General features: G+C 59.1%; 95 protein-coding genes, 2 tRNA genes and 3 pseudogenes (1 of these 100 cut by a window edge). 48 read left to right on the plus strand and 52 right to left on the minus strand.

The genetic code is table 11. From position 1 onward, the window contains the following. Both DDE77_RS19545 and DDE77_RS14850 read right to left on the minus strand, forming a co-directional pair. Positions 1–88 carry the 5' portion of a hypothetical protein gene (locus DDE77_RS19545; protein ID WP_157959856.1) on the minus strand. Its footprint begins 89 nt before the window's first position, so the window shows 88 of its 177 coding nt (coding positions 1–88); its start codon is at positions 86–88; its stop codon lies beyond the left edge, outside the window. A gap of 105 nt (positions 89–193) precedes the next feature. Continuing rightward, the gene (locus tag DDE77_RS14850) at positions 194–2,368 is read right to left on the minus strand and encodes a heavy metal translocating P-type ATPase (protein ID WP_108398255.1); all 2,175 of its coding nucleotides are present in this window, start codon (positions 2,366–2,368) and stop codon (positions 194–196) included. A gap of 67 nt (positions 2,369–2,435) precedes the next feature. On the opposite strand from DDE77_RS14850, the gene DDE77_RS14855 reads away from it, so the two are divergent. From DDE77_RS14855 to DDE77_RS14875, 4 genes are all read left to right on the plus strand, one after another. Next, complete coding sequence (locus tag DDE77_RS14855; protein WP_108398256.1) at positions 2,436–2,867, plus strand: MerR family transcriptional regulator; 432 nt, start codon at positions 2,436–2,438, stop codon at positions 2,865–2,867. Positions 2,868–3,217: 350 nt separating this feature from the next. Beyond that, the gene (locus tag DDE77_RS14865; protein WP_108398258.1) at positions 3,218–3,700 is read left to right on the plus strand and encodes a TIR domain-containing protein; all 483 of its coding nucleotides are present in this window, start codon (positions 3,218–3,220) and stop codon (positions 3,698–3,700) included. 22 nt (positions 3,701–3,722) lie between these two features. Then, positions 3,723–4,274, plus strand: a complete 552-nt coding sequence (locus DDE77_RS14870) for a toll/interleukin-1 receptor domain-containing protein (protein WP_108398259.1) — start codon at positions 3,723–3,725, stop codon at positions 4,272–4,274. 27 nt (positions 4,275–4,301) lie between these two features. Then, positions 4,302–4,724, plus strand: a complete 423-nt coding sequence (locus tag DDE77_RS14875) for a hypothetical protein (protein ID WP_108398260.1) — start codon at positions 4,302–4,304, stop codon at positions 4,722–4,724. A gap of 6 nt (positions 4,725–4,730) precedes the next feature. On the opposite strand, the gene DDE77_RS14880 is transcribed toward DDE77_RS14875, so the two are convergent. The 3 genes from DDE77_RS14880 to DDE77_RS19955 are packed head-to-tail and all read right to left on the minus strand — an operon-like array spanning position 4,731 to position 8,000. Beyond that, entirely contained in the window at positions 4,731–6,242 is a 1,512-nt protein-coding gene (locus DDE77_RS14880; RefSeq protein ID WP_108398261.1) for an argonaute/piwi family protein, read from the minus strand. Beyond that, positions 6,239–7,624, minus strand: coding sequence for a toll/interleukin-1 receptor domain-containing protein (locus tag DDE77_RS14885; RefSeq protein WP_108398262.1), 1,386 nt, complete (start codon positions 7,622–7,624; stop codon positions 6,239–6,241). The genes DDE77_RS14880 and DDE77_RS14885 overlap by 4 nt, the downstream gene beginning before the upstream one ends. Before the next feature lie 49 nt (positions 7,625–7,673). Further along, complete coding sequence (locus tag DDE77_RS19955) at positions 7,674–8,000, minus strand: hypothetical protein (RefSeq protein WP_245895292.1); 327 nt, start codon at positions 7,998–8,000, stop codon at positions 7,674–7,676. Positions 8,001–8,126: 126 nt separating this feature from the next. On the opposite strand from DDE77_RS19955, the gene DDE77_RS19960 reads away from it, so the two are divergent. Next, a complete protein-coding gene (locus DDE77_RS19960) occupies positions 8,127–8,921 on the plus strand; it encodes a Thoeris type III anti-phage system protein ThcB4 (protein WP_281261307.1) in 795 nt (264 codons plus the stop codon). Between the two features lie 2 nt (positions 8,922–8,923). After that, positions 8,924–9,595: a Thoeris type III anti-phage system protein ThcA gene (locus DDE77_RS14895; RefSeq protein ID WP_108398264.1), complete on the plus strand. Its 672-nt coding sequence runs from the start codon at positions 8,924–8,926 to the stop codon at positions 9,593–9,595. Between the two features lie 245 nt (positions 9,596–9,840). On the opposite strand, the gene DDE77_RS14900 is transcribed toward DDE77_RS14895, so the two are convergent. From DDE77_RS14900 to DDE77_RS14920, 5 genes are all read right to left on the minus strand, one after another. Then, positions 9,841–9,924, minus strand: a tRNA-Leu gene (locus tag DDE77_RS14900). 42 nt (positions 9,925–9,966) lie between these two features. Beyond that, on the minus strand, positions 9,967–10,275 hold the full coding sequence (locus DDE77_RS14905) for an AzlD family protein (protein WP_108398265.1): 309 nt from the start codon (positions 10,273–10,275) through the stop codon (positions 9,967–9,969). Next, a complete protein-coding gene (locus DDE77_RS14910) occupies positions 10,265–10,987 on the minus strand; it encodes an AzlC family ABC transporter permease (protein WP_108398266.1) in 723 nt (240 codons plus the stop codon). Before DDE77_RS14910 ends, DDE77_RS14905 begins: the two co-directional genes overlap by 11 nt. Before the next feature lie 75 nt (positions 10,988–11,062). Continuing rightward, the gene (gene aac(3), locus DDE77_RS14915; protein ID WP_170116532.1) at positions 11,063–11,860 is read right to left on the minus strand and encodes an aminoglycoside 3-N-acetyltransferase; all 798 of its coding nucleotides are present in this window, start codon (positions 11,858–11,860) and stop codon (positions 11,063–11,065) included. Between the two features lie 10 nt (positions 11,861–11,870). Then, on the minus strand, positions 11,871–12,287 hold the full coding sequence (locus tag DDE77_RS14920) for a winged helix-turn-helix transcriptional regulator (protein WP_108398268.1): 417 nt from the start codon (positions 12,285–12,287) through the stop codon (positions 11,871–11,873). A gap of 232 nt (positions 12,288–12,519) precedes the next feature. On the opposite strand from DDE77_RS14920, the gene DDE77_RS14925 reads away from it, so the two are divergent. After that, positions 12,520–13,665, plus strand: coding sequence for a D-alanyl-D-alanine carboxypeptidase family protein (locus DDE77_RS14925; protein ID WP_157959857.1), 1,146 nt, complete (start codon positions 12,520–12,522; stop codon positions 13,663–13,665). Here DDE77_RS14925 and DDE77_RS14930 read toward each other — a convergent pair. From DDE77_RS14930 to DDE77_RS14940, 3 genes are all read right to left on the minus strand, one after another. Next, positions 13,662–13,886, minus strand: a complete 225-nt coding sequence (locus DDE77_RS14930) for a sulfurtransferase TusA family protein (RefSeq protein ID WP_245895296.1) — start codon at positions 13,884–13,886, stop codon at positions 13,662–13,664. The two genes, DDE77_RS14925 and DDE77_RS14930, sit on opposite strands and share 4 nt — an antisense overlap. Beyond that, positions 13,876–14,367: a CAP domain-containing protein gene (locus DDE77_RS14935; protein WP_157959858.1), complete on the minus strand. Its 492-nt coding sequence runs from the start codon at positions 14,365–14,367 to the stop codon at positions 13,876–13,878. The genes DDE77_RS14930 and DDE77_RS14935 overlap by 11 nt, the downstream gene beginning before the upstream one ends. Positions 14,368–14,474: 107 nt before the next feature. Beyond that, positions 14,475–14,729, minus strand: coding sequence for a hypothetical protein (locus DDE77_RS14940; RefSeq protein WP_108398272.1), 255 nt, complete (start codon positions 14,727–14,729; stop codon positions 14,475–14,477). A 116-nt stretch (positions 14,730–14,845) separates the two neighbouring features. Between DDE77_RS14940 and DDE77_RS14945 the strand changes: the two genes are divergently transcribed. After that, positions 14,846–15,067, plus strand: a complete 222-nt coding sequence (locus tag DDE77_RS14945; protein ID WP_108398273.1) for a DUF2188 domain-containing protein — start codon at positions 14,846–14,848, stop codon at positions 15,065–15,067. Here the strand turns inward: DDE77_RS14945 and DDE77_RS14950 are convergent. The 3 genes from DDE77_RS14950 to DDE77_RS19550 form a co-directional block, all read right to left on the minus strand. After that, on the minus strand, positions 15,064–15,585 hold the full coding sequence (locus DDE77_RS14950) for an HD domain-containing protein (protein ID WP_210204403.1): 522 nt from the start codon (positions 15,583–15,585) through the stop codon (positions 15,064–15,066). The two genes, DDE77_RS14945 and DDE77_RS14950, sit on opposite strands and share 4 nt — an antisense overlap. Beyond that, positions 15,575–16,210 carry an SGNH/GDSL hydrolase family protein gene (locus tag DDE77_RS14955; RefSeq protein WP_245895307.1) on the minus strand — a complete coding sequence of 212 codons (636 nt, stop codon included), beginning with the start codon at positions 16,208–16,210 and terminating at the stop codon, positions 15,575–15,577. The genes DDE77_RS14950 and DDE77_RS14955 overlap by 11 nt, the downstream gene beginning before the upstream one ends. Positions 16,211–16,296: 86 nt before the next feature. Next, positions 16,297–16,407 (minus strand) — tRNA-Arg (locus DDE77_RS19550). Between the two features lie 93 nt (positions 16,408–16,500). Here DDE77_RS19550 and DDE77_RS14965 point away from each other — a divergent pair. Next, complete coding sequence (locus tag DDE77_RS14965; protein WP_108398276.1) at positions 16,501–17,967, plus strand: integrase family protein; 1,467 nt, start codon at positions 16,501–16,503, stop codon at positions 17,965–17,967. A 791-nt stretch (positions 17,968–18,758) separates the two neighbouring features. Here the strand turns inward: DDE77_RS14965 and DDE77_RS14970 are convergent. After that, positions 18,759–19,130, minus strand: coding sequence for a hypothetical protein (locus DDE77_RS14970; protein WP_108398277.1), 372 nt, complete (start codon positions 19,128–19,130; stop codon positions 18,759–18,761). A 203-nt stretch (positions 19,131–19,333) separates the two neighbouring features. Here DDE77_RS14970 and DDE77_RS14975 point away from each other — a divergent pair, with 203 nt between their 5' ends. Further along, positions 19,334–20,173 carry an ATP-dependent DNA ligase gene (locus tag DDE77_RS14975; protein ID WP_245895298.1) on the plus strand — a complete coding sequence of 280 codons (840 nt, stop codon included), beginning with the start codon at positions 19,334–19,336 and terminating at the stop codon, positions 20,171–20,173. Here the strand turns inward: DDE77_RS14975 and DDE77_RS14980 are convergent. The 7 genes from DDE77_RS14980 to DDE77_RS15010 all read right to left on the minus strand — a co-directional run bounded on the left by DDE77_RS14980 (position 20,164) and on the right by DDE77_RS15010 (position 23,207). Continuing rightward, positions 20,164–20,367, minus strand: coding sequence for a hypothetical protein (locus tag DDE77_RS14980; protein ID WP_108398279.1), 204 nt, complete (start codon positions 20,365–20,367; stop codon positions 20,164–20,166). The genes DDE77_RS14975 and DDE77_RS14980 overlap by 10 nt on opposite strands. A gap of 27 nt (positions 20,368–20,394) precedes the next feature. Continuing rightward, positions 20,395–21,084: an SOS response-associated peptidase gene (locus DDE77_RS14985; protein WP_108398280.1), complete on the minus strand. Its 690-nt coding sequence runs from the start codon at positions 21,082–21,084 to the stop codon at positions 20,395–20,397. Continuing rightward, on the minus strand, positions 21,085–21,312 hold the full coding sequence (locus DDE77_RS14990) for a hypothetical protein (protein ID WP_157959859.1): 228 nt from the start codon (positions 21,310–21,312) through the stop codon (positions 21,085–21,087). 32 nt (positions 21,313–21,344) lie between these two features. After that, positions 21,345–21,653, minus strand: coding sequence for a hypothetical protein (locus tag DDE77_RS14995; RefSeq protein WP_157959860.1), 309 nt, complete (start codon positions 21,651–21,653; stop codon positions 21,345–21,347). A gap of 179 nt (positions 21,654–21,832) precedes the next feature. After that, entirely contained in the window at positions 21,833–22,561 is a 729-nt protein-coding gene (locus tag DDE77_RS15000) for a hypothetical protein (RefSeq protein WP_108398283.1), read from the minus strand. A 2-nt stretch (positions 22,562–22,563) separates the two neighbouring features. Beyond that, entirely contained in the window at positions 22,564–22,938 is a 375-nt protein-coding gene (locus DDE77_RS15005; RefSeq protein ID WP_108398284.1) for a hypothetical protein, read from the minus strand. Between the two features lie 8 nt (positions 22,939–22,946). Beyond that, positions 22,947–23,207, minus strand: coding sequence for a hypothetical protein (locus DDE77_RS15010; protein ID WP_108398285.1), 261 nt, complete (start codon positions 23,205–23,207; stop codon positions 22,947–22,949). 275 nt (positions 23,208–23,482) lie between these two features. On the opposite strand from DDE77_RS15010, the gene DDE77_RS15015 reads away from it, so the two are divergent. The 7 genes and pseudogenes from DDE77_RS15015 (at position 23,483) to DDE77_RS20235 (ending at position 28,091) form a co-directional block, all read left to right on the plus strand. After that, complete coding sequence (locus tag DDE77_RS15015) at positions 23,483–24,322, plus strand: hypothetical protein (protein WP_108398286.1); 840 nt, start codon at positions 23,483–23,485, stop codon at positions 24,320–24,322. Continuing rightward, a complete protein-coding gene (locus tag DDE77_RS15020) occupies positions 24,319–24,861 on the plus strand; it encodes a hypothetical protein (RefSeq protein ID WP_108398287.1) in 543 nt (180 codons plus the stop codon). The genes DDE77_RS15015 and DDE77_RS15020 overlap by 4 nt, the downstream gene beginning before the upstream one ends. A gap of 384 nt (positions 24,862–25,245) precedes the next feature. Next, entirely contained in the window at positions 25,246–25,614 is a 369-nt protein-coding gene (locus DDE77_RS15025) for a hypothetical protein (protein ID WP_108398288.1), read from the plus strand. Between the two features lie 188 nt (positions 25,615–25,802). Further along, complete coding sequence (locus tag DDE77_RS15030) at positions 25,803–27,227, plus strand: AAA family ATPase (RefSeq protein ID WP_157959861.1); 1,425 nt, start codon at positions 25,803–25,805, stop codon at positions 27,225–27,227. Positions 27,228–27,255: 28 nt separating this feature from the next. Continuing rightward, complete coding sequence (locus DDE77_RS15035; protein ID WP_108398290.1) at positions 27,256–27,480, plus strand: hypothetical protein; 225 nt, start codon at positions 27,256–27,258, stop codon at positions 27,478–27,480. Then, positions 27,473–27,886, plus strand: coding sequence for a hypothetical protein (locus DDE77_RS15040; RefSeq protein WP_108398291.1), 414 nt, complete (start codon positions 27,473–27,475; stop codon positions 27,884–27,886). Before DDE77_RS15035 ends, DDE77_RS15040 begins: the two co-directional genes overlap by 8 nt. Next, positions 27,883–28,091: pseudogene (locus DDE77_RS20235) on the plus strand (DUF7695 domain-containing protein). Before DDE77_RS15040 ends, DDE77_RS20235 begins: the two are co-directional and overlap by 4 nt. On the opposite strand, the gene DDE77_RS19555 reads toward DDE77_RS20235, so the two are convergent. Further along, positions 28,013–28,333: a hypothetical protein gene (locus DDE77_RS19555; RefSeq protein WP_157959862.1), complete on the minus strand. Its 321-nt coding sequence runs from the start codon at positions 28,331–28,333 to the stop codon at positions 28,013–28,015. The pseudogene DDE77_RS20235 and the gene DDE77_RS19555 sit on opposite strands and share 79 nt — an antisense overlap. A gap of 78 nt (positions 28,334–28,411) precedes the next feature. Here DDE77_RS19555 and DDE77_RS15050 point away from each other — a divergent pair, with 78 nt between their 5' ends. Continuing rightward, positions 28,412–28,669 carry a hypothetical protein gene (locus tag DDE77_RS15050; RefSeq protein WP_108398293.1) on the plus strand — a complete coding sequence of 86 codons (258 nt, stop codon included), beginning with the start codon at positions 28,412–28,414 and terminating at the stop codon, positions 28,667–28,669. Positions 28,670–28,673: 4 nt separating this feature from the next. Here the strand turns inward: DDE77_RS15050 and DDE77_RS15055 are convergent, their stop codons facing one another. The 8 genes from DDE77_RS15055 to DDE77_RS15085 all read right to left on the minus strand — a co-directional run bounded on the left by DDE77_RS15055 (position 28,674) and on the right by DDE77_RS15085 (position 31,918). Then, on the minus strand, positions 28,674–28,913 hold the full coding sequence (locus tag DDE77_RS15055; RefSeq protein WP_108398294.1) for a hypothetical protein: 240 nt from the start codon (positions 28,911–28,913) through the stop codon (positions 28,674–28,676). Next, entirely contained in the window at positions 28,910–29,068 is a 159-nt protein-coding gene (locus DDE77_RS19560) for a hypothetical protein (RefSeq protein ID WP_157959863.1), read from the minus strand. The genes DDE77_RS15055 and DDE77_RS19560 overlap by 4 nt, the downstream gene beginning before the upstream one ends. Before the next feature lie 131 nt (positions 29,069–29,199). Continuing rightward, positions 29,200–29,628: a hypothetical protein gene (locus DDE77_RS15060; protein WP_108398295.1), complete on the minus strand. Its 429-nt coding sequence runs from the start codon at positions 29,626–29,628 to the stop codon at positions 29,200–29,202. Continuing rightward, positions 29,628–29,864: a hypothetical protein gene (locus tag DDE77_RS15065; protein ID WP_157959864.1), complete on the minus strand. Its 237-nt coding sequence runs from the start codon at positions 29,862–29,864 to the stop codon at positions 29,628–29,630. Before DDE77_RS15065 ends, DDE77_RS15060 begins: the two co-directional genes overlap by 1 nt. Then, positions 29,852–30,166 (minus strand): hypothetical protein, encoded by a 315-nt coding sequence (locus DDE77_RS15070; protein WP_108398297.1) that lies wholly within the window; start codon positions 30,164–30,166, stop codon positions 29,852–29,854. The genes DDE77_RS15065 and DDE77_RS15070 overlap by 13 nt, the downstream gene beginning before the upstream one ends. A gap of 242 nt (positions 30,167–30,408) precedes the next feature. Next, positions 30,409–30,678: a hypothetical protein gene (locus DDE77_RS15075; protein ID WP_108398298.1), complete on the minus strand. Its 270-nt coding sequence runs from the start codon at positions 30,676–30,678 to the stop codon at positions 30,409–30,411. Continuing rightward, a complete protein-coding gene (locus tag DDE77_RS15080) occupies positions 30,678–31,514 on the minus strand; it encodes a glycoside hydrolase family 108 protein (RefSeq protein WP_170116535.1) in 837 nt (278 codons plus the stop codon). The genes DDE77_RS15075 and DDE77_RS15080 overlap by 1 nt, the downstream gene beginning before the upstream one ends. Next, a complete protein-coding gene (locus tag DDE77_RS15085; RefSeq protein ID WP_108398300.1) occupies positions 31,514–31,918 on the minus strand; it encodes a RusA family crossover junction endodeoxyribonuclease in 405 nt (134 codons plus the stop codon). The genes DDE77_RS15080 and DDE77_RS15085 overlap by 1 nt, the downstream gene beginning before the upstream one ends. A 918-nt stretch (positions 31,919–32,836) precedes the next feature. Here DDE77_RS15085 and DDE77_RS15090 point away from each other — a divergent pair. Beyond that, on the plus strand, positions 32,837–37,090 hold the full coding sequence (locus DDE77_RS15090; RefSeq protein ID WP_108398301.1) for a hypothetical protein: 4,254 nt from the start codon (positions 32,837–32,839) through the stop codon (positions 37,088–37,090). Positions 37,091–37,257: 167 nt separating this feature from the next. Here DDE77_RS15090 and DDE77_RS15095 read toward each other — a convergent pair whose 3' ends face one another. After that, the gene (locus DDE77_RS15095) at positions 37,258–37,770 is read right to left on the minus strand and encodes a DUF6428 family protein (RefSeq protein ID WP_108398302.1); all 513 of its coding nucleotides are present in this window, start codon (positions 37,768–37,770) and stop codon (positions 37,258–37,260) included. Positions 37,771–37,811: 41 nt separating this feature from the next. Here DDE77_RS15095 and DDE77_RS15100 point away from each other — a divergent pair, with 41 nt between their 5' ends. From DDE77_RS15100 to DDE77_RS15130, 7 genes are all read left to right on the plus strand, one after another. Continuing rightward, positions 37,812–38,177, plus strand: a complete 366-nt coding sequence (locus DDE77_RS15100; RefSeq protein WP_108398303.1) for an ArsR/SmtB family transcription factor — start codon at positions 37,812–37,814, stop codon at positions 38,175–38,177. After that, positions 38,167–38,700 (plus strand): arsenate reductase ArsC, encoded by a 534-nt coding sequence (locus DDE77_RS15105; protein ID WP_108398304.1) that lies wholly within the window; start codon positions 38,167–38,169, stop codon positions 38,698–38,700. Before DDE77_RS15100 ends, DDE77_RS15105 begins: the two co-directional genes overlap by 11 nt. Next, a complete protein-coding gene (gene arsN2 / locus DDE77_RS15110) occupies positions 38,697–39,122 on the plus strand; it encodes an arsenic resistance N-acetyltransferase ArsN2 (protein ID WP_108398305.1) in 426 nt (141 codons plus the stop codon). The genes DDE77_RS15105 and arsN2 overlap by 4 nt, the downstream gene beginning before the upstream one ends. 7 nt (positions 39,123–39,129) lie before the next feature. Continuing rightward, complete coding sequence (arsB, locus tag DDE77_RS15115) at positions 39,130–40,191, plus strand: ACR3 family arsenite efflux transporter (protein WP_108398306.1); 1,062 nt, start codon at positions 39,130–39,132, stop codon at positions 40,189–40,191. Further along, positions 40,188–40,610, plus strand: coding sequence for an arsenate reductase (glutaredoxin) (gene arsC / locus DDE77_RS15120; RefSeq protein WP_108398307.1), 423 nt, complete (start codon positions 40,188–40,190; stop codon positions 40,608–40,610). The genes arsB and arsC overlap by 4 nt, the downstream gene beginning before the upstream one ends. Further along, positions 40,597–41,310 carry an arsenical resistance protein ArsH gene (gene arsH / locus DDE77_RS15125; RefSeq protein WP_108398364.1) on the plus strand — a complete coding sequence of 238 codons (714 nt, stop codon included), beginning with the start codon at positions 40,597–40,599 and terminating at the stop codon, positions 41,308–41,310. The genes arsC and arsH overlap by 14 nt, the downstream gene beginning before the upstream one ends. A gap of 105 nt (positions 41,311–41,415) precedes the next feature. Further along, positions 41,416–42,639, plus strand: a complete 1,224-nt coding sequence (locus DDE77_RS15130; protein ID WP_108398308.1) for an MFS transporter — start codon at positions 41,416–41,418, stop codon at positions 42,637–42,639. A 301-nt stretch (positions 42,640–42,940) separates the two neighbouring features. On the opposite strand, the gene DDE77_RS15135 is transcribed toward DDE77_RS15130, so the two are convergent. The 4 genes from DDE77_RS15135 to DDE77_RS15150 form a co-directional block, all read right to left on the minus strand. Then, positions 42,941–44,245, minus strand: coding sequence for a GH1 family beta-glucosidase (locus tag DDE77_RS15135; RefSeq protein ID WP_108398309.1), 1,305 nt, complete (start codon positions 44,243–44,245; stop codon positions 42,941–42,943). A 96-nt stretch (positions 44,246–44,341) separates the two neighbouring features. Continuing rightward, positions 44,342–45,367: a mannonate dehydratase gene (locus DDE77_RS15140; RefSeq protein WP_108398310.1), complete on the minus strand. Its 1,026-nt coding sequence runs from the start codon at positions 45,365–45,367 to the stop codon at positions 44,342–44,344. A gap of 56 nt (positions 45,368–45,423) precedes the next feature. After that, positions 45,424–46,326, minus strand: coding sequence for a 5-dehydro-4-deoxyglucarate dehydratase (gene kdgD, locus DDE77_RS15145; protein WP_108398311.1), 903 nt, complete (start codon positions 46,324–46,326; stop codon positions 45,424–45,426). A 231-nt stretch (positions 46,327–46,557) separates the two neighbouring features. Beyond that, positions 46,558–47,259, minus strand: coding sequence for a FadR/GntR family transcriptional regulator (locus DDE77_RS15150; RefSeq protein WP_108398312.1), 702 nt, complete (start codon positions 47,257–47,259; stop codon positions 46,558–46,560). A 126-nt stretch (positions 47,260–47,385) separates the two neighbouring features. On the opposite strand from DDE77_RS15150, the gene DDE77_RS15155 reads away from it, so the two are divergent. The 7 genes and pseudogenes from DDE77_RS15155 to DDE77_RS20240 all read left to right on the plus strand — a co-directional run. Beyond that, the gene (locus DDE77_RS15155; protein ID WP_108398313.1) at positions 47,386–48,987 is read left to right on the plus strand and encodes an ABC transporter substrate-binding protein; all 1,602 of its coding nucleotides are present in this window, start codon (positions 47,386–47,388) and stop codon (positions 48,985–48,987) included. Positions 48,988–49,002: 15 nt separating this feature from the next. Then, positions 49,003–50,031, plus strand: coding sequence for an ABC transporter permease (locus tag DDE77_RS15160; protein ID WP_108398314.1), 1,029 nt, complete (start codon positions 49,003–49,005; stop codon positions 50,029–50,031). After that, on the plus strand, positions 50,028–50,930 hold the full coding sequence (locus DDE77_RS15165; RefSeq protein ID WP_108398315.1) for an ABC transporter permease: 903 nt from the start codon (positions 50,028–50,030) through the stop codon (positions 50,928–50,930). Before DDE77_RS15160 ends, DDE77_RS15165 begins: the two co-directional genes overlap by 4 nt. Further along, positions 50,917–51,759 (plus strand): ABC transporter ATP-binding protein, encoded by an 843-nt coding sequence (locus DDE77_RS15170; protein ID WP_108398316.1) that lies wholly within the window; start codon positions 50,917–50,919, stop codon positions 51,757–51,759. The genes DDE77_RS15165 and DDE77_RS15170 overlap by 14 nt, the downstream gene beginning before the upstream one ends. Continuing rightward, the gene (locus DDE77_RS15175; protein ID WP_108398317.1) at positions 51,756–52,493 is read left to right on the plus strand and encodes an ABC transporter ATP-binding protein; all 738 of its coding nucleotides are present in this window, start codon (positions 51,756–51,758) and stop codon (positions 52,491–52,493) included. Before DDE77_RS15170 ends, DDE77_RS15175 begins: the two co-directional genes overlap by 4 nt. Before the next feature lie 416 nt (positions 52,494–52,909). Beyond that, complete coding sequence (locus DDE77_RS15180; protein WP_108398318.1) at positions 52,910–54,937, plus strand: M3 family metallopeptidase; 2,028 nt, start codon at positions 52,910–52,912, stop codon at positions 54,935–54,937. Between the two features lie 138 nt (positions 54,938–55,075). Then, positions 55,076–55,276, plus strand: a pseudogene (locus DDE77_RS20240) (hypothetical protein); the annotation flags it as partial. A 175-nt stretch (positions 55,277–55,451) separates the two neighbouring features. On the opposite strand, the gene DDE77_RS15190 reads toward DDE77_RS20240, so the two are convergent. The 4 genes from DDE77_RS15190 to DDE77_RS15205 are packed head-to-tail and all read right to left on the minus strand — an operon-like array spanning position 55,452 to position 58,692. Further along, complete coding sequence (locus DDE77_RS15190) at positions 55,452–56,930, minus strand: ThiF family adenylyltransferase (RefSeq protein WP_108398320.1); 1,479 nt, start codon at positions 56,928–56,930, stop codon at positions 55,452–55,454. Further along, positions 56,927–57,460, minus strand: coding sequence for a Mov34/MPN/PAD-1 family protein (locus DDE77_RS15195; protein WP_157959866.1), 534 nt, complete (start codon positions 57,458–57,460; stop codon positions 56,927–56,929). Before DDE77_RS15195 ends, DDE77_RS15190 begins: the two co-directional genes overlap by 4 nt. Beyond that, positions 57,450–57,968, minus strand: a complete 519-nt coding sequence (locus tag DDE77_RS19565; protein ID WP_157959867.1) for a hypothetical protein — start codon at positions 57,966–57,968, stop codon at positions 57,450–57,452. The genes DDE77_RS15195 and DDE77_RS19565 overlap by 11 nt, the downstream gene beginning before the upstream one ends. A gap of 1 nt (position 57,969) precedes the next feature. Next, entirely contained in the window at positions 57,970–58,692 is a 723-nt protein-coding gene (locus DDE77_RS15205) for a multiubiquitin domain-containing protein (RefSeq protein WP_157959868.1), read from the minus strand. 136 nt (positions 58,693–58,828) lie between these two features. Here DDE77_RS15205 and DDE77_RS15210 point away from each other — a divergent pair, with 136 nt between their 5' ends. Genes DDE77_RS15210 through DDE77_RS15225 form a run of 4 tightly spaced genes read left to right on the plus strand, consistent with a single transcriptional unit; the run spans position 58,829 to position 61,123 of the window. Beyond that, a complete protein-coding gene (locus tag DDE77_RS15210) occupies positions 58,829–59,044 on the plus strand; it encodes a ribbon-helix-helix protein, CopG family (RefSeq protein ID WP_108398324.1) in 216 nt (71 codons plus the stop codon). Between the two features lie 3 nt (positions 59,045–59,047). Next, positions 59,048–59,680, plus strand: a complete 633-nt coding sequence (locus tag DDE77_RS15215) for a hypothetical protein (RefSeq protein WP_108398325.1) — start codon at positions 59,048–59,050, stop codon at positions 59,678–59,680. An 11-nt stretch (positions 59,681–59,691) separates the two neighbouring features. Further along, entirely contained in the window at positions 59,692–60,192 is a 501-nt protein-coding gene (locus tag DDE77_RS15220; protein ID WP_108398365.1) for a helix-turn-helix domain-containing protein, read from the plus strand. 4 nt (positions 60,193–60,196) lie between these two features. Further along, the gene (locus DDE77_RS15225) at positions 60,197–61,123 is read left to right on the plus strand and encodes an ImmA/IrrE family metallo-endopeptidase (RefSeq protein WP_210204404.1); all 927 of its coding nucleotides are present in this window, start codon (positions 60,197–60,199) and stop codon (positions 61,121–61,123) included. Between the two features lie 1,426 nt (positions 61,124–62,549). Here DDE77_RS15225 and DDE77_RS15235 read toward each other — a convergent pair. From DDE77_RS15235 to DDE77_RS15255, 4 genes are all read right to left on the minus strand, one after another. After that, positions 62,550–62,888, minus strand: coding sequence for an SH3 domain-containing protein (locus DDE77_RS15235; protein WP_108398327.1), 339 nt, complete (start codon positions 62,886–62,888; stop codon positions 62,550–62,552). Between the two features lie 555 nt (positions 62,889–63,443). Next, complete coding sequence (locus tag DDE77_RS15245; protein ID WP_108398329.1) at positions 63,444–63,785, minus strand: hypothetical protein; 342 nt, start codon at positions 63,783–63,785, stop codon at positions 63,444–63,446. Between the two features lie 208 nt (positions 63,786–63,993). Next, positions 63,994–65,301: a sensor histidine kinase gene (locus DDE77_RS15250; protein WP_170116536.1), complete on the minus strand. Its 1,308-nt coding sequence runs from the start codon at positions 65,299–65,301 to the stop codon at positions 63,994–63,996. A 44-nt stretch (positions 65,302–65,345) separates the two neighbouring features. After that, positions 65,346–66,014: a response regulator transcription factor gene (locus tag DDE77_RS15255; protein ID WP_108398367.1), complete on the minus strand. Its 669-nt coding sequence runs from the start codon at positions 66,012–66,014 to the stop codon at positions 65,346–65,348. 368 nt (positions 66,015–66,382) lie between these two features. Here DDE77_RS15255 and DDE77_RS20100 point away from each other — a divergent pair, with 368 nt between their 5' ends. After that, positions 66,383–67,000: an ABC transporter ATP-binding protein gene (locus tag DDE77_RS20100; protein ID WP_425430758.1), complete on the plus strand. Its 618-nt coding sequence runs from the start codon at positions 66,383–66,385 to the stop codon at positions 66,998–67,000. Next, positions 66,955–67,131: a TOBE domain-containing protein gene (locus DDE77_RS20245; protein ID WP_245895310.1), complete on the plus strand. Its 177-nt coding sequence runs from the start codon at positions 66,955–66,957 to the stop codon at positions 67,129–67,131. The genes DDE77_RS20100 and DDE77_RS20245 overlap by 46 nt, the downstream gene beginning before the upstream one ends. Positions 67,132–67,174: 43 nt before the next feature. Here the strand turns inward: DDE77_RS20245 and DDE77_RS15265 are convergent, their stop codons facing one another. Genes DDE77_RS15265 through DDE77_RS15275 form a run of 3 tightly spaced genes read right to left on the minus strand, consistent with a single transcriptional unit; the run spans position 67,175 to position 70,277 of the window. Beyond that, positions 67,175–68,080, minus strand: a complete 906-nt coding sequence (locus tag DDE77_RS15265) for a nucleoside hydrolase (protein ID WP_210204405.1) — start codon at positions 68,078–68,080, stop codon at positions 67,175–67,177. Then, positions 68,080–69,069 (minus strand): sugar phosphate isomerase/epimerase family protein, encoded by a 990-nt coding sequence (locus tag DDE77_RS15270; protein ID WP_108398332.1) that lies wholly within the window; start codon positions 69,067–69,069, stop codon positions 68,080–68,082. The genes DDE77_RS15265 and DDE77_RS15270 overlap by 1 nt, the downstream gene beginning before the upstream one ends. Next, on the minus strand, positions 69,066–70,277 hold the full coding sequence (locus tag DDE77_RS15275) for an FGGY-family carbohydrate kinase (RefSeq protein WP_108398333.1): 1,212 nt from the start codon (positions 70,275–70,277) through the stop codon (positions 69,066–69,068). Before DDE77_RS15275 ends, DDE77_RS15270 begins: the two co-directional genes overlap by 4 nt. 112 nt (positions 70,278–70,389) lie before the next feature. Here DDE77_RS15275 and istA point away from each other — a divergent pair. Together istA and istB are read left to right on the plus strand one after the other, a co-directional pair. Continuing rightward, positions 70,390–71,917: pseudogene (istA, locus tag DDE77_RS15280) on the plus strand (IS21 family transposase). Then, on the plus strand, positions 71,907–72,686 hold the full coding sequence (gene istB, locus DDE77_RS15285) for an IS21-like element helper ATPase IstB (RefSeq protein WP_108398368.1): 780 nt from the start codon (positions 71,907–71,909) through the stop codon (positions 72,684–72,686). The pseudogene istA and the gene istB overlap by 11 nt, the downstream one beginning before the upstream one ends. Positions 72,687–72,764: 78 nt before the next feature. Here the strand turns inward: istB and DDE77_RS15290 are convergent, their stop codons facing one another. After that, entirely contained in the window at positions 72,765–72,998 is a 234-nt protein-coding gene (locus DDE77_RS15290) for a VOC family protein (protein ID WP_108398334.1), read from the minus strand. 99 nt (positions 72,999–73,097) lie between these two features. Here DDE77_RS15290 and DDE77_RS15295 point away from each other — a divergent pair, with 99 nt between their 5' ends. Beyond that, positions 73,098–74,021, plus strand: a complete 924-nt coding sequence (locus DDE77_RS15295; protein ID WP_170116537.1) for a LysR family transcriptional regulator — start codon at positions 73,098–73,100, stop codon at positions 74,019–74,021. Between the two features lie 361 nt (positions 74,022–74,382). Here DDE77_RS15295 and DDE77_RS15300 read toward each other — a convergent pair whose 3' ends face one another. Next, complete coding sequence (locus DDE77_RS15300; protein ID WP_108398336.1) at positions 74,383–75,990, minus strand: Na+/H+ antiporter; 1,608 nt, start codon at positions 75,988–75,990, stop codon at positions 74,383–74,385. Positions 75,991–76,247: 257 nt separating this feature from the next. Further along, a complete protein-coding gene (locus tag DDE77_RS15305; RefSeq protein WP_108398337.1) occupies positions 76,248–76,904 on the minus strand; it encodes a TetR/AcrR family transcriptional regulator in 657 nt (218 codons plus the stop codon). A 189-nt stretch (positions 76,905–77,093) separates the two neighbouring features. Between DDE77_RS15305 and DDE77_RS15310 the strand changes: the two genes are divergently transcribed. The 6 genes from DDE77_RS15310 to DDE77_RS15335 all read left to right on the plus strand — a co-directional run bounded on the left by DDE77_RS15310 (position 77,094) and on the right by DDE77_RS15335 (position 87,193). Then, positions 77,094–78,101, plus strand: coding sequence for an efflux RND transporter periplasmic adaptor subunit (locus DDE77_RS15310; protein WP_157959870.1), 1,008 nt, complete (start codon positions 77,094–77,096; stop codon positions 78,099–78,101). A 116-nt stretch (positions 78,102–78,217) separates the two neighbouring features. Beyond that, complete coding sequence (locus DDE77_RS15315; RefSeq protein WP_157959871.1) at positions 78,218–79,183, plus strand: efflux RND transporter periplasmic adaptor subunit; 966 nt, start codon at positions 78,218–78,220, stop codon at positions 79,181–79,183. After that, on the plus strand, positions 79,180–82,257 hold the full coding sequence (locus DDE77_RS15320) for an efflux RND transporter permease subunit (RefSeq protein WP_108398340.1): 3,078 nt from the start codon (positions 79,180–79,182) through the stop codon (positions 82,255–82,257). Before DDE77_RS15315 ends, DDE77_RS15320 begins: the two co-directional genes overlap by 4 nt. Continuing rightward, entirely contained in the window at positions 82,254–83,423 is a 1,170-nt protein-coding gene (locus DDE77_RS15325) for an alpha/beta hydrolase (RefSeq protein WP_108398341.1), read from the plus strand. The genes DDE77_RS15320 and DDE77_RS15325 overlap by 4 nt, the downstream gene beginning before the upstream one ends. 106 nt (positions 83,424–83,529) lie before the next feature. After that, complete coding sequence (locus DDE77_RS15330; RefSeq protein ID WP_157959872.1) at positions 83,530–84,885, plus strand: TolC family outer membrane protein; 1,356 nt, start codon at positions 83,530–83,532, stop codon at positions 84,883–84,885. Positions 84,886–85,222: 337 nt separating this feature from the next. Next, entirely contained in the window at positions 85,223–87,193 is a 1,971-nt protein-coding gene (locus tag DDE77_RS15335; RefSeq protein ID WP_108398343.1) for a sensor domain-containing phosphodiesterase, read from the plus strand. The last annotated feature ends 122 nt before the right edge of the window (positions 87,194–87,315 follow it).

The following is an 87,315-nucleotide window of genomic DNA, read 5'->3' on the forward strand; positions in this document are numbered from 1 at the left end:
GGACAATAAACCAGATGACCACGAAGAGCATGGTGCCCCACAGGGCATAGTGGAACAATCGCATCGATAAAGGAGGTTTATAAGCCATGGCCGCCATCCAACTCTTGGGGTGTGATCGATGCTTTCTGGCTCACCTGTCGCCGTGATCCCGTAAGCATGCTGTCGAACAGGAAGGTGACCCCGATCGTTTTCCTCACGCCTTGCCCCTGCTGCCCTTCCATGCAAGCAAGCGCATGGCGTTGGCCGTGACGAGCACGGTTGCGCCAGTGTCTGCCAGGATCGCAGGCCACAGGCCCGTGACACCGATGACGGTCGTCACCAGAAACACTGCTTTCAGCCCGAGCGACAGCGCTATGTTCTGCCAGATGTTCGACATAGTGGCCTTGGAAAGGCCGATCATGTCGCTGATGTCCGTGACACGGCCATGCAAAACCGCGGCGTCAGCGGTTTCGAGCGCCACGTCGGTACCGCCACCCATTGCAATGCCTACGTCGGCTGCCGCAAGGGCGGGGGCGTCGTTGATGCCGTCACCGATTTTGGCGACCACATGTCCCTGGGCTTGCAGCTCCTTGACGATGCGCTGCTTGTCCTCCGGAAGCAGGCCTGCTCGGACGTCCATGCCCAAGGTAGAACCGATAGCTTTGGCGGTCCTCTCGTTGTCTCCGGTGAGCATGACGGTGAACACACCCTTATCATGCAGGGCCGCCAAGCCTGCCAATGCGTCAGGACGTGGCTCATCCCTGATGGCAAATACGCCCACGAGGGTGTCCCCGGCCAGAAGGACAGAAACCGACTTGCCCTCGTCGTTGAAGGCGGCAATGCGGGCTTGCACGTCGGCGGGGATGTCTGTCTCGCGGGTCGCCGCCTCGAGGGACAGGAGGGAGACGGACTCACCGCCGACATTGCCGCTTACCCCTTTTCCGGGGATGGCCTTGAGATCGAAAGCCGGGGGAATAGGCGCCTTGTCCGCCTTGGCCCGGTTCACGATGGCCAGGGCAAGGGGATGGCTCGACCCCGTCTCGATTGCTGCAGCCATGGCAAGCACCTTTGCGTCTGTGCGCGCCAGTGCCACGATATCCGTGACCACTGGCTTGCCCTCGGTCAGCGTGCCGGTCTTGTCCATGGCGACCATGGTGACGCTGCGCAGTTGTTCCAGCACGGCGCCGCCCTTGAGCAGGAGGCCGCGACGTGCGCCTGCGGATAGGGCAGCGGCAATGGCCGCCGGGGTGGAGATCACGAGGGCGCAAGGGCAACCAATGAGGAGGATGGCCAGACCTTTATAGACCCACTCGTTCCAGCCTTGACCGAAGAGGAGCGGCGGCACCACCGCCACCAGGGCGCCAACCAGGAGAACACCTGGAGTGTAATACTTGGAGAATCGGTCGATGAACCGCTCCGTAGGTGCCTTGCTCTCTTGTGCCTCCTCCACCAAAGCGATGACGCGGGCAATGGTGTTGTCCGATGCCCGGGCGGTGACCCGGACCCGCAATGCATTGTCGGTGTTGATGGTGCCGGCGAAAACGGTTGCCCCGACACCCTTGCTCTTGGGTACGCTCTCGCCCGTGACCGGCGCCTCGTCGATAGCGCTGTTGCCTTCAACGATCTCGCCGTCGGCGGGAATGCGGTCGCCGGGTCGGACCATCACCACTTGGCCGACTGTGAGGTCGGCAGCCGGCACCTCCCGTATCTGGTCACCATCCGCCAGCAGGGCGGTCTTGGGCACCAGATCGGCCAAGCCCTTTATACTGGCACGAGCTCGTCCGGCGGCGACACCTTCCAGAAGTTCTCCGACCAGGAACAGCAGCACGACGGTGGCCGCTTCCTCGGTGGCTCCGATAATGACGGCGCCTATGGCCGCGATGGACATCAAAGTCTCGATCGAGAACGGCGTACCGGCCAAGGCGCCGGCGATGGCCCGCCTGCCGATCGGCACCAGGCCCACCAGCAACGCGACCAGGAACGCCCAATGACCGAACCCGGGCACGGCGCGGCCAAGGAGGTATGCAGCTACCAAGGCAACGGCACATGCGCCGGTCAAGATGGCCTTCCGGCTGCGCCACCAAGGGCCGTCATGGTCATCATGATCGCCGTGCATGTGAACCGCCGGCTCCCCCTTGACTTCGTCAATTCCAGCACTGCCGGACGGTCGAACAGGCTTTGTGGGATACCCGAGATTGCCGATGCGGGTAGCGATATCTGCTAGATCCGCGTCGGGTGTGTGCTTGACCGTCATGGACTGGTTCACAACGGAAACGGAAACGTCTTCCACACCGCTGACGCGACGTGTTGCCGTGTCGACTTTCGTGGCGCAGCTAGCGCAATCCATGCCTTCTACACGGAAGCGTGTGGTTTCAATCCTTGCGTCCATGACAGCGACTCCTTGCAATCCTGTCGCTGTGCCTACATCCTCAAGTCACTAGAGGAGCAAGCGCAAAATGAATCACGTGATTGCGATCGGGAAGGTTTCCGAGGCGACGGGAGTTAAGGTTCCTACCATTCGATACTATGAACAGATCGGCCTTCTGCCTGCACCGCCTCGCACGGAAGGCAATCGCCGGACTTATGACCGGAAGGATGCTGACCGGCTGACGTTCATCCGCCACTCCCGCGAACTCGGTTTCGAGATCGACCAGATTCGTACGTTGCTTTCGCTCCAGGATCGCCCGGATCAGTCTTGCAGTGAGGCCGATACGATCGCGAAGGCTCGCCTTGCGGAAGTGAAGGACAAGATCGCCAGCTTGAAAGCACTGGAGGCTGAACTGGAGCGCATGGTGGAAGGCTGTTCTCACGGACGTGTCGAAACCTGCCAGGTTATCGAAATCCTAGCAGACCACGGCAAGTGCAAGCATCACCTGCACGATGCCTGAACTGGATATCGCCTTATGCGTGCACTGAATGAGCCAACATTACAACGGATTCGCCGCAGCGCCTCGAACCGTTTCAAGTGGCTTTACCGGGGTGGTCATAGCCCTCCAGTCAAGAGGCAGAGCGGTCGTCTTCCGGTAATCACAGGCCCTTGCGTTTCGCACAATGTGCCTTTGGATAAACTGCAACACCACGGGCGAAGCCGCCGTCTCATGGATGGTGTAATCCTCGTACAACATCCATAATGGCATATGCATATGGCATATTGCGCGAACTAGTCGGCGAGTGGCCAAGCTACAAAGCCAGCTTTTCGACAAAGGTCGTGCCGTGCAGATGATCAAGGGGGCAACTTGTGCCGAGAAGGGTATTCTTCAGTTTTCATTACGAACGCGACGTGCATCGAGTGATGCAGGTTAGGAACTCCTGGCTGCTGCGTCCGGGTGGCGAAGCGTCCCCGTTCTATGACAAGGCTGAATTCGAGGACGTGAAGAGAAGAGCCGGGGGCATCGAGCGTTGGATCGAGGACCAGCTTGCCGGCACCTCTGTGACCGTCGTCCTGTTCGGCAGAGAAACCTCGACCCGGCGCTGGGTGCGTCACGAGATCAAGCGCAGCTTTGAACTCGGCAAAGGGCTGCTCGCCATAGACATCCACAATGTGAAGCACCCTCAGAACGGCACCGATCTTCCCGGAGCGAACCCCCTTTCCACGTTTACGGTGGGTCGTGAGGCAACACCCATGGACCGACTGTATAGCCAATATGACTGGGTGTTGGACGATGGCTACAACAACATCGGTCTTTGGGTCGAGGCTGCGGCGCGGGCAGCTAACCGCTGACAGGTGAGCCGGGAGTGGAAGCATGGTCCAGTTCGTTACCTCGGCGGAACTCCGGTCGTTCGCCGCCTCGCGTCCTGTCACCGAACAGGCATCGATAAGGAAAAACGCGGAGAACCGGTCCCCTGAAGGCGCCACCTTTCTGTCCCACTCCAGCAAGGACGATGATCTTGTCGTAGGCGCCACCATCGTGCTCGAGAACCATGGGGCACATGTGTACGTGGACGAGGTAGACCCGCAAATGCCCCCCTACACAAGCGCCGAGACAGCTCGCATACTGAAGACCCGCATCCGGCAGTCGAAGAAGTTCGTGCTCCTTACCAGCAAAAACAGCAAGGACAGCAGGTGGGTACCTTGGGAACTCGGCGTTGCCGATGGATATAAGGCCATGGACAACATCGCCCTGTTCCCATCGTCGGAAACCGCCGATGACATGACATGGGCAGACTGGGAGTATCTGGGACTCTACCGTCGCATTGTTTGGGGTGAAACCAAGCAACGCTCGGGAAATCGTTGGTTGGTTCTGGACCACGTCCAGAACACCGCGTCCGAACTTGCGAATTGGCTGAAAGCCTAGGTTAGACTGGTTTGACGTAGAGGAGCCATGACGACTGCACCGATGATAAGTGAGGACGCCAGGATCGCGCATCTGGGCATGATCCAGGGAGTCATCTCCAGGGTGGCTTCGGATGCCCAGAACAGCAGAACGTTGGCCATCACCTTGGCTGCCGCCATGATAGCTGTCGCCCAGACGGGCAGTGCCGCAACCCATTGGCTCGCGGTCTTGGGCATCGCGCCGAGCCTCCTGTTCTGGTGGCAGAACGCTTTCGCGTTACATGTGGAGCGGTCCTACCGCAACCTCTACGACGAAATCCGTACGGGGAGACCTATCGAGCCGTTTACGATGGATTGGCGGACATACAAGCACTCTGCCGGCCCGTTTCGGACCGCCCTGGAATTCGTGGTTGCGCTGCCATTCGCCACGGTGATCGTCATCCTGGCGGTCGTAGCGAAGCTCTCGGCCTGACGCCGCCTAGATGTAGGCCTTGAATGGAAGGGGAGGCCGGTCACCCACCGGTGCGGCGGTGAGTATCTCCCCCACCAGATCGGCGAACCTCAAGGTAACCGGAAGGCCGTCCGCGAAGCCGGCGCTATTGAAGTTCAACTTGGTGAGCGACATGAGGTCTCCCAGCACCGTTTCGATATCCTCGGTCCCCCGAACAATTTCTACCGTGACTGGATTAGGAATTTCTCGTCCAGGGTAGGTGTTGAGACGGGGGATGAACCCAACAGTCCAGAGATAGGCGCTTCGCTCGCCCGTGACGATCGCTGTCCCGCGGAGAACCGTATTCTTGCCATACCTGAACAGCTTCACTTCGGTTTGACGCCGGATGCGTATGCCCGTGAGTTTGGTTGTTTCGGGCACCGACTCCATGAAACCCGCCCATTCCTCGTCGCCGAAATATGTCTGCCCGTGGATGAAGAGCTCGGCAGGAGGGGCTCCGTGCATGTTCGTGTAGGCCTTCACAATGAGCCCCATGAGTTCCGCGGCCTTGGCACGCCCGAGATGGAACGTGCCGTCTGCCTCCGAAAACCACGGTCCTACTGCTCCCTTGAATACCACCCCTTCACCGGAGGACAGGAACATCTGGGCGCCGCAGCAGGCATTGTCTGTACCCGATGCGCTTTCGACACGCTTAAAGATGAGTCCGACATAGCACACGCCCGGGCGAACGTCGGCTATGCGCCATGGCGTGCCTCCTGCCTTGTAGAACGACGTGGTGCAGAGGTTCCAGGCGACTGAGGCGGGATCCTGCAGGGACCTGCGGCGGTTCTCATCGATGTATCCGGCGAGCAGTGTGGTCTCGCGCACCACCTGCAGGATCTCGCCTGTATCGAGAAGCCTCGCCTTCAGCTGGTTGTGGAAGTTCTCCTCGTACTTGTACATTTCGAGCTCATCCACTTCCTCCTGGAACAGCCAGCCGTCACGCAGCATCTTGTTGGCGCTGCGCCTTCCAACAGCCCTGGAGGGGACCTGCTCCGCCTTTGGCACCCGGGAGTTTGGACGCCCGTACTTGTAGACCTCTTCCGGCACCACGACGAACCAGAGCAGCGGTCTGCTCTCCTCGTTCGTCCGGTGCGTACGGAGGGCCTCATCGTAGATGTCCACCGCAGTGTAGATGGCCTCGCTGCGATCGCTGGAGCGAATGCGGCTGCTGAGTTCCGCACCATCGATGACGCATTTGGCCATCGGAGTCGTAGGCCATTCTATGTTGAATACCGACTGGAAGCCCGGCCAGATCATGCGGTTCTCGGCCTTGCCGGTCTCTGGAGCGGCGATGGCGCCACGGATGGATGAGACCCAAGCTTCGAAATGCTGTATCCCCTCAGGGGTGCCGATCACCCCGACGTCCATGCGCGCCGGGTTGAGGTTCGATTCCGGAGGTCCGTATAGGAACAGGCCGTCCTTCGGGTGCTCGGATCTCTGGCCGAAGCCAAAGCTCAGTTGCGGCTCGTCGACATGGATCACGCGCCAGCCCTTCATGCCTCTTCCTCCAGCTCGTCGCGGGCATGGAAATCGTCATCAAGTTGATCTGGCTCCTCCGGATCCTCTGACTGGTCATGCAGGAGGAGATCGGCGGGCATGCTGCGGGCCAGCTGAACGCCGGACAGCTTCGCAGCGAGTGCCATGATGTTGGCGCCACCGAGATCGATGACGACCTCTTCGTCGCCGTTAGCCAGGAACGCCACGAAAGCTTCTTGCAGGGTACGCCACTGTGGATTCCACCAGTTACGGCAGAAGCGCTTCCTCAAGGATGACGTCCGCTTCGCGTCGGTAATGGCCTTTTGCCCGTCCTCGGACCAGCACAGGTAGGGCTTGAAGCGCACCATGGCTTGCTCACCCAGGGATACGTTCACCTTCATCGCGAGGTGCCAGTAGACACCCAGCTTTTCGCTCCTCCCGACCACGTTTTTCCACGTCGGCGTGTTCCATGCGGTCCTGTAATGCACCTTGTCGTTTTCGATCAGCCTCTTCGGAAAGAAGAAGGCATTTTGCCCGGCAGCGTCATAACAGACGAGGCCGCGTGCGAGCAGATGACGTTCAATGTGCTCTCGTAGTAGGCCCGTTATCTTATTCTTGGCATCGGACCTAAGTGGACGCGTTTCGTTCGCCTTCGGGCCGTCAAGGAACTCGCTGAAGCCGAAGACGCCCTCGGTTTTGAGAAGGTGGCTCTCACCCATGAGTTCCTGGATGTGGTCCTTGTCCGCCAAGGCAATGCACAACCGGTGGAAATGGGTATGCGGTACCCCGGTGTCCCTGATGGCTTTCGGGAAGCTCTCTCTGCTGCCCTCGTAGGAATAGAGAGATACGCGTTCTGGGAGCTTGGTTATTGCCAAGAGGTTTGTGACTGCTGTTTCTGGAGTTGCGGTGACCAAGGAACTGGCGGCCGCGTGGTCGGTCCGCCATTGCTCGAAAGTCGTCGACCCCGCCCCGCGGAGGACCTTAGACCGCTCGAGGGTCGCGAGCAGCTCAAGGTAGCCTTCACCCCAGCTGCGGGAAAAGTCCAGCGTATGCAATTGGTTCAACTGTGCTGGGAGTCGAGAGTTGGGCGTATCGTCAAGCCTGACGGGAATGATAAACTTGTCGTCGCCGAGCTGACGGCCCACGCCGTCGGCGATCGATAGTTCGCTCCGGAACCCCCTTCGATCAGTAGCGACACTGCTGCTTGAGATCACGCTCACAAACCGGATGGTTTCCTCGTGGAGGATTCTCTCGATATTGGCCCAGAACGGCGCCCCGCCATCGAGATCGGTCAGCTCAGCCCATGGCTGGTACCCCTCGCCGATGAGGCGGCTTCCAAGCCATAGAACAAAGTCGTTGTCCTCGGGCTTCGCGTGGCTAATGAAGATTGTCTGTCTTGGCATGCTTCCCCGCGAATCCTACCGGTAAAGTAAGTGTAGCCAATTCCGTGGATCACCACAGGCTATAGTTGTCGTGGATAATCGGTAAGGTCCGCAGTATCGTGTAGCTGTACAACGATGCTGCCAAGTGAGACTTGCCATGGGCGTTTATGAAGTCGCTATTCTGGGATCCGCCACTGAGCATCAGCGTCAAGTTCTGCAGGCCACGCTTGACGATCAGATCAACGATTTCGGGCTCCGCCTTGGCGAAGATGTCGTTCTTCACGACGCCCGAACGATCCATCATCGCAATCCACGAGCGGCCTTCGCCGCTGCCTATTTCGGGGGTGCCGAATCCGGCGATGAACCAATTGCCAGTGAGCTGGTAGCTTCCAGCCAACCTGTTGTTCCAGTTATCTCAAGCAATGGCGATTTCGTGCGGGATGTTCCGGCGTTCATGCAAACCGCCAATGGTATCCGCCTCAACAACGACGACCCAAGTATGCAGGTTCTAGCTTCCGCCTTGATGGAATGCATTGGGTTGCTGCGGCGGCAGCGCAGGGTATTCGTAAGCTATAGGCGCCCGGAAGCCCGAGCAGCTGCGCTGCAGTTGCACGATCTGCTGAGCAGCAAGGGATTTGACGTGTTCCTGGACACTCACGATATCCGGCCAGGGGACCCATTCCAGGACGTCCTCTGGCACCGTCTCTGCGATTCTGATGTCATGGTAATGCTGGACACTCCATCCTACTTCGACAGCAAGTGGACTAGGCAAGAGCTTGGTAGGGCATTGTCGAAAGAGATCCATGTGCTCAGGGTCATATGGCCTGAGCACAAACCAACCAAGATGATGGACCTGGCCGAGACGATCTACCTTGAACCTGCAGAACTAGTGGGTGCTGACGGGCCGCTGGCAGAAGAAGCCGCACAGCAGATCGCATTGGCGGTGGAGAACCTACGCAGCCGCAGCATCGCCGCTCGATACATGTCGTTCACGGGACGGTTGAGGGCTGATGCCGAGAGGGTCGGTGCGCGGGTGGACGGGGTGGGGGCCCACAGGGCGATTTCCATAACCCTTATGAATGAGAATAGAGTTTGGGCCTACCCGGTCGTTGGCGTGCCTACAGCCGAAACCCTCAATGATGTCGCTCATAAGGCTAGGCAGGCCAATCAGGGTGGCATTCCCATCTTGGTCTACGACAGCATCGGTATCAGGGACACGTGGAGCACCCATCTCAAGTGGCTTGAAGAGAACATCAAGGTAGTTCGCTCCATGAAGCTTTCGGAAGCTGCCTGGACCCTAAGCGGATTGGAGGACTGACGATGGCCGCCTCTATTTTCCTATCCGCTGGCATACCGGATCCCAAACGAGGCCCGCAGTACGCTGCTACTGCCGACACGGTCGCGATCGCTGCCGCGGTGTCCGCGCTTGTTCACGTGGTTCTCGGCCGCCGTCGGCTTGTATGGGGTGGCCACCCGGCGATCACGCCCATAGTTTGGGCGATGGCGGAGGAGCTTGGTGTCGAGTACGGGCAGTGGGTCAGCCTCTACCAATCCAAACTCTGGAAGGACGAGTTTCCCGAAGACAACGCCAAGTTCCAGAACGTCACTTACGTTGATGCCGTGGACAACGATGTGGACAAGAGCATCGAGGCCATGCGCAACAGGATGCTTGCGGAGCACGAGTACTCGGCGGCAGTGTTCATAGGCGGCATGAAGGGCATCGTTGACGAGTACCAGCTTTTCAGCAAGCTTCATCCCAGTGCAACCTTGGTCCCGGTCTTGTCTACCGGCGGAGCGGCACTGGAGGTCGGCAGGATGATCGCCGTTGAGGAATCAGACCTCCAAACCGATCTGGACTATGTCGCTGTTTTTCATCGACACCTAAAGATATCGGTACGCGAGGAGCGCTACGTCAACCCTGCATGGCAACCTGCGCTGGCGGAGGAACGCTATTGGAAGCCGCAAACAGGCAACGGATTTATCGAGCAGTAAGGGCGCTTCTCTAGCCTGACTCGAAAGAAATTAGCGAATCCTGAGCATGCCAGCGAGCCCGGGGTGTCCCAATACTGTCGGTGACGGAGCCAAAACGCCTCGGCAATAAGCCGGATTTGTAAGGAACAATGAGCGCTGCCAAATAGAAGTGGCCCTTGGTAATCGACTCTAAAGTACCGTGATTAAACGAAAAAACTCACGGTCGGACGTGTGCTGGAGCGGATCGAACCCATTCATGACAAAAGTGGTGCCCCCCGCCGGACTCGAACCGGCACGTCTTGCGACGGAGGATTTTGAGTCCTCTGCGTCTACCATTCCGCCAGAGGGGCACGGGGCAGGTCTCTAGCGCAGCGCGGGGATTCCCGCAAGGGTCAGGCTGCTAAAGCGAGCCGTGCAAGGTAAACTGCGGCAACCCCGATTGCCATGGCGGCAAAAAGATTGCGCGTCAGGGCATAGATCAGGGCCGTCGCCGCTGCGGCGATCACTTCGGCGGCGCTCCCTGTTACCAGGGCCGGGGCAACCAGCGAGGCCATCACGGCGCCAGGAATATGTTTGAGCCAGGCTGCAGCAAAGCCAGCTTGCGGCATTCGCCCGGCCAGCAGCAGACCGCCTGCCTTGATCGCCAGTGTCACCAGCGCCATGCCGAAAATGGCGAGAAGCGCCTCAGGGCTAGTCAACATGGCGCACCTTGTCACTCACAGCACCAACGAAGCTGCCAACCAGACCGCCCACCAGAATATACCAGCTGCCCTCGATCAGCCTTGCCGCTACAATGGCGGCAAGGGCCGCCGTCAACCAGGGCAGCAGGTCCGCCTTGCCTTTCCACATGCCTAAAAGCAGCGCGAGGAAAGTCGCGGTAAAGGCAAAATCCAGTCCGTAGCGCGCGGGATTATCGATAAATGAGCCGAGGGTGTGGCCAATCACCGTTGTTGCGAGCCAGCAAAAATAAGCGAGGACACCGCCGCCCAGGAGAAAGGCTGCCGTGCCGTGACCCTTGCGCATCTCGGCAATGGTCATGGCCCAGGTTTCATCGGAAACAATCGCCATGGTGAGGGCGCCCTTGAGTTGCTCGCCGGGCCCATAAAGGGGGCGCAAGGTCGCCGTCAGCAGCAGATAACGCAGATTGACGATCAGCGCCGCTACGATCAACGGCCCAATAGGCAGGCTTGCGGGCGTCGTGGTCCAAAGATCGAGCGCCACGAATTGCGCCGAGCCGGCAAACACCAGGGCGCTCATCAGCATTACTTCCAGCAGGCTCAAGCCCGTACCACGCGCCAGAACGCCCCAAACAATGCCATAGGCGGCAACGGAGATGACCACGGGCACGCAGGCGCGGGCGCCGGCAAAAAACTGATCGGAGAATTGGTGAGGAAGCGATGTGGCTTGTGTCATGAGGGATCAATAGCCGCAGTTCGTTGGCAAAGCATGCGCCAACTTGCCCGCGCCCGATGAGACTTGGTGATGGCCCTATTCGCGGGGCTGATGATTGGGAGCCGCAAAGCGCCGCTCGAGCCAATCGACGGCAAAACGCACGATTGGCTCGGCCTCCACCAGCACCGATGGCGCATAGCCAACCAAGCCGCGCTTGCCCCGGCCACTGGCCAGAAAGCCCTCGACAATGTCCGCGAAATAATCCGCTTCAAGGCCCGCGACCACCGGATCGGAGGTGTCGAATTCCTCGAATGGGCGCCACACTGCCTTGCCGTCAACCAGGATTGGCGCCTCATAGCGCCTGACGCGCTTGCCGGGAATGTCTGCCAAATGTTCGGCATGGTGCAGCAAGGTCATGGTGTCGAGCGGCGCGCCGATCAGCATGGTTTTGCCCCTTGCCTCCACCAGCTTTCCCAGGGGCGAATGGGGACCATAGCCATAATCGAGCGCATGATCGGCGGTGAACCATTGCGCGCGGCCACCCAGGGCTGCGCAGGATGCACCGGGATTGCCGCTGCGGCAGGCACCTGGCGTGGTGCGCAGCAATTCGGGAAATGCGCCATTGTCGCGCGTGGCGCGCGAACGCTCAGGATCAAACGGAGGAACATGCGGGCGCAGCGACGGATCGGGGAGGTCCCGATCGTCGTAGTTCCAGTCACAATAGCCAAGGATCGTGCCCGTGGGCCCGATCACATCCCCGATGGCTGCAATCAGCACATCCGGCCCACCCAGGATCGGCCCTACCGATCGCAAACCGGCATGAACCAGAACAGAATCCCCGCGCCCCAACCCAAGCGCTTGCACATGCTCGGCCAAGGCGGGACGCGTCCACATCGCGGCGTTCTTAGCTGCCGATATAGGCGATCTTGCGTGGCTCGGCCTGCGCGATGGCATTTTCGCGCGCATCATAGATCGCCCGAGCATCGATTATCGCCGCATGGTTCTCGGCCGACCAGTTCCACAGCTCGCTGATGGGGCCCTGAAGGGTCTTGCCCAGTTCGGTCAGCCCATACTCGACGCGCGGCGGAACCTCGGGATAGATGGTGCGGGTCACGAGTCCGTCACGCTCCAGATTGCGCAGGGTCAGCGTCAGCATGCGCTGGCTGACGCCATTAATGAGGCGCTTGAGTTCATTGAAGCGCAGCGTTCCGTTGCGGCCCAGCATGCCCACAACCATTACGCTCCACTTGTCCCCGATGCGGTTGAGGACGTCCGACATCGCGGTACAATTGTCCGACTTCGAGGTGTCTTGCAAATACATGGCGCCTGGCATCCTGCTGAACTGATTAGCCCCCAATATAGTGCCAGTTCCTTTCTGTGCCTAGGCTACATCTATGGGCCGGCGCAGATACACGATTGGCAGCCTGCGGGTGCCCCTAATGCCAGCAGCTTCACATGGCTGTCACCCCGGCCCGGTTTCCTTGAGGTTGGGGGAGGGCGCTGCTAGAAGGGCGCGGTCTTGAAGCCCGTCCTGCCCTGGAGCCGTTTTTCCCGTGCCCTTGATCCGTCGCCTTGTTGTTCTTTCCATGTTGATCCTTGCAGGCCTTGTGCCGGCAAAGGCCAATCCCATGCTCCTGGTCGATATGGACAGTTTTGAGGTGCTGTATGCGCAAGAGGCCGGCCAGCCCTGGCATCCGGCTTCCCTCACCAAGATGATGACGGCCTATGTGGCCTTTGAGGAATTATCGAAGGGCACGGTGACGCTGGATACGCCCGTGATCCTCTCCAAGCACGCGGTCAACCAGGCCCCGTCCAGATCGGGCCTTCAGGCCGGTGGGAGCATGACGCTCCAGGACGCGCTTTATGTGTTGATCGTGAAATCTGCCAACGACGTTGCCATGGGCATTGCCGAAACGATTGGCGGCAGCGAAGCGGCCTTTGTTGCCAAAATGAACGATGTGGCCAGCCGCATGGGCTTGACGGCATCGCGCTTTACCAATCCGCATGGCCTGCACGATCCCCAGCAGGTGGCATCGGCGCGGGACCTTGCGATCCTTTCCCTTTATATCCGGCAGAACTTCCCACAATTCATGCCGATCTTTGGCACCGAAAGCGTGCGCCTGGGCAAGGCGGTGTTCGAATCCAACAACGAACTGCTAGAAAAATTCGCGGGCACCACTGGCATGAAAACGGGCTATGTCTGCGCGTCTGGCCTCAACATGGTGGCCACGGTTCAGCGTGGCGGCAGGAATTTGCTGGCGGTTGTCTTGGGCGCTTCCTCGGCCCGCGAGCGCAATGAGCGGGCGGCCGAACTGCTGCTCAAGGGCTTTTCCGGCGCCGCGCAGCCCAACGGTCAAACCATCTTAAGCCTCGCCAACAGCCCCACATCCATGCCGGTGGACATGCGGCCGCTGATCTGCGGCAAGGAGGCCAAGACCTATGCCGCGGCCCAGCAGGCGGCATTCCCCATGGGCCTCAAGGGCCAGCCAACTTATTTGACCGACGACGTTCCTTCCACGCCCTATGTCGCGACCAATCTGGGACGTATTGCCGTCGGCGTCAGCCTGCCGCGCCCCCGCCCGCCACACCAGCCGCGTTTTCCCGCGCCCCTTGCTGCTGCAGCGCTTGAGGCCGCGGCGCAGCCGGCAAGCACATCAAATGTGCCATTTCCACGGCAGCGCCCCGCATCCCTGCGCTAGGCTGATTTGATGATCTCGAAGCGAAGGGTTTCGCCTTCGCTTGTTGTTTCGCATTGGTGCCCGTTCTGGCGGCAATAAAGCGGAATATCGATCTTGGCCATCGGGTCGGTAGCCAGAAGCGTCAAGCTCTTGCCTGCGCCAAGCGAAGCCATCCGCTTTTCTAGTTTCAGCACGGGCAGGGGGCATTTGAGCCCCCGTGCGTCGATCAGATCATTGGTCAAGAACCAGCACCCAGTGAATACCGTAGCTGGAGCTGGGGTTGAACGCCACGGCCACGCCGGCCCGTGTGGCATTGGTGCGAAGGCCCGCTGCGTCCGCGGGATTGTTGCGCCAGCCCGAAAAGGTTTCGGCAAAGGTTGCATAGCCGGCGCTCAGCTTCATGCCGGCAAGATTCTGCGGCGTCGTGGGCGGCGTGCCGGTCTGGGCATATTGGTTGGCCAGCGCCTGGGCGGTGCCATCCAGCGCCGGATCGGGGATCAGGGCCGGCAAGCCATTGGTGGCGCGATAGGCATTGATGATGCCGATAGCCTGCTCGCGATCGAGCACCGCACCGGGCTGGTCCATGCGCGCGGACAAGCCCGGCGCCAGCGCCATTCCAGAGCTTGGGGCGAGCCCGCCCATGCTGCAGGCCGCCAGGGTTGCTGCGATGGCTATGGCTGCGAGGGGCAAACAGGCCGGCTGGAGGAGACGCAGAGAAGGCATGGCGGAATTCCTGAAACGAGAGCGTTGCGGCTTTTGACGAGCCACGAAGGCTTTATCATGTCCGCCCTTCATAACCCCCGAGCCCTGCCATCCTCTTAATGGCCGGGCTACCAGCTGCCGCGCATCCGGTCCAGCAATTGGCTCAGCATCAGCTGTCCTGCCGGCGTGAAGATGATCCGGCCGTCCTCCACATTGGCGAGATCGAGCCGCTTGAGTTCCTCCAGCGCCTCGGGATCGGCACGGTGACCCGCTTCATCGCGCGCGGTCACGCCCGAAACGGCGTCGCCGCTTTCCAGCTGGTGGTAGATGGCGAAGGCAAAAACGGCGAGTGCCTTGTCGCTGAGATCGTTGGGCGTGGTCATCGCGAGTTCATCCTGTTTCGCCCTTCGCAACTCCGGTTTGGGCAGATGGGTTCCGGCTCGCGCCAAGCAACCCGATCAATCGCGCTGGCATTATGCTGCGTGGAGGAGACCCAAACATGAGCAGCAATCATTTTCTCGTTGCCGCAGCCGCCATATCGGGATGGCAGTTCAGCCACAAGGGCAACATCACCGGCCCGTTCGACAGCAAGGAGCAAGCCATAGAATCGGCCATTGCTGCCGCCGGGCAGTCCGATGACCCCGACGCCGAGGTGGTGGTGCAGGACGCCGACATGAAGATGGAAACAGTCTGGCGCCAAGGAAAATTGGCGCAGACCTAACGTCCTTGGCGCGGCCTAGCCTGTCTCGCAGCCTTCTGCCAAAGCGAGGCGTCGCCTTCGATCAGCACCTTGAGCAGGTCTTCCATTTCGCGCCTGTAAACCGGCCAGAAGCTTGGATCATGTGCCGAGATCGTCCTTGTGTTGTCGATCAGGTCTGCCAGCTTGATGGTTTTGGCAGCAGCAGGTGCCTTGGCCGTATGCAGCAGATCAAGATGCTTGCGCTTGCGCCTGTTGCCGTCCCCTGGCCGGGACACATCGGTCAGCCAATCCACGAGCTCTGCAATATCCTTTCCGAATTCGGCGCGGATATCCTCGATGGTCACCGGCGTATCCTCCACCACATCATGCAAGAGCGCAGCCGCGATCATTGCATCGGTATGAGGCACCGAGCGCACGATTTCCGCCACCGCCACTGGATGCACGATATAGGGCTCGCCCGTATATTTGCGGCGCTGATCGATGGATCCATGCGCCTCGCTGGCAAAAGCAAGCGCCCGTTGCTCCACCTCAGACCTCACGGGCATCCCCCACGTACATGGCTGAAGGCCCTGAATGGTCGTGTGCTAGCGACGCCACGATACCCGCAGCAATCACCTCGCTGCCCATTTCGGACGGCTCGATGGCGTTGGCGAAATGCTCCTGCTTTGTCAGCATCACGCGCAGGTCGATCAGCGGCATCCTGCGGCGCGCGGCTTCTCGCGTAATCACATCATTGAGCACGCCCAGGGCCAGATTGGCCACCCGCCGCTGCCCGGCCTCGGGCGACCACACATCATAGATGGTGCAGATTTTCGCCTGCCTGCCCGTCGCCTCGACAGCATCGAGCAGCGCCCCATAAATTCGCGCAAACCGGTCCCGCACCACGAGGATCTTGCCCAGCGCCGCCGCAACACTTCCCGCCGGCTCCACCAACACACCCGTCGAGCGCAGCGCATCATTGCCCCCGGCGCTGACAACCAGATCCGTCGCATCACCCGGCAAAGCCAAAAGCTGCTGATGCACCCCCTCGATCACCGCTCCATCCCGTGCCAGGAGGGTCGCCGCATCTCCCGAATGGAGCCTTGCCCTCAACCTGGCCACCACCTCGCCGCCAGCGCGCACATAGGTGCCATTGTCCAGGATCGAATCCCCCAAAAGAACCACATTCCGCAAGGCCAGCTCCTTTTCCCGAGCAATCCAGCCGGAGAGGGAGTTGTTCCTTGTGTTGATTTGGGCAAACGGTGTTTGGGTGGTGATCTCGACGGGATTCGAACCCATGACCCCCGGATTAGGAATCCGGTGGTAAGGTGTGTATCGATCCTCAGCATTTAGATCAAGTTGCCTGAAATCCCAGCGAAACCAAGGAACTTAACCACAATCCTGCCGGTGACCTTGCCGGAACACCGGATTGATGATCGATATTGCGGCGCCCCAGTTGCGCCCCAGTGTAGACCATGCCGATCACGATCACAAACTCCACCCTTGCCAAGGCTAAAACGGACGCCGTTCCCGGCGGCAGCGCATATGAGATCACCGACGCCCGCTCGCAGGGTCTCGAGCTACGGGTGCGTCCGCGTGGTGCTATGTGGTGCCTGCGCTACAAGGTGGCGGGCAAGAGCAAAAGGCTGACGATCGGATCCGTTGATCTGCTCTCCATTGCCGAAGCTCGCCAAGTGGCCAGTGACGCCCAGGCCGTGATCCGGTCCGGCGGTTTTCTGGACGAGGGCTGGATGACCAAGCGCCTCGTTGACCTCGGCAAGCTCGAGGCTGCTCCCGTGCTGGCACCAATCGCCTGGACGTTCGAAGAGGGCAGGACGGAATATCTGGCCGAGACCAAGCGAACCAAATCGATCGCGACGTTCAACGACTACCGGCAGATTTTGCAAAGCGTCGATCTTAAACACCTCGAAAGTCGCCAGCTGCAGTCGATCACCAGGCCGGAGCTGGCCGAGATTCTGAAGGCTGTTCACCGCTCAGGTCGTGAAACACATTCCGATCACGTGCTGCGTGTCCTGCGGCCGTTCTGGGCATGGCTCGGCGACGATGCACAGGTCACGAAATCGGGTGTGACGCCCGGGCTGCTTGTCGGGCTCAAGGCACCCCCGCGATCCCGTGTCGAAGACGATGATGAGGACGATCACGGCACCTACGTTCCCGAGCTTGAAGAAATGGCATCCGTCATCCTGAATGCCAGATCAGGCGCACTGTCTCCGGGTATTGCCGGCGCTGTTGAACTGCTGGTGTGGACCGTGCAGCGACGGCGGGCGATCGTCGAAGCTCGGGTGCAGGATTTTGTCCCGCGTGCCGACGGCAAGACGGGATTGTGGTCGGTGCCGCCTGCCAGCCGCAAAGGGCGTAAGAAGAACGGCAAGAGGAAACGGCCCCTCGTGATCCCGCTGCCCGAACCGATCTGGAACTGCGTCCTGGCCGCTGCAGCTGCGAGGGGGGAGACGGACAGTCCCTGGCTGTTCCCGGCGGACGGAGAGCAGGGCCACATGCACGTGTCGACCCTGACCCACTACCTCAGCTATTTACCCGGCATCAGGGCAACACCGCACGACATGCGCCGCGGTTTCGGTACGCACGGTGAATCGATCCTCGGCTTCATGCGCCAGGACACCAAACTGCTATTCGATCACGAAGACGAACCATTCAGCGTGCGGGAAGTCACTCACCGTTCAGCTGCCCCCAGCGCCGGCATGACAGGCATCCATTATTCCCTCCATGACGGTACCCACCGCACTTGGCCGATCATGGAGGCATGGGCTGCGGCACTGCAGCGTGAGATCGATCGGCTCTTGGCTGAGAGGCCGCGGCTGTTCGATCAAGAGTTCGTTGCCCGTGAAGTTGCCCGGAACAAGCGGCTGCCAAAGCACCGGCGGAACGCCTGCGTGCCGCTGATCCCGGTCGCTGCTGAGTGACAGTAATCTGCCTCAAACACGTCCGCTGAGGTAGATTGGTGACACTCGCAAAAAACACCGCCTGAGCCGGCAAATTGATCAATGTATGTTCCGGTGATTTCGCTTCACATCGGTGCCAGGAAGCGCAATGATGCGGACGTTGGGGACGCCTGAGCTCTATGCAGCCCAGGCATCCTACTCCGACCAGTCGGCGTAACACCGGCATAGCGGCGGGGGACGGGTGATGCTTGCAGGCTGCCCGTCCCGCTGCCAACAACCTCTTATAGATCAATTGACAGGCAGCCCGCTTGTGTCCCGTGAGGTTGTGAACAGGACTAATGTTCCCCTTCTGTGCACCACCGGGGCCAGTCTCCGCTAAATGCCTGAAGCCCCCCAATTTTATTGTTTAACAAACGATTAACAGTTCGTTGTGAACTCTGTGGACAGTGGGGGTAAACCAGGATTTGCATTGCCGTACGTTCTCATTTCGTTCTAGCTGCCGACATGACGAACAGCCCGCCGAGCTCCGAATTTTATCGCCCGCGAATCGGACAGGCCGCGGCCAAGGGCCTGCTGATCATCTGCCGCTGCCATTTGTGCCGGCAGTCACGGGCATATATCGCCAGCGACCTTGTTCAGATCTACCACCCGGAAACCTTTATTGCTGACCTGTTCGGCGGCCGCTGCCCCCGGTGCGGCAGGCCCGATTGTTGGTCCGTCCGCCAACGCTTTCCCTCCTATGAAGATGTGGGCATGCTGACCGTGCGACGACCTGCAGGTGTCCGGCGGACGCAGCTCTGGCGGGATGAACTTTATTCAGCTCCGGAGACCTCAAGCACGCCCCAAGACGGATCCCAGAGCTGACTGCTTTCAATGTCGATCGCGATGCCACGATAGCCATATTCCCAGGCGTAATCGTCGGCCAGCTTGAGAGCATCGCCGACGTCGTACGGACCTTCCCAAAACTCTGGCAGTTCGTGCCATGCAGGCAACGAGATCATTCCGCGGATCACTCCATCACCGCTGGTGCGGATGATCAGGATAATTGATCGTTCATCCGGGTCGTCGATCGACAGGCTGGAGATCGGCTTGGGGATTCGTTTCGGCTGCTCCAGCCTTGCAGGGGACGGTCCCGCTGCAAGGCGTTTCAAAAGGGCAGTGATATCGTCGGCAGAGTCGGACATGAGATGTCAGTACACCGACTCAAGGCATTGGATAGAATCAACAATCCTTGCAGCAACCGAATCGATCTGCACGAGTTCTCGACTCCCATGATGTGTTTGAGTACCCCATGGCGGGCGTAAGCCCAGCCCCCGCAAAAAGGCGGTCAGTCCGCCGGGACTCTGAATCTACTCTCGATTCCGTACCGCTCAAGTTCATCCCAACCATGCAGCCCAGGCTGGTCGACCAACCGCCGGCGGGCGAGGGATGGCTGCATGAGATCAAATACGACGGATACCGGTGCCAGCTGCACATCGATGGCAGCCAAATTACCACCTATACCCGCAATGGCCATGATTGGACGCACAAGTTCGGGCCGATCGCCAAAGCCGCTCGGGCAATCCCGGCACGGCAGGCGATCATCGATGGTGAAATCTGCGTTCAGGATGAGCGGGGCGTCACCGATTTTTCGGCATTGCAGTCGGCGATCAAGTCACGGCCGCAGGACCTGGTGTTCTTTGCCTTCGATCTCCTGCACCTGAATGGTGGGGATCTGCGACCAGCACCGCTGGAGGAACGGCGGGCAAAGCTCCGCTTGCTGATCAGCCAGGTGCCCGGCAGCCGGATAGTGATGTCGGATGAGTACGATGGTGATGGTGCCGCCTTCTTCGATCTGGTGAGCGACCTGGATCTGGAAGGCATGGTCAGCAAGCGCAAGGGCAGCCGATATTGGTCAGGCAGCTCGGAGGCTTGGAGAAAGACCAAATGCTGGGCAGTCAGCACCATGGCCGTGATTGGCGTCGAGCGGGACAAGGCTGGAGTGCCGTATGCCCTACTAGCGAACGAGCGTGGCTACCAGGGGGCGGCTTTCGTTGGCTTGCCCGTCGGGCTCCGGCGTGAGTTCTGGCGATATGTCGAGGGCAAGGCTGCAGCCGTGGCGCCGATCGTCGGGCTCAAGAAATCGGCGACATGGCTGCAGCCCGGAATGACGGCAAAAGTCAGGTACTTGAAGGGTTCCGACAAGATGCGGCACGCGGTCGTGCAGGGTGTCGACTTTCAAGCCTGAGCCAGCCGGGCGGCCTCATATTGCGCCAGCAGCCGCAAGCCGGATTGGGTGGCATGAACCTTGTTGGGGGATCCCATGATCAATTTGTCCGCAAACAGCAGCTGCAGGATCGGGCTGTCGTCGATCGGGTGCGGGTTGTTGACCAGGCTCTTAAGGATGGCGACCGCTTCGGGAGTGAGTTCTTCGATGGTCATGCCGTCTGCATAGCCGATTCCGATCAGCTATAGCGAGTTGATCAGCGGCTTCTTGGTGTCGGTGCCTTCATACCGGCTGTTGTTCACCGCTCGATCGACCTGGTAGAACTCCAACTGACTGTCCAACTGCGATCCGAGCAGCAGGGCTTTGGCATGGCTGCCTTGGTCTTCGCACGACAGCCAACGCTCATAGCTCTCCTGGGCGATGATCAGCGGCATGCGGGTGTGGATGTGCTCGATCTCGGGCACCGCCGGTGCCGTGATTATGGTGCAGCTGGTGACGCCCAAATTGTCGTTGCGTGCCCAGATGCCGGCGAAGCTGAATGGCTGCCCCTCTGGTAGCTGCAGCAGCCACGGATCCTTTTTGCCGTCATCAGGATTGGTCGTCCACTCGAAATAAGCGTCGGCCGGGATCAGGCAGCGACGGGACCTGAAGCCTTCGCGGAAGGCACCCGAGGTGTCCACGGTTTCGATCCGGGCGTTGAACATGGCCGCCTTCGGCAGCTCCTTGGCGAAGAACGGCACCAGCCACCACCGGCCCCGGTCCAGCTCCATGTTGCCGGCCTTGTCCAAGTGGACGAAATCCACATCCTGCGTCGGGGCAATATTGTACCGCGGCTGCATGTTGTGCGGCGCAACGGGATGGAGTTCATCGGTCAGCTTGTACAGGGCGTGGAGCTCAGGCCAGGTCAGTTCGTTGGTGAAGCGTCCGCACATTCAGTCCAGGCCCTCCATCTCCGCCAGCTCTCCCCATTCCGGCTGCCATATTGAGCGGTCTTGGATCGCTATGATCACGCGCTTGAATGCCCATAGGGCACAAAGGGTTTCCGCACGCTCCAAGGCTTCCGGATAGATGGAGGCCAGGACTTCACCGAATTCAATGCCGGCAGCGGTAAACGCTTTTTCGTCCGAGCCGATGCCGACAATAATGGCGTCGAGTGCCACCTCGTCGTCATCAGTGGTCCACTGGTACGGCATCATTCGACCGGAGGGTTCAGCTTCTTGGACAGGTCCCGCATCTGGAAGGGCGGCGGCCCGTGAGGATGCTTGTGGTCGAGGTCGGGCCGCTGCTGGATGACCATTACGTGCGGGTCTCGCAGCAGCATCATGCCGCGACATTCAATCCTGCGTTCAGCGCTGGCCCGTTCGACCTCGATGAAGCCGTAGGCCTTCAGATCAGCGTCGAGTTGCCGGAGTGATCGCGTGTCGAAAAACAGTATCGGCAGCTCCCTGCCCACCTTGCCGAGGGCACCCTCGGGGGCGACAATTGCTTGGTACCAGCTCATGGGGAACTCATACCGGGGCACATGTATTGGGTCCATGACCGCCTCTCCTCCCTCAAGGTGGTCTCTCCCTTGGCCGCCGGTATGCGCCCCGTGCCGGCGGCTTAATTGTGCAACGGTCCGTTACACAATTAAAAAGGCGGTCCGAAGACCGCCTGTTTTCGTTGCTGGGGTGGTGGTGATCAGAGACCGGCCAAGATGTCGAGGTCTTCTTCACTGATTTCCGGTTCCGGCGGTGTGGGCAGAGGGCGCTGGAAAACGTCCTTGTACTTCCACTCGAGGTTGAAGACGATCTGCCGGCCAACCTCTTCGTCCTGGCTTTCAATCTGCTGCAGCAGGAAGTTTTGGATCTCGACCAGCCGGGTAATCCCAGGTGTCGCATAGTGTACCAGCGTGCCGCGGATTTCGACATCGATGTCCCGGGCAAACAAGTTGATCATCATGCCTTCAGCCCTGCGACGAAGATCGGCGATCCGCTTCAGCCGGGCTCGTTCGATCCTGTCGGCTTCACGCTTCAGTTCCTTGAGCGACTGCTTTTCTTCCTCAGCTGATCGCCAACGCCGCACCCGCACTTGGCGACGGTTATTGCTGGGCCCGACCATGACATACAGCGGCTCCGTTTCGAGGAGACGGAAGACTATCTCGCGACCCAGCGTCGACTGTTTGACGATACCGTTCTCAATGCCCCGGCGGATCATTTCGCCGGCACGCCGTGCGTCGAATTCCATCCGATAGTGCCGTCCGTTCGCCGGGTTGTAGAGAGTCGCGAGCTTCGAGATCTCGATCGGCAAATGCGGGATGTCGCCCCACGTTGCGAGAATATCCTTGTTCCGGAAGTAGTCTCCGTCATGTCGGTATTCGAACGGCTGGTAATCCGGCTGCAGGGTCTCGAGGATAATATCTTCGTGCATGATCAACCTCCCATCTGCGGCTCGGGGCCGTCATTGTCATTGTCCAGTTCAGTCGCCATCCGCTGAAACTGCCTCTCCGTGGCGATTTCAGCTGCCACCCGCAGCGGGATCCGGATGCGGGCCTTTTCAGCTTCAACCCAGCCTCGGATGGCCATCTCCAGCCGATCTTCTGTTTCCGTGCTCAGATTGCGCTGACCGAGCAGCACCTTGGACAAGTTGCCACGGTCAATTTTGAGCACGTCTGCAAAGCGTCCGATCCAGCCCGGGGATTCGACCGGCTCGCCTTTATCGTCGAGCGGGCAGCCGCCCAGGACCATGCCGGCACGCTTGAAGCGAGCCAGCCGGGGATCGGCAAGGCGGGCGGAAACGGGGTCCATTGATGGCCTCACGTATAAAAGGGTTCGGGCTGGGGCTGGAGACCGAGCAGAGTGTCGTCGATTGTCTGCTGGATCAGGGCGACCAGGCCGTCGAAGGTCAGATCTGTGACCTCGTGGTGGCCGGCGTATGTGTACCACCATGTCGTGCGGTCACGACCAAAGTTGACGGGGAAAGAGTGGCCCTCGGGCAATGTGGCAATGAACCGGTCGACCTGGGCGGAAAGGTGGGCAGCGTTGCGGGCGGTGATTGTGAAAGAAGAAGCGGTCATCTGTGTAACTCCCCTGGCTCGACACACCATGTATCATCGCCATTGACACCAATATTGTGTCAACGGTTGGGAAAGTCAACAGCAATACGTCAACTGAAAGCGGATTTTAGGTCAGGGGGAAGCTAATTCGGAGATAGCTTCTCATCGGCAACAACTTTGGCATGTGACGCGGATTTTAAGTCAACTGCTCTTGCAACTGGCAGAATCATCGCTACTCTAAATGCCATCGCTTCGATCCCTTTGGGTCCGGCGGTGCCCAAAGGAGGGCGACACAGATGACTGACAAAACACCCCCAGATTTCCTGAGCATGACTTGGCGCGAAGACGGCTACGGCGGATATAAAGCTGTAATGCCGGTGCCAGATTTCTGGGCCATCTACAAAGCGGAGCGTGACGAGCTATGGGCTGCCGGCATCAAGTGCGGCACAGAGAGCGCTAACACCTGGCACGTCTACTATGACCCTCGTTATGACAAAGCAGGCGCTGCTGCTTTGTGCCCGCAGCTCGAGGTCGCTTACGCCGGAAAAATCGCTGAGCTCCGAGCAGAAAAGGCGGCGAAAGAAGAGGCCGAAGAACGCCGTCGCGAAGATGCCCGTCGCCGCCATGAGGAATGGTTGGAAGACAATGCTGATCTGATCCAAAGCACGGTTGGCAAAGCCAAGCACCTGCAGGCCACGTTCGGGGAGTCGTTGCACGACAAAGACCGCATTGCCCAAATGCTGGCCTGCCGCCCAAGCCCGTTGATGATTTCCGATCTGCAGAAAGCTATTTCCGCAGCGGAGCGCAAGATTGAGCGTACCTCAGCATCGGCAGCAGCGAAATCCGGTGGCGTCACATGGCCTGATGAGGTCGTCATCCGTGCCGTTAAATTGCTGACTTTGGCCGATGCCGATCACGCAACAGAGCGCGATTTCCAGGGGTGGGACGCCTTTCACACGTCAATGGGCCACTGGTGCTATGGGGCTCTCAAAGATGCCCGCCATCGCGAAGCGGCACTCAAATTGGCTCGCACTCTAGTCGGGAGGCACACAAAGCAGTTGCTGCCGTTCATGCCCGAGCTCGCCGATCTCGAGGGTAACGGGCTGCCCGAGGGCAGGCTGGGAGGCGCGATATGACCCTCCATATCACTATCAATTTTGATGCGCTGCCGGTCACCATCGGCGGTCACACGATGACGGGTTCAGCATCCGTGATTGTGCCCGTGACGTCCGAGCAGCTCATTGTCCTGCTTCAGAGCGGCACCCAGACTGCGGCGGCTGCACCGATCCAGGTATCTCCGCAGCCGACCATCGCTGCGCCGGCGCCGATTGCACCCGTCGAGGCACCCGTTGCCGTTCCGGAGCAGCCGGTCGTCGATCCCGTGCCTGCACCTGTTGAGCCTGAGCCTGTTCCGGAAGCAGCGGAGACTGGAGCTGATCAGACCAAGGTCCGCAAGCGTCGCAGAGGCGTCTTGAGCAGCATGTCGGACGATGACATCCATGCTGCCTTCAACGAAGCCGGCAGTGCCATCGAAGCGGCAAGGATGCTGGGCGTTTCCGAGCCCAATATCTATGTCCACAGAAAGCGGCTTGGTTACGAGTTCCCGCCGCGGCAGCCAAAAACCAGGGAGGTCGCCGGCACGAAAGCCAAAGGCAGGTTTCAACTGGTTAGCTGACTACCGCGTCGATCCCGAGGCCGCAGAGCTAATGGCCTGCGTGCTCTCGAGCTCGGATATTGGCACGTTGACGCGGACGGCGACATTGTTGAGCGGCCCCGGTATGAACCGCCAGCACCAGCAATCCCGGATCCGGGACTGCTCACAACGACGGCTATCGTTCCGGTCGAGCGTGTGCAGATCCAGCCCATCAAAGGGCATCCAGAGATGGAGACCCCGTCCACTGCACCGACGGGGAGATGGCGACCGATCCGGCGGCGGAAACAGCTGCCGGCAGGAACATCGGCTGACAACCAGAGGCTGATCGATGAAGCCATTGCGGCGGGTCGGTTCACAAAACTGAAGCCGGGCATTGCCGTCGGCGCATTGAAGAAGTTCTGACCGATGATGCTGACAGCCTCAACAATTTCACGCAAACCTGTCCCTCGGAGAATCAATCCGGGGGATCGCGTGGATTTACTCATCAAAGCTCTGCTGCAATCCGTGCTGCCGGAGATGACATCGCGGCGAATAGGACGGCTGACGGGCAAGTCGCACCGCGTCGCCCAAAAGTGGCTGTCCGACGAAATGCCTGTGCCCGACGATGTCTTCCACCAAGTTGAAGCCCAAGCCGAACTGCTGAAAAATAGCTCTTTCCCCGCCGACCTGGATGCGGCGATCGCGAAAGCAACCGCAGCAGGATTGCATCCTGAAATCATCGCCAGCCATCTTGCCGCCCAGTACAAGAAAGTAACCGGGATCGAGATCGAGTAAGGATCTCGTTAACAATCCTTAACGGCTCCGCTTGATTGAGCCATCAATTCATGACACATGACGCCTCCGCTGCGATCCATTGGGTCCAGCAAATCGAAAATGTTTCGAGGCTGATCATGGCACCTTCTGATGACGCTGCACGCGTCACCAAATCCCATATTGAAGATCTGAAGGCTTGGCGTAAAGCCGTGGCAGATGTTGCCGCTGGCATCCGGCTGCCGACGCTCGACGAGCTTTACAGCGGCATCGGTTTTCTCGCGAAAGACTGGCAGCAAGATTGCCGCGTCTGGTGCGATGAGCAGCTGATCAATGATGCTCTCGAAGAAGCGCACGACCGCCTCGCACACCTGCGCAAGACGTGCAGCGAGGTCGCCCTGAAGGATTGCTGGACGGCCCTCGAATTTGTCGACAACGATGCCATCGATAGGCTGGATTTCTATCTCGCAGCTGCGGGGAATAAAGAAGCGCTTGAGCGTGTGGTTGTCGCAACGCTGGGCATCCGCTTCGGCAGAATCGAAACGCGTCGGCTGATTTTCGGGTTGTCGCTGGCGAGAAATCCTGGCGGTCTGACGGGCGAGCTGCGGTCCGTATTTACTGAAGCGGCGATCAAGACGGCTGCTGCTGACATTGAATGGATGCGTGCTGCGGCCAAGATCCTGGATGCCCCGGAAGAAGAAAAGTCCCTGGCCGACCTGGTGCTGGCCGATGTCGCCGAGGACCGGGCGGAAATCGAGCCCGAAGATCCAGAGCCGGAGGTGCCGGGGATGGCTGTCGTGCCGATATTGTCGGTGGCCACAGGGCACAAGAAAGACATCGCGAAAATGTGGGCCGGGATCGCCGGCAAGCCGCTGCCGCTGATCATGGTCGACGATATTGTTGAGCCACTGAAAGCCATCCAGGCCGAGATGCCGCATGCTGGTGAATTGGCGATGCAGATCGCCATGAAATTGCAGATTGGCAAGGCTTTCAAGCTGCCGCCAATCCTGTTGCTGGGCGACCCGGGCAGCGGCAAGACGACATTCTGCAAGCTGCTGGCGAGATCGTTTGGTGTCCCGTCCGCGGTGCACAATTTTGCCGGCGCATCCGATAGCTCGATCGGCGGCACGTCGGCGCAATGGTCAACAGCCCGCGAAGCCGCTTTTCTGCAGCAAATCCGGCGGGAGAAGATTGCAAATCCCGTGACGATTTTGGACGAGATCGAAAAGGCGGCGGAGTCGCGGCACAATGGCTCGGCGTTGGATGTCGTTTTGCCCTTGCTCGAGGTGCACACGGCACGTCGTTTCCGCGATCCGGCGCTCGAGGTCGAATGCGATCTGAGCGGGATCACCATCCTTGCGACGGCCAACAGCCTGGACGGCATCCCCAGCCCGCTCAAGGACCGGTTCACCGTTTACCGCATGCCTGATCCCACATGGCAGCACGTGGGTGTTTTGAGCCGCAGCATCCTGAACAAGATCGCGGAGGAGCGGGGGCTCGACCCCCGTTGGTTTCCGGATCTCGCAGGCGACGAGCTCGAAATCGTAGAGCGGAACTGGCCTGGCGGCAGCATCCGCCGTCTCGAAAGGATCGTGCGGATCGTCATCGACGGCCGCGACCGCCTGCTCCGCCACTAACGCCTGCCCCCATTTTTGAGGATTGAAAATGCCTGATTATTTTGAGGCACGCGAGATGCTGCGTGATGCCCTGCGTCAAATTGCCGTCCATCACGCCAACCAGGACGCCCGCACGTGGGCCGAAAGAGCATTGGCGGAGTTGTCGCCATGGACGGTTTACAAGACCCTGTGCCACCTCAGCGACAACGCCTTCGACAAGCTTGGCGAGTTCTTCTTCGATTGCGTGCGGGCGGGAGGCTTCGATCATGCGTAAAGCACGGCAGGAACTCTTGCGGCTGATCGTCATGGCCCTGCAGAGCGGTGGCATTCAAGGCGGGGAGCAGCGGGCATTTGCGCGTGAGATGGGCGAAAGGGAGGATTTTTTCGCTCACCACGTCACCACCTACTATGAGAATGTCAGCATGGACAGGCTGGCCAACCTTTACGATGTGGCGGCGACGCGGGCGGGCTGGATGACGCTGGCGGAGATCTTGCGCCAGTATCATGACGATGTGCGTGATGGCCGCTATCTGCCACCTGATCTCGAGCGTGAAGCCCGGCGCTATGTTGCCCGGGTGGAGCACATTGCACCATACGACCAGGTTTTGGCAGCTGTCTGGAGAGCTTGGCCGCCCAGGCCGAGGCCGACTTACAGCCTTGATCCGGATGACGAACAATGAAACCCGGCCGAAAAATCCTGCGCAATTCCGCAAAATGCTTGCAGTGCGGCGACGAGATCGAGAGCACGTATCGCCATGATTTGTGCGATGCAGTTGTGGTGGCATCGCCGTGGACGGCGGCCATTCCTACATCCGCAGGCTGTTCAAAGACAATTGCAGATGGATCGACACGTCGATTGTGATCGATGACGATGATGTCAAATGAGCCGCACCCGCCGGCATAAACCGCATGGCAAGCCCGGACATGACCGGGACGGCACAATCCGTCCCGAAGGCAAAATCACACCCGATGATTTCACAGTCGAAGTGCAGCGTCGGGATCGCCGAGAGCATGAAGCAGAGGTCGGCAAGCTGGCGAAGGGCGAAGTTGATCCCGATGACGTGCCAGCAAAGCCTGCCCGCCGGCGGCTGTGGCAGCTCTGGCGGCGGTGGTAAAATTGCAAACAAATTGCGATGTCGCGGCTCACCGGGAACTAACCGCGGCACTGTATAGCTGTTGCCACAACAAGAAAAAGGTGCCGCGAAATGGCCAACGACGAGATCAGCAAAGACGAAATCATTGAGAATTTGATCCGGCAGGTGCTTCTGCTGCAAGAGGTCGCACGGGAGCGGAAAGAGCAGTTCGACACACTGATGGCCAGGATTGAGTCATTTCACCTTGCGTCTCTGGGAACTCCCGATACGCAGCGGCAATATCCTACCATCGAGATCGACGGCAAGGTGGGCATTGATTTCGGCGCCCTGATCGCATTTCCGCCAGATGACGATGCCGAGGCCGCCTAGCTATCTAGCTATCCAGGCAGCCGGTCAGCCGCCGGCACTCCGCCATCTCTGCGTTAGACAGGTGGCCGAAATGGGCCATGCGATCGAAGTCGAACATAATGGTTTTGGCCCGCAGCGGATCTTCGTCGCCGGGCCATTCGACTGTGATTTCGGATGCTTCAGGATGAACATCAACGACGGTCAAAACCGGTGAGCCGGATCCGAGGCGAACGCGGAAACCCACGGGATAGATGAAGCCTGTCATGCTGCTTTCCTTTCCATCCGCTTGCGATCCACCGCAACACGACGGCGGCGTTCCTGGCGGTTGGCTTTCTCAGACCGGGGAACAATGCGGAGGAACATCGCGCCTGTCAGCGACCTCTCCGGAACCAGGTCGTGATCGAAGGCGGGCGTGTTCATTGTCCGCTGCTCCGGGCCACGAGTTCATAGTGCCAGACATGCCGCCAGGCGTAGCTGCTGTCCTGCCCCTTGCGATCGGCAGCTTCAGCAATGCACCGCCAGCTTTGCGCCGTCGCCCAAGCCCAATGCATTTACGCGATCGCCTTGGCAGGCCTGCGGCGGGCAGGCGGCACCGATGGTTTGTTGCCCTTGGCCGTCAGGACAAGAACAGCATCGCGAACGTCGCCCATTGTTGCGGTGGCGATATCAAGGCTCGACTGCATGCGGTCGATCGATCGTTCAAATGACAGCTTGAGCTCGGCAATCTCGTCTTTTTCGACATAGTGCCGCTCAACGTGCTGCTTGATCTCGACGACTTCGGTCTTGAGCAGCGACACACCGGCACCCAGGTCAGTTACCCGGCGATTGGTATCGGCGATTGCCTCGGTCAGGACGGCCAGGTCTTTCGTCGTGGACGTGCGAAAGATCACGTAAGTGGTCCAGACGCCCAACGCACCCAGCACAAGGGTGACACTAGCAGTGATGATGCCGCCCCAGGGGAGTTGAGCAAACCAGTCCATTACGGTCTCCAGGCACAGTGCTGAGCACCGTACGAGTTATGGGGCAGCACGCTTTCGACGAGCTGATCCGAGGCATTTTCGATGTCGGCAGCCGACGGGTGGATAGGCTTGGCAACGGTGCAGAAGTCGCCGGCGGTTGTGGTGCAGCCGGTCAGCAGGGCGATGATCGCCAGGACCACAATCAAGTCGGCTAGGAAGCAGGCAAATCGATACCAGGAGATTCTTATCGGACCCATTTGCTGAGCTCCTCCCTGCGCTTGCTGGGAGGCATCTTGGCAATGGTTTCGTCGACCTGGATGCGTTCCTGAAGGGCTTCCAAATTGCGCTTGGCTTGCTGGGCTTTGATCCGGTCGACACCTGATTTGCGGCCGATCTGGTACGCGATCCAGACGGCAGCAATCGCAATGCCGATGACGGCAACCACACGGACCACAGGATTGCCGATCAGCCAGGACAGCGCTGGCAGGCCCCATGGTGTGGCGAGGAGGCCGTGGGCGATGACGACGATCGGGGCAAAGGCGAGGATGAGCTCAAGCATTGGGACCATCCGCAAGTACTGCCCAGGCAATGCCGGTGATCCAGGACATCAGAAAGCACAGCACTGCAGCCAACCCCGCTCGGTCCATCAGAACCGACAGATGCGGCGTCAGGGTGCAGCCATCACCGGTGAACACTTAGAGCCAGGCACAACCGAGCCAGGACACGGACATTCCCGAGATCACGGCAAGGATGACGAGAACCTGCAGGATGGTCATGGCGGCGGCGATGAGCATGAACGCTTTACGCATAACGCTCACCCCACCAGATCACGATCAGGAGCAGCCCCAGGAGGAGCTGAAAGACGGAGCCTGCCACCATGGCAATGAGCCAGCCGGGACCGAACCCGACCAGAGCGCAAACACCCGCAAGGACTGCCACGGCTGAAAGGGCAGCAGCGACGCCGGTCAGGAAGAAGCAGATGATGTCCAACACGATGTGCAGCCAGGGCCGACGACGAGGACGTACCCCTTCAACTGTGAACTTCGTCGATACGTCAGCTACACGGCGCATCACAATGCTGCCTCCGCTTTCCGGGCGTTCTTGAGCGTCACCCACAGCTTGGTGCCGATGCTGGCGACCAGCAGGGCGACGAAGATGACCTTGAGCACCTGAGAATAGTCCGACAGCTGGACGATCTGCCCGGCAGCTTCAGACAGGGTGGCACCAACCGTGCCGATACCGACGCCGGCGGCAGCCTGACCTTCGACGGTCTTGGTCACCGCAACCTTGCCGGCGTTCTTGATGTCGTGGGGTGTGCGGCTGTCAGAGACACCCTTAGGGCGGACGGGTTCAAATTTTGGCGTGGTCTTGAACGCGGCCATTGTCAGCGCCAGCTCGAGCACATCGTCGACACGACGCTGCCAACCCTTGCCGAACGTGGACCAGCCTTTCAGCTTCTTGAGGAACTGGAGCCGACGGGCGACATAGCCTTCGATCAGCCCGTTGACATCATTTACGGCAGCGATCGCCTGCAGGGTTTTGTCACCCAGAACCCCGTCCATACGGCCGTCGTACAGCTTGCGGGCCTTGAGCTCTTCCTGCAGCTTCAGGACGGCACGGTAGACGCCCGAGTTCACGCCGAAATCGAACACCGCGTAATCCAACCCATAGGGCAGGTCATCGCCGCGGATCGGCAGCCAATAGGACCGGCGATAGATCGATGCCGCTTCCCTGAGCGTCAACATCTTGACTTGCTCTTTGCTCACCGACGGCACGCCACGTGCAGCCGCCAGGGTCTTGTGCGTGATGGCCATATTGGTGGCGCCACCTGGATCATCCGGATGGTTCACATAGCCCCCCTCGTGCTTGAGCAGCGGGGTCAGGCAAGCATCAAATCGAGAGGACATCAGGATGGGTCTCCAGAGCATGGGGTATCCGCTGCCGGTGCCATAGCGACTGCTATGGGGGTGCTTGAGGGCGAGGCAGGTCCGGTCTGACCGGCAGCGGAATTTGTTCCGGAGGCGCTGGGAGCAGCCGTCACGGTGATGGTGCAAGGTGCGCCGATATCGACCCACTCGAAGGAGCCCTTGCTGACGAACTTGTTGCTGTCGTCCTCAATGATCCCGTGCTTCACGAGCAGGTCCAGTGGCGCTTTCAGAAGATTGTCGCCGTCGCGGGCCCGGCGATCGGGAGCGACCAGCTGCATCTCGATATGGGACCTTGCCTTTGATCGGCTGCGGGCGCTGAGCTTTGAGTTCCCAGCCGGCAGCATCACGCCATTCACGATAGCGCTCGGACAGGTGACTGCCATTGTGCTTGCGGAAGGTCCCGTTGACGGATGGCGGGAAGGGCAGGGTGATGGTGGTGCACGCGTTCATGCTGCCACCCGGCCGGTTCGCGGCTTGATGACGATGTCGACTTCGTAGTCGAGGGCCTCGACGAGCCGGAAGAGATAGTCCAGACCGATGCTGCTGAAGTCCGCGCCCTTGGGTCTGGCTCAAGTGGGAATAAAATGATGCAGAATTCTTGCGACCGACGCGTTCAGCAAGGACCGACGTCTTAATCCGCTGCTTGGATTTCTCCTGCAGCACGAATCCAGCGGCCTTGCGCTTGATAGATTCGGTGCATTTGGCCTTCGCATTGCGCCGAGGCTCGCTCATTATGCGGCCTCTGCAGTAATCTTGCGCAGTGCAACGTGTTGGAAATCCTTCAGCAGATCCTTGAGGCGATCCGGTCCAAAGTGTTCTTCGCGGCCCGCTTCTAGATTTCTGAAAGTGCGTGCGTTGACTGAAGGATTGTAAGTCGAGATCTGCTCTAGGGTGATCCCGTACTGATCAATGATTACTGCAATCTGCTGGATACGATCGGACTTTACACTGCGAGCTTCACAGTGTTTATTCCAAGTATCGATGGATTGTGTACGTGATCACAAAGGGTTGGCCCAAGCTTTCATGCGCCCTGCTGGCCACCAATTCTTGCGTCAATGTCACCGCCCAAAGAAAAAGTCCCACGGACTAAACAATTCTGAACATATTTTTTTGCGGTGTGATTGGGGCCTCTTCGCCCGCGATTCCGGAATTTGTCTCCGATCCTTCAAACTTCGAAGGATTTTTGCCCCTTTACTCTTGCACGGGACGGACTATGTTTGATGTCAGCACAAGGGCAGTAGACCCGAGGCGACAATAAAAACCGGCGGACATAAGCACCCCGCTGACCGCATGGAATAGAGATGAAGCACTGGACACCCAATAAGTCCGGCAGCGGAGGTACGCCTCCCGAAACCGGACTCAAGCAGCCGAACCCCAATTGGAAATACCAAAGCTTTGGCTTGATGGGCCCCTCGGTCCTCGCCAACGGCTGGTCGATCTTTCCGCAGCATCACGGCGATGACTTCACCGAAGAAAAGCGGGAGCCTGGCACTCCGCACGGTGCCAAGAAGATCGCCTATAAGGGATATTACAAGCTGCACCAGCAGCTGCCCCTGGCTGAAACGGTCAAGCACTGGTCCGACAACAAAGGCGTGCGGGATCTTAACATTGCTGGCGTCACTGGTGATACGGCCGGTACTCACGGCTGGTTCACCGCTGACGTCGACGTATATGATCATGTCAAGATGCGGGTCATCAGCGAGATTGCTGCAGAGACCTTGGGTTGGTCACCGCTGCGCCGCGGCCGCCCATCCGTGGCAAAAGAAGCATGGATCTACCGCCGCCCGATCGGCAAGCTGAACCTGCCAAAGCGGTTCGTTTTTGAATCCTTGTTCGAAGGCAAGGATGAAGCCATCGAGATCCTGGACGACGGTGCGCCGATCACCTTCTTTGGCTTCCATCACAAGACCGGCGAGTTCTTCGAGTGGCCGGAACGGTCACCATACAATTCATCTCCCGATTGCGCCCCGATCACCGATGAAGATGGCGTTCTCGAATTCCTGCGCCGTGTCCATGCGGTCTATCCTTTCAAGGATTTCGAGAAGCTCCTCGCCGGCAAGGGCATCGCTGCCGACTTCGATTATGTCGACACTGATGTCAGTGACATCCGCACCCCCGCGATCTCCGAAGCCAAGCTGTCGGCATCCCCGCTGACCGGCGGCCGCCGCCAAGAATGGCTGCTGCCCCGTTCGGTGTCCTGGGCCACCTTCAACGCCGGCATCGTTGCGCCCTTGAGTGGCGATGTCCGCCAGGTGTCAGGCGAAGGCGTCAGCCGCATTGCGCGTGCGATGGCCCGCGAAGCTATCGAGTACACCAACTACAGCGAGACAGAAGCCTACTCGAAAGCCCGTGAGCTAATCAGGTCGGCTGCCGTCAAATTGGTGGATGGTCGCTTCAAGCCCAAGGGTACGCAGCGCAAGGTTCAGGCTGCGGACGGATCCGTGGTAGTGGTCTCCAAGGACCGCCATTATCCGGAGTGCCGCGATCCGGAACTGTCGTGGCTGCCGCCAGCGGCGAAGCGGGCAGGGGTCGAAAAGGATGAGGAAACCAAGCGCACGCTGAAATGGTCGCTGTCACCATCTGACGCGGAACTGGCCAAGGCCCGTGAACTGATCGGTAACCGGGAAGCGATCCGCACCGGGACCAGCCGCAAAGTTCGTCTGGCAATCCGTGGCTGGCTGATCCGGACCGCCCGCTGGAATCCCGAAAGCGGCAAGCCTGCACCCCGGCTGCTGATCAAGGCACCCACCGGGGCTGGGAAGACCACGGCTTTGCTCCAGGAACTGGTGCGCTTCAAGAAGCGGGGCGGCAAAATCGGTCCGATCCTGATGCTCCTGCCCAGCTATGAAAACACGTCCGAACTGGAGGCCCGGCAGGATCTCGGTGTCTGGACAAAGGCGCAGGAAGAACGGGCCAATGAGATCAAAGCTGAGCTCAAGAATGCTGGCGATCTCATCCGGGTCATGACGTTCAAGGGCAAGCTGGCTGCGGGTTGCGAGTTTCCAGAGATAACGCAAAAGCTCATGGCAAAGCGCTACAGCACGGCCGGCATGTGCAAGGCTAAGGACCCTTCGATCTCCGTGGAGGATGAGAACGGCAAGAGAGTGCCCAAGACGGTTTATTGCCGCTTCAATCCGGAGAACTCTGACTTCGTAGAAACCGCTGAAGTCCGACCTTGCCAAGCCATTTTGCAGAAGCTCGAGGTGCCTCAGCACGACCTGATCCTGGCACCTCACGCTTTCATCCAGACCAATATTCCGGCGGCACTCAAGAACGTTGCTGCCGTGGTGATCGACGAAAAGATCTGGGACAAATGCTTGGGGAGTTACACCTTCGGCTTGGCCGAGAACCTCACCCGCGGCCGTGCTGCTCCTAAGCCGTTGGACAGCGAGGAAGCGGCTGGACTGGATACCATCGAATACGTCTTTGATCGGGGCTGGCTGACAGATCTTGTGATCCCCGCTGTGCGGCAGGGCAAGGACGTGGCCGAGGTCATCCTTGATCACCGGCACCATTATACGCCTGAAAAGTCCATCTCTGGCGACGGTCTCCTGGCACACACCCGGGCCGTCACCGGTCGCAATCAGGGCACCGTCCTTGACGTGATGCCTGGTGTCGAGATGGCGGTTATTGACCGTCTCTGTAGCACCCCAGAAGCAATTGACATCGTCGAAGAGCACAAGTTCTGGACGGTTATCCAGGAGCGCGTGGACGCCCTGATGCGAGATCGGGAGCTGCTCAAGACGTACAATCTGCACATGAAGCTGTTCGAAGAGACCAAGCCCAGGCACGGCGTTGACCTGCGCAAGTCTCCGAAGCCGCCCGTCCTCGAAGTCACGAACGACCGCGACCGCCGCATCATCTACCTGGCAGGTGCCGACGACCAGGTGACCGTCGTGTGGCGCAAGAAGCGGAACTTCGAATCCTTGCCGACGCTGTTCCTGGACGCCTCTGGTCGCAAAGAAATCCTTGAGAAAATCTGGGGCGGCACAATCCGGACGGTCACAGTGAACGCGCCTCTGCACTTGCGGACTGTTCTGGTCCCCGACTTCGGCCAGTCAAAGACTTCAATCATCCCGAGCCAGGATGACAACGCCGAGACGCTGCTGGCGAAGGCCGAACTGCAGACCCTCAATCGTGAGGCAATCTATACGCTCGGCTTGATGCATGGTGACAGTGCAGTCGTGGCTTGCGCCGCCAAAGGTGTGAGGTCCCAACTCAACTCCGGTTGGGCTGCTCCAGCAAACACGCACTTTATGCACTTCGGGGCAGTCCGCGGCCTGGACTTTGCGAAGTTTTATGGGGCAGCCGTCTCGATCGGATCCGTGACACCACGCGATACCGACATTGATGCGTATGTCGCCGCCTTGTCGTATGATGACGATGAGCCCGAGGCACTCAATGACCCGCACGGCAATGGCCGGGTCTCGGCGGATCCATCGTCAGCGAAAATCAAGCGTCGCTACATAGATCGCCCATATCCGCTGCGGGATGGCGGGACCGCTTTGGTCACTGGAATTCATGAGTATGAAGGCGCATGGGCCCGCATGCTGCAGCAGCAGATCCGCGAGGAGGAATTGGGCCAGTTTGTCGGCCGTTTGCGTCCTGTTTACCGCGAGGGAGAGGCACCGGTTTGGTACGTGCTCGGCAAGGTTCTGCCCGACGGCATCATTGTCGACGACATCATTTCGCTGCGGGATCTGGCACGGCCCACAGGTCGCAGCACGCGGGCATTCCGTATGGTCAAGGAAGCCGGCGGCGTAGTCACGGAAGCGGGCCACAAGCTGCTGAACCTGTACCAACCGCATGCGTCAGATGCCGCCGTGCAGAAGCTGGGAGTGGCCTTCGCCGGTAACCCCCGCATGCGCCGCGGCTTCCATGAAATCACCTACACGATCGAAGGCAGCCACGACGAATTCCGGGGGTGGGTGTTTGCAGGCGACGGCGCTGAGCCGGTCGAGCACTTTGAAAAGGTCATGGGTATACTGGGGCCGAAAACCCGGACGCTGATCCGGATGCCGATCGTGAAAACAGCACGGCTGGCCCGTTTCGCTCGCCTCAAAGATTATGGGCAGCCGACGAAGCAGCATGAGATCGATGTCGTGCTGGGATCGCTGCAGGAACGCGGCAAAGCCGACGCGAAGGCCCTGGCAGAGGTCGGAAAGATGGAAAGCGACAAGCAGATCAAGTTCGACGAGAAGCGTCTGGGCATCATCTACAACGGCAAAGCCATCGATCCTGACACATATGCCGCTTTCATGGGTTTCAGGAAGGCCATGGCAGAAGCCGACAAAGCTTGCGAGGAAACCGAAGTCAAGTCGGAGATAGCTTCTGATTGGACCATTGAGCCAGCCAACGACGGCTCATCCGAGCAGACTAGAACAGCTGTCAGACCCTTGCTAAAGCCGGACGCTGCGCCGTTCCAGGTGTTCTTCGGCACGACCCCGGCTGTTCATGCCGACAGCCCGGTGGTGGTACCAGCGCCAGGGCTCGGCAACGTCGTGCCATTCCCAAGGCGTATCGGTGCTAGACCTCGTACACAAGCGCCAGCGTGAGTGGGAGCTCCTAGGCGGCGCTATTGGTGCTGCCAAGGACCAAGGCGCAGGTCACGTTACCAATGATGAACTGCTCTGCTGGATGAGCGCAGGACTGCTATGACCCCATTTCAGACGTCTAACGGTTCGGAGCAATTTCCCGAAAGCGGACCTGACGAGGTTTTGGTCTAGCAGCAGCCGGAAGATTTCGCGGGTGAGCAGCAGGTTGAGGCTGCAGCCTTCGTAGCCCTGTGTCTTGGCTTGCAAATTGCTGCCCGTACTCCCAGCGTCAGGCAGGCCACATCTCCCTCGATTGAAACGCCAGCCACGTCAAGGACGCGCATAGCTTCCCCTGGCTTGCCGATCTCGATTGTAAGCCGGGCGTCATGGTTCAGGCGAACCTTCTTGTCGACTGTGGCCAGGATCGAGCGGAACTTGCCGGCCGTCATCTGAGCTTTGTCTTGCTCGGCCGGGATGTCCTCGACCTGCAGAATCGTCTCCTGCCAGCTGTCGGGATTTCCCCCACAATCCAGGGTCTGCAGGCTGGCAAATTTCACCTCGGTAATGTGATAGCCGGCCTGAACCTCGCGATCATCATAGCGAATGCTCAAGGGCATCTCATAGTGACCATCGAGCGCGGCCAGCACCTGAGCGAGGCTTGCTTCGACTTCGACATAGGGCAGACTTGCGTGGGCGTTCATCTTGGGCTATCCATTATTTCAATGATCATTGAGATATTGAAATGAAACTTGAAGAACCGCAAGCCCTCGATGTCTTTTCCGCCCTGAGCCAGGAAACCCGCCTCCGCATGGTGCGCGTTCTCGTCCAGGCCGGACCCGAGGGGCTTTCGGCCGGCGCCGTTGGCGAAGCGGTCGGCGCTTCATCGTCGGGCGCGTCGTTCCATCTGGCCCATCTCGAACGCGCCGGCCTGATCCAGTCGCGTCGCGAATCCCGATCAATCATCTACAGCGCCAGCTACGACACGCTGACCGGCCTTATCGAATTCCTGATGGCGGACTGCTGCTCGGGGCGCCCGGAGATCTGCGCTCCCGCCATTGCCGCCGCCAATTGCTCACCTGCTGCCAAGGAGACTTCCTGTGCCTGCTGATGACCGCGTCTACAATGTCCTCTTCCTCTGCACCGGTAATTCTGCCCGCTCGATCCTGGGCGAGGCTTTGATGAACCATGTCGGTGAAGGCCGTTTCCGGGCTTTCTCGGCCGGCTCAACGCCGAAGGGCGAGGTGCATCCGCTGACGCTTAAAACCCTCGCAAATGCAGGGATTTCCACCGAGGGCCTGCGATCCAAGCCCTGGGACGAGTTCGCCACGCCCGATGCGCCGAAGATGGATTTCGTCTTCACCGTTTGCGACAACGCCGCAGGCGAAGCTTGTCCGGTCTGGCCTGGGCAGCCCATGACGGCGCATTGGGGTATCGAAGACCCTGCCGCTTTTGCCGGCCCGCAGTTCCAGAAGGAAGCAGCATTCGATGATGCTCTCCGCTATCTGCGCAATCGCATTACCGCCTTCATGAGCCTACCTCTCGCCAGCATTGATCGCATGGCACTGACCTCGAAGCTCCAGGGCATCGGCGCCATGGAGGGCTCCACGTCGAAGTCGCAAGGTGCCGCATGATTGCCACCCAGGAGATTCCCGGCGTCGACCCCGATCTGCAAGCAGCTCTTCTGGCTGGCGGCCTGCCGATCGACGATATCGAAGAGCCGGGGCGCTTTTTCTATCGCGTCGAAGACCAAGGGCGTCTCATCGGCTTCGGCGGTTTCGAGATTTATGGCGATGATGCGCTGCTGCGCTCCATCGTCGTTCCAGAGGCCAATCGGGGCAAAGGGTATGGCCGTATCCTGACCGAAGCAATCATACGCCAGATCGTTGAAAATGGCGGAACACGCGCTTTTCTGCTGACCACCTCGGCGGCCGATTTCTTCGCCCATCTCGGCTTCCGTGCAATCGACCGGGCCGAGGCGCCAACCACCATTCTTGCCACATGCCAGGCTTCGTCCATTTGCACATCGGCGGCACTGCTGACCCGAGCCGTCTAGGAATGCCATGTCCATTTTTGAACGCTATCTGACCGTCTGGGTCGCGCTTTGTATTGTCGTCGGCATCGCTGCCGGGCACTTCTTCCCCGCCGTTTTCCAGGCGCTTGGCGGGCTGGAATATGCCCGGGTCAATCTGCCCATGGCGGTGCTGATCTGGCTGATGATCATCCCCATGCTGGTTCGCATCGATTTTGCCAGCCTCAAGCATGTCGGGGGCTACTGGCGTGGCATCGGCGTCACCGTCTTCATCAACTGGGCCATCAAGCCGTTCTCGATGGCACTGCTCGGTTGGCTTTTCATCGGTTGGCTGTTCCGGCCATTACTGCCTGCGGCACAGATCGACAGCTACATCGCCGGCCTCATCATCCTGGCTGCGGCGCCGTGCACCGCCATGGTGTTCGTCTGGTCGAACCTGACCAAAGGCGAACCCCATTTTACCCTCAGCCAGGTGGCGCTCAATGACGCCATCATGATTGTCGCCTTTGCCCCGATCGTCGGGATGCTCCTGGGGCTCTCGGCCATCACCGTGCCCTGGGACACGCTGATGCTATCGGTCGCGCTCTACATCGTGGTGCCGGTCGTGATCGCGCAACTCTATCGCCGATGGGTACTCGGCCATGGCGGGATCGACGCGATGAACCGTGTGCTCTCGGTTCTTCAGCCGATATCGATCGTTGCGCTCCTGCTGACCCTGGTCATGCTGTTCGCTCTGCAGGGTGAGCAGATCATCGCCCAGCCGAGCGTGATCCTCCTGCTCGCTATCCCCATCCTGATCCAGGTCTATTTCAATTCCGGCCTGGCCTATTTCCTCAACAGGGCGACCGGCGAGCAGCACTGCGTCGCCGGTCCTTCGGCACTGATTGGGGCTTCCAACTTCTTCGAGCTGGCCGTCGCGGCCGCCATCAGCCTCTTTGGCTTCAATTCCGGGGCTGCTCTGGCCACGGTGGTCGGTGTCCTCGTTGAGGTGCCGGTCATGCTGTCGGTGGTCTGGATCGTGAACCGGTCCAAGGGCTGGTACGAAAATGGTGCCGCTGTGCGCCGCAACACCAAGGCGAGGGCCGCAGAATGAGCGTCGTAATCTATCACAACCCGGACTGCGGGACGTCCAGGAATACCCTCGAGATGATCCGCCAGTCAGGCGTCGAACCAACGGTGATCGAATATCTGAAAACGCCGCCGGATGGCGCCACCATCCTCAAGCTGGTCAAGGACGCCGGCATCACCTTACGGGAAGCGCTGCGGAAGAAGGATACCCCGTTTGAGGACCTTGGCCTGGCTGATCCAGCAAAGACCGATGACGACCTGCTCGATGCCATCCAAGGTTATCCGATCCTGTTCAACCGCCCCTTCGTCGTGACGCCCATCGGCACCCGTCTGTGCCGCCCGAGCGAGGTGGTGCTGGATATCCTCGAGAACCCCGACATTGGCCCGTTCGTCAAGGAAGACGGCGAAGTCGTCATCGACGCCGAGGGAAATCGTATTGTCTGATCTCCCCAATATCCACGATGGCGCCTTCGAGGTTCCAGATTTTGCCAGCCTCGTGCCCTCGGTGCTCACCCACAAGCCGCGTATCCTCATGCTCTATGGCTCGCTGCGGGAGCGCTCGTACTCCAGGTTCCTGACCTTCGAAGCCCAGCGACTCCTGGAAGCGTTCGGCGCTGAAGTTCGGATTTTCCATGCCAATGGCCTGCCTTTGCCAAACGATGCACCGGACGATCATCCGAAGGTGCAGGAACTGCGCGAGGCCATGCTTTGGAGTGAAGGGCAGGTCTGGACCAGCCCCGAGCGCCATGGCGCCATGTCGGCGGTGATGAAGAGCCAGATCGACTGGATACCGCTTCCCGGTGGCGCCATTCGCCCCACACAGGGGCGCACGCTGGCGGTCATGCAGGTGAGTGGCGGCAGTCAGAGCTTTAATGCCGTCAACCAGATGCGCATTCTCGGCCGCTGGATGCGCATGGTGACCATTCCCAACCAGTCCAGCGTGGCCAAGGCGTTCCAGGAGTTCGACGAAGCCGGCCGGATGAAGCCGTCCAGCTTCTATGATCGTGTGGTCGACGTGATGGAGGAATTGGTCAAATTCACGCTGATTAATCGCAGCGTCGCCGGATACCTGACCTCGCGCTACAGCGAGCGCAAAGAAGACGCTGCGAAGCTCGATGAACGGGTAACGCTCAAATCGATCTGATTACAATCTTTTCGGGCACTTGGGCCGGCAATCAAAACGTCATTTGAAACTGGCGATCAGCGCCGAAATCATTGGAGAGAGCCGGTTTAGGCGGCTCTTGGAATCATGGCAGACATAACTGCACCGGCCCCCGTCAGCGGCAAATCCTGGTTCATCACCGGTCTGGGCATCGGCCAGATCGCGAGCTGGGGCAGCCTCTATTACTCTTTCCCGCTGATCGCGACAGCCATGGAGCACGACCTTGGCTGGGACAAGACGCTGATCTATGGCTCGGCGACACTCGGCGCGCTCTTGTCCGCCCTGCTGGCTATCCCCGTTGGACAGGCGATCGACCGTGGCCATGGTCGCCTTGTCATGGCCTGCTCGTCGGTGGCAGCCGGGCTCCTGCTGATCCTTTGGGCTCTGACGGACAACATTGTTCTGTTTTATCTCGGATCGGCGGGGGTGGGCGCTTTGCAGTCTGCAGTCCTCTATGAGCCCGCGTTCGCTGTCATCGCTCGCCGCAGCGGCCCGAGCGCAGCACGATCGGGAATTACCGCTCTGACTCTTTGGGGAGGCTTCGCCTCCACCGTCTTTGTGCCGATCGTTCAGATCCTGCTCGATCATTTTGGTTGGCGGGGGACACTGGAAGTTCTGGCGGCGGTGAATATCCTCCTCTGTGCCAGCCTCTATCTTTCGGTGATTGATCCCAACGCCGATGCGCCACGCGCCAAGCCTACCGCAGGCGTCGCACCTAAGGCACACCTGCGAGATGCACTTCGGAACCCGGTGTTCTGGTGGCTGGCTGTCTCGTTCACCTGCTACACGGCGTCCTTTTCGGCTCTACTCCTGCACTTTTACCCGATGCTGCTCGAGCGTGGTTTCAGCGAGTATGACGTGGTCGCGGCGATGACCATCATCGGCCCAGCCCAGGTCGCTGGTCGCATCGTCATTATGTCGTTTGGCAAGCAGGCCTCGGGACGAAGGATTGGCTCCATCATCGCCATCGGTTTCCCCGTCGCCATGGGCATATTCGCATGGGCGCCAGCAGAGTTCGCCTTCGTCGCGGCTGCGGCTCTGGTCTATGGCGCGGCCAACGGCATCATGACGATCGTTCGCGGGATCATCATCCCAGAGCTGATCAATAAGGAAGCCTATGGCGCCATCAATGGCGCCTTGGTCGTGCCGATGACGATCAGCCGGGCATTGGCACCCTTGGGTGCAGCCGCCCTGTGGTCGGCCACAGGCAATTATTCCAGCACGATGATGGTGGTTTTCGTCCTGTCTGTGATCATGGTCGTGACCTTCTGGATGGCGGCATCAAGGTCGGTCGATCGCGACCAAATTTGACAGTCTCAGGTGACAGAGGCGGTCTGCGCCGCTTTTACGCGATGCCGAGCCAAAAACGGACCGACTGGAAACCACCCCGTTATCGCCATCATTTTTGACTTGATCGGACCGATTACTTTCGGGAGGCGGAGAGGCCGGCTGAACGGCCGAAGTGGGCTGCATTGCTGATGGGCAGCTTCAAAGGTGCACATACTGTCTCGTAGTGCGGCTAGGTGGGTAAGCGCATCGTATTTGCTCAGTTTCTAGAATGTGGAGGCGTCGTCGACCTAGGATAGGATCGGCCACGGCGGCGATCGCGCTGCTACTTGACCAGCATCTGCTGGAATGCGCGATAGCTGTCCTTCGGGTGGCGGTCGAGCGTCACCGGATCCATGCCAACGATTCCGAACTTTGGCGTGAATCCTTCCGCCCATTCGAAATTGTCAATGAGCGTCCAAGCAATGTAACCGCGGAGGTCCACGCCGTGACGTTTGGCTTCCACCATCGCGGCAAAGTGCCGGTCGAAGAAGTTGATGCGCTTGGCCTCGTCTGTCTCCGAGGCACCATTTTCGGTGACATAGATCGGCAGGCCTGGATAACGGTTGGACACGCGAACCAAAAACTCGGTCAGCGCTTCGGGGATGATCTCCCAACCGACATTCGTCTTTTCAAGCGGACCGCGCGCCTGGGTGAACGGGAAAACCGGCACCTTTGGATCGGCTGTATAGAGGAAGCGCGTATAATAGTTGATGCCGACCCAATCGAGCGGTTGGTTGAGCGTCGCCATATCGTCCCGCCAGTCCTTGGGCAGGTGCGGCTCGAGAATATTGGTGACCTTCTCGGGGTAGGTGCCCTTGAGGACGCCATCGAGGAAGAACTGGTTGAAGATGGCATCGCCTAGCGCTGCCGCTTCGATGTCCTCAGGCTTGTCGCTGGCCGGGTCGCACTTTTCCATGTTGACGACGATGCCAAGGTTCTTGTTGGTGCCGACCTCGCGCATGGCCTTGATGCCGAGGCCATGGGCCAAGAGCACATGGTGCATGGCGCGGGCAGTGGCGCGAACGTCGCGATAGCCCGGCGCATGCGCGCCGAGGAAATGGCTGAGCACCGTAATGCACCACGGCTCATTGAAGGTCGCGATGCTTTCGAGCCGCGAACCGAACTTTTCCGCGGCAAAAGCGGCATAGTCGGCAAAGGCCGCGGTGGTGTCGCGGTTCATCCAGCCGCCGCGATCCTGCAGCGCCGAGGGCAGATCCCAGTGGTAGAGCGTTGCGAGCGGCTTGATATTGCGCTCGAGCATGCCGTCGATCAGCCGGTCATAAAAATCGACGCCGGCCTGGTTGATGGCGATGGTGCCTTCGGGCATGAGCCGCGACCAGGAGAACGAGAAGCGATAGGCATCGAACCCGCCATCGCGGATGATGTCGAGATCTTCCCCCCAGCGATTGTAGTGGTCGCAGGCAACGTTACCATTGTCGAAATTGCGGGTATTGCCCGGCGTATTGGCAAAGGTGTCCCAGATGGAAGGGCCGCGGCCATCGGTCTGGCCGCCTTCGATCTGGTGGGCGGCCATGGCGACGCCAAAGATAAAGTCCGGGCCAAAATCGGCGCGCTTGTGAGTGAACATTTGTGGTCCTGGAGGAGGTTTTAAGAATATGGCTCCCCGGCATGAACCAGGGAGCCACCAGGCTTCGACGAGGGAGGAGGCGAAGCCCGAATGGACTTAGGCGCGGCCGTAGGGATCCCAGCCGTTCGCCTGGAATAGGCCGATGATATAGCCGTAGCAGAAGGCAAAGCCGGTCTCGAATGGGGAGATACCGTCTATCTCGGGCACGTGGTCAGGCATGATCATGCAGTCGACGCCGACTTCCTTGTAAAGCTTCAGCGCGGCCGGCATGTCCATGTCGCCGTCATCGGGGAACACCTCCGTAAACGAGAAGCGCTTGCCCTTGATGTTGCGGAAGTGGACGTTAAAAATCTTGCCGCGTGACCCGAACCAGCGGATGACGTCACCGATTTCCTCGCGCGGATTTTCAAGGCTTTCGCCAATCGTGCCCTGGCAGAAGTTGAGGCCGTGATAGGGGCTTTCAGCGATCGAGACGAAACGCTTCAACCCTTCCACGTGCGAGATCACGCTTTCCTCGATGCCGCGATAGTTCGGCGGGGTCATCGGGTCGTTGGGATGACAGGCAAGGCGCACCTTGTTGGCCTCGGCAACGGGAATGACGCGTTCGAGGAAATAGGTGATGCGTTCCCAGAATGCATCGGAGCTGACATGGCCTGCACGGGTGATCTCGTCTGCATTGGTGATCTGGTCGGCCCGGAAAGTTGGCACCAGCGCACCGCCACGGCCGCGTTCGGACTTGGTCCGCGGCACGCCCAGATAGCTGAAATTGTACTTGGCTGAGTGGACACCCAGCGAAGCGAGGTTCTCGATCAGCTTGCAGATCGCTTCGATCTGGCGATCGCGCTCGTCGCCCTCACCGAGCACGATGGCGGGGGAGCTGACCTTGTTGATGTCCTCGCGGTCAATGATGAGCGAAGCCAACGGCAGTTGCACCATGTCGAGCTTGAGCCCGGCTGCATCGACGCGCTCGATATGACGGGCAATGTCGTCGCGGGTCCAGTCGCGCGGATTGCCGACCGGATCGACGCAGACGTGGTAGAGCCCGAGCTGGGCGAGCTGGCGCAGGTGGGCATCGCCGAATTCTTCGACCATGCCACCGCTGAGCTGTGTTCCTACATACATATTGGCCTCCTCAGGCTTGCCCCCATCTTGAGGAGGCCAGTTTCTTGTTCGACAGATCAGGCGACCTTGGCAATCAGCGCCTTGAGCTCGTCCATTTCAGCAGCGGTCAAATTGGTCAACGGCGGACGGACCGGGCCAGCCTGGCGGCCGCGTGCCTCAAGGCCTGCCTTGATGATCGAGACAGCATAGCCCTTCTTTCGGTTGCGCAGTTCGACCAGCGGGAAGAAGAAGTCCTTCAGAATCTGGTCAGTCGTGGCTTTCTCGCCGGCGCGCAGCGCCGTGTAGAATTTCTGGGCCAGCTCCGGAACGAAATTGAAGACAGCGGACGAATAGGTGGTCACGCCGCCCGAGAAGTAGGCCTGCGCATAAAGTTCGTGCGTTGGCATCCCGCCGATATAGACGAGGCGATCGCCGAGCTTGGTGGTGATCTCGATCACGCGGTCGACTTCGCCATGACCATCCTTGAAACCGATCAGGTTGGGGCACTGGTCGGCAAGGCGCTGCACGCTGTCGGCGGAAAGGATGATGTTGTCGCGGTTATAGACGACGACGCCGATGCCGACTGCGTTGCAAACGGCCTCCACATGGGCAACGAGCCCGGCCTGTTCAGCAAACATCAGGTAGGGCGGCAATAGCAGGACGCCATCGGCGCCGGCAGCTTCGGCGGCCTTGGCCATTTCCACGGCCATGGCGGTACCATAGGCAGCGCCACCAAGGATTGGCGTCTTGCCGGCGTGCTTCTTGGCGACCCTGGTCACCTGAGCCACCTCGTCGGGGGTCAGCGAGAAGATTTCGCCGGTTCCGCCCGGCGCGAAGAGGGCCGCGGCGCCAAAACCATCGAGCCAGTCGATATGGGCGGAGTAAGCCGCTTCATTTAACTTGAGGTCCGACGTAAAGGTCGTGACGGGGAAAGACAGCAATCCGCTGCCGAGCGCGGCTTTGACTTCGTTGGGAGTCATTAGTTCAATCCTGGAAGTGAGATCGGTAGGTGTCGAGTGCTTGCAGAATCCCGCAGATGGACTGCGCGTGATGGGGCATGATCAGTTTGCCTCTATCGGCTTGCCACCAGATAGAATCCGCTCGCGTCCGTTCCCGTATCCGCGCGCTTCACTATGTGACCCTGCATACATGCCATACTCCTCGAATGAGATATGACATAATATGACTTCAGTGATGTGTCGAGCGTTTGTTTAGCGCGCGAGCTGCCGATAACGCTTCTGGCTCCCGGTCAAATGGGCGCGCATGGCCTGGCGCGCAGCGTCTGGATCCTGCTCGGAAATGGCTTCGAGAATGCGTTCGTGCTCACCGATGACCTTCTGCAGATAGTCTCGGCTCTCGGCATCGGGCAGGGTCGGAAACTGGCTTCGCGGAATGGAGCGGGCGCCGAATCGGTGCAGCGCATCGACGAAATGACGGTTATTCGCGGCCTTCGCAATGGCTTCGTGGAAAGCAAAATCCGCCTCGATCGTTGCCTCTCCGGCTTCGACACGGCTACTCAAAAACTGGTTGGCGGTGCGGATATCGGCTTCCTGTTGCGCCGAGCGCCGGTAGGCGGCAATCGCTGCGGCCTCGGTTTCCACCGCAATACGAAACTCAATCATTTCAAGTGTCTGCGGGATACTTTGGATCTCGGTTGGCGTCAGGATGGTGACCGAAGTCGACTCGGTCACGAACATGCCCTTGCCTTGCATAGGAGTTACCAGGCCCGCGGCGCGCAATTCGGCGATGGCTTCGCGAATGACCGTGCGGCTGACATCGAACTGCGCCTCGAGTTGTGGCTCGGTCGGCAGGCGGTCGCCCACTGCAAGCACGCCGCTCTCGATCTGCTTTTTCAGTGCGTCGATAACGCTTTGCGCCAAACGCGGCCGGCGTCTCGTGGTGGCAATGTCCATTTCCGCTCAGTCCTCCTCGATCGGTGATTTGCTCACCCTATTGCCTTCAGCAATGAAAGGCCATAATCATATTACGACATACCAACGACATCGTATGTCGATATGGTATTCTGTGGAGGAAAATTTATGAAGCATGTTTCCAAGCGCCTGATGATGGGCGCTGCCTTCCTTGCCATGGTCGCTTCCGTGCCTGCCGCCTTTGCCGCGACGCCGAACGACCAGCTCATCATTGGCACTTCGCTCGCGCAGGTGCTGTCGCTCGACCCGCAGCAGGGGACAGAGGTCAAGACCCAGGAAATCCTCGCCAACGTCTATGACCGTCTAGTCGCCTTCGACCCTGAAACCAGCGAGCTATTCGGCGAACTCGCCGAAAGCTGGGACCTCGATGATACCGGTATCACCTTCCACCTGCGCGATGCCCAGTTTGCTTCCGGCAACCCGGTGACCGCCGCAGACGCCGTTTTCTCGCTCGTTCGTCTCTTCAAGCTCGACCAGTCTGCCGCCGCTGGCCTCAAGACGTTCGGCTTCAACGCCGACAATGCCGAGAGCCTGATCACTGCGGTGGACGACAAGACGCTCCGCATCGATTTCGCTGAAAAGGTCATCCCCGAAGCGCTGCTCTATCGCCTCGCCAATGGTGTCGGCAGCGTCGTCGACAGCGTCGAAGTGCTCAAGCACGTCGCCAACAACGACTACGGCAACGAGTGGCTGCGCACAAATACCGCCGGTTCGGGCCCGTTCGTTCTCAACCGCTGGTCGCCCAACGAAATCGTGCTGCTGCAGCGCAACGACAAGTTCTGGGGCGAAGCCCCGACCATGACCCGCGTCATGTTCCGTCACGTGCCGGAGAGCCAGGCAGCTCGCCTGATGCTCGAACGCGGCGACATCGACATCGCCAATGCCCTGACCGCTCCCGACGTGCGCTACTTCGAAACCCAGGAAGGTTTTGCCATCGACCAGGCAAAGACCGGCGGTTTCTATGCCCTGGCCATGAATGCCGGTCGCGAACCGCTGAACGATCCCAAGGTGCGCGAAATCATCGCGCAGTATGGCATCGACTATGCCGGCATTGCCCAGACCATCGTTGGTCCCTATGGCCGTGTGCGCAACGTGCCGGCGCCGGAAGATTGGGAATTCGCCATTCCGAATCCCAATTGGTCCTTCCGTCCCGAAGAAGCCAAGGAAATGCTAGCCGAGGCTGGTTATCCCGATGGTTTCACGCTGACTATCAAGACCATCGCCCAGCCGCCGCGCGTCGATATGGCAACCGCCATCCAGGCCAACCTTGCTGAAATTGGCATCAAGGTGAACGTAGTCCAGGGCAATGGTGCAGATATCGTGGCGCAGCACCGCGCCCGCGATTTCGACCTCCTGATCCCCCAGACCTCGGCCGCTGACCCGACCGCTCTCGGCGCGCTCGATAACTTCACCAACAATCCGGACAATTCGGCTGAAGCTAACAATGCCGGCAACTTCGTCTGGCGTTCGGATTGGGATATCCCCGAGCTCAACGCCCTGCGCGTTGCCGCTAATTCCGAACTCGACGCGACCAAGCGCGGCGAGATGGTCACCCAGCTCCAGGAAGACTTCATCGCCTCGAGCCCGGCCGTCTTCCCGATGTTCGAGCGTTTCGAGCCGGTGGTGGTCAATGTGCGTGTCGAAGGGTATGACGCCCATCCATGGGGTCTGACCCGCCTTGAAGGCGTCACCAAGGGCGACGCGAACTAAGCTGGACGGCCGATCATGAAGGAATTCACTCTCCTAGAGCTGGGCAAGCGCATCGGGCAACTGCTCGTGAGCCTCTTTCTCCTGCTCGTCGTCACCTTCGTGATCGGCCGCGTGCTTCCCACCGATCCCGTTGGCGCAATTGTCGGCGAGCTGGCGGATCCCGCCGCTTACGAGGCGATGCGCCAGCGCCTTGGCCTCGACCTGCCGGTGTACCAGCAGTTCTTCGTCTATGTGACCTCGCTGCTGCAGGGCGATCTCGGCACCGCCATCCTCACCGGCAATCCGGTGGCGAAGGACCTGAGCAGTGCCTTTCCGGCCACGCTGGAACTGGCAACGCTTGCCGTCATCCTGTCGACGGTCATCGGTGTGCCGCTCGGCATGACCGCCGCCTTCTTCCGCGATAGCTGGTTCGACCAGTTCGCCCGCGTCATCTCGCTTGTGGGCCATTCGATCCCGGTCTTCTGGTTCGGTATAGTCGGCCTCGTCATCTTCTACGCCACCCTCGCCTGGGTCGGCGGACCGGGCCGCATCGACATCTATCTCGAAGGACTCGTCGAACCGAAAACCGGGCTCCTCCTGATCGACAGCCTCCTTGCTGGCGACACCGAAGTCTTCTGGAACGCTGTCAATCACATCATCCTGCCAGCCTGTATCCTCGCCTATTCGGCCATGGCCTACATCACCCGCATGACGCGCAGCTTTACGCTGGAACAACTCAATCAGGACTATGTGGTCGCCGCACGCGCCAAAGGCGCGTCCAACTGGCGCATCGTCACCGGGCACCTGTTGCCCAACATCGCGGTGCAACTCGTCACCGTGCTCGCCATTTCCTATGGCGGCCTGCTCGAAGGCGCCGTCGTCACCGAAGTGGTGTTCTCCTGGCCCGGCATCGGTCAATACATGACTAACGCCCTGATGATCGGCGACATGAACGCCGTCGTCGCCGGCACCCTTATCATCGGCTTCATCTTCATGATGCTCAATTTCCTCTCGGATCTCGCCTATCTCGTGCTCGATCCGCGCACCCGTGAGGTGACCGCATGAGCCTTGTCACCTCCGCCAGTGCCGGCAGTAAGCCGGGCATCCTCCTTGCCCGCATCGGCCGCAGTCTTAAGAACGCTCTGATCAAGCTGTCGCGCGAGCCGGTCGGCCTCTTCGGCTTCATCGTGCTCCTGTTGCTGATCATAGTCGCCATTTTGGCGCCGCTGATCGCGCCTTATAGCCCCACGACCCAGAACTTGCCCAACGCGCTCCAGGCGCCCAGTTGGGAACACTGGGCCGGCACCGACGAATATGGCCGCGATATTCTCTCGCGTCTCATCTACGGTACCCGCATCACCATCCAGACCGTGCTGGCCGTCTCGGTCATTGTGGGGCCGATCGGCATGCTGGTCGGCATTGTCGCCGGCTTCGTAGGCGGCCGCACCGACGCTATCCTCATGCGCTTTACCGATATCGTCCTCTCGTTCCCCTCGCTGATCCTAGCCCTGTCCTTTGCCGCAGCGCTTGGGGCCGGGCTTGAAACGGCGATCATTGCCATTTCGCTCACCGGCTGGCCACCCATCGCACGCCTTGCCCGTGCCGAAACGCTAATCGTCCGCAACACTGATTACGTGGCTGCCGCACGCCTTTATGGCGCCTCGCCGCTACGCGTGCTCTTCCTATACATCGCCCCGATGTGCATTCCCTCTGTTGTGGTGCGCCTGACGCTCAATATGGCCGGCATCATCCTGACCGCCGCCGCTCTCGGCTTCCTAGGGCTCGGCGCGCAGCCGCCGGCACCGGAATGGGGCGCGATGATCTCGAGCGGTCGCCAATACATGCTCGACAACTGGTGGGTCGCGGTCATGCCTGGCATTGCCATCCTTCTTACCAGTCTTGCATTCAATCTCGTCGGCGACGCGCTGCGCGACATTCTGGATCCTCGCCATGCCCGCTCCTGAAACTGTCCTGTCCGTCCGCAATCTCGCGGTCCGTTTCGGTCGCTCCAAGTTGCGGGCCGTCGATGGCGTCAGCCTCGATCTTGGCACCGAGCGTCTCGGCATCGTCGGGGAATCGGGCTCCGGCAAGTCGACGCTCGGCCGCGCTATCATGCGGCTCCTGCCCAATGCGGCGCATGTCGAGGCGGCAACGCTCGATTTCGACGGCAAGCCACTGCTCACCCGGCCCGAGCGCGAAATGCGAACCCTCCGCGGCAACCGCATGGCGCTGATCATGCAGGATCCGCGCTATTCGCTGAACCCGGTACTGTCCGTCGGCAAGCAGGTCGCCGAAGCCGCGCTTTTGCATGGCAAGATCGGCAAGAAGGAAGCCTATGCCAAGGCGGCCGATATGCTGGCTCGTGTTCGCATCGCCGATGTCGAGCGCGTCATGAGCCTTTATCCGCACCAGATTTCTGGCGGCATGGGGCAACGCGTCATGATCGCCATGATGCTGCTCGCCAAGCCCCGTTTGGTCGTTGCCGACGAGCCAACCTCCGCGCTGGACGTGTCGGTTCGCGGCGATGTGCTAAATCTGCTCGACGAACTCGTGCGCGAGAACAATTCGGGCCTGATGCTGATCAGCCATGACATCCGCATGGTCGCCGCCTTCTGCCAGCGTATTCTCGTTATGTACAAGGGTAGGGTGGTCGAAACCCTCACCCGGCTCGACGAAGCGCAGCATCCCTATACGCGCGGTCTGATCGCAGCCATGCCCGATCCGCGCAATCCGGTTCAGCGCCTGCAGACGCTCGACCGCCGCGCCATCGACGCTCTGGAGGCGCGCTCATGATCGAAGTCAGCAATCTTTCCGTCTCCTTCGGCAGCGGCGAAGCCCGCCGCCAGGTGGTTAAGGGCGTCTCCTTCGTCGTCGGCAAGGGCGAGACCCTCGGCATCGTCGGTGAATCAGGCTGCGGCAAGTCCACCGTTCTACGTTCGCTGGCCGGTCTCGACCGCCATTGGGAAGGCGAAATCCGCCTCGCCGGTAATGCCGTCGACCGGGAGCGCAGCCGCGAGCAGCTCAAGCTGGCGCAGATGGTGTTCCAGGATCCCTATGGCTCCATCCATCCGCGCCACCGCATCGAACGCGTCCTTGCCGAACCAGCCCGCGCCATGAAGATCGGTGATGGATGGAGCCGCGTTGCGCCTTCGCTCGAACAGGTTGGCCTTCCCGCCAATTTCGCCGAGCGCTTCCCGCACGAACTCTCTGGCGGCCAGCGTCAGCGCGTCGCCATTGCTCGCGCCCTTATGCTCGAGCCCGAGATCCTACTGTTGGATGAGCCGACCTCGGCGCTCGACGTATCGGTGCAGGCCGAAGTCCTGAACCTGCTCTCCGATCTTCGCGAAGAACGCAACCTCACCTACGTCCTTGTCAGCCACGACCTCTCAGTCATCGCCCATATGTGCGACCGCGTGCTGGTGATGAAGGATGGCGCTTTCGTCGACGAACTCGATAAGGGCGCGTTAGAACAGGGCCAGACACACCATCCCTATTCAAAGCAGCTTTTCAAGGCGAGCTTTCTGTAGAGCTTTTGGCCTATGGCTTGGCGACGAACCTGCTGAACCTCGCCGTCTGATGCGGTGCGGACATCGGGATCGGAGCGTCACCGGCAAGAAAACACCGGCAAAGAGGGTAGTCGGCTTACGTCGCCGAGTCGGAAGTGCTTTATGTAGGTGCCCTCAGTGCCTGAAGGCTTGCTGGGGCTGCTCTGCAACGTCCGCTTAGCGTTGTGCTAGAGCCTTAAGCGGTCAGACTGCAATCCACCCCGATACTACCGTTTTGTTCGCGGCCTTGAAGGGCAGGGTAGTCGTGGCCGCGCTCCTCAGCCTTGCCGCTCATGCCTGTGCTTTATGGTTGGTGAGATAATGACTCCCGAAGCACGGTTTGCGGTCTTGCCGAATGGCTCACCCCGCTCCAAGTTGAGTCACCAAAGGAGCCGCCAGTGACCAATCCATTCTTTTCTGCCTGGAACACCCCCTTCGAAGCGCCTCCTTTTTCAGCGATCCAGAATGCACATTTCCCGCCGGCGTTCGAGCAAGCCATTGCCGAACATGATTCAGAGATCGGCGCCATCGCCGATCGGGATGCCGCACCTAGTTTCGACAACACGATTGTCGCGCTCGAGCGATCAGGCCAGGGCTTGCGACGGGTCGCCATGGTTTTTGGCCAACTGACCTCTGCAGCGACCAACCCGGAGCTGCAGGCTGTTGAACGTGATGTCACGGTCATTATGGCTCGGCATGAAAGTGCCATCTTCCTCAATCCAAAGCTATTCGCCCGCATCGAGGCACTTTATCAACGTCGTGCAGAGCTCGGTCTTGACGAAGAGGCGAGCCGGCTGCTCGAGCGCTACTATCTTGATTTTGTACGTGCAGGCGCACGCTTGACGGCCTCCGAACGGGAGCGGTTTGCGGTCATCACCGAGCGGCTTGCATCCCTGGGCACCGAGTTTGGCCAAAACGTTCTGGCCGACGAGCAAGAAAACGTCTTTGCCCTGACCGAAAGGGAGATGGACGGGGTACCGGACTTTGCCCGAGCCGCTGCCGCTGAGACGGCTCGCAATCGCGGCTTGAACGCGCCTTACGCCGTGACGCCATCCCGTTCGAGCGTGGAGCCGATCCTGCACTTCGCCACGGACCGAGATCTCCGCGAGAGAGTATGGCGCGCCTTCGTCAAGCGCGGCGCCAATGACAACAAGAACGACAACTCCAGGCTTGTCGAAGAAATCGTGCGGCTGCGAGCCGAGCAGGCGCGGCTCCTGGGATATGAGAGCTATGCGGACTTCAAGCTGGCCGACACCATGGCAGGCACACCAGAGGCGGCTCGCACCCTTTTGGAACAGGTTTGGGCCGGTGGGTTAGCGCGGGCCCAAGAGGACCTAAGGGCTTTGCAGGAGCTTGCTCGAGCGGAAGGGCAGGGTGCCCCGATCGAGGCTTGGGATTGGCGGTACTATGCCGAAAAGCTCCGTGTTCAGCGCTACAGCTTCGATGAAAACGAGCTCAAGCCTTACCTGCAGCTCGAAAATGTCATCGGCTCTGCCTTCTGGGTTGCCGAGAAGCTGTTTGGCCTCACGCTCAAGGAACGCGGCGACATCCCTGGCTACCATCCTGATGTTCGTGTGTGGGAGGTCAGCCGTGAGGACAAAATCATCGGCCTCTTCTATGGCGACTATTTTGCTCGGCCGGGGAAGCGGTCAGGCGCCTGGATGACATCGTTCCGCGATCAGTCCAGGCTCGACGGCGAGCAGCTGCCGCTGATCGTCAACACCTGTAATTTCTCCAAGCCACCAGCGGGACAGCCTGCATTGCTCTCTCTTGATGAGGCGCGCACCGTCTTTCATGAGATGGGGCACGCGCTGCACGGGTTGCTGTCTGACGTGACCTACCCAAGGCTCTCAGGGACGAGCGTGGCGCGGGACTTCGTTGAGCTCCCCAGCCAGATCTACGAACACTGGCTTGAAGAACCAGCCGTGTTAGGCCGGCTCATCCATGTAGAAACCGGGCAGCCAATCCCCGATGAGTTGCTCGAGCGGATGCGGGCTGCTCGCCTGGCAAACACGGGCTTTGAAACTGTGGAGTTCGTCTCCTCCGCGATCCTCGACATGGACTACCATTCCAAGCCTCTGGAGAGCTCGGTGGCGGAGTTCGAGGGCGCTGTGCTCAGCGGCATCAACATGCCGCGCGAGATCGCGCTTCGGCATGCGAGCACGCACTTTCTCCACCTCTTTGCAGGGGATGGATATGCCGCCGGCTATTACAGCTATCTCTGGAGTGAGGTGCTCGACGCTGACGGGTTCGAGGCGTTCAAGGAAGCGGGCGATGCGTTCGATCGGGAGACTGCAACCCGATTGCACCAGTTTATCTATTCAGCCGGCGGCACTCGGGATTTCAAGGAAGCGTATCGTTCGTTCCGAGGCAGGGACCCTGAAGTGGGCCCGCTGCTTGCCGGGCGTGGGTTGGTGACGCAGTAAACTTCGTCACTAACATCGGTCTGGGCTCCAAATCATCAAGTGCGTATGCACTGCACACTTATGACCAAGTTGGGGCCGCTAGCGGAGTGTCGGCTTTTGTGCGACACTCCGACTTAGGCGGACATCCTGCAAGCGAGGTACAGCCTCAGGGACTTGGTGCGCGAACACCTTCACACCGGCAGCCTGACCAGCGTGCTCGCGCCGTGGTGCCCCACCTTCCAAGGCTATCACCTCTAATTCCCAAGCCGTCGCCACCACTCACCGCCGTTCGGAGCCTTCGTCGAGGCATTCCGCCATCGCTCTGCCAAGCCGCCCGGCGATCTCAGCAGCGAGAAATAACGGAATCGGCAACATGTGTCTGACCGTCCAGGACGCGGCACTAGCCAAGAGGCCCAGCGTCGGCAACAATATCGGCAGGTTGCTTGAACATTGGCACAGCACCCCTGTCATAACGAGCACCTGGATGCGGAGGGAGCGCAGTTCTACCTGCGGCGCCACGGCTTCGAAGTGAGTGTCAGGGGCTTGGCCGCTTTGGATTGCAATGTGGGCAGCCATCGCGCCGCGACATGGTGCTTTTGTCCATCGACAAATTTTTGAATTGAAAAACGGTCTTGGGTGGATGTGCAAAGGTCTTGGCCGAAACCTGACGGAAGAGGCTGGCAGCCGTAAGGATGGCGGCGGTCATTGACACAAACGAAACAGAGAACTCCGAGGGTATGTGGCCGATGAAGTCCTTGACGTCGCGCTCGCCCAACTGCCCGCAATTGGGACTTTCCGATGCCAGGAAGGCCATGGCGGCCTCGATGTTCTCCACCTTGCCGGTCAGCGCCTGACGACGCTCCATTTCGGACATGGCGCGCAGGTCTTTCTCCCGCTCGACCGCTCGGGCCAAGATGTCATCCGGTACGTTCCAGCACCCGAGGCATTCGGCCCCTTCGGTCAGTCCGTAGACGACCGCCTGGGCCCTCAGGCTGTCGGTGCTGCCGCCCACGACGACCCGGGGGTGCAGGCCCTGGATGTCCTGACGCGAAGTGTCGATATCCACTGCAGAAATGACGGTGTCGTATTCGTCATTGGCTTCCGACTTGGCGAGGCGCGGATCCAGACGGGGGTGAGAGGCTGTGACATAGTCTCGCAACGTCCCAGCGTGCTCCATGCCACCCAAGCCGGAAAGTGCCCGATAACGAGTTACGGCATCGGTCTTGAGATGGCCGATATCGGCGATGCCGGCCAGGAAGCAACGATTAAGGTTCGTCCCCTCCTTGTCATGGTGATCATGGTCCACCGAGACGACATAGCCATCGACGAGGTCGCTGGCGCCCAGGATCTGAATGAACCCCTGGCCAACGGCGCCTGCGCCTATAAGATAAAGCGGTGGCAGACGAATACCAGCCATGTCCGGTCCATCCACCAGATCCGGCCATCGGCCCGTCGAGCCGTCCCAAAGCGAATAGGCATCGTCCTCGGCGAAGCGCCCCTTCTTCAATCCTTTCGCTCGCTTGAATACTTCGCCAGCGACCAAGCAGGCCGCGAGATACGGGCCGATGCATTTGGTGCGACCGGGGTCACGCTCAAACCTTTGCGGTTGGGAGCCGATCCAGGCCCTCCACCCCGCCCCCCAGCCATATATATCAGCACCGCCTACGCCTTCGCCGGACACGTCGATGACGATGTCCGATCCACCAGCGCCTCTGAGAACCGGAATCCGTCCGCCGTTTGCCCAGGTCGCCAGGCTTTCCAGCGCATCGATGGCGTGAGCCACCCCAGCCGCGTTCGGCCGGATCACCGAAATGTTGCCTTCCACGCTCAAACGGATATCGCGCACCACGCCATGCAGCCTTGCCAGCAGGTTGATCAGGCAAACGAGCATGTGCTGACGGCCGATGTCGCCAGTAACATTGCCGGCACGCACGTGGATGGATTTGCTTTCGGCCACATCGCCCAGACCTTCGAGCGGCCTCAGGTGCCGTTCGCCCAGTGTCAAATCAGTCATCGGAAATCCCTCGCGTCGAGTGCAGGGCCAGGCATCACGATCAGACGGTCATGAACTTGTTTGGGTGCGAGCATGTGCCAGTAGTCGTTCTGCCATTCGTGAACACCTATGCCTTGAGGCCAAGGCGCCGTTTGCTTGCCATAGGCCGGGAACACGAGCGACAGGACGCGACGACTGGAGATCATGGCGTCGTCGTATCGGGAGTGCTCGGTACCCGTCCCGGGATGGCTGTGGATCTGGGCCAGAGGCTTCCAGTCTTCGGGAAGGTCGTGCACCATTTCGCTCATTGCGTCGGCCTCTACGTGGTAGTTGCCGGGCATCGAGCGTTGACGGGGGGCACGCACCGAGCGAACTGTCGCAAGGTTGCCGTCGCGGTCGCCGTACCAGAACACGCACGCTTCCCGCCGACCGGCGCGCTGCAGCATGTCGCGCGTCGTCGTGATCGCAACCGGGGGCACCTGAAGGACCAGTCCACTGGGAATGAATGGACTGGGCGCGGGAGCACGGCGCAAGAGATATTCATCCTGCATGGCGCCCGAACCTCCCCTGGTAACTCGTGCTGAAGGCGCGCTCGATCGCCGACAGGGTGGTGCGGAACGTGTCGCCGTCGCGCCAGAGAGTGGCGTCGTCACCACCATGGTTGACGTCGTAGTACTCGTACACAGCCGAGCAGCAGACGAGTTGGATCTCGCCGTTCGGCCCTGGATATGCGGCATGCACGTGCACCTCCGGCGAGGTCAGCTGCGGCAGGTGATGCTGGTCGGACAACCCTGCGTACTCGAAGGTCTCAGGATTGACGAACCTGGCGCTGGGTGGCCATTCGGCCCCAGCGATGAAGTCCAGCCGAAGAAGATATTCGTCAACAGCCCCATCGCGCATGCCGCGCATGGGGATGAGAAGCGTGCGGTTGGATGGCCTGGTCCAACCCAGCTCCTCCATGCTCCGACCTTCGAATTCGAGGACGCGCGGCAGGTGCTGATCCAGCACCTGCCTACCCGCCTGCAAATCGAGGATCGGCCGTGATCCATGGACTGCCATGTCAGGCACCCCCGGTGCGGGCGGCGATCTCGAACTTCTTGTCGCACAACCCCTGCTGCTGCGCCGCCTCGAGCGTGAGCGACAGGTGATCCATGAGGCTCACCGGCCCTGCGGCGGTGTCGGCCTGGAGCACGTCGCGCTCCGTACGCGTGACCTCGAGTTCCCGGTAGGCCTGCTCCCAGAGTGTGGCCAGAGTGATGGAGGCTTCCACCTTGAGGCGAGCGGTTTCGAGCTCGCCGAGATGCTTGACCCGAACCGTCTGCTTCTTCGGACCGGCGAGCTTGCCGGGCTTGAAACTCTCCACCCCGGCCTCGTCCAGATCGATCAGCATTTCCTCGTCGAGAGGAATGTCGGCTTCGTCGGTCTTTTCCAGGTAGATGCTCTTGTCGGCCGCTACGTTCTTGAGCTTGCGGAGCGTCGCCGCGGTGATGAAGCGGGCCGGCCAGTCGATGGCGTCGCCCGCAAAAGCGACGCGGTAAGAACGATCGCCGAGAGCAACCAGGAAGCGGTGGCCTTCCGATAGAGGCACCGATTCACGGTGCCGGACATCCTCGAGTTCCCCGTCGTTGAGAAACTGCAGGACATAGGCATGATCGTCGGATGCAAAGCCGGCCGCCAAGGCGATTTGGTCGCCCGAGGGCGTCCTGTCCGTCATGGGGACCGCACGGAAAACAAGATCCGTGCCCGCGATCTCGATCGTGCGATTGGTATTCACGTCACTCATTCCGATGACTCCTTCGTATCGATAGATCATCAAATAGTAGCTAAAATCTGGCTAGTCAACCATCATTGGATGGCTAATTGATATTGACAAATTTAATGGTGAGTTGTAGAAACGCGCGTCAACACGGAGGACGCGCATGGTTGAGAAGCGCACGATGACGCTGAACTTGAGTACGCAGGAGATGGATTTAGTCGATCGTCTTGCGGACGAGAAAGGCTTGTCCAAGACGGCATTGGTCCGGCAGGCACTCAGGCTCTATCAGTCGATCACTGACAGAATAGACAGAGGCGAGAAGGTGTTCTTCGAACACCCAGCAACCAAGGAAAAAGCTGAGCTAATGGTGCTGAGCTAAGCCATGTCGGGATCGTTGATCGGCACGTTCGACCTGTTGGACCGCAGAACCGGCAAGTTCGTCGAGGCTCAACTGGTGAGCCCTGCCGGATCGAGCAACGTAGCCGACATAGACGGATCCTGGCGCCCACTCATGCAGGCCAGGATCGAGCAATTGCGGTCCGAAGACCGACTGACTATCGGAGCGCTTGGCGAAAGCGAACTTCAGGACGCTCATTGGCGATGGTCCGAGAAGATCGAGATGTCGTCGAACCGCCTTGACCGACAATCATTCGCGATCGTTACCGAAGGCGCCACCCAGGGCCTCATGCTCGTCACGACCGCAGGGTTCGCCAAGGAATCCTCCCAGCACGGCAAACCACTCGTCATGATCGACCTCCTGGCTACCGCGCCATGGAACAGAAGGGGCTTCGACGCCGCTCCTCGCTTCAAGGGCGTAGGACGGATCATGATGGCCGCCGCCATAAGCCTAAGCGTCCAAGAGGAATTCCGGGGAAGGGTTGGGCTGCATGCCTTGCCACAAGCCGAAGCTTGGTATCGTGATAGGGTTGGAATGGCCGACCTGGGAATTGATGACACACGCATGCGCTATTTCGAACTGACCGAAGACCAAGCGCGCGCGTTCCTCGCACAATAAAGGAGCAGATGATGGAGATGCTTGTCTCACGCGACTGGCTCCGGCGAAAGATCGAGTCCGATCCGGATACGGACAATGACGCGGGATGGCCGATCGAGGCCATCGAAAACATAGGAATGTTCCTGCCGTCCGAACTGGTGTCGGACGCCGGAAACGTGGTCGAACTCAAGCACGCCTTCGGGGTGTTCATTCGCCAGTTGCGCCGACGCGACCAATTGTCGGTCGAAGCACTGGCTGAAAAGGCGCGTGTCGAAGCGCGCGAGATCAGGTTGATCGAGCTCGACCCCAACTACAAGCCGAGACCACGGACGGTTCACCAACTGGCCGAGCACTTCGCCATGCCGCCGCAGGCATTGATGAAGCTGTCGGGAGCGACCGTGACTCGGGACGAGGCCTTGCAGGAAGAGGCTCAGAAGTTCGCTGCGAAGTCGGACGACCTTTCCAAGCTTTCAAGGCAGGAGCGACAGGACTTGGAGGGCTTCGTCAAGTTCTTGGTAAAGAGCCAGAAGTGACGTGATGAACGGAGGGACGGTCGGAGCTTACGAAGCAGAAGATATCCGTCGGCTTGTCGATCGGATTCTTCTCGATTTGGGAAATCCCGAGCCGCCCCTCCGTCTCAGCGACGTTCGCTTGCTGCTTGAACTCGACCTCAAGTTCTACAGCCTGACTAACCCTTCGCTGCTCCAGGAAATTGCCCACAGAATGAAAGTGGCCGGCAAGCAGGTGATTGCGCGTCCCACTCTATTGGTGGATGTGGTTAAGAAGGCCAAATTATCAGCCCTGTGGGTGCCGGACGGAAATCGCATCCTGATCGACGAAGGAGTGCCCGACCCCAAGAAGCGTTGGATCGAAGCCCACGAAGTCGGCCATAGCTTCATTCCTTGGCACAAGAACTTTCTCTTCGGCGACGATCAGTACACTTTGGATCCCGATTGCCACGCCGATGTCGAGGCCGAAGCGAACTTCGCCGCTGCGCGGTTGCTGTTCCTACAGGACCGCTTCGCGACCGAGGCGAGAGATCTCGCCACAAGCTTCAAGACCATCCAGAAGATGGCCAAGCGGTATGGCAACACCATCACCACGACGCTTTGGCGCGTGGTGGAAGAACGCGACAGGCAGCAGCCAGCCTTCGGCATGGTCAGTGCCCATCCATTTCACTCCGACATCGGACGCGACCCGGACGGCAAGGACGTACGATATTTCATCCGATCTGAAGCTTTCCGAAACCGGTTCCCCGGCATCACACCAGAGTTCTCATGGAATCTCCTGCGCGCCAACTGCGGGGGCTCAAGAAAAGGGCCCATTTTCGAGGGAAATATCGTGCTGACCGATGTGAACGGCAGTCGCCACGAATTCGCGATGGAGAGCTTCTGCAACCAGCATGCGGTGCTGACTTACGCTGTGTACGTGCGCCCCGCGCCGATCTTGATCGGTGTAAGATGAGGCTGCAGTTCGGACTCCATTGGCTAAGGCGTTGGGACCACCAATCCAGCGCCCCAGGTGTCGATTTCGTCGATCACCACAAACGCATGGGACCGCCAGTCACCGACCGCTCGGTGGCAACAGCAAAAGGATCCGAAGTGGTCATCTAGAGCGCTGACGGGGAGTCGCCGGGTGATTGGGTGGCCCATTGCACTTGCCATCCTTACTCGCGCCCTGCGGTACCCTGCTTTTCAGGATCATCGGCTAGCTTCAACTGTCCCACTACCGCTTGCAGAGCGCTGCGCGTCAGATAAGAGCAGTCCGACTCCGAACTAATCGTGAAAATGACGGGCAAAGATCCTGCTAGTCCGGGCGAACACAGGTTCGATGCCCGCAAGGGCGCTTGGAAAAGGACGAATGGTGTGCAGATTGTTCGGCATGGAGCCGAATGTATCACACGATAAGGGGGGATGGCAGCTATTGGGAGTGGGCGATCCAACCGGCAAGGACCGAATTGGGGCGCCGAGAAGACGATCGTGCGCTAAAAGCTGACCTGGTCGCCCTTTTGCGCCAACTGTCGGTGAGTAAGGTAGGGAACTGCAGAACTCAGGGCGGGTTGATCTGCGTTATGCAGCGTGCACAGTCCGTTGAGACGACCAAAATGACCTCCGATTATCTACTCGGCATCTTCCACTGGCGAGATTACGCCGGAGACTTGGATGGCCCACAATCCCGCGCAAGCCTCAAGATGCTATTGTGGGGCTGCGAACGGTGGCTGGAGCTCAATCCAACTGCCACCGACACTAATGAGGGTCGTCGGCTCTCTATGATCAAGCGGGAGGTAGAAGATTGGCTTGAGCGGAACGGGAGGTCGCAGCCTTACGAAGTGGCTCAGGCTTTGGAGATCCTTCGTCTAGAACAATGATAGCTTTACTGGAGTTTGCCTACCCTGCATCGTGAGCCGGCCTCAGACACAGTTTCATAAGGGTGCACTGCAGAACACCTTTGCGCGCGCCGCGACGGTGGCAAAGATGTTGCCCAGAACGTCGTGGCCGCTTCTTGGCACTGTAACAGCCTGCGGCACCGTCGAAAAGCGCTGCGGCCAACTAGAGACTATCGGGAGTTCGTTCGTAACCGACTTGCGTAGGGGCGATGGATCGATGGCGGCGTTGGACCGACGCGCTGGCGTCCAAGATCTGTTGCCTGCTTTAGGGTGCCGGCCAAAGTTGCATCGATGACGTGAAATGAGGCGTTTAGGGGAAACCTTATCCAGCTCGCGGCTAAACTTGTCCGTTCTGCTCTCCGTATCTCTGTTGTGCTGGCGCGGAAGTCGATCGGCGGCTAGCTCTATATGGAGCTCATCAATGTATAGCCGAGCGACATGACGTAGAGTGACGAAAGAAGCAGAGCGCGATTTATGATTGAGCCTCGTTCCGGAGCAGAGCCGCTATCGGTCCTGGTTGGTCGTTATAGACCAGTAGCTTGAGTGCACCCACTCGCGGGTATTGTGCGCATCCACAAGGCACCAGTCCGCTCCGGTCTCAGCTGCCACGCAGCGTTCCACCAAAACGTTCTCGCCAACCCTGAATGCGCTGGTTTTTTGCGACTGTGGTTCGGGCCACTTGCGTACATTGAGAACGTCCCACTGGAGGACACCCGTGGCCTCCGCTACCTTGTCCACCTGGTACCCAGCGGCCATCGCTGGCTGCACAGCCAACGCGCCGGCTGCCGTGATAACGATCCCGCACAAGGCGGCAACCAAAACATTTTCCTGGTTTTTGCTCATTCGATTTCTCCCGGCCAATATGCCATATTCATCATGCGTGGCTGTTTGCCCGCGGCGCTTTGAATTGGCTCCGAGAAGAATTTTCAGAACCTGTTCATCGCCGCGGCAGACCTTAGCTGTTGTTGCGATGAGAGCCGTGTAGAACCAGATGCTTTGCCTCGCCCCACCTTTATGAGGGGCATGAAACTTCTTTGTCCTACATCTGCGAGGGAGGGCTAGTGCTTGCTAGACAGGGGCAAACATAGCCAGAGCCTGACCAGCACAGAGCTTACCCGTGCTACAAGACGATCTCATCTCCATCTCCACAGCATGCTCGCTTTGCCCAAGGCGCACTTTCGCCTTCTGGATCACCGCGGCAAGCGCGAGATGGCCGAAGAGAGGCGCAAAGCTGCGACTCGGCAGTGGCAGGTTTGTGCGCTTCGGGACATTGGCAAGTCGCTTCTCGCTGTCGCGGAGCGCCAGCAGTGCCCGCTCGTGACCGCACTCGGCATCTCAGGCCTCGGTCAGCGTGCGAGGACAGGAGATGTCCTCGGTAGCTGACCTGACGCCGGAAACCTACTCAGTAAGGCTTGCGGTGGAGCTGTTAAATTCGGCAGCGGACCAACCTGAGCCGGTGTTATCGAGATCAACCCGCGTCCCCACAGCTGTCGCGGCATTCAGATGCTGAAGCGTGTCTTTATCTACGAAAATGAAGCCGGCTGATCCGTCCTCGTTGCGGATGTCGACGCGGATTGCGTTGCCCCACTCCTCAACACGCTCTGCTGCGATACCCTTTTCTGCGAGGCTCGCGGTCAGGCTGAACTCCGAGCGGCCGTGGATCTCGTGATCATCCATGGCGAAAGAGGAAACCGGAGCGAAGGCAACGGCAGCGGCGACGACTGCAAGTTTGATACTCATTGGATGTTCCTTTCTTTTGAACATCCTCACTCTCGCCCTGACGGATTGCGTGAACATTGCGCTTGCGGAGATAGTGTATTTTTTTGCCGCGGCACAACCGCTGCCGTGTGATGTGAGATTCACGGCGTCAAGCTGCGGCTAATCCTATTCCGGTGACAGCATGAGCCGTCACTCGCCGTGAAGTACTCTGCTGTGCCTGCAAAAGAGGTCAGTTATCTGCACGTGCCAAGGGCAAGAGTATCTCGAAGAGCGCTCCTCCGCCCTCGTTCTGCCGAGCGACCACACGACCGTTGTGGCGCTGCACAATGTCGCGGACCAGGCTTAAACCCAGGCCGGCCCCATGCTGCAGAGGGGCAACTCGATGGAATGGCTCAAAAATGTCTTCGCGGTGAGCGGGATCGATACCCGGTCCTGTGTCTCCGACCTCGACTCGGCCGTCGCTGCAAACTCTGATGGTGATCTCGGTATTCTTGCCACCGTGTGCGATGGCGTTCTGAATCAGATTGGCAAGAGCCCGCGACAGCGCCATTTGATCCCCTAAGATTTCGATCTTGTCACCTTCCGCCTCGAAGATAATTTCATCTCCAGCCGCGATTGCCAGTGGAGCCAAGTCGGCGGTGACGTTGGACGCGAGTTCGACCAGATTCACCGTTTGGAAGCTTACAAGCGACAGATCCATTCGCTGCAGATCGAGCAATTGATCAGCCATGCTGCTCAATCGCGCGACATCAAGGAGCAACCGCCTGCTCTCGTCAGTGTCTGCTAGGAGTTCCAGTCTCGTCTGCAATATGGCGATAGGTGTGCGAAGCTCATGAGCTGCGTCCGCCATGAAGCGTTGCTGTTGTGCCATCCCGCTGTCGAGCCTTTGCAGCGCCTCATTTACTGCCCGCACCATCGGGTGCAGTTCGGTGGGCACACGGTCCATGGAGAGGCGAACGCCCCGTTGGTCAACCCCTACTGTGTTCGCCTCGGCTGCGAGTTCATCAACTCCACGCAACTGGCGGCCCACGAAAAGCGGTATCGCGAGGAACGTCGCTGCAGTCAGAAGGATGATAAAGATTAGGAATGGGGGCCTAGACAATGCGAACAGCACAGTGCCCAGCCCAATCGTTGGCCCGCCCGCTGTGATGATCCAAAGTCGTCCCACTGCACTATCGTGCTGCCGGATAATCGCCATAGGCGTCTCAGGAGAACCAATATCCGAGATGTTTGCCACAGTGACACGGGTGAGATTCTCGGCCATCAGATCCACGTGCTCGGGCACGCTTCCGAAGCGAACCGACTGACCCTCTGAATCTGCAGCATAGAACCAAAAGTTTGGATATTGATCCACGATCCTGCCAAGCTCGGGAGTGATTTGCACCATCAGCTCTCCTTCTGTGGCGGGTTCAACCGCCGCAGCGATTTCACGGATGACACCGGCATCAAGACCCTGCCCTTCCGAAACCAGGTTGATGATTGGAACAGCAGCGGCTGCAGTGAAGGCCAGCACCACCAAGACTTGCATAATGATCATGTCGCGAGTCAGTGCGCTTCTCAGCGAACGGGGCCGATGTCTCTTCATTTGGCTGCCTTCAATAAATAGCCCAGGCCACGGATTGCGTGTATCTCAACTGCGGCTCCGGCCAGCTTGCGTCTAAGTCGCGAAATGTGGGCGTCCAGAGTGTTGGAAGCGATCTCGTCATCGTAACCGTAGACCGCCTCTTCCACAGAGGCGCGGGGAACCGTCCGCCCGTTGCGTCGAACGAGAACCTCAAGTGTCAGCAGTTCTCTCCGGGTTAAGTCCAGCGGAACTCCATCCACCGAAGCTACTCGCTCTGTCAGATTGAACTTGAGGTTCCCAACGCTCACGAGGGATGCACCCATCTGCGCTGGCCGCCGAAGTACCGCCCGTAACCGGGCTAACAGCTCGTCGATTGAGAACGGTTTTGGTAGGTAATCGTCGGCCCCACTGTCGAGCCCCGCGATGCGCTGATCGGAAGATCCAAGAGCCGAAAGCACTATGATGGGTAGTCCAGGATGGCTGCTTCGGATCTTTGGGATAAGGGATAAACCATCTCCGTCTGGGAGTTTGCGATCGAGCAGGACGGCATCGTGAACGCCGCTCCTGACTGCTTCCTCGGCGATCTCGAGTGTTGGCGCGTGGTCGACAACAACATCTTGGCGGCTCAAACCAGCGGTGAGTGCCCGGGCCATGTCCATCTCATCTTCAACAAGCAATATGCGCATCGTGCTTCCCTTTTGATGCGCCAAGAATAGCACTGGACATTGCCGCTGCATTGCGGCGGTCCGCGATGTTGGCAATGCCATAATGGCGAGGCACCCAATAAACCAAGACGAGCTCCAGAACGGAGAGGTCAAGTCATGATCGACAATGTTGCAGGTGAGCATGGAGCGGTGGAACGGGGCAGGGCCGTATTTGGATAGTTGTCGGCGATTTCATCTCTGGTCCTTATTAAACAGAGCCTACTTCAAACTGGATTAGGCGCAGTGGGCAACGTCAGGGCGGATGCCTGTGGTCGGCCCTGGCGGGTATCCGCACATGACGGTCTATGACAATGTCGGCTTCGGGCTGAAACTGGCCAAAACGCCCAAGGATGTTCGGACAAAAGATCTGGGACGCGGCACGCATCCTGCAGATGGAGCATCTGCTGGATCGCAAACCCGGCCAGCTCTCAGGCGGCCAACGGCAGCGTCTTGCCATCGGTCGGGCGATCGTAAGGCAGCCCGAAGTGTTCCTGTTCGACGAACCGCTCAGCAATCTCGATGCAGCATTGCGGGTCGACATGCGCATGGAATTGGCGCGGCTGCACCAGGACCTCGGCTCGACCATGATCTACGTTACCCACGATCAGGTCGAAGCCATGACCCTGGCCGACAAGATTGTGGTGCTCGACGCCGGGGTGGTGCAACAAGTCGGCTCACCCATCGAACTCTACCAGCGCCCCGCCAATCTTTTTGTTGCCGGGTTCATCGGCTCGCCCAAGATGAACCTGCTGCCCGTGACCGTAGATGCCGTGGAGGCCGATATCGTGCGTGTATCCAGCAGGACCTCGCCGCAACCGCCATCAAGACGCGCAACGATGGGCTCAAGCCCGGCGACAGCGTCACGCTGGGCGTGCGCCCCCATGCGCTCGTGCCCAACGCCAATGGCAGTATTGTGGGTCAGGTGGCGCTGGTGGAGCGGCTCGGCAACGAAACAAATGTCAGCGTAAACCCGCCGGGCGGCATGCCTTTGATGGCCGTTCTCGACGGCGATCGGGCTCTGCGGCTAGGGGAGAATATAGTACTGGGCTTCGATCCGGACCATGCCCTGCTGTTCGATCGGGCGGGAGTGGCACGCTAGGCTACGGACGGGACGCCAGCGCATACTGGCGTCCTCTCAATGTTCAGCCGAAATTAGCCAATTCCTGCACGCCGCGATGGAAGCGGGCGAGCTTGGCGTAGAAATCCTCAAGGATATAGCGCACGTCGATGGTGTCGTAGACCTTGATCGGGCGGTTCTGGCCATTGTGGATGTAGTGCATCTGGGGCGAGAACTCAGGCGCGGGGCGCCATTCGGATACGCCTCCCATCGGATTGAGAATGACAGAAAGAGCAGGCGTATCGCCAAGCGAGCGGTGCTCGATAGGGCCTTGGTGGACGCGCAGATTCCAGTCGATCAATTGGTCCACGAGGTATTTGCCGATGGGCCCATTGCCCTCGCAGCGCTCCTGCAACTCGGCATAGCTGACCGCCATCATGCGATAAACGGTGGAGGGGATCTGCCAGACCTGGATCTTCGAGCGCATGACGACGTTGGCCGCAGCGATGTCGTTCATGAGGTTGAACTCGCGGCCCCCTGTAGGCCAGACGCCGCCACCAATCCAGACGCAGATAATTTTGCGTTCATTGAGGCGCGGCTCTATGAGCAGGGCCGAAGCCATGTCGGTCAGCGGCCCAAGGAAGGCAACATAGAGCGGGCGGTCGTCATCGCGCATGGCTTGATCGATAATGAGCTGGGCGCCGGGGGAGGGCACCGGCGTGTTCTCGTCGGGCAGTGCGCCGGTGGCGCCATTGGCGACCACGATGCGGCCCGAAAGGTCCATGAGCTCGAGGATATGATCGATCTCGACGCGGCTGTCCTGCATCGATGTCTTTGAGCGATGATCGCCAAAATGCGCCGCGATGAGGCCATGGAAATCAAAAGTGGGGGTCAATAGGGCATGAACGATGGTGAACTGGTCGTCTGCCTCGTTCTTAGCGTCGGTGTTGAGAATAAGACGCGCGCGCTTGTTGAGGGGAAGACTGCTCACTATTGCTCTCCCATCGCGCTGAATAAGGCTTTCTGAGCAATCTTGAGCGCGCCGATGGCATCATGGCGGCTCTGGGCTTCCTGCAGCGCGTCGACGTCGAGGCGATCAAGGCCCTTGGCGGCCGCCTTGAGGAAATCGATAGCGTGGATCGCCGTGGCGACGCTGTCCTCACGGAACGGGAATTGGTCGAGCTGCCAGACGCCTTCCCAGTTGTTTTTCTTCAGGACATAAAAGAACTCGAAAAGCTCGATCGGGTGCAGGCTCCCCGCGACGAGATCATCGTCCCAGGAGCGGTAATTGTCATTGACGTCCATGCCGAAGAGGCGGCCGTGGTCGATGGCAAGCTGGGCCGAGTCAGCGGCGGATTCGCCGCCCATGATGGCGTGGCCGAAATCGAGCAGGATGCCGACGTTTGGCAGGCCGATCTTCTCAATACCCAAGATGGTGCGAGCGACGGAGCCGAAACTCATGCGGACGCGGGGTTCGCGGGGCTTGTACTCAATGACGAATTTGAGGTCGGGGTTTTCGCTTGCGAGCTGGGCGACGCCGTCAAGCGAGCGCTGCCATTGGGTCGAATAATCAACCTGGAACGGGTAGTCCCAACCATCCTGACCGGGCCAAAGCTTGACGTAGTCGGCCTTGTGGAAGCGCACCACGTCGCATGAGGCGGTGATTAGTTCATGCGCCTTGCGGCGAATGCCGGCGTCGGGATTGGTGAAGGCCCCCTTGACGAAGTCGCGAGTGTAGATTTCGGGCGTGATGCCGATGACCGAGAGATTATTTCGATCGAGCGCCGTCTTGATCTGCGTGTCAGAGAATTTGCCGCCGAAATAAGGCCAGTTGAGATCCACGACGGAAAGGTCCTTGACCTGGCCGGCAAGGTCGATCGCTTCGATGATGTTGCGCGGCGTGCCGTAGCCGTCCGTCGCATAGCGGTCGAGATAGGTGGCAAAGTGCCAGATGCCGGCGCCGAAGCGTGGGTTTGTCATGGGGTTCCTCCACTGTTCTGATTGTCTTGTGTCGCCAGGGTCTGGGTTATTGCGGATTGCCAGCGCTGGCGATGTTTGTTGCGGGTCGCGTCGTCCATCTGCGGCGTGAAACGGCTGGCGGCGGGTACGCCTGGTACGGAGATGCCAATGGCGGAGAAGGCGAGTGCTGCAGCGCCTAGGGCGCTCACTTCCGGGGCTGCGGCTGCAGCGACAGGGCGATCGAGAATATCGGCTTCGAACTGCATGATGTTTTGATTACGCGAGGCGCCACCGTCGGCGCGCAGTTCCCCCAGAGGCGCGTCCATGTCGGCTTCCATAGCGCGATAAACATCGGCGACCTGGAAGGCGATGGCTTCAAGGGCAGCGCGGGCGAGGTGGGCGGGCTTGGTGCCGAGCGACATACCCGTGATGCTGCCGCGTGCGTCGGCGCGCCAATAGGGAGCACCCAGGCCTACAAGGGCGGGAACAAAGGCGACGCCATTGCTGTCAAAAACGGTTTCGGCAAGCGCCGACAGTGCGGCGGCGTCGGGGAGACCCAGGAGTTCGGCGGCAAAGGCGGCGGCCTGGCCGGAGACGGAAATATTGCCTTCGAGCGCATGCTGCACCTTGCCCCCCTGGCTCCAGGCGATGGTGCTGGAGAGGCCATGGGTCGAGCCGACACGGTCGGATGTCAGTGCCATGAGCGAGGTGCCAGTTCCATAAGTGGCCTTGGCGGTGCCGGGTGTGCGGACACCGTGGCCGAAGAGGGCTGCATGGGAGTCCCCGATCATGGCGTGTATGGGAACGCCGGCTGGGAGAGCGGTGGCTCCCCCCGCAAGATGGCCGAACTGCGCATTGGAGGAGCGCACCTCGGGGAGCAGCGAGAGTGGCACACCAAAGAGCTCGCACAACGCGGCGTCCCAGCACAGGGTCTGGGTGTTGAACAACTGGGTGCGCGCGGCGTTGGAATGATCGGTGGCGTGGACTGCGCCGCCAGAAAGGTTCCAGAGGAGCCAACTGTCGACGGTGCCGGCCCGCAGTTCGCCCGCTTCGGCCCGTGCGCGGGCGCCGGGGACATGGTCGAGCAACCAAGCGATCTTCCCGGCGGGGAACAGGGGGTCGAGCGCGAGGCCGGTCTTGGCTTCGATGGTGCCGGCATGCCCGGCTGCGCGGAGCTTGTCGCATTTGGGGGCGGACCGGCGGCATTGCCAGATGATGCAGGGGCCAATGTGTTGATTGCCACTGAGATCTGACCCTTTAGGGGCTTAAGTTTTCACTGAGATTTGACCCATGTTTTGATCGCCCCCTTGGCTTTTGGTCGGGGGGCTTGGAGTGATCGACATGGCGTTACTGAGCGTAATCCGGCGCTGGCATTTCCGTGAGGGGATGCCGATCCGAGAGATTGAGCGACGCACGGGATTGTCCCGCAATACCATCCGCAAGTATCTGCGGGCCGACACGGTGGAGCCCAAGTTCAGGGTTCCGGTGCGGCCCAGCAAGCTCGACGCTTTTGCGCAGAAGCTCTCCGACTGGCTGCGCGTGGAAGCGGGTAAATCGCGCAAGCAGCGGCGCACGGCCAAGCAGATGCATGCCGATCTGGTGGTGCTGGGCTATGAGGGTTCGTATGAGCGCGTCGCGGCGTTCGTGCGGGTCTGGAAGGGCGATCGGCAACGCGAGCATCAGACCAGCGGGCGTGGCACCTTTGTTCCGCTGGTGTTCGAACCGGGCGAAGCCTTCCAGTTCGACTGGAGCGAGGACTGGGCGATCCTGGGCGGTGAGCGCACCAAGCTGCAGGTGGCCCATACCAAGCTCTCGCACAGCCGGGCGTTCATTGTTCGGGCCTATCCACTGCAGACCCATGAGATGCTGTTCGATGCGATGACCCAGGCGTTCCGGGTTCTTGGCGGCGTTCCCCGTCGCGGCATCTTCGACAATATGAAGACCGCGGTGGACCGGATCGGCTCTGGCAAGGCCCGGCAGGTCAACGCCCGGTTCGCGGCGATGGCCAGCCATTATCTGTTCGAACCCGAGTTCTGCAATCCGGCATCAGGATGGGAGAAGGGGCAGATCGAGAAGAACGTGCAGGATGCCCGCCGGCGCCTGTGGCAGCCACTGCCGAACTTCGCGAACCTCGATGGCTTGAACGCCTGGGTCGAAGAGCGATGCATCGCCCAATGGAGCGCAGATCGTGCATGGCAACCTTCCTGGCAGCGTTGCCGATGCGCATGCCGGTGAGGTTGCGAGCCTGATGCCTTTGGGACGACCCTTCGATGGCTTTGTTGAACAGACCAAGCGCGTATCACCCACTTGCCTGGTGAACTTCGAACGCAACCGTTACAGCGTACCGGCCTCGTTTGCGAACCGCCCGGTCAGCCTGCGGATTTACCCTGAGCGGATCGTCGTGGTGGCCGAGGGCCAGATCCTGTGCGAGCACGTTCGTATCATCGATCGGTCCCATCGCCAGCCAGGATGCACAGTCTATGACTGGCGGCACTATCTGGCGGTGATCCAGCGCAAGCCTGGCGCCCTGCGCAATGGAGCGCCGTTCCTCGATCTGCCTGAGGCGTTCCGGAGATTGCAGGGGCTGCTGCTCAAGCGCCCAGGTGGCGATCGGGAGATGGTGGAGATCCTGGCCCTGGTTCTGCATCACGACGAGCAGGCGGTTTTGTGTGCCGTCGAGTTTGCGCTCGAAGCAGGCGTTCCGACCAAGACCGATATCCTCAATCTGCTGCATCGCCTGGTGGATGGCAAAGAGACTGAGGTTGCATTGATCGATGCGCCCCAGGCTCTGGCCCTGCGTCAGGAACCAAAAGCCAACGTCGCGCGATACGACACGCTGCGTGGCAAGGATGTTCGCCATGCGTCATGATCCCGCCAGTGCCGCCGTGGTGGTCATGCTGCGCAGCCTCAAGATGTATGGCATGGCCCAAGCCGTGGACGAGTTGATCGAACAGGGTGCTCCTGCCTTCGATACGGCCGTGCCCATCCTGTCTCAACTGCTCAAGGCCGAGCTCGCCGAGCGGGAGGTCAGGTCCATTGCCTATCACCTCAAGGGGGCCCGCTTCCCTGCTTACAAGGATCTGACTGGCTTCGACTTCGCTTCCAGCGAGATCAATGAGGCCTCCGTCCAGCAACTGCATCGCGGCACCTTCATCGAAGGAGCGGACAATGTGGTGCTGATCGGTGGACCTGGCACTGGCAAAACCCATATCGCCACAGCCCTAGGCGTCCAGGCGGTTCGCCACCACCACAAGAAGGTTCGCTTCTTCGCTTCCGTCGACCTGGTCAATGCACTCGAGCAGGAAAAAGCGTTGAACAAGGCAGGCCAGCTTGCCGAGCGTCTGCTGCGGCTCGATCTCATCATCCTCGACGAGCTGGGCTATCTGCCGTTTAGCCCATCAGGCGGTGCGCTGCTGTTCCATCTGCTCAGCAAACTCTACGAGCAGACCAGCGTCATCATCACTACCAACCTCAGCTTCAGCGAATGGGCTGGCGTGTTCGGTGACGCCAAGATGACAACCGCTCTGCTCGACCGGCTCACCCATCACTGCCACATCCTGGAAACCGGCAATGACAGCTTCCGCTTCAGGGCAAGCGCTGCAGCGCCGAAAACGCGAAAGGAAAAACTCGCTACTTGACCATCCCCGCACCGCGGGAAACTATCGTCCAACCGGGTCACTTCTCAATGACAATCCCGGGTCAAATCCAAACGGCAATCAACAATCTGGCTTCATGCCCAGGGTTCCCCAAGTATTTAGGGCCACATGGTGATGGTAGCCATCGGAGCTGAGGAAGGCGGCCACGTCCATCTGGCGCACGACATCAAATCCGATGACATCGCGATAGTATTGAACGGACCGGTCTAGATCGGCGACGTGCAGATGAATGTGACCTATCCGAATGCCCGTTGAAGGGGCCCGACTTGCTTCCGTTCTCTGTTCGGTGTTCATGTGCCTATTTCCTTTGATCCGGAAACTAGGTGTACAGCTCATTGCAAAATAGCCAGAAAGTGTGGATCATCTCCAGCAACTGAGTTGATGGAGTTTGTCATGGCTGAGTTGAGGGTCGACGGCTTATCGCTTGACCATCTTGCGGTCTTCGTCGCTGTCGTCGATGCAGGCAGCTTCTCGGCAGCAGCTCGGAAGTTGAACCGAGCCCAGTCGGTTGTCACCTATGCGATCCAGGCCTTAGAACAGCACACGGGGTCAGAGCTATTCGATCGTACCGCTTACCGGCCGACTTTGACGAAAGAAGGTGCCGTCCTTTTGCCACGCGCCCGCAGGGTTCTGGATGCGGCGCTGGAGTTTCGCACGCAGGCTCATGGTCTTACTGCCGGAATAGAAAGCCGTCTTGCACTCGCCGTTGACGTTGGCGTTCCCATGACACCGTTCGTCGCTCACCTGCGGGATTTCCAGGAAGAATATCCGATGGTCGAGGTGTCAATCATGCGCCAGCCTTTGCAGGCTACTATTGCAACCTTGAAGAACGGATTGGCAGACCTCGGCGTTGTGGGCGACCCCCCTGGGCGGCAAGGCGAGGACGATTTCCTGCGGCGCCGCTATGGGCGAGCGAGAATGGTGGCAGTCGCCGCAATCGACCATCCGCTCGGGAAGATTGATGGAATAATTGACGAGAACCGGTTGCGCGACTTCATGCAGGTCATGTTGTCATCCGACATTGGCTCGTCGGGCACGGATGATGCAATGGCGTTCGCCATAAACCGGTGGCGGGTCAACGATATCTCCCTGCGCTACAGTATCATCATCGCTGGCCTGGGGTGGGCCAGCATGCCCCTGCACATGGAGGAGGACGACATAGCTGCAGGGCGGTTAGTGGCGCTAAAGCTATATGACAGAGATCCATTCACAACCTGGCCCGAGATTGCCCTAAGCGTCGTTCACTTGAAAACCAAGGTGCTTGGACCTGCAGGGCAGTGGCTTGCTGAGCATCTGACGTCAATCAAAAATATCTAGACTAAACGTGTCCAAGCGCCAGTTCTGTCTGCAGTACTTCCAGACGTTGCGACCGGGTTCAGTTCTGGAGAGCGCGGCTCCCCGATGGTTGTTCATCGTTAACTACGAGGCCACGTTCGACGCCGCCTGCCACGCCAGGAACAACCTGATTGACTAGCGTGAAACCACCACGTTCATCATCATTCGTAAGTGCTCTCACCTTCGCCAGCCATAACAGCTGTTGTTACAAAAGTGGGTCGCACCAGAGGCGGTGACTGCCTTAGATGAGTGGATACGGCTATTGAACTACTGGTGCACGGCTGATTGCTAATATCTCATAGTTCAGCGTTATCGGGCCTCCCAGTTTGCATGGCTCCGGATTTCACTTTTCGCTTTCTGGAGCGCGGAACGCTGACCACCCATCAAGGGCCATTTGCTCAGCATCGAACTGGCGCAAGACTTCACGAACGATCTCGTCATCAATTGCCCGATCGTCGCGTGCCCGGATCACCGCTGACCGTCTCGCTAGGAGGATTTGTTCAACAAGTCGGTAGCGAAGCGACGGATCCACCGAAAGTTCCGCATCGACGTCTCTGCTGCTCGTTATGCGTTTCAGAACCAGATCGGCGTATGTTCCAACATCTTCGCTATCATGCAGCCGTCGGAACTTACCAATCGCATCAATCCCAGCTTGGCGCGCGATTTCCATCAGCTTAGCAGTTTGTTGCTTCGCTCGGGCCTCCTCAGTCCTTGATGTAAGACCAAAGATCCTGATGATGTAAGGCAGACTGATCCCTTGGACGAGTAGGGTACCAATAGTTACGAGGAACGCCACAGCCTGGATTGCGTCACGGTTGGGAAATGCGGAGCCATCCAACACAGACAGTGGAATGCCAGCTGCCGCCGCCAGGGTGACCACCCCCCGCATCCCAGTCCACCCGATAATGAAATTTTCTCGCGCCCCGAACGGGTCTGCATCATAAAACCGCTTGCCTGTGATGCCCTGTACCATGCGCAGCAAGGAAGCACTGGAGTAGATCCAGACCATGCGGATCAAAATCACGACCGCCAGGGTCGTTGCGGTGAGGGCCGCAAGCCAAGGTAACGTCAGGTCGCTCTTGGATGCGTCCTCGATAACAAAGCGTAGCTGAAGGCCTATATAGGCGAACACAAAGGTCTCCAGCAACGCATCGGCTGTGAGCCAGAACTGGCGCTCTTGGTTGCGGGCGGTTGGCAGCTCATGGCTGGAGGTGTGGCCCAAGTACAATCCAGCAGCGACAACAGCGAGTACCCCGGAAGCATGAATCTCTTCCGCCAACATATACGCCGTAAAGGGGACTAGGACGGACAGAACTGTAGAGAGTGTGGCATTGTACAGCTTGCTGCGAGTCCAATGCACAAGTACCGCCATTCCCAAGCCGGTAGCGACGCCTACACCGGCGCCATATGCAAAGAAAACCAGCAGGTTCGATGTAAACAGGTGTGTGCTGGCGACTGTCGCTGTGGCAAATGTAAACAGCGTGAGCGCTGCAGCATCATTGATCAAGCTTTCTCCTTTTAGCACCGTCATGATTTTCGTGGGCAATCCGGCACTACGGCCCACCGCAACGGCGGTGACCGCATCCGGAGGCGATATGACCGCGCCAAGGACAAGTGCCACGATCAGGCTCATCTCGGGATAGATCCAAGTGGCAGCCAGACCTACCGCTCCTGCTGTCACCGCCACCAGCATCACCCCCAGGTTCAAAATGGAACGCAAGCGTTGTTTGAAGCTGAAGTAGGAGAACTCCGTCGCTGCAGAAAACAACAAGGGCGGCAGAACCACGTTCAGGATGATGTGAGGCTCAAGTTCCAGTCGGTTCAAGCCGGGAACGAAGGACGCCACAAGGCCCACAAGAACAAGCAAGAGACTGGGTTGAGCGCCCCGTCTGTGCGCGACGATAGTCACGGCAGTAGCTAGAACCATGACGATCAAGATTTGCGCAAACATCGGATCTCTTTGTTCTGCATTGAGCTGATTGTCGACCGCTTCTTCGTGGGACGGTCACTGGCCGTACAAACGATGAGCTATTTCACACTTGATCCAAGGTCACGGCACTTGTGACCTGACAATGCGATCTCATAGATTGGCGGTGCGCTTATAATAGGGGCGTTAGAAGCGCGACTGTCCCGCTTGGCGTGAAGCTTCACATTCACACCCGCTTCGTACTGAAAACCAGGCGGTTTTTAGCCCTTTAACTTTGAAGACTAACCTTTGCCTGGTTCTTCCAGAAAGTAGCGGATCAAAAGGATATGCTGTTCAATGAACCGGTCCGGTGCAACGTCGAATTCGGGATCGATGTGCCTTGCTACATTTAAGCCCAAGAGCGGAATGATTAGCAGAAGGGGATCCAGGTCAGCTGCTTCCTTTCGGAACTCACCTTTTTCGCAACCATGTTTCACAATAGCTTGCACGGTGGAAAGGACCGGCAAGGCGAAGGCCTCCCTGTACTTCCGTCTCAGGCTACCAAAAGCATTCGCCTCTGCCACTAAAAAACGCCAGACTTCACTCGTGTACCGATCTTGCACCATGACCTGATAGAGATCGCGCAAGAACCCATCAAACGTGTCGATTGCTGTCCCTGTATTCAGCACCTTCAAGTACAGAGAACTGTCAATTGACGGCTGCGCCAGTTCAGCGATCATGTTCTCGAACACATCTTCCTTGCTGGGGAAGTAGACGTAGATCGTTCCCTTTGTCACTCCAACACGGTCAGCGATATGTTCGACGTTTGTTGCCGCATAGCCTCGCAAGGAGAATTCTTCGAAGGCCGCCTGTAGAATCTCGCGTGGTCTTGCCTGTTTACGTTCTGCCCGCGTGCCGGTTTGCGCCATTAGCTGTCCCAATCCTTGTTCGCGTTCCATAGCCTAACACAGCCACTCCATCCGCACATTTTCATTGACTATCCGTTTAGTCAAATATATTGTTTGTCAGGTGATTGGAGTGGATGCATGACGGCAACTCACCTGCGCTTACCATCTGCTTCCAGTACTATATGGAGGGCGGTAGCCCTGCTTGGTTGCGCCGGCGCCTTGGCGGGATGTCAGCCAGTTTTGGAAGTCTCCGAAAAAGAACCGCTTCTTGTTGATGTCGTCGTGGCTGAGTTGAGCGACTACTCGTCGCGCATCACATTGACAGGTGAGATACGGGCAAACACTTCGACCGACCTGGCATTCCAGACCAGTGGTCAAATCGTGGAACGCTTTGTCGAGGTGGGGGACAAAGTTGAGGTTAACCAAATTCTAGCTCGTTTGAGTTCCTCTGAGCAGGAAACCGATCGCGATGCGGCACAGGCGGCCTTGGATGCAGCGCAGTTCGCTCTTGACCAAGCTAAAACGAATTTGGGCAGGCAGCAGGGTTTGCTAGATCAGGGCCTAACGACGAGAAGCGCATATGATTCCGCGTCCGAAGCAGTCTCTACGGCAAGTAGTGCCGTGGATAGTGCGCAAGTCGCGCTTGAGCGCTCTGCAGAGGCAATCGAACAGACAACGCTCCGAGCCTTCGTCAAAGGTACGATCATCAGTCGACAGATTGAAGTTGGGCAGGTGATACAAGCTGGGCAGCCGGCATACACCGTTGCGGCGGATGGTCCTCGCGAGGCAGTCTTCGCAGTTGATGAAGGCGTTCTAAGCGATGCGTTCGCTGCGCAGAATTTTATCGTTCAATCTGTGAACAATGCAAGCTCGACCGCCACTGCTACCCTTAGCGAAATTTCTCCAACCATCAATAAGTCGACTGGGACCGTTGAGATCAAGCTGACTGTGAACTCACCCCCAGGGGCAATGTCCCTCGGCTCGGTGGTGACGACAACCGGTCAATATGCAACCGTTCCGGCAGTGGTTGTGCCTGCATCGGCCTTGACGTCAGAGGATGCCCTTCCTGCTGTTTGGGTGGTTGATCCACAAAGTCACGTCGCCTCCAAGCGAAGGATTGAACTCAATGCTTTCGACAACGACTCCCTAGTAGTCAGCGGCGGCATTGCACCTGGTGATTTGATAGTCACGTCAGGAGCGAACCTTGTGTTTCCCGGACAACTTGTACGCGTGAAACAAGAACCATGATGAACCGCTCCTTTTCAGCTGCCAGCCTCGTATTGATGTTGGCCCTTGCTGGTTGCCAACCTGCTCCTGAGAGCGCCGCCGAGGCGCAGGTCGTGCGGCCAGTGCTCACCAAAACCATGGCGTTCGAAGGCTTGGCGGCAGACCGTTTTGCCGGGGAAGTGGAAGCGCGCTATAAGGCAACCCTTAGCTTTCGAACGTTTGGCCGGGTGGTCAGTCGTTCCGTTGGGGTTGGGGATCGAGTGGAGCCCGGTCAACAGATCGCGCAACTTGACTCCACCCAGCAAGAGCTTGCCGTGCGGACCGCCGAGGCAAATTTCGCATCGGTCCAGGCACAGCTCAACAATCTGCTGGCTGTGGAGCAACGGCAGCAAACCCTGCTCGAGCAGAACAACATCTCTCCTGCTGTCTTCGAAACAGCGCGGCAGGCCCGCCGGGCAGGGGAGTCCTCCCTGGCTCAGGCGCAAGCCCAATTGAACAAGGCACAAGAGCAGTTGAACTACACCACTCTGCGTGCCGACAATGCAGGGCTTGTTACTGAGGTGTGGGTTGAACCAGGTCAGACAGTGGCGGCTGGTGAAGCTATTGTGACTGGAGTGCAGCCAGAGGAACGCGAGGCGGTAATTGCAGTGATTGAGTCTGAGGGAAGCTCGCTTCAAGTTGGGACGAAATTCACCATCACCAAACAGCTTGATCCTGACGTCTCAGTGCCCGGAACTGTACGCGAAATCTCCCCCCAAGCCGACCCGACCACCCGCACAGTTACTGTCAGAATTGCCATGGACGATCCTGCAGGAATGCTCCGGCTTGGCTCCACCATCATAGCTACACGCGCGGACGTGGGTCGTTTGGATCTGGTTGCGCCAGCAACCTCAATCTTTGCCGATGGCGCTATGCAAGCTCTCTGGGTGGTGGACGTTGCCACCGGAAGCGTCGCCAAACGCACCGTGGTCGCCGAGAAGCAGGAATCCGGTGACTTCATCATCAGAGAGGGTTTGGCAGAAGGCGATATCGTGGTGACTGCCGGAGCCAACAGCCTCAAAGAAGGACAGAAGGTCCTCATCAACGAAGGGCATACAAATTGAAGACCTTCAACCTGTCTGAGTGGGCGTTGGACCACAAGTCCCTCGTCTGGTTCTTCATGATCGTTTGCACGGTTGCAGGCATCTCGGCCTACATGAACCTGGGGCGTGAAGAAGATCCGAACTTCACCATCAAGACCATGGTCATCGCCGCACAATGGCCGGGCGCCTCCGTCGAGGAAATGACGAACCAGGTCACGGATCGTATCGAGCAGAAGCTCGTCGAATTGAGCCAGCTCGACTATACCACCAGCACCACTACCGCTGGACAGACCGTGGTTAACGTCAACCTCGACGCTTCGGTCGCGGGTGGAGAGGTCACTGCGACTTGGACACAGGTGCGCAACCTCATAGGTGACATAGCTGGTGAATTCCCGCCCGGGGTCATTGGACCTTTCTTTAACGATCGCTTTGGCGACGTCTATGGTAACATATACGCCTTTACTGCGGACGGTCTGACGGATCGGCAGCTTCGCGATTATGTGGAAGATGTACGCGAGCAAGTGCTCCGCGTTCCCAATGTGGGCCGCGTAGACCTTCTCGGGGTGCAGGACGAGGTCATCTTTCTCGAGTTTTCGCCGCAAAAACTGTCGGCTTACGGTGTGAGCCAGCAATCCATTATAGGGGCCTTACAAGCCCAGAATGCAGTGACACAAACGGGCGTCATTCAAGCTGGAGCTGAGCGTGTGGCGATCCGGGTTGGTGGCGGCTTCACCTCGCAGGATTCCATTCGCGATATCAACCTTCGAGTAGGTGAAACATTCTTCAGGCTTGCTGACGTAGCAACCATAACCCGTGGTTATGAGGATCCACCGAGTCCTATGTTTCGCTATAATGGTGAACCGGTGATCGGTCTTGCGGTGGGAATGGTTGCTGGATCGAACCTGTTGGTTTTCGGCGAGGCGCTCACCGAAACCATCGATCACGCGGTGGCTAACTTGCCCATAGGCATCGATTTACACAAGGTGTCGGATCAGCCTGAAGTAGTGGAGCATTCTGTCGACCACTTCGTTCGCAGCCTGATGGAAGCTATTGCCATCGTCCTGGCGGTAAGCTTCGTGAGCTTAGGGATGAGAGCAGGCTTTGTCGTAGCTCTGGCCATCCCGCTTGTCTTAGCCATCACCTTCTTCATCATGCAGTACTTTGGCATTTCGCTGCAGCGTATCTCACTTGGAGCCTTGATCATTGCGCTAGGGCTGTTGGTGGACGACGCCATGATTGCAGTTGAAATGATGGTGTCTCGCCTGGAAGCCGGTGACACGCTTCGCAAGGCGGCAACGGCTGTTTATACCTCGACAGCATTCCCAATGCTCACTGGTACCCTGGTTACGGTGGCCAGCTTTATTCCTGTTGGTTTGAACGGCAGTGCTGCGGGCGAGTACACCTTCAGCCTCTTCGTCGTCATTGCAGTATCCTTGGTCGTTTCGTGGGTCGTTGCAGTAGTTTTTACGCCTCTCCTGGGCGTGCTCATCCTGCCCAAGAAAATGAAACACAAGAGCGAGGAGCCCGGAAGGCTTACAAGGACCTTCAGCGCTGTTCTAAAATTCTGTATGCGCGCCCGGTGGCTCACCATCGGAGTTTGCGTTGCTGCGCTTGCGGTTTCCATCTACCTGATGGGCTCCGTGCAGCAACAATTCTTTCCCGCTTCGGACCGTGCCGAATTGGTGGTCGACTTCAATCTACCTCAAGATGCCACCATTCTTGAAACTAAAGCCCAGATGGATCGCTTCGAGAAAGAGCAACTGGCAGGCAACGCCGACATCGAGCACTGGAGCTCATATGTGGGCCAAGGAGCCACACGCTTTCTTCTTTCCTTTGATCCGACGCCCGCCAATCCATATGTGGGCCAGATCATCATCGTCACAAAGGATCTTGAAGCCAGGAACCGTATTCGTCCAAAGTTGCAGAGTTGGCTCAAGGAGGCCTTTCCCGGTACTGACGCGTTCGTAAAACTCCTGGATATTGGCCCACCAGTAGGCCGTCCGGTGCAATATCGTGTTTCCGGCCCTGACGTCGAAATGGTTCGGAGCTTGGCTAACGAGTTAGCGTCCGCCATCGGGCATAATCAGCAATTGGGAGACATAACCTTTGACTGGAATGAACCGTCCCGCGTCATCAAGGTGGACGTGCTGCAAGACAATGCAGCTCAGCTGGGCATAACGTCACAAGATATTGCCTATGCCCTCAATGGCATCGTTGGTGGTTCAACCATCACACAGGTGCGGGACGAGACTTACTTGGTTCCGATAATTGCCCGGGCCACGGCTGATGAGAGATCATCTGTCGAAGCTCTGAGAAACATAAGGATCACAAACGCCAGTGGTAACTCTGTACCTCTTGCCAGTGTTGCAACTTTCCGCTTCCAGCTGGAGCAGCCGGTGATCCAGCGCCGAGCGGGCGTACCAACCATCACACTGAAGGCGACGGTATTGGGAAGTGTTCAACCAGCCACGGTGGTTGCCAATCTGACACCCACCGTGGACGAATTCATCAGCAAGCTACCAGCCGGCTATGCGGTTGAGATCGGCGGCAGCGTAGAATCGAGTGCAGAAGGTCAAGGACCTATTGTGGCAGTTGTTCCGCTGATGCTCATCGCAATGGCAACACTCCTTATGATCCAGTTGCAGAGTTTCCAGCGATTGTTCATCGTTTTCGCAGTTGCGCCGCTCGGCCTGATCGGAGTTGTTGCTGCCCTTCTTTTGAGTGGCGCCCCAATGGGTTTTGTCGCAATTCTCGGTGTGCTCGCGTTGGTCGGTATCCTGATCCGGAACTCCGTGATCTTGGTGGTTCAAATTGAGGATCTGCTCAAGACTGGGATGAACGCCTGGCATGCTGTGGTCGAAGCTACCGAACATCGCATGCGCCCGATCATTCTCACTGCCGCTGCCGCAAGTTTGGCGCTCATTCCAATCTCCAGGGAAGTATTCTGGGGTCCGATGGCCTACGCCATGATGGGTGGCATTATCGTGGGTACAGTTTTGACCTTGCTGTTTCTCCCGGCTCTTTACGTAGCTTGGTTTCGCATAAAGGAGCCTGTCGAGGGCGACTTGGCTGAGATGGAAGCAGTCAACGCATGATAAGAATGCGCAACAGCAGCGACCAGTCGGATCGGTCGCAGAACCTCAAAGCGGTTACTGGCACCCTGCGCCCAATCTTCTTCAAGCTAGTCGGCAGCGTGGCCATCATGCTGCTATTGTCGGCATGCGTTGCGATACGGCCAACCACTACGGTGCTCCACCCCAGTAAGGTGATCTCCACTCACCAGGTTGTTGAAATCCTTACTGCAACCAATCGGGCTTTAACTACGGACGGAGGTTTCAGCGCTGTTCGCTCGGGAACCCTGACCTATGAATTGTACGAGATCTCGGTACCTGCTGGTGTGCATTCAACTGAAATCCCGTTTCCCAAATCGTCGCCAGATCCAACAAGCCACTTTGTTGTTCTCTCGAGGAAATCCTTGGACCAAGAACAATTTGTGACTGCGGTCAGTAGAAAGTCGATTGCGACCGGTTCTGCCGCTTTATATGTCCATGGATATAATCAGACGTACCAGGAAGCGCTCTTCCGACTGGCACAGGTCTCGGCCGACTCAAATTTGGGCGGTCCAGCAATCTTGTTCTCCTGGCCATCAGACGCGACATTGCTTGGCTACGTCGCAGATCGTGATGCGAGCTTGGCCTCACGCGACGATCTCGTTGACGTTATCAGAACCATTTCCGGCATGACGCCGATCAGGCAACTTATCGTTGCCGGACATAGCATGGGCGGGTTCCTCGTGATGGAAGCCACACGCCAGATCAAACTTGCGAATGAAAGAGCAGTTCTGGACAAGATTGGCATTGTCCTTGCGGCGCCTGATATCGATCCGGAGGTTTTCAAGACGCAACTGTCTCTGGTGGGGCGAATGAACCCACCGATACTGATTATGGTGTCTCGGGAGGATCGAGCCCTCGAGATCGCAGGTCTCCTCAGTGGTGATCGCCCCCGAGTAGGCAGGTTGGATGTAAGTGATCCTCGCGTACAAGCAGTGGTGCAAGAAGCTGGTGTGCTGGTCCTCGACATCACATCAGCGCAGCCAGGTGATCTGTTCAAACATGATGGATTTGCCAGCATGGCAACATTTTTGGGTCGTCTGGCTTCCGACCGAGGTACAGCTGTACCTTTTGCTACTCGATCCGGTCTCTTGGTCTACGATTCTACAAGATCGATGTTGGTCTCGCCGTCGCGAGTTGATGCGCAATGAGCAATCGACCCTGCTTTCTCGAGACGACGATCGTCACGCGCCGTTCCCCAGCCGCTCTATATTCAAGTCTTCCACGCCAGTATCGTCGATGAAGAGGGCGTTCAGTTTGTGCATTAAGTTCTTTTCCTGCGTCATGGTGCTTGGAGTGGCTTCGCTGGCCGTTACAGGCGCTCAGGCACAGTCGATTACGCAGGCACTGACCCGAGCCTACGACTATGCGCCAGATCTGCAGTCGGCTCTGCTAGCCGCCAAATCCGCAGCCGAAGACGTGGCTTTGGCCAAGTCCGGCAAATTGCCGACGATAGGCGCCTCCGTCGGCGGAACCTACTCGGGCTCATTGACCGATGCTGGCTTTAATGGCGGAACTGCCTTGACGACCGGCCTCACTTATAACCAAACCATCTTCGATAATTTCCGCACCGACGCGGAGATCGAGGCAGCACGGGCAGGTGCCGAAGCGGCCGAATTCCAGATCCGCAATACCGAGCAAAACGTGCTACTTTCCGTCATCCAGGCCTATATGTCTGTCTTGTCGGACCGTCAGTTGGTGGCACTGCGGCGTGAAAACTTCAGCTTCTTCCAAGCTCAACTGCAATCCTCGCAGGATCGGTTGGAGGTTGGTGAAGGGACCCGCATCGATGTTGCACAGGCTCGGGCACGCCTTGCCCAAGGCCAGGCAACCCTGGACGCCGCCATCAACAGTCTTGAGATCAGCGAGGCGACTTTTCAGCGATATGTTGGCGTCCCGCCACAAAACCTGGATGCCTCTCATAGTTACAGTCGGCTGATCCCGCCCAATCTGCAGGCGGCCATCGCTGAGGCCGAAGTAGGGCATCCAGCTATTCTTGGCGCCAAGGCTGCGATCCGCGCGGCTCAGGCCAACTCGGATGGCGCGCAGGCCGAGTTCGGGCCGAACGCGACGGTCACGGGGCAGGTGGGCTCACGCTGGAGCCAACCCAATGGCGCCGGTGATGGTTTTTCCGCTTCCCTCGGTTTCCAGATCACGGTGCCGATCTACGCCGGCGGTGCCATCGGGGCCTCCGTCCGCCGTGCCAATATCGAGCAGATCCGCTCCGAGGTGGACGCCATGTCCGCCTACGATCAAATCCGCGAGGCGGTGATTTCCGCCTGGGCCGGCATCCAGAGCGCCGATGCACAGATCTCGGCCGCGAACGCCGCAGTATCTGCCGGACGTGAAGTCGTTGAAGGCGTGATCCAGGAACGCGACCTTGGAACGCGCACCACGCTGGATGTTCTCAATGCCCAGGCCGAACTGACGACGGCGCGTGAGGGACTGATCACCGCATCCGCGAACAAGGTCGTTGCGACCTTCTCCCTCCTTGCCGCCATCGGGAACATGACTGCACCCGATCTGGCTCTGCCGGTCGAGGTCAAGTCTGCGGTTCGGTACAATCAGGCTGTTGAAGACGTGTGGCAGGAATTGCGCACCATCGCTGAATAGATAACAGGGAGCTTGAGTTGCCAGCTTTGAACCTGCCGTAGACACCCATAACTCTTAGCTTATGAAACAGCGCGTCCAAAGAGCAAACTTATTGACAATCTCTCACTCGGCGGTGGCAAGCCTCCATGCCGGCTCGGTTCTTCGCCGTAGTTGAACCGGGTAGCCGCCGAGAGTGAGCGGGGGTGCCACTTGAGGGCACCCCCGTGAACTCACATCATCGCTTTAGTCAGCAGAATTCGCCTCTTGTCCTCTCTATAAGCGCACCATAGGTGCGTTCGCCCTCAAGCTACCGGTGCACCCTGCAGCCGTTCTTCTCTCAACCCACAGAGACAACTTGATGACCGCCGAAGCCAAGTTCTCCAATCTTGAAGAATCTCGTCGTGTCGCAACTTTGAAGGCCCTGGAGATACTGGATACTCCGCCGGCACTGGAATTTGACAGAATAACTGAATTGGCAGCGAAGCTGCTGATTGCTCCCATAGCTCAGATTTCACTGATCGATGAACATCGTCAGTGGCTTAAATCCTGTGCCGGGGCTCCAAGGGGGGAAGTCCCAAGAGGCGTGGCATTCTGCAATGAAACGATCCGCTCTTCAGGTCCTTTAGTGGTCCCGAACGTGACAGAGGATGAGCGCTTCGCGGACAATCCGTTTGTTGTCGGCGCTCCTCATGTATGCGCCTATGCAGGTGTTCCGCTCGTCATCGATGAGTCTGCGGTGGGCACTCTGTGCGTAATCTATAACAAGGCTCGCTCGATCTCAGAAAACGAGATTGCACTGCTGGAGACCCTTGCTGCCATTGTGGTGGACCAGCTCTATGCCCACCGCAAGAGTGTGGCATTGGTGAAAAGCGAAGAGCGGTTCCGCTTGGCAGCAGTAGCATCAAGTGATGCAATGTATGAATGGGACCTGGGCACGGACACGCTCATGTGGGCTGCTGGTCATGAACATCAATCTGCCGGCGGCTATATCCAATTTGGGCGGTCCGGTGCCGAATGGACAAGCAGTATCCACCCAGATGACCGAAACCGGATCGCGCTAGACATTTACGGCGCCATCAATGGAGCTCGCGAGTACTGGCACGGTGAGTACCGCTTTCGGAGAACAGACGGATCTTATGCCGATGTTATCGAGCGTTGCGTCATCGTGCGCAGCTCAGCCGGAACGCCGCTTCGCATAGTCGGAGCGGTCCATGACATCAGCACGCAAAGAGCAGCGGAAGCTCGTCTCCAGCGTGAGGCTCACCACGACGCACTTACCGGATTGCCAAACCGGGCCATGTTCCTGGAGCATCTCGAGAAGGCAATGGCGCAAGCAGCGGAGCATTCGGCTTCCGTGGGCGTCATCTATCTTGATCTGGATGCATTCAAGGATATCAACGATACGCTCGGTCACGACGCTGGTGACGCTGTTCTGATCGGAGCCGCAAAGGCGTTGCAGGCAAGTTTGCCGGTCAATGCCCTTGCAGCGCGCATTGGCGGTGATGAGTTCGCGGTCATATATCCCGAGCAGTGTACTCCGGCAATTCTCGAAGCGCTTGCCCGCAGTCTGATGAAGGAATTTGGTGCCCCAGTGCCGTTCAACGGGCACGAACTGTCCTGCAAGGCTAGTCTGGGGCTTGCGCTTTATCCACAAAGCGACGAGCGTCCCGGTGAGTTGATGAAGAACGCCGATCTGGCGCTCTGCGAAGCCAAGCGAGCTGGGGGTAATCAATATGCATTTTTTACCCCCAAGATCCGTCAGGTGGTCCAGAACCGGATATCTGCGCTGGCCTGCGCCAAAGATGCGCTCGCACGAGACGCTGTTATGCCGTTCTACCAGCCAAAAGTGTCGCTGGAGACAGGCAAGATCTGCGGCTTCGAGGCACTGCTGAGATGGGAACATCCACGCGAGGGCATCCAGCCCCCTGGTTTGATCAAGGAAGCCTTTGACGATCCTGTGCTCTCACTGGAACTGGGCAAACGCATGCTTGACCGTGTCATTGAGGATATGCACGCCTGGCGGTCCACCGGCGTGCAGTTCGGCAGCGTCGCCATCAACCTGTCTGCCGATCAGTTCTTCAGAACCGATATTGCCACAACTATTCTCACGAGCCTTGCACACGCAGGACTGCAGCCGCGTGATCTCGAAGTGGAGGTCACGGAGTCTGTGTTTCTGGGCGACGGTTCCGAGGCAGTGGCGCATGCCCTGGACAAGCTGCATGATGCAGGGGTTCAGATTGCGCTGGATGACTTCGGCACGGGCTTCGCGTCATTGACCCATCTGAACAAGTTCCCAGTGTCCTGGCTCAAGATTGATCGTTCGTTCTGAATAGCCCCGCGTTCTGTAGACACCTTCGGGGTTAGATTTGGTGTCGCCGTTCGAATTCGACGGGTGAGAGCATGCCGTTGCGGACGTGCTTGCGTGTTGGGTTGTAGAACATTTCGATGTAA

Origin of the sequence: Devosia submarina (genome assembly GCF_003056345.1) — a bacterium.
GTDB classification, from domain to species: Bacteria; Pseudomonadota; Alphaproteobacteria; order Rhizobiales; family Devosiaceae; genus Devosia; species Devosia submarina.

Bases quoted from the DNA above. Each gene is read 5' to 3' on its own strand.
- DDE77_RS19560 (WP_157959863.1), bottom strand. From the start codon at position 29,068: ATGAACACGCCCGCCTTCGATCACGACCTGGTTCCGGAGAGGTCGCTG.
- DDE77_RS15155 (WP_108398313.1), top strand. From the start codon at position 47,386: ATGAAGCATGTTTCCAAGCGCCTGATGATGGGCGCTGCCTTCCTTGCC.
- DDE77_RS15040 (WP_108398291.1), top strand. From the start codon at position 27,473: ATGCGTAAAGCACGGCAGGAACTCTTGCGGCTGATCGTCATGGCCCTG.
- DDE77_RS15135 (WP_108398309.1), bottom strand. From the start codon at position 44,245: ATGTTCACTCACAAGCGCGCCGATTTTGGCCCGGACTTTATCTTTGGC.
- DDE77_RS14880 (WP_108398261.1), bottom strand. From the start codon at position 6,242: ATGAAGGGCTGGCGCGTGATCCATGTCGACGAGCCGCAACTGAGCTTT.
- DDE77_RS15095 (WP_108398302.1), bottom strand. From the start codon at position 37,770: ATGAACGCCCACGCAAGTCTGCCCTATGTCGAAGTCGAAGCAAGCCTC.
- DDE77_RS15195 (WP_157959866.1), bottom strand. From the start codon at position 57,460: ATGCAGGATGAATATCTCTTGCGCCGTGCTCCCGCGCCCAGTCCATTC.
- DDE77_RS15100 (WP_108398303.1), top strand. From the start codon at position 37,812: ATGAAACTTGAAGAACCGCAAGCCCTCGATGTCTTTTCCGCCCTGAGC.
- DDE77_RS14975 (WP_245895298.1), top strand. From the start codon at position 19,334: ATGCAGCCCAGGCTGGTCGACCAACCGCCGGCGGGCGAGGGATGGCTG.
- DDE77_RS14985 (WP_108398280.1), bottom strand. From the start codon at position 21,084: ATGTGCGGACGCTTCACCAACGAACTGACCTGGCCTGAGCTCCACGCC.
- DDE77_RS15165 (WP_108398315.1), top strand. From the start codon at position 50,028: ATGAGCCTTGTCACCTCCGCCAGTGCCGGCAGTAAGCCGGGCATCCTC.
- DDE77_RS14870 (WP_108398259.1), top strand. From the start codon at position 3,723: ATGGTCCAGTTCGTTACCTCGGCGGAACTCCGGTCGTTCGCCGCCTCG.
- DDE77_RS15315 (WP_157959871.1), top strand. From the start codon at position 78,218: ATGGCGTTCGAAGGCTTGGCGGCAGACCGTTTTGCCGGGGAAGTGGAA.
- DDE77_RS14850 (WP_108398255.1), bottom strand. From the start codon at position 2,368: ATGGACGCAAGGATTGAAACCACACGCTTCCGTGTAGAAGGCATGGAT.
- arsB (WP_108398306.1), top strand. From the start codon at position 39,130: ATGTCCATTTTTGAACGCTATCTGACCGTCTGGGTCGCGCTTTGTATT.
- DDE77_RS14885 (WP_108398262.1), bottom strand. From the start codon at position 7,624: ATGCCAAGACAGACAATCTTCATTAGCCACGCGAAGCCCGAGGACAAC.
- DDE77_RS15170 (WP_108398316.1), top strand. From the start codon at position 50,917: ATGCCCGCTCCTGAAACTGTCCTGTCCGTCCGCAATCTCGCGGTCCGT.
- DDE77_RS15075 (WP_108398298.1), bottom strand. From the start codon at position 30,678: ATGCGCCGTGTAGCTGACGTATCGACGAAGTTCACAGTTGAAGGGGTA.
- DDE77_RS15220 (WP_108398365.1), top strand. From the start codon at position 59,692: ATGGAGATGCTTGTCTCACGCGACTGGCTCCGGCGAAAGATCGAGTCC.
- DDE77_RS20100 (WP_425430758.1), top strand. From the start codon at position 66,383: ATGTTCGGACAAAAGATCTGGGACGCGGCACGCATCCTGCAGATGGAG.
- DDE77_RS15290 (WP_108398334.1), bottom strand. From the start codon at position 72,998: ATGAACACCGAACAGAGAACGGAAGCAAGTCGGGCCCCTTCAACGGGC.
- DDE77_RS15325 (WP_108398341.1), top strand. From the start codon at position 82,254: ATGATAAGAATGCGCAACAGCAGCGACCAGTCGGATCGGTCGCAGAAC.
- DDE77_RS15065 (WP_157959864.1), bottom strand. From the start codon at position 29,864: ATGGGTCCGATAAGAATCTCCTGGTATCGATTTGCCTGCTTCCTAGCC.
- DDE77_RS15250 (WP_170116536.1), bottom strand. From the start codon at position 65,301: ATGATCATTATGCAAGTCTTGGTGGTGCTGGCCTTCACTGCAGCCGCT.
- DDE77_RS15020 (WP_108398287.1), top strand. From the start codon at position 24,319: ATGACCCTCCATATCACTATCAATTTTGATGCGCTGCCGGTCACCATC.
- DDE77_RS15130 (WP_108398308.1), top strand. From the start codon at position 41,416: ATGGCAGACATAACTGCACCGGCCCCCGTCAGCGGCAAATCCTGGTTC.
- DDE77_RS14920 (WP_108398268.1), bottom strand. From the start codon at position 12,287: ATGTATTTGCAAGACACCTCGAAGTCGGACAATTGTACCGCGATGTCG.
- DDE77_RS15055 (WP_108398294.1), bottom strand. From the start codon at position 28,913: ATGACAGGCTTCATCTATCCCGTGGGTTTCCGCGTTCGCCTCGGATCC.
- DDE77_RS15245 (WP_108398329.1), bottom strand. From the start codon at position 63,785: ATGAGTATCAAACTTGCAGTCGTCGCCGCTGCCGTTGCCTTCGCTCCG.
- DDE77_RS15175 (WP_108398317.1), top strand. From the start codon at position 51,756: ATGATCGAAGTCAGCAATCTTTCCGTCTCCTTCGGCAGCGGCGAAGCC.
- DDE77_RS14940 (WP_108398272.1), bottom strand. From the start codon at position 14,729: ATGACCACGCCCAACGATCTCAGCGACAAGGCACTCGCCGTTTTTGCC.
- DDE77_RS19565 (WP_157959867.1), bottom strand. From the start codon at position 57,968: ATGGCAGTCCATGGATCACGGCCGATCCTCGATTTGCAGGCGGGTAGG.
- DDE77_RS15070 (WP_108398297.1), bottom strand. From the start codon at position 30,166: ATGCTTGAGCTCATCCTCGCCTTTGCCCCGATCGTCGTCATCGCCCAC.
- DDE77_RS14970 (WP_108398277.1), bottom strand. From the start codon at position 19,130: ATGTCCGACTCTGCCGACGATATCACTGCCCTTTTGAAACGCCTTGCA.
- DDE77_RS15255 (WP_108398367.1), bottom strand. From the start codon at position 66,014: ATGCGCATATTGCTTGTTGAAGATGAGATGGACATGGCCCGGGCACTC.
- DDE77_RS15060 (WP_108398295.1), bottom strand. From the start codon at position 29,628: ATGGACTGGTTTGCTCAACTCCCCTGGGGCGGCATCATCACTGCTAGT.
- DDE77_RS15305 (WP_108398337.1), bottom strand. From the start codon at position 76,904: ATGGAACGCGAACAAGGATTGGGACAGCTAATGGCGCAAACCGGCACG.
- DDE77_RS15050 (WP_108398293.1), top strand. From the start codon at position 28,412: ATGGCCAACGACGAGATCAGCAAAGACGAAATCATTGAGAATTTGATC.
- DDE77_RS14855 (WP_108398256.1), top strand. From the start codon at position 2,436: ATGAATCACGTGATTGCGATCGGGAAGGTTTCCGAGGCGACGGGAGTT.
- DDE77_RS15190 (WP_108398320.1), bottom strand. From the start codon at position 56,930: ATGACTGATTTGACACTGGGCGAACGGCACCTGAGGCCGCTCGAAGGT.
- DDE77_RS15210 (WP_108398324.1), top strand. From the start codon at position 58,829: ATGGTTGAGAAGCGCACGATGACGCTGAACTTGAGTACGCAGGAGATG.
- DDE77_RS15160 (WP_108398314.1), top strand. From the start codon at position 49,003: ATGAAGGAATTCACTCTCCTAGAGCTGGGCAAGCGCATCGGGCAACTG.
- DDE77_RS15295 (WP_170116537.1), top strand. From the start codon at position 73,098: ATGGCTGAGTTGAGGGTCGACGGCTTATCGCTTGACCATCTTGCGGTC.
- DDE77_RS14875 (WP_108398260.1), top strand. From the start codon at position 4,302: ATGACGACTGCACCGATGATAAGTGAGGACGCCAGGATCGCGCATCTG.
- DDE77_RS15215 (WP_108398325.1), top strand. From the start codon at position 59,048: ATGTCGGGATCGTTGATCGGCACGTTCGACCTGTTGGACCGCAGAACC.
- DDE77_RS15150 (WP_108398312.1), bottom strand. From the start codon at position 47,259: ATGGACATTGCCACCACGAGACGCCGGCCGCGTTTGGCGCAAAGCGTT.
- DDE77_RS19960 (WP_281261307.1), top strand. From the start codon at position 8,127: ATGGAATGCATTGGGTTGCTGCGGCGGCAGCGCAGGGTATTCGTAAGC.
- DDE77_RS15005 (WP_108398284.1), bottom strand. From the start codon at position 22,938: ATGGACCCCGTTTCCGCCCGCCTTGCCGATCCCCGGCTGGCTCGCTTC.
- DDE77_RS15270 (WP_108398332.1), bottom strand. From the start codon at position 69,069: ATGACAAACCCACGCTTCGGCGCCGGCATCTGGCACTTTGCCACCTAT.
- DDE77_RS15235 (WP_108398327.1), bottom strand. From the start codon at position 62,888: ATGAGCAAAAACCAGGAAAATGTTTTGGTTGCCGCCTTGTGCGGGATC.
- DDE77_RS15010 (WP_108398285.1), bottom strand. From the start codon at position 23,207: ATGACCGCTTCTTCTTTCACAATCACCGCCCGCAACGCTGCCCACCTT.
- DDE77_RS15140 (WP_108398310.1), bottom strand. From the start codon at position 45,367: ATGTATGTAGGAACACAGCTCAGCGGTGGCATGGTCGAAGAATTCGGC.
- DDE77_RS15205 (WP_157959868.1), bottom strand. From the start codon at position 58,692: ATGAGTGACGTGAATACCAATCGCACGATCGAGATCGCGGGCACGGAT.
- DDE77_RS14965 (WP_108398276.1), top strand. From the start codon at position 16,501: ATGCCGATCACGATCACAAACTCCACCCTTGCCAAGGCTAAAACGGAC.
- DDE77_RS15025 (WP_108398288.1), top strand. From the start codon at position 25,246: ATGATGCTGACAGCCTCAACAATTTCACGCAAACCTGTCCCTCGGAGA.
- DDE77_RS15090 (WP_108398301.1), top strand. From the start codon at position 32,837: ATGAAGCACTGGACACCCAATAAGTCCGGCAGCGGAGGTACGCCTCCC.
- DDE77_RS15080 (WP_170116535.1), bottom strand. From the start codon at position 31,514: ATGTCCTCTCGATTTGATGCTTGCCTGACCCCGCTGCTCAAGCACGAG.
- DDE77_RS15000 (WP_108398283.1), bottom strand. From the start codon at position 22,561: ATGCACGAAGATATTATCCTCGAGACCCTGCAGCCGGATTACCAGCCG.
- istB (WP_108398368.1), top strand. From the start codon at position 71,907: ATGCGTCATGATCCCGCCAGTGCCGCCGTGGTGGTCATGCTGCGCAGC.
- DDE77_RS15335 (WP_108398343.1), top strand. From the start codon at position 85,223: ATGACCGCCGAAGCCAAGTTCTCCAATCTTGAAGAATCTCGTCGTGTC.
- DDE77_RS15225 (WP_210204404.1), top strand. From the start codon at position 60,197: ATGAACGGAGGGACGGTCGGAGCTTACGAAGCAGAAGATATCCGTCGG.
- DDE77_RS14905 (WP_108398265.1), bottom strand. From the start codon at position 10,275: ATGTTGACTAGCCCTGAGGCGCTTCTCGCCATTTTCGGCATGGCGCTG.
- DDE77_RS15035 (WP_108398290.1), top strand. From the start codon at position 27,256: ATGCCTGATTATTTTGAGGCACGCGAGATGCTGCGTGATGCCCTGCGT.
- arsC (WP_108398307.1), top strand. From the start codon at position 40,188: ATGAGCGTCGTAATCTATCACAACCCGGACTGCGGGACGTCCAGGAAT.
- DDE77_RS14935 (WP_157959858.1), bottom strand. From the start codon at position 14,367: ATGCCTTCTCTGCGTCTCCTCCAGCCGGCCTGTTTGCCCCTCGCAGCC.
- DDE77_RS14895 (WP_108398264.1), top strand. From the start codon at position 8,924: ATGGCCGCCTCTATTTTCCTATCCGCTGGCATACCGGATCCCAAACGA.
- DDE77_RS14980 (WP_108398279.1), bottom strand. From the start codon at position 20,367: ATGACCATCGAAGAACTCACTCCCGAAGCGGTCGCCATCCTTAAGAGC.
- DDE77_RS15300 (WP_108398336.1), bottom strand. From the start codon at position 75,990: ATGTTTGCGCAAATCTTGATCGTCATGGTTCTAGCTACTGCCGTGACT.
- arsN2 (WP_108398305.1), top strand. From the start codon at position 38,697: ATGATTGCCACCCAGGAGATTCCCGGCGTCGACCCCGATCTGCAAGCA.
- DDE77_RS14910 (WP_108398266.1), bottom strand. From the start codon at position 10,987: ATGACACAAGCCACATCGCTTCCTCACCAATTCTCCGATCAGTTTTTT.
- DDE77_RS15015 (WP_108398286.1), top strand. From the start codon at position 23,483: ATGACTGACAAAACACCCCCAGATTTCCTGAGCATGACTTGGCGCGAA.
- DDE77_RS14995 (WP_157959860.1), bottom strand. From the start codon at position 21,653: ATGAGCTGGTACCAAGCAATTGTCGCCCCCGAGGGTGCCCTCGGCAAG.
- DDE77_RS14945 (WP_108398273.1), top strand. From the start codon at position 14,846: ATGAGCAGCAATCATTTTCTCGTTGCCGCAGCCGCCATATCGGGATGG.
- kdgD (WP_108398311.1), bottom strand. From the start codon at position 46,326: ATGACTCCCAACGAAGTCAAAGCCGCGCTCGGCAGCGGATTGCTGTCT.
- DDE77_RS15085 (WP_108398300.1), bottom strand. From the start codon at position 31,918: ATGGCAGTCACCTGTCCGAGCGCTATCGTGAATGGCGTGATGCTGCCG.